We start from the raw sequence: 87,866 nt of genomic DNA on the forward strand, positions 1-87,866 counted from the left end.
ACTTTCAATTTTGTTTGGTGGTCGTATTGCTGAAGAAATCTTTATCAACCAAATGTCGACAGGTGCTTCAAACGACTTTGAACGTGCAACTAAAATGGCACGTGCGATGGTGACCAAGTACGGTATGTCTGACAAACTTGGTGTAATGGTGTATGAAGATGATTCTCAGCAATCATTCATGGGCAGCATTGGTAGTCGTACGATTTCTGAAGCAACACAGCAACAAGTAGATGCTGAAGTTCGTCGTATCATCGATGAGCAATACCATGTCGCACGCAATATCTTAGAAAACAATAAAGATATTGCTCATGCGATGGTGAAAGCTCTGATGGAATGGGAAACGATTGATCGCGAGCAAATTCGTGACATTATGGAAGGTCGTGAGCCACAACCACCAAAAGTATATGTTGCAGAAAATCCTGTGATGGATGTAACTCCAACGGATGGTCCAAGTACACCACCACCATTACCATCTGCAACTTAATTTTTAAAAGTTAAAATAAAAAACCACCTTCGGGTGGTTTTTTATTGCGCAGATTTTCCACTGCCGATGAAGAAAAATAGGCACTTAAAAGTGGGAACGCGTTAAGATAATGTAAGTTGAACTGGAGAATATTACATGCAATTGATGGCTTTGCCGAAGAAAATCCTACGTTGTGGTGAGCTATCACTCGACCTGTCGGTACCGCATGTGATGGGTATTTTAAATGTGACGCCAGACTCGTTCAGTGATGGCGGCAAACATAATGGCAAAGCACAAGCGCTTACGCATGCTCAGCAAATGATTGCGGATGGGGCGACAGTCATCGATGTTGGGGGGGAATCTACACGTCCAGGTGCATCTGTGGTTGAGGTTGAGGAAGAGATTCGTCGTGTCGTCCCAGTGGTGGAAGCTTTGGCTGAACTTGATGTGGTCATTTCGATTGATACCTCTCAACCTGAAGTGATTCAAGCAGCGGTCGCAGCAGGTGCGCATATTTGGAATGATGTACGAGCATTAACACGTCCTAATACTTTAGAGACGGCAGCTGAACTGAATATTCCAGTGATCATCATGCATATGCGTGGTGAACCGACCACCATGAATGGTTTAGATCAATATGATAATGTCACTTTAGATGTGATGGCTGAGCTTTCCCAGCGCGTGTCGGATGCACTCAAGGCTGGTGTCAAAGCTGAAAATATCATGATTGATCCGGGTTTTGGCTTTGCTAAAAATGCAAAGCAGAACCTTAAGCTTTTAAACGAATTCCATCAGCTGAATCAGCTCGGGTATCCCATCTTGTCCGCATTGTCACGAAAGCGCTTTATCGGAGAAGCTTTAGGTGGGGCCGATGCAGGGCAGCGGGCCGTGGGTTCTGTAGCGGGACATTTGCTGAGTATTCAACAAGGCGCGTGTATGGTGCGCGCCCATGATGTCAAAGCCATGAGTGATGCGATCAAGGTTTGGCAAGCGATGAATATGGCTTAATGCGGCGGTGGAATGCTGAGCTAATGATTTAATTTGTAAATTTGATCTATATTAGATTTTTAGACTGGCAGCATCTTCAGATGCTGCTTTTTTATTTGGTGATTTGTTTGGTTTATGTTATATAGACTCGTTTTTTAAGTTTCTCATTTTGAGTGCCTGTATGTTTGCAGATTTACTTCTCCCTATGTTTGATGATGAATATTATCCCGATATTCTTGTTGCTGAAGTGAAGCAGCATGTTGAGACTTTTGCTAAAAAAATTGTAAAAGCAAAATCTGAGGGTGATATTTATCAATATGCCAATGCTACAGTGGCTGAAATTAATGAAATGAAGCCGCATTTTGAAGATCTAGATTCATCATTAGATGACTCTGCTGCCGATTTTATTGCTGAAGCGATGATGATGGTGGTACAAGGTGCTGGGTTTATGGATATTGAAATGGAAGAATTGGTGGTGAACAGAGAGTGGTGATTCACTTTCTCATTTCAAGCGCAGTTAGTTTTTGCTTTAGAAGCTGAGATTGCTGTTACAGTTCATCTAAAAGATCGGTGAGATGACAACTTTGGTTCAAATGTTCATCTCCAATCGCATCGACTGTCATCACGTATTCGCCTTCGACCATTTCAGCATTTGCACTGAGATTCAGCCAAAATTTTGGATGCTTTTTCATGAGCTCACGAATATGTTGCTCATCTTTAGTGTGATTAAAGCTTAATTTAAAATGAGCATCTACTGATTTACACGCATGTAAATAAAGTTGGTGGTCTTTTTCAATAATCGTGCCTGCAAACAAGTCATAAAACGTATCGCTATCTGTTTGCTGCGAGGTGGGGTTTGCATGGCTGAAGTTTGAAAAAACTAGGCTCAGGATGATAATGAGGGTATTCTTTTTCATATTGTGATTGTTATGTGCTTCGAGGCATAAATTATAGACATAAAAAAACCAGCATATTGCTGGATTTTTTTATTGCACCATCTTAATTAGCTTAAGAATGGTGCCCGAGGCCAGACTCGAACTGGCACGCTTTGTGGGCGGGGGATTTTAAATCCCCTGTGTCTACCGATTTCACCACTCGGGCATGAGCGCAATAATAGAGGACGAAATAAAAGTTGGCAAGTCTATTTGTGATTATTTGCTTTCTTTTCAATCAATTCAGCGGTTTATGTTTAAAAAATAGCAAAATTATCTGTGCTGCACTTGTTCAGGCTTCATAAAAATGTCATCGACTTGAGATATGGGTGTCATCTTTTTCGCATAAATTTCAAGTCCATATCGTCTTTAGGCAATCCACATGACAAAAAAAATGAACCGCCGAGAACTTATTCAAAAAACTTTGGCAGGATTTGGTGCTTTATCTTTACCTATTTCACTGACCGCTTGTGGTGATGATGCCGACTCAAACACACAGCCCAACACGCAAGTGCAATTTTTGCATGGGGTTGCCAGTGGTGATCCTTTACAAACTCAAGTTATCATTTGGACACGTGTAACACCGACGGATAGCAGTGCGCGTTTAGAAGTGCAGTGGGATGTGGCAAAAGATGCAGACTTTAAAAACATTACAGCAACAGGAAAGGTGCTGACTACAGCTGCACAAGATTTTACTGTGAAAGTGGATGTGACGGGACTTGCTGCGGGACAAGTTTATTTCTACCGTTTTAAATCGGCGTCGAAGTATTCAATCACAGGGCAAACTAAAACCTTGGCAACGCAAGTGCAGTCGGTACAGTTTGCCGTATGCTCATGTTCAAATTATCCAGCCGGCTATTTCCATGTTTATAAAGAAATGGCCAAACAGGATGTCGATGTTGTCATTCATTTGGGAGATTACATCTATGAGTATGGTATGGGAGGCTATGCTACAGAAGAGGCAGTCGCGATGGGGCGCACACTGGCGGATGATAATAATACAGAAATTATTCGCTTAGATGACTATCGCAAACGTTATGCCTTATACCGACTAGATGCAGATTTGCAGGCTGCGCATCAACGTCATCCTTTTATTGTGATTTGGGATGACCATGAACTCGCAAATGATACATGGGAAAAGGGTGCTGAAAATCATCAGTCAGATACTGAAGGCGATTTCCTAGAACGTAAACTAGCGGCACTAGCGGCCTATTTTGAGTGGATGCCAATTCGTCCAATTGATGATCAACATATCAAGATTTATCGTCAATTTGACTTTGGCACGCTTGTTCAACTGACGATGCTGGATACACGTATTATTGCGCGTAATGTGCAATTAGATTATGCAAACTATATGACTGCTACAGGTTTAGATATTGCAAAATTTCAAGCCGATTTAATCAATCCTGCGCGTACCTTGATGGGTGTGGAGCAGCGAAATTGGTTATTGCAGAAACTTCAGCAATCTACGGCAACATGGAATTTACTCGGCCAGCAGATTCTGATGAGCAAAATGTTTGTTCCAGCAGAATTGTTAATGTCGCTGGCAGAAATTACAGCAGGTAATCCTAGTCCTGAGACCTTAAGTAAAATCACCACACAAATCACTGAACTATTAAAAATTAAAGCTCGAATGGATGCAGGTGATCCAACCGTAAGTCCAGAGGAAAAAGCACGTCTTGCGGTTACTGCACCTTATAACTTAGATGCGTGGGACGGCTATTTTGCTGAGCGTGAAATTTTGTATGGCACTTTGGCACAACTTAAGAAAAAAGTTGTGGTCCTTGCTGGAGATACCCACAATGCTTGGGCTTCGGATTTATCGAGTAAAGATGGGGTATTGGTTGGCGTGGAGTTGGCGACCAGTTCAGTCTCTTCCCCTGGGTTGGAGAAATATTTGTCCATTCCGATGCAGCAACTGCAAGAATTTGAATTTGCATTTACCAGTTTGATTGAGGAGTTGAATTATTGCAACTTGAATCAACGTGGTTATTTGAAAGTCCGTTTTACCGCAGAGCGGGTACAAGCGGATTGGATTTTTGTAGATACCATTAAGCACAAAGAATACATCGTTGATGAAACTCGCTCGCATCAAGTGATATTAGACCCGACATTATCACCAGTCAGTGCGTTAAAGCAAACGGCATAAAATGACCCTAGAAAAAACCGAGCATCATTGCTCGGTTTTTTTATAATTTCTCATCGATATAACTATCGAGATCGATATGCTTAATCTGCTTACAGTAAGCATGCTCATACTTCAGTAGTTGCACATATAAATCTGCTTCATGCCCCAGCTGGGTTTTACGTGCCTGATAATCTTCAGATTGATGGGAGCTAAAGCGTAATTGGAGTCGTGATTTGAGCGTTTGCTTATAGGCCCAAAAGCAGACACGTCTGAGTTGTTGTAACTGGTGATGTTCAACCGACTGGCTGTGGTCTCGAAATAAATTTTCTTTATAGAAGCGCACAAAACCAAAGTTCACACCAAAATAAAACAAGATCCACATTAGCAAACTGCTTTCAAGGAACACCAGATTTAGTCCACTTAAAAGAATCACGGCAGCGAGTTTGAAGGGCGCATGGCGTTGCAGTTGATACAGGGAGTTTGATGAATGTTTAATTTGTTTAATGACAAAAGGTAAGACCCACATCAGCACCAATAAAATACTGATAATGGCATAACTGTGACTTTGGAGCGGATCGAGATTCTCCAAGTGAGTTAAGTAAAAATCTTTCAGAATTAAGCTGATTGGAATAAAAATCATCACCGCCAAAACCCACGGAATAACTTCACGCTGGTCATCTAAAATACCGCGTGTTTTGATTTGACTATAAAGCAAGTAATTACGTTTAAATGCGGCAGGGTAAAGGGTCTCTAATTGTTGCAGTAACAGTTGAACTTGTTTGGATTGCATCGTCAAAAAAGAGCGTATGAGAAAAATAGCCTTTACTATAGTAGATTTGGAAGGGGATGGCTCAAAAAAATACGTGAAACAGAATATTCACAGAGAAAAGCACAACAATTTCGCTTTTTCGCTCTGAATTATGCGAAAATGTCGGATTCAATTTTTTTGTCTAAGGGCAGTTCATGACTGATCATTCTCCTGAATCTTTAAGTGATATCGAAATTTTAGACATTTTGCAGTCTATGAAAGACGATGAGCTTGATACAGAGGCAAAAGAAGAGATTCGTAAAGGCGGTAAAGCGGGTCGTCAAGAAGCACATAAACTTGCGATTGTGGCTTTAAACCAATCTTTTGAAAGCAAATTTGTTGAAGCTGTAGCTTTGGCATTGGGCTTGAATGAAGGTCAAGCCAAAAAAATTCGTTATAAGAAAGACCGCATCCGTATTTTAAAAGTACGTGGGATTGATTACATGGCGATTGATGGTGCGGAAACAGCACAAGTCTTGTCACAAGTTGCACAAGCCATTGTACGGGAAGATGCGACCGTGACACATGATTTGCACAACATCTTCCCATTTTGGAAAGAAGGCTGGCCAATGGTTCAGTTTGACAGTGCATATAAAATTTTATCTGAAGATATTACCATTCACTATCAAGCAACTTTAGATAAATTGCTAGAATTGTATGGTCGTTAAGATCGCAGTATCAAAGCACCTTCGGGTGCTTTTTTTATGGGGCTATATTAGCTATGGAAAATCCAAGACAGTAATAAGCTGATGGGCCAAATGAACAGTCGCCACCATGTAATGAGTGGATTCCAGAAATATTGTCCAAAAGACAGAGTATCGTTAAAGCTGCGTTGCCCACGTTCATAAGCATAAGGTGTAATCCGCCATGCTAAAATCAGCAAAACAATCGCACTTACGATCAGAAGTGTGTGGCTGTATTGGGAAAAATAATAGTAAATCAGATAAAGCGCAGAATAAAAGAAAGTACACGCCAAAATAGCAGGCAATGAAAAAGACATAAGCTTGACTCTATTATATTGTTATATCAAGGCATTATAAATGAAAATACCCGATGTGATACATCGGGTATTTATCGGTTGTTGAGCTTAAGGTTCGTTATAACTCAGTATGAGTATTTGATTAACCCAGTGTTGAGTAAAGTGGGAAAATACCAAAGATCATCGCTGTAACCAGCATCACTAAACAAGTAATCACCGCCCACCTGATGGTAAATTCTTGGTGTTCACCAAAGTTAATTCCTGCCAATCCACAGAGTAAGTAAGTCGATGGAACCAATGGGGACAGTAAGTGTACAGGTTGACCAACAATCGATGCACGAACCATTTCCACAGGAGTGATACCATAGTGTCCAGCGGCTTCAGAGAGTACAGGCAGTACACCAAAGTAGAAGGCATCATTCGACATGAAGAAGGTCAGTGGCATACTAATCACAGCCGTGATAGGTGCTAAATACGGCCCCATACTTTCTGGAATAATGGCAACCAGTTCTTGAGACATGGCTTCAACCATACCTGTACCCGATAAAATACCGGTAAAAATACCTGCCGCAAAGATAATCCCGACTACAGCTAAGGCACTGGCAGAGTGGTTACCAACCAAACGCTTTTGCATGTCTAGATCTGGATAGTTCACCACCAAGGCAATACACAGGGCAACCATGAACAGAATCGCCGCAGGTAAAATGCCCATTACTAAGCAGACCATCAAGACCAAAGTTAGTAGAGAGTTAAACCATCTTAAGTGGGCACGGTTGGCTTCAGGTTCTTGCGAAATCTGAATACTGTCACCATGGCTAATATCTAATTCCACAATACCAATGCGTTTACGCTCCATACGGCCATACATAAAGCCGAGGAAGTATAACCACCCAATTGCAACGAGCATTGGTAAAATCATCGGAACAAAGACATCGTTTGGATCGACATGCAATGCCGTTGCAGCACGTGCTGTTGGTCCACCCCATGGCGTTAGGTTCATGATTCCGCTCGCAAGCATCATTAGACAAGCCATAATTAAAGGGCTCATACCAATACGCTTATACAGCGGTAGCATTGCGGCAACACAGATCATGTAAGTGGTTGAACCGTCACCATCCAAGGAAACAATTAAAGTCAGTGTAATGGTGCCGAGGGTCACTTTTAAAGGATCACCTTTAACCTGCTTTAAAATCCACTTCACTGAAGGGTCGAATAGACCCGTGTCGATCATAATTGCAAAATAAAGGATTGCGAAAAGGAGCATTACGCCCGTAGGAGCGAGCTTTTTAATGCCTTCCATCATCATATTGCCAAGTTCAGCAATATCAAATCCAGCAAGGTTGTCAACAAAGAGACTTAAAACATAAGTAAGTAATGCAAAAATGATAGGGATTAAAGTTAAAGCAACAAGAGCGCTCAGTCGTTTGGACATGATTAAGTACATGAAGCACATAATCATGCCTAAACCTAAAATGGTCAGCATGGATCAATCCTTTGAACGTGTTAAGTCTGTTTATTCATCAAGTGACAGCGATAGTATGCAATTCAGCATGATTTTTAAATGCTCTTAAACATATGTGATTTTTCATTCTATTTTTCTAATAAATAATATATATCTGTAAAGTATGGTTAAGATACTTATTTTGTATAACTTCATATGGTTAAATCTGAAGCAAAAAAAACCTTGCAGTTGCAAGGTTTTAATTCAAGGCGATGTTTCTATTCCTCGACTGTTTGGGTTGCAGGCTGTAGTGTTTCTTCAAGTAAGCGCGTCACTAAAAGTTGGTCAATCTTAAAATGATCGACATCAACCACTTCAAATTTAAAGCCTGCGTATTCTACGGTATCGGCAGGGCGTGGAATTTTGCGTAGACGGTACATCATAAAACCAGCCAAGGTTTCATAATTTTCTTCATCTGGCATTTCATCAATGGCCAGTGCATGCTTCATGTCTTCAATCGGCGTGCTGCCATCAATCAGCCATGAATTATTATCACGTTTAATGATCTGTTGTTCGGCTTCAATTGGAGTAACCCAGTCGCCCATGACCGTAATCATAATGTCTGACAGGGTGATGACGCCCACGACCAAAGCATATTCGTTAATCACAACAGCAAACTTTTCTTTGGTGGAGCGGAAACGGTCTAATAACTCAGACAAGGTTAATGTGTCTGGAATGGTGAGAACATTACGAATAGTGCTTTCATTGAGTTGTAGTAAAGATTGATTATTCAGAATACGGACCAGAATATCTTTGGCATCCACATAGCCAATTACATCATCAATATTTTCACTACAAACTAAAAACTTAGAATAAGGATATTCAGCCAATTTTTGACGAATGCTGGCTTCAGATTCATTTAAAGTAAAATACACCACATTTTCACGCGTGGTCATACTTGAAGGTACATTCCGCTCTTCAAGTTCAAATACGTTTTCAATGAAATGGTGTTCTTGCTTTTGTAGCACCCCAGCTTGCGCACCCGCATCCATCACTGCCGAAATATCATCAAAGGTAATGTTGTCATCACGGGTGGTATTCACTTTAAACAGGCGGAATAACAAGTTGGCAAGGGCATTAATAATCCAAGCCAAAGGTTTGCAGACCTTAATAAACACCTGAATGGGGTTAATCACTGCAATAGAGATTTTTTCAGGGGCAATCATGGCTAAACGTTTTGGCATGAGGTCAGCAAACAAAATAAATAGTGAGGTGACTAAAGTGAAAGATAGAGCAAAGCTAATGGTTTCAGACCAAGGGCCAGTATAAAAACGAGCAACAAAGCTCATGAAGTAAGGACGAAAAGCCCCTTCACCTAAAATACCGCCCAAGATTGCCACTGCGTTTAAGCCAATTTGTGAAGCGGCAAAGAAGTCAGCAGAATTTTCTTGTAAATTCAAAACTTTCTGTGCGCGATCATCGCCCGACTCAGCCAAGATTTTCAGCTTGACCTTACGTGCTCCTGCCAGTGCGATTTCTGTCAGAGACAAGAAACCCGCCCCAGCAATTAGGACTAGAATGATAACTATGTTTTGAAAAAGGCTCACGGAATCCACCTGTGATTCATCGTTATTATGAATATTTTTAACACAAAAAAATAAAGACAGTAATCACTTACTGTCTTCTATCATACCTGAGTTATTGGTATGAAAATGAATTATTTAGAGCTTGAATGCTTAATAATGTGAGAATTGCGAGTTATTGCCTAAAAACTCACGATTTTCTTCCTCAATCATTTGACGTGCCACATACAAAATCAGCTGTCTGAGCCAGCGATGTGCAGGATGGTGATGTAACAGTGGACACCATGCCATTTTCAACTCAAGTTCTGGAATATAAAAAGGTGGGTCTTTAATCAGGAGGTTTTGACTTTTGGCTTGTAAGCGTGCAATACGGGTCGGTAAAGTCGCGATCAAATCTACATTTGAAGCCAATAGTGCAGGCATTTGATAATGTCGGGTGAAGACCGAAATTTTACGTTTTTGGCCAATCCGTTCTAAAGCTTGATCAATCCAACCTAGACCTGCTTGTTTTTCAGGGTTAACGCCGAAACCAACGCCCATACCTGTTTTAGAGACCCAAATATGCTGTGCATCGAGGTAACTTTTTAGGTTTAAGTTGCTGGCAGCGGGGTGTTTACCGTTGAGTAGACATGAAAAACTGTCACGCCAGACCAAAACTTGGTGGAAGCTTTGTGGAATTTCATTGAATCGGTTAATGGCTAGATCAACTTTACCTTGTTCCATATCACGATATGACACATCACTTGGAGTTAAGAAGTCTAAAACCACATTGGGTGCTTCAGAACGTAATGCTTTAACGAGGCGGGGAACTAAGGTTGCTTCGGCATAGTCCGAAGTCATAATACGGAAAACACGGTTTGAAGTGTAAGGACGGAACTCGGTACGAGGTTCCAAAATCATGGAGAGATCAGAAAGAGCGTCACGTATGCGGGGTTGTAACTCTAAAGCCCGTTCGGTCGGTGTCATACCTTCAGAAGAGCGAATTAGCAGGGGATCATTAAATAAGTTACGAAGACGACGTAGAATATTACTCATTGCTGGTTGGGTGACACCCAATTGTTCAGCTGCTCGGGTTACATTTTTTTCGCGTAAAAGTACGTCCAAGTAAATTAAGAGGTTTAGATCAACCCGCTCCAGATTCATAAAATAAATACCGAGAATAAAATCATGAAATTGTTTGCATTATGCCATAAGCCATCGGGCTTGTGTAATAAACTGACGAAAAAAAAAGCATCGGGTTGTACAAAGAATACCCCCTTCATTTTCTCAGAAAATGGGTTTTTATGCTTAAAAACGGAGAGCATATTAGTCCTAAGCAATGTCTCAATATGCGTAAATTGAGGCTCAGATTATTGCTTAGAAAATGGCTTAAGCTGGCCTGTTATTGATGGAATAAAAGCGTGATAAATACTCTTTTTGCTGAATATTGAACTTTTGTCATTTGGGTCAAATTAAGTATTGATTTTTGGTTTGAACTCTTTTTTCCAACGGCCGAGACTTAAGTCTAATGAAGAAATATTCGACAAAGGATGTATTTTTCACGGTTTTCTTATTTTATTTAAGTTTAAAAATAACAATTACTTAATTATGTTTTATCGAAATATAATTAGACTTTTATCTATATATTTTTTAAATAAATACTGAAAATTAATGCAGAATATTGGATTAATTTATTCTGTCAATCTAATCTGTATTCATCGCAACGAAGCGCTCTAAATCTAAGCAAAAGCTTGAGGGTCTGATTTTAGCTTTTCGTTGAAGAAAATCCTAATATTATTACAGGAAATATCATGACTACATATCAAACAGCGATTGATGCAATCCGCGAATTAAAAGCAAAATTCGGTAGCACTTGGGCAGACATCAGTCCTGAAGATGCTGCGCGTATGCAAATCCAAAACCGTTTCAAAACTGGTTTAGATATCGCTAAATACACAGCTGCAATTATGCGTCGTGATATGGCTGCTTATGATGCTGACTCTAGCAAATACACTCAGTCTTTGGGTTGCTGGCACGGTTTCATCGCACAACAAAAAATGATTGCGAACAAAAAATACTTCGGTACGACTGAACGTCGTTACATCTACCTTTCTGGTTGGATGGTTGCTGCGCTTCGTTCAGAATTTGGTCCACTTCCTGACCAATCTATGCATGAAAAAACTTCAGTACCTGCGTTGATCGAAGAAATCTACACGTTCTTACGCCAAGCTGATGCGAAAGAATTAAACGACCTTTTCCGTGCGCTTAAAAAAGCAAACGAAGCAGGCGATACTGCTAAAGCTGCTGAAATCACTGCACAAATCGACGGTTTCCAAACTCACGTTGTGCCAATTATTGCGGACATCGATGCTGGTTTCGGTAACGAAGAAGCGACTTACTTACTTGCTCGTAAAATGATTGAAGCTGGTGCTTGTGCACTACAAATCGAAAACCAAGTATCTGACGCGAAACAATGTGGTCACCAAGCTGGTAAAGTAACTGTTCCACATGAAGACTTCATCTCTAAAATCCATGCATTACGTTATGCATTCTTAGAAATGGGTCTTGATGACGGTATCATCGTTGCGCGTACTGACTCTGAAGGCGCTGACTTGACTCAAAAAATCCCAGTGGTTAAAGAGCCAGGTGACATCGCTTCTCAATACATCGGTTTCCTAGACACTGTTGAAATTGACATTGCTGATGCTCAAGAAGACGAAATCCTAATCAAGCGTGATGGTAAACTTCACCGTCCAAAACGTTTGGCTTCTGGTCTATACCAATTCCGTCCGGACACTCAAATTGACCGTGTTGTTCTTGACTGTGTATCTAGCCTTCAAAATGGTGCTGACCTTCTTTGGATCGAAACTGCGACTCCAAACGTTGACGAAATCGCGCACATGGTTAACCGTGTTAAAGAAACAGTTCCAAATGCGAAACTTGTTTACAACAACTCTCCATCATTCAACTGGACGTTGAACTTCCGTCAACAAGCTTACGACCGTTGGGTTGCTGAAGGTAAAGACGTTTCTGCTTACGACCGTGCTAAATTAATGAGCGCTGAGTACGATGCTACTGAATTAGCTGCTGATGCAGACGCTAAGATCCGTACATTCCAAGCAGATGCTGCTCGTGAAGCGGGTGTGTTCCATCACTTGATCACACTTCCGACTTACCACACTGCTGCTCTTTCTACTCATGAGCTTGCACAAGGTTACTTCGGTTCTGAAGGTATGTTGGCTTATGTTGCTGGCGTACAACGTAAAGAAATCCGTGGTGGTATCGCTTGTGTTAAACACCAAGCAATGGCGGGTTCTGACATCGGTGATGATCACAAAGAAATCTTCTCTGGTGACAACGCTCTTAAAGCGCACGATGATGCTAAAAACACAATGAACCAATTCGCTGCTCACTAAGCACTGAACTGATTCATAAAAAAACCCTGCTAAAGCAGGGTTTTTTTATGAATTAATTTTGAGCTTTTTGAACAGATTGAACGTGAAATATTGAACAAAGAGGTTAAGGCATCAGAATCAGTAGCCAAACAATAAAGATAATACTTAAAGAAACAAACTGTGCAGCACTACCCATGTCTTTGGCATTTTTTGAAAGCTCATGGCGCTCTAGTGAAATACGATCCACAATCGCCTCAATGGCTGAATTGAACAATTCAACAATAATTGCAAGTAAACAAACGGCTACCATGAGGGCTTGTTCTAAGCGACTGACAGCACAGAAAAAGCTTGTTGGAATTAGAATCAGGTTAATCAACAGGACTTGGCGAAAAGCAGCCTCATGCGCAAATGCAGCCTTAAAACCTGAAATGGAATAATGAGTTGCATTAAAAATACGTTTAAAACCTGACTTGCCTTTGAGTGGGGAATATTGGCTCATACCATCAACCATTTTAAAATTTCAGCCACAATACATGATCTATATTAAAAGTCACTTAATTATAGTATTCAAAAAGTGCTTAATCTATGCGCACCTAAAATAAGGAGAAAGAGATTAAAAAGCCTGCTTTTTAATCTCTATAGTTAAAGGATGGATATTGGTTGAAAGCAAACGAGATGCTTATTAGATGTCTGCTTTGCTTTGTGTGTGACTTATTCTATTTTTTCAAAAAAGCATCCGCTGCTTGACGTCCCAAAGCAGGGTCATCGGTAAAGATACCATCCACTCCAGCTTTAAAGAAAATTTCAAACTCTGCCAGCGCGCCTTTTTCGCACTTTTCAGCGGCTATCGCGCTACAGTCTAAATAGTCTGCTAAGAAATTATTTTCTGGGCGTAGGGTATAAGGATGTACTTTTAAGCCCACTGCGTGTGCATTGTTCACAAAACTGGACGGGGTCGCTGGCTGAGTATTCGGCACGATATAGGTTTTGCTTGGTCCGACACCATGCGCATAGCTTGCGACGTCTTTCAGTCCTTGAGGTGTTGCCATATCACTATAGCGGAGTGTTGATTTGGCAAGCACAGCATCGGCAGGTTGTTCGGACTTGCCACCATAGAGTTGAATAATTTTGGCATGTCGAATCGATTTTAATTGATCCAACTGTTGACGCATCTGTTTTAAGTTGCTGACTTCAAACGACTGGATATAGACTGGCGCAATGTCACGACTATAGGTGTGTTTGGCCAGCGTGGTTAATAAGCGTTGCTCCATGGCCAAATTGAGACCTTGGAAATAGCTGGAATGTTTGGTTTCGATATACAGGCCCACAATTTTTCCTGTCTTTTTATAGTACGCATCTACGAGTTCAATAATTTCATCTAAAGTGGGCAGATCAAATTGATCATTATATTGGGCATTTGCTGGACGAATCTCTGGAATACGTTCTCGTGCCTTCAGTTGCTTCAGCTCGTTTAAAGTAAAGTCTTCAGTAAACCAACCTGTGTAAGTCACGCCATCAACGACTTTACTGGTCTTCCGTTCTGCAAACTGCGGCAAGCTGCTGACATTGGTGGTTCCTCCGATTTCATTTTCATGGCGAGCGATTAAATAACCGTCTAGAGTTGGCACCAAATCAGGCTCAATAAAATCTGCACCATCATCAATTGCTTTTTGGTAAGCGGCTAAGGTATGTTCAGGGCGTAGCGCGCTGGCGCCGCGATGTCCAATAATAAGCAATGCAGGCTCAATGTATTCGGCGTTGTTTGATGGTGGCTGGGATGCTGCATTGTCTTTCTCATCATGATGACAGCCCAATAAACTTAAAAAAATAAAACTCAATAATGTTCTTTTTAACATGTGTTCCTCAACATTTTATTGTGGTGTTGCGGACTCAGTGTTCAATTTTAATATCTCAGATTAATGACAAATTGCGAAAAATTACAGGATGTCATCAATTGGTCAAAAAGCTTTCTTCATAGTTTCTTCATATTTAGCTCTAATGTTCTATTTCATGTTGTTAAGTCTTGTTTTTTAATGATTCGTCATAGAAGATCAAGCATAAAGTGATACCAGTTTCTAGATCTAGCCTCAGACCCAAGAGTACCGCAGACCCATGCTGTCTAAATTTTTTATTCATCGTCCAATTTTTGCTGGTGTGCTGGCGATTATCGTGATGGCATTTGGTTTATTTGCCACCTTTCAGTTGCCTGTAGAGCGCTACCCCGATATTGCACCTCCGCGAATTACGGTGAGTGCAACATATACGGGTGCGTCGGCAGAGACGGTGGAGGAGAGCGTTACTCAGGTTTTAGAGCAGCAAATTAAAGGGATTGATCATTTACTGTATTTTAGTTCGAGCAGTGACTCGAATGGCCGTAGTCGAATCAGCATTAGTTTTGAGAATGGAACTGACCCAGATACCGCTCAGGTGCAAGTTCAAAATGCCATCAATGGAGTGATTAACCGTTTACCAGAAGATGTACAGCGTCAAGGGGTCAATGTTTATAAGTCGCTTGGCGATACGCATATGGTGATTGGCTTATATGACCGAACAGGCAAAAGCAGCAATATTGCGCTGTCTGATTATATGATGACGCATTTGGAGCAAGATTTAGCCCGTATTGATGGGGTTGGTGAGGTTGATGTCTTTGGCGCACAGTATGCCATGCGCTTATGGCTGAATCCGCACAAATTGCGTCAATATGGACTGATGCCGAGTGATATTCGTGCGGCGGTTGAAGCGCAAAACACGCAAGTGGCCGCAGGGGCAATTGGTGAGTTACCAAGCCTGTCAGATCAATATTTAAATGCCAAAGTTACCTCCGGTACACGTTTAAAAACCGTTGAAGAATTTGAGAACATCATTGTCAAATCGACCCGTGATGGCAGTTTTATTTATTTAAAAGACGTCGCACGGGTGGAACTGGGCGCGGAAAATTATCAGTCGTTTAATACCATTAATGGTTTTCCTTCAGCGGGTATGGGCATTTCATTGTCTTCAGGGGCCAATGCACTGGCAACTTCGGCATTGATCAAACAAGAAGTCAGCCGATTGTCCTCTAAACTCCCAGAAGGCTATCAAATTGTTTATCCACGTGATAACACGCCTTTTGTGCAAGAGTCGATTAAGGAAGTGGTCAAAACACTGTTTGAAGCAGTGCTTTTGGTGATTGTGGTCATGTTTGTCTTTTTGCAAAATTGGCGTGCAACGTTGATTCCCACTATCACTGTGCCTGTTGTAATTTTGGGCACGCTGGCCATTCTGTATGTGCTCGGGATGAGTATCAACACCTTAACCTTATTTGCATTGGTCTTAGCTATCGGGCTTCTGGTGGATGATGCGATTGTGGTGGTGGAAAACGTTGAACGGCTGATGCATGAACAGCAGATGAGTGCTCAACAAGCTTCGATTGCATCGATGCAGGAAATCAGTGGGGCATTGATTGGGATTACTTTGGTGTTAACTGCAGTGTTTATTCCCATGGCCTTTTTCGGTGGCTCGACAGGAGTGATCTACCGTCAGTTTTCAATGACCTTGGTTGCTGCCATGGCGCTATCTCTGCTGGTCGCATTAATTCTAACGCCTGCACTATGTGCCTTAATTTTAAAACCCAATGATAAATCGGCACGATGGGCAACTTGGTTTAATCTGACGTTAGATCAGCTAAAACAGCGTTATTTAAAGCTGAGTAGCCAGACCATTCAGCACAGTAAAATCATGCTGGTAGTTTTTGTGGCGTTAATTGCCGTCTTTGCGCTGTTTTATCGTGCTTTGCCGACCAGTTTTATTCCCAGTGAAGATCAGGGTATTTTAAGTGTCCAGTTTAAACTGGCCGATGGTGCACCGCTGAGTCAAAGCCGTGTGGTTGGGGAAGAAATTCGCCAATACTTTTTAGATAAAGAACAGGCCAATATCTATTTGGTGATGATCCGTTATGGTCGTAATTTCTCGGGGACGGGACAAAATTTAGGTCAGGGTTTTATTGCGTTGAAACATTGGGATGAACGTAAGGGGAAAGAGAACTCCGCACAAGCGATTCGAGAACGGGCGATTGCTCATTTTAGATCGCATCGAAATGCGCAAATTAATGTAAATATGCCGTCTTCAGTCAGTGGCTTAGGGCAAACCGATGGCATGGAGTTTTGGATACGTGATATCAATGGCGAAGGTCGTGCCTATTTAGAAGCACAGTTCAAAACTTTGCAGGAAGCATCCAAGCAGTATTCTAGTTTTAGCAATTTAGATAAACGTTCTAACCCAGATAAAGCTGAACTCAAAGTGGATGTGAACCAAAAGCAAGCTTTGGCGAATGGACTCAGCCAGACCGCCATTAATAGCACTTTATCCAGTGCTTGGGGCGGAAGTTATATCAATGACTTTATTGACCGTGGTCGGATTAAGCGGGTAATTATGCAAGGGGATGCCGAATTTCGTTCAAAACCTGATGATCTTCAAGCGTGGACCGTACGTAATGATCTGAACCAAATGATTCCTTTTACAAATTTTGCCCAAGTGTCTTGGAGCGGAGGCCCTGAGGTGGTGAATCGCTTTATGGGCTATACCGCACTAGAAATGGAGGCGGATACAGCACAAAATGTTAGTTCTGGACAAGCCATGCAAGACGTACAAGATATGGTACGAGGGCATGATGGTATTGATCTGGCGTGGAGCGGATTATCGTTCGAGGAAAACCAGTCCAATAACCAAGCATTGCAGCTGTATTTGGTCTCCATAGGCTTTATCTTTTTATGCCTTGCGGCACTTTATGAAAGTTGGAGTATTCCAACAGCCGTCATGAGTGCGATTCCACTCGGTATTGGCGGCAATATTCTGTTCAGTTATTTGACGGGTTTTCCGAATGATATTTACTTTCAAATTGCCTTGCTGACCACAATTGGTCTGTCCTGTAAAAATGCGATTTTAATTGTGGAATTTGCTTCATTGGCGCAGCAAAAAGGCCAGACTGCAATTGAAGCTGCCTTGGAAGGAGCAAGCTTACGTCTACGCCCGATTTTAATGACGTCTTTGGCTTTTGGCGCGGGTGTCACACCTCTGGTCTTTGCCTTTGGTGCAGGGGCAGCAAGTCGTCAGGAAATTGGGGTGAGTGTACTCGGTGGCGTGATTTTTGGCACGGTGTTGGTATTGCTGTTTATTCCTTTAATGTATGTTTTGGTTCGCCGTGTGTTTCATGGACGAACTCCTCAGGACGAGGTTTAAGATCGAATCCGAAACATTCGTATGCAGCGAATAGGCAAAGCGAACATTTAACCCAATCAGGCCGAAAGGCCTGACATTTAAAGATCCTTTGCTATACTCGGACAGATAAAGAAAAACAATATTTGAGTGGTGTATGCCAAATCCGTCATTTTCACAGCAAGATTTCCAAGAGCAATTAAATCAGCCCGATAACCATGCTTTTATCCAAAGTTTGAAACAGTACAGCACTGCGGATTTGGCTGATATTTTAATGGGCCTGCCTATAAATGACCAAATTCGGCTATTGAAACAATTACCACAAGCCAGTTATGTCTTTGAGTTTTTAGCATTAACCGAGCAACAGCAGCTAGCAGCGCAATTGCCTCAGACTTTGCTGGTGAGGTTATTGGCTCATATGCATTCGGATGACCGTACCGATTTATTTCAAAGCTTGGCACAAGAGGTTCAAGGTCAGATTTTTCCGCAGCTAGATGCGCATGTTCAAGCCCAGCTGAAGACCTTGATGGATTATCCAGCCGAGTCTGCGGGTGCAATTATGAGTACCGAGGTCATTACGGTACATGCCGAAATGACCATGCAACAGGCGATTCAACATATACGACAGCATGCAGCGGAAAGTGAAACTTTATATCTCATCTATGTGACCGATGCCTCGCGTTATTTACACGGGGTGATTTCGCTGCGGCAAATTATTCAGTCTCCACCTGAGCAATTGATTGGACAGGTTATGACCAGCCATGTCATTACGGGTTTAGTCAGTGAGGATCAGGAAAGTATTGCACAGAAACTGGCTCATTATGATTTTATGGCTTTGCCCATTGTCGATGAGCAGCAGCGTCTATTGGGGATTGTGACTTATGACGATGCAATGGATGTGGTACAACAAGAAACCACAGAAGATATTCTAAAAAGTAGTGCGGTTGCGGCCAGTCCGCAGATGAGTATTAAAACGGCTCCAATCCTCTTACTGTATAAGAAGCGGGTGTTTTGGTTGGTGTTTCTGGTTTTTGGCAGTTTACTCTCAGGGCTGGGAATTGCGCACTTTGAAGACTTGATTGCGGCACATATTGTTTTGGTATTTTTCCTACCTTTACTGGTGGGAAGTGGAGGAAATGCGGGGTCTCAGTCTGCAACCTTAATGGTACGTGCACTGGCAACGGGCGATGTACATTTTAAAGACTGGTTTTATTTGCTAGGACGTGAAAGTTTGGTTGCGCTGTGTCTGGGCGGAACTATGGCAACTGCTGTTTCCATTTTGGGTTATTTCCGTGGGGACATTCTGGTCGCCGTAGTATTGGCACTGAGTATGATGGGTATTGTGTTGATGGGTTGTCTGATTGGTATGAGTCTGCCGTTTATCTTAAACCGCATGAAACTCGACCCAGCCAGTGCATCTGCACCTTTGGTCACCTCAATTTGTGATGCGTCAGGCGTGGTGGTATATCTGCTGATTGCGTCGCAAATTCTGACCTTGTCTTAAACTTATAAGCAATTGTTTCAGCACAAAGTTAGCACAGAAAAAAGTCATAAAAACCAGCATAATTCAGTGGTTTTATGATGTTAATGTGGTTGAAATGATGGAGGTCAGTAACAACATGCCTGAACCCTTTGAACAAAAAAAAATGAGCCAGCAAGATGTCATTCGTTTAGAGCGTGATTTGGCCAAATATGCCAATATGATGGATTCTGTGGTGCGTATTCCGTTCACCAAGCAGGGTGTCGGTGCCGATGCTGCGTTGAGTACTGTTCCGATTGCTGGGGATATCGCTGGTTTTGCCCTAACGTGTTATGCCATTTATAAAGCTAAGCAAATTGGTGTACCGCAAGAGAAATTGAGTCCAGTATTGAAGCTGGCTATGATTGACGCTGTGGTCGGTTTTATCCCTGTGTTAGGGACATTGTTTGATATTTTTATACGTCCGAGTCGTAAAGCACTGGATGTGGTTCATGACCATATTCGGGAAGAATACCAAATTCATTCAGAGCATCATGTGACGCATCCTTTTCTCCATGAAAAATTGGAAAAGAAACAGCAACAGTCCGCATTTTGGCGAAACCCAGTAGTGGCATGGCTTTGGCTACACATCCCCGATTTGTTTGGCCTGATCTTTTTGGTGTGTTTTATGGGCTTATTGTGGTGGGGTGGTAGTGTGATGTGGCATTGGTTACAGGGACTAAACTTAGGATAGCCACTCATGAAATTTGAAGGTCAGATTACGGCAAATTTGCCAGCGATTGATTTGGCGTGCACTGCTTCATTTTATCAAAGCTTGGGCTTTAATCTGGTTTATCAGTCCCCCGAGTGGATGATTATGCGTTTGGGCGAGATGACACTGGAGTTTTTCCATCATCCGCATTTAGACCCAAATAGTTCATGGCATAGTGCCTGTATTCGCGTAGCGGAGATTCAATCCTATTATGAATACTGGTCTAAAGTGAATTGGTCTTTGTGGGAAACTGCCCGTATGACCGATATTCAGGATTTTGATGAGATCCGCCAGTTTTGCATCATTGACCCAAATGGCAGTTTATTACGCTGCATCGAAGTGACGATTGAATGAAAATGTTCTTATGCCGAGTCACAAAAAAGCCTCCATGCGGAGGCTTTTTCAAATCTAGTGAACGAATTGTTTATGGACAATCGAGCTGTTGTAAAGCAGCAACACGTTGTTCAATCGTTGGGTGGGTTTGGAACAAAGCAGCTAAACTAAAGCCTTGCTCTTGACCTGCCGCGATCGCAAACGCTTTCATTTCTTTAGGCATCGCATCTGGAAGTTGTGACTCGGCTTGTAAACGCAACAAGGCAGAAATCATTGCTTGTTTGCCTGCAAGACGTGCACCTGCTTCATCTGCACGATATTCGCGGTAGCGGGAGAACCACATTACGATTGCAGAAGCTAAAATACCAAAGACAATATCCAGCACGATGGTAATGGCAAAATAAGCTAAACCTGGAGCTTCTCCGTCTTCACGACCAAAGACATTACGGTCAATGAAATCACCTGCGACACGTGCAAAGAACATCACAAAGGCGTTCACGACACCTTGAACGAGCGCCAAAGTCACCATGTCACCATTGGCCACGTGACCAATTTCGTGAGCCAAGACTGCACGAAGCTCGTCTTTATTCATACGCTCAAGTAAGCCGGTAGAAACGGCAACTAATGCATCGTTCTTGTTCCAACCTGTAGCAAAAGCATTAGATTGGTAAGACGGGAAAATACCGACTTCTGGCATTTTAATACCAGAACGTTGCGCCAATTGAGCGACTTCTTGTAACAACCATGCTTCAGCTTGGTTGCGCGGGGCATTTGGGTCAATTAACTCTGTACCAGTTGTTTTTTTCGCCATCCATTTTGACATGAATAGAGAAATCATTGAGCCAACCATACCAAAGACAAAACAGATAACCAGTAGGTTACCTAGATTTAAGCCACCCGCGCCATGGTAACTACCGACACCGAAGAGTGACAAGATAATGCCAGCTACAACCAGTACCGCGAGGTTGGTTAGCAAGAACAAACCAATCCGCATCATTGAGAAAATCCTCTTATAATAAAAAAATAATCTGATTTATAAATCGAAAATCATTGATCTCAATATGAGGTGAAACTCTTCAAAATTCAAGAAAAAATAATAAAACTGCTATAAAAATTATTCTGAAATTTGAATGCGGGCAGAGGCGGTTGCATTGCCTGTGGCATAGGAACCCGGCGCATCAGTAAAACTGCCATCAGCTGCGAGGATAATTTGGCGTGAAGGTGCGCTACGACTCACACTGAGTTGCGTGCTTGGGGAGGAGTCTGTATCGTAATGTGCAGATTGGGCAATGACTTGAGCATTGGCTAGTGTGTTATTTGAGCCTGCAGAGATGTTGATCCCGCCCGCATATAGATTGCTATAGCGGCTACTCACCCGGCGAACATAGTCTTGAGTTTCACGGAAGGGTGGAATACCGCCGTACTTTTGTACATTGCCTTCGCCAGCATTGTAGCCTGCAAGCGCAAGACTGGTGTTGCCGTTAAAGCGTTTCATCAGCCAAGCCAAATACTTGGCACCTGCATTTATATTCTGCTGTGGATCATATGCATTAGAAACATTAAAGCGCCGTGCTGTCGCAGGCATGAGTTGCATAAGACCCTGAGCTCCAACAGGTGAGCGTGCGTTGACATTAAAGCCTGATTCGGTATGCATAACCGCTTTAATTAAGCCTTCAGAAATGCCGTGAGTTTGAGCCGCTTGGCGAATAATGTGGTCAAAAGCATTTTTGTTACGACTATAACTGGGCAACACGGAAGATTCAGAAGCCCCCCAGTTACTATAACTGTGGATATTACTGTCTGGATAATAGGTTTTCTTTTCGACTTTTAAGTTGCTATAACGACTTTGTTTATTGGTTAACAAGGTCGTGCCGTTGGAATCTTTCAATTGGTAGATAGTTTGACCCGCGTGACAATCTAGTGCCATGAACGAAATCGTCATACACCCCAAAACGTAAAAACGACTCAAAAGCAGCTTATTTTTCATTATCTATTATTAATCGTAAAAAAATCGATTTCAGTGACTAGAAATGAGTTTAGCAAAAAAAGAACCGTCTGAAACTATTTTAAGTTTAAAAAATCCATGTCTTTGTAAAAATCAAGTCAAATTGTTGAGCAAGTAATCAAAAAAATAATTAATTTATTTTTAATGAGGATTGCTTGACTGGGTTAAGTTATTGAAATTTAATGGTAAATAAATTGATTAAAAAATAATCAATTTAAATAGAAGCCTTAAAGAGTGGGGGGAACACCCTGTCAAGTCGATTAGAATCCACAAAGTTATCCCCAGCTTTTGTGGAAAAATGTGGAAAAGTCCAAAACATAAGCAGTTCAGCTAAAATATGAACGCAATCGTTCAAAGTTAAACCGATTTCAATACATGAATATGACAGCAATGACAATTCATGAGAATTTACATTCTTTAGGTGCGAGATGGCTGTGAATCGGATAAAATTGCGCGGTATTTTTTTTAAGGTTTAACTCGTCTATGTTCTCGCCAGTTGAGTCCAATCAGGGATTTAATTTTAAACCAGAACTACCCACTAGCTCTGCGTATTATCGTCTGTTGAAAAAGTTACGCCGTCAGGTAGGTCATGCCATTCGCGATTTTAAAATGATCGAAGAAGGCGATAAAGTGATGGTCTGCATTTCCGGTGGTAAGGACAGTTATACCTTGCTCGATATTATGTTGCAGTTTAAACGCATTGCACCGATCAATTTTGATGTGGTGGCTGTGAATTTGGACCAGAAGCAACCCGGTTTCCCTGAGGACGTGTTACCACGTTATTTAGAAGAGAATAATATTCCCTACTATATCTTAGAAAAAGACACCTACAGCATCACCAAACGTTTAACGCCTGAAGGCAAAACCTACTGTGCAGTTTGTTCACGCTTACGCCGTGGCTCTTTATACGGCTTTGCGCAAGAAATTGGCGCGACCAAAGTGGCGTTGGGCCATCACCGTGATGATATCTTGGCGACCTTCTTCTTGAACTTATTCCATGGCGGTAGCTTAAAGGCGATGCCTCCTAAATTGCTATCGTCAGATAAAAAGAACATCTTAATTCGCCCACTGGCTTATGTGGAAGAAAAAGACATTATTAAATATGCTGAAATGCGCCAGTTCCCGATTATTCCGTGTAACTTGTGTGGTTCTCAGGAAAATCTGCAACGTGCCATGTTAAATGACATGTTGCGCGAGTGGGATAAAGCGCATCCAAAGCGTTTACACAGTATTTTTGGTGCCTTGCAAAATGTGTCGCCATCGCAGCTGGCAGACCGTGAGTTATTCGACTTTGAAGCGTTAGATAGCGAACGTGAATTCGACTTTAAAGGTGAAAGTTGTTCAACGGAAGATGAACCGGAGAACAAACGCATTAACATGGTTAATCTTGGCTTTGCAGCAGACTAATTTTGTCAGTTAAGCCAATGCAAAACACCAATCAATGATTGGTGTTTTTTTTATGTGGATGATTTTGATAAACTTTGTATAAGAAATATAAAATATGAACGGTACGTACAAAAAACTTTAGGCACATGTAGGATATACATGCTATAACAATCTCCGAGCATATTTAGCTTCACAATGATGCCGTCTGGATAGGCAGCACACAACGAACAAAGAATTGAGGAAACATCATGCCTGCTTTTTTAACTGATGATTGGTTTTCAACTGTAGAAACATTAACTGCTCAAGCGGGGAATCTGAACCTGCCGCCAGCACTTGCGAATCTTGCAATTAACTTAGTTGTTGCTGACAATGCGGGTAATACCGAATTATCTTTAGATGGCGGCGCAATTAAAAAAGGCTTGTCTTCAAACGCGAAAACAACCTTGAACATGGATGCTGAAACACTACGTAAAGTGTTCCTTGAGTTTGATATGGCTGCAGCAATGCAAGCGTTCATGACGGGTAAAATAAAAGTTCAAGGTGATATGTCACAGTTGATGGCATTGCAAACAGCGAAGCCAAGCCAAGAGCAAAAAGATTTATTTAAGAAAGTGCTTGAGCAAACAGCTTAAGTGTTCTGAAATAAAAAAAGCTTACCTTTATAGGTAAGCTTTTTTTTATGCCGATAGAGAGGATCTTTTAGATATTGACCAACTGCGGCGTGGTTTTAATGTGCTCAAGATAAGCTCGGATACGCGTCACATACTGAAGTGCTTGGCGGTAGCGACCATTCTTCGCTTGGTTATGCTCTAAGTAAGCATACAAATTGAGCCAGTTATTTGGGTCTTTACCTTGTGCCTGAATGCGTTTTTGAATCTGATTCACCGCACCCGGTCCCATATTGTACGCAACCAGTGCATACCAGTTCCGGTCAGGAAAGGGGATATCATCATAGCGACTCAGCATTTGGTCGTAGTACTTGGCACCACCTTGAATGCTTTGCGCTGGATCGGTACGGTTACTCACACCCATGGCTTTGGCTGTGCTATTGGTCAACATCATCAAACCACGTACACCCGTGGGAGAAACGGAGTTCGGCTTAAGATAAGACTCTTGATAACCAATCGCTGCCAATAAGTGCCAATCTAAATCGTACTTTTGCGCTGTGCTTTTAAAACTGGCCTTATAGATTGGCATACGCTGACGCAAATCGCGTTGAATCGTATTCCAGTTTTCAGGCTTCACGACATTACGGTTGTAAAAAGAGGCTAATTGACCAATTGAACCAGATTGTTTACCACGGCAGACAAATCCACTCGCCGTTTGCGTCAATGGATCATTCGCATGTTTAAACACCCAGTTCAGCTCAGTATTGAGGCCATTTTTACGTAAAACGTTTAAATCACCACAAGTAGCAGAAAAGGTTGCGAGACTTTTTTGCTCAATCGTTTGAACACTTGCCGTCGTCATTGCAAAATTTGCTTTGCCCTGTGCTACCCATTTAAGTGCTGTAGCATTATCGGGGACGGTTTTGAAGTCTAGCTTTACATTTAAGCTGTCTGCATAGTTACGTGCAAGGTCATAACCAAAACCATGCAAATGCTGACCATCTTTAAAAACGGTCGTTGGGTTTTCCACTGAAACGACAGTCAATTTATTATGATTGACGACGTTATCATATTGGTAGGTCTTACTTGCATTAATACTATGAAATGGAATTAACAAAGTACTTAAAGCAAGGGCTTTCAACGGGAGAGAGAAAGTTAATGAATTAAGGCAAAGCCTCGATCCAGAAGTTGAACTACTGTGCATGTTGTCTCCGCTACAAGTAATTTATGCCCTAGAACGCAAAGGCAAAAACATGCCTTAAAACGAGTTCAAGTTGTCTAAATTCAATAAGAGGTTGGGCATTCATGACGTCATTCAAAATGACATGGGATTAAGAAGATTATGTAGAAAAACTACATAGATTAAAAAATAGGCAACTAATTTAAGATGTGCGCATAATATATATCAATTTTAAAAGTGTCAAATTTTGTGCAATATTTTTTTGAAAAATGTAACATAACAATTTAATTTAATTCAGGAATTTATTTTATAAACTTCTGTTGTGGAGAAATAAGGGATAAAATAATCCTTTGTTGTAAATCAATAAGCAGATTTAGACGGCATTCATCATGAAATCAAACTTAATTACACGTGCAGGTCACGACAAATTGGTGGCGGAATTAAAGCAGCTTTGGCATGAAGAACGCCCTGAAATTACCAAGAAAGTAAACTGGGCGGCGAGCCTTGGCGACCGTAGTGAAAACGCGGATTATCAGTACAACAAACAGATCTTACGTAAGATTGATCGACGGGTTCGCTACTTGGGAAAACGCCTCGAAGAACTTCGTATTATCGACTTTTCTGAAGAGCAGGCTGGCAAGATTTATTTTGGCGCTTGGGTCGAAATTGAAAATGACGCAGGGGAACAAAAAACCTTACGCATCGTCGGAGTAGATGAAATTTACGATCATCACCCGCAGCACATCTCCATCGACTCGCCGATGGCACGTGCTTTACTGTCCAAACAAGTCGATGATGAAATTGAAGTGTTGACGCCAACTGGAAAAAAACACTGGTATGTCAATTCAATTCGTTATGACAGACCTGAAAGTTCAGAGAACTAAAAGATTTTGTTTTAATTTTAGCCACTTGGTGTGATTTTTGAAGAAAAGTATTTGCCAAGTAGATTGAATGTTTATATGATGTCGCCCATGGAAGCGTGGCAGAGCGGTTTAATGCACCGGTCTTGAAAACCGACGAGGGTGTGAGTCCTCCGTGAGTTCGAATCTCACCGCTTCCGCCAAATTCAAAAACCCTGACTAAGTCAGGGTTTTTTTTATGCCTTTTTTAAAGTTAATTTTTAAAAGATGCCAGAGTTATTGATCAATTTTCCATCCTATAGAGGCTGTAAATTTAATATCTTATTGAGATTGAACATTTTTTAGCTGAATAGTGGCTTTTTGCAGGCCGTGAGATGAAAAATATTTGCCAAAAAATATTTTTATTTATATGATAGCGCCCATGGAAGCGTGGCAGAGCGGTTTAATGCACCGGTCTTGAAAACCGACGAGGGTGTGAGTCCTCCGTGAGTTCGAATCTCACCGCTTCCGCCAAATTATTTTTAAATACAAACTAAAATTAATCAGTAATCAATAACCCAAGTTTAAGTTGGGCCATTACGGCAAGTAGTGTGGGGCACACCACATAGATCGGCAGTGATCAAATTCTAAAAAAAGCAGTTAGACTTTCTCTTACTGCTTTTTTTTATTTAAGGTATTTAACCTTCTTTTATAGTATTCAGCTATAGCTTGAGTTGTCCAACACGATCCCTTTTTAGATTCGCTATTCGTTTTCAGACAAGCAGTTATAGAGACTACACTGCTGTGCCATGTAGTAGTCGTTTTGGTAGATCAGTTTTTCGAAAGTTTCTCAATTTCATCTGAGCGGTTTTTAGCATCCTTCGTTTGGTTTATCTAGCAACTTCTTACATATAAGTTGGAACTACATATGCTTTGTAAAAGTATAGAGCGATTGTTCCGTTTCGCTTTTTATCCACTGTCATTGTAATGGGGTGATTGAAGGGCATTCTTCCGTTTTTGATTCATCTGATATTTCCTTCATTAAATAAGCAAAGGTGACTTGCATATTTTTACAGATTCTATAAATTAGGTAGATCGGTCTACTTAGTTGAGTGTGATGAATACGAAAACTGCGAAACAGAAAATTTTAGATGCAGCCGCGATTTTGTTTTATAACGATGGAATCACCAGTACAGGGATTAACAGCATTACCGATAAGGCTAAAGTTGCCAAAATGTCCTTATATAATAATTTTCCAACCAAGGCTGACTTGATCACCTCTTATATAGAAGCACGGCATCAAGAGTGGTTAGATTTGTATGCACTTCGAAACCAACAAGCGCATACCCCTATTGATAAAATTGTCGCGGTTTTTGAAGCCTATCAAGACCATGCTGAGTTTGCCTATGAAAAAGGTTTTCGGGGCTGTGGTTTGTTGAATGCTGCTGCTGAGTTCCCAGCGCACAGCGCCGAGCGCTTGGCTGTGAAAGCGCATAAGGATGAAATTGAAAACATTATCTCTACACAGCTTGCTCTTATCATTTTGGATGCAGACAAGGTCAAACAAATGGCTTTGTTGTTGTCTTTTGTTTTAGAGGGATCGATTGCGCGAGCAGGCTTGGAAAGCTCGAGTGAAAAAGTACAAGCTGCAACAGCGATGGTGAAAACACTTTTAGTACAGGAAATCAGTACGTGAATCAGTCTGTTTCTGCGGTACCGAATTATGGTTTTATCGCGGTGCTGTTCGCTGCTTTTCTATGGGGAACGACGGGCACAGTCGCATCTTTTGCACCTAATTTGAGTCCTTTGGCTGTTGGTGCTGCCGCCATGGGCGGTGGTGGACTGTTACAGGCACTTTTGGCACGAAAAAGTATTATCTACCATCTGGCACATATCAAAGCCAATGCGGTGATACTCGGTGTAGGCGTAATTGCGGTTTTTATTTATCCTTTGGCCTTTTATTCATCGATGCACTATGCAGGCATCACCATTGGTACGGTCGTGTCGATTGGTACGGCGCCTTTATTTACTGCACTTTTAGAAAGGGTGTTTGACCGAAAAGCACTTTCGATGACATGGCTGATGAGTTTCGTATTGGGAGTGACGGGCGTTGCGCTACTTTCTCTCGGGGAATCACATGCTGTAGCAACCACGGAGCATTTGTCCCAAAATCGACAAATGTTGGGTATTGCTTTAGGGGCGGTTGCGGGATTGACCTATGCTTTATATTCTTGGGCGGCAAAACGAATGATTGACCAAGGAATGGATGCAAAAGCGTCTATGGGGCTCATCTTCGGACTTGGTTCTTTATTATTACTTCCGACTTTATGGATAACAGGTTCAAACTTGTTTGAAGAAAACATCAACCTTTATGTCGTGGGTTATATGATGTTGATCCCAATGTTTTTGGGCTATGTTTTATTTGGATATGGCTTAAAAACCGTGCCTGCCAGTAAAGCTATTACTTTGACCTTGTTTGAGCCTTTGATTGCCGCTGTATTTGCAATCCTGTTGGTGGGAGAACAACTTGCACCAATCGGCTGGATTGGGATGGTTTTAATTTCAATCTGCTTAGCATTGCAGACTAAAGCAAAGTAAATTTTTTGCTTCAGACATTCGTTGGCGCATAAAGCATAATTGCTGGGTGTCGGGAAATCTGATGCCTAGTTGGACTAAGCATCAATTTTATTTCAGTGAAATGGGCTATATACCTTAAATCCTTAGAGGTATTTAAGAATGCGAATGTGTTTGTTTTTATGTTTAAAGGCTGAGAATTTCAACATCAACGGATAGAGAGCCACAGTTAAAATAATCGAAATGAGCCAGAGGGTGGAGACATGATCGACTCCGAAGTATTCGCCATGGGTCGTGCCAAACAGTGCGACCGCAATGAGATAGAGGGCTTTCAGCACATATAAGTGTACGATATAGAAGAACATTGGCACGGAACCAAAGACAATCAAGGGTTTGACCCAAGGTTTACTTTCAACCTTTTGAAGTAACACTAATAGGATTAAACTTAGTCCGACATTCCATAAAATAAACAGCAGCGATGGTGGATACTTGGTCAGATTTAAAAAACTCATAACGGTTTCAGTGCTGGTCGGCATGATTGACCATGCTTGGTCGCCATAGAGATTGATCACTCTTAAAACGATAAATAGATTGATACTGGCAAGCCCGAAGCCTAACAAGATTTGATTTCTTTTTGCGACATCGTCTGTACTGTTAAATATGGTATGACCGATGCAATAGCCGAGGGTAATCACCCCAATCCAAGGCAGTACAGGGTAAGAGGTTCTAAAACGAATCAGATCTCCAAATTCGATCCAACCACGTTCATGCAAAATAAACCACATATTTTGCAGGATCGGCATCTGTGAAAATGACACTTGATCCAGCGCATTATGTCCAAAAATAATGCTGAGACTGATCACCCAGAGCCATTTTTGCGATAGCCCAATCAAGCCTGCTAAAACCACCATACTGAGACCAATGGCCCAAATCACTTGTAAATAGATGACATCGGGCGGGAACTGTCCAGTCCAAGCGAAGTTGATAATGATTAGTTCGAGAAAAATTAGAAATAGACCGCGCTTGAGTAAAAATTCACGGGTCATTTGAACACTGTTGTTTTTTGCTTGGTAAAGATAAGCTGATAAGCCTGTTAAAACCACAAAAACAGGGGCACATAAGTGAGCCAAGATTCGGCTAAAGAAAAGGGATTCTTCGGTTCCTGGAATCAGCATCGGGTCGGGGACTTGCTGGTGGAGATAAAAAGTTTCTCTGACATGGTCGACCATCATAATCAGAATAACCAGTCCTCTGAGGGCGTCAATCGCTTGTAAACGTTGTGAAGGTGTAGACATAAGATGAATTGAAAATTAGTGTTATGGTATAATGTAACATTTATTTCAATCATTTATATCTAAAATTTAATCAGCAAAATTTATATGTAATCCAATGGTTCGAGATGAAGTATCAAAGTTAGATGCATTATTTTATAGACGACTGGTCTATTATTGATTTATAGTGTGGATATGAAACGATCAGATAAAAGTGAAGCAACACGACTACACATTTTAAATAGCAGTTTTCAACTGGTATTACATAAAGGTTTTGTTGGAGTGGGCTTACAGGAAATTCTAAAGAATTGTGATGTGCCGAAAGGTTCATTCTATTATTACTTTGCTTCGAAAGAGGCTTTCGGCTGTGCGCTACTTCAGCAGTATCTGGCCGACTATAAAGTCAAAATCGATCAGCTGATACAGCAAGAACAGCGAAGCGCCTATGCAAGTCTCGTGGCACTTTGGCAAGCATGGATTGATAACCCATCGCATATTGAAAGTGATGTTGAACATCATAGCGATGGGGGATGGGCGGAGAACTGTCTGATCGTCAAGTTGGCAGCAGAAGTCTCAGATTTATCTGAAGATATGCGTCAGATTTTGAACTTCGGGGTGCGTAAGTTAACAGAACGTATTTCGGGTCTAATCCAAGCCGGGCAGCAAGATGGTTCAATTCCAGCGCATATTGACGCTGAAAAAATGGCACAAACCATGTATCAATTGTGGTTGGGAGCAGCTTTATTGGCAAGACTGGCCCGAGATAAGCAGCCCCTTTACCTCGCTTTGGAAACTACCCAACAACTATTACAGCCGATAAAGGAATAGCAAATGCAAAGTATTATTCATCACCATTTTGGTGAACCTGTTGACGTCTTGGAAGCTGCAGATATGCCGCAACCTGAACCGAAAGCGGGTGAAGTACGTATTAAAATGATTCTATCGCCAATGCATAACCATGACGTGTGGACAGTGCGTGGTAGTTATGGTTATAAACCCACACTGCCTGCAATTGGTGGCAGTGAAGCTGTGGGTGTGATTGATGCGCTTGGTGAGGGTGTACAAGGCGTATCGATAGGGCAGCGTGTAGCAGTTGCTGCAGTTCATGGCAGTTGGGCTGAGTATTTTATTGCGCCAGCGCATGGCATAGTGCCTTTAACTGATGCGATTGATGACGAAACGGCAGCTCAGTTGATTGGGATGCCGATCAGTGCACTGATGCTTTTAGATTTTATCGACTTACCAGCAGATTCGTGGTTGATTCAGAACACTGCCAATGGTGCGGTGGGTAAAACCGTGGCAATGATTGCAAAAGCGCGTGGTCAAAAGGTGATTCATTTGGTTCGCCGTACTGAGGCTGTAGCTGAAATGCAGGCCTTAGGCATTCAAAATGTGGTGGCAACAGACCAAGCCGATTGGAAAGAACAAGTCAAAGCGATTCATGCAGATCAGCCACTGATTGCGGGTGTAGACTCCATTGGTGGTCAGGCCAGTGGTGAAATGTTGGCTTTGCTGAGTGAAAATAGTCTATTGGTTTCATTTGGCAGCATGACGGGTGAGACCATGCAGATTTCTTCGGGAGATCTGATTTTTAAACAAGCCACAGTCAAGGGCTTTTGGGCAAGTGTGGTGAATAAGCAATTGTCTGCTGAGCGCAAAAAAGCGTTAATTGTGGAGTTATTGACGCTTGCTGCACAGAAAAAATTACTCCTGCCTGTTGAAGGCATCTTCAGCTTTGCACAAATTAAAGATGCAGCACTGAAAGCGACGCAAGGCGCACGTCAGGGTAAAGTACTTTTGAAACCTTAACCGTTTTCGACTTAGATCAGCTGTGAAGCTGATCTAGCATCATTCATCAAAAATAAGGATAAAGCGTATGATGGGACAGATTTTGATTGCTTTAATTGCACTGTTGCATGTGTATATTTTAGTTTTAGAGATGTTTTTATGGGATAAGCCTTATGGTCTAAAAGCCTTTGGTAATACGCCTGAAAAAGCACAACTGACCAAAGTCATGGCGCAAAATCAGGGCTTATACAATGGTTTCTTGGCAGCAGGTCTATTTTGGGCGCTATGTGCACCCGAAACTTATGCACTGCCACTGGCCAATTTCTTTTTAGGCTGCGTTTTGGTTGCTGGGATTTATGGTGGGTTGACCGCCAGTAAGAAAATTATCTACATTCAAGCCTTACCTGCGGCTGTGGCGTTACTTGCGGTGAATGTTCTCTAAACCAAATGAAACAACTGATTGAGTTCTGCATTAAAAAAGCCAACGTCGAGACGTTGGCTTTTTATTGTGAGTGATGACTTATTTGACTTCAGGCAAATCAAACCAAATCACTTGTGTATCTTCTAAGGCTTTAACCTCGCTTGCGTCTAAAAAAGCAATCGCGTCGCCTGCATGAAGGGTGTGTTCTGCAACTTGGATTGAACCTGAAATTACATGCACATAGTTAATATGCTGTGTAGCTTTAACTTCTAGCATTTGATCTTTTTCAATCACAGCCGTTTTGACTTCTGCATCTTGACGGATATGCATTGCAGCATTGTCATTTGGACCACAGATCACATGCCATTGATTTGGCTGCTCATGTGGATCAAGACGAATCTGCTGATAGGTTGGTGCTGCATCTCTTTGATTTGGGGTAATCCAAATTTGTAGCAAATGTACTGGCTCATCACCCTGATTCATTTCGCTATGCTGTACACCTGTACCTGCACTCATCAGTTGCCATTCACCAGCAGAAATACCACCATGGTTACCCATGCTGTCTTTATGGGTGATGGTACCATTGAGCACACAGGTCAAGATTTCCATATTGTCATGGGGGTGTTGCCCAAAACCTTGATGGCCCGCGATCACGTCGTCATTGATGACACGTAAGGCACTCACGCCCATATATTTAGGGTTATACCAACTGCCAAAAGAAAAGCTGTGTTTAGACTCTAGCCAACCGATATTGACATGACCACGGTCTTGACTGCGATGAATTAAAGCATCCATTTTGAACTCCAATCTTATTTTTAATCTATGGAGTAATTTTAGCGTTTTATATTTGTCGCTAAAATAGTGAATTTGCAATGTTGCGTTTCAATATTGAAATGATACAACACATATTCCAGCCTCAGTCTAAATCACAATACCGTACACGGAAATCTTTCCAGACGTAGTTTTTGCCTTGCGCATATTCAGCTAAAAATTGTTGATGTAGCTTCGGCTGCTGTTGCATCCAGTCATTGCCCCATTTCATACCAAGTGGAGGCGCTTTGTCTTTAAAAACAAAATAGTCATCAAGGCAAGTACTGCTTTCAACGGAGAGTGGTACATCTTGATCATCGAGATAATTTTCATAGTTAATCGAGTTGGGTGGATTCTTTAAGAACACTTTGTCACTGGCGGTGAGCAGAATTTTCTGTTCAAAGTGCTTCAATTGACCTTGTCTGTATTCATAGCGGGTTTCAAGGTTATAAGGGTGTACGGTTTGGTAGTCGCCTGGAGACTTGGTGCTGTATTCCAGTATTGCATTATTATAATCTAATAAGTCTTCATCCCATTTGGGGCCAAAACTCATCCCATCTTCAATGGCTGGAGCCACAAATTGTACGCGGTGGAGCTGTTTTCCATTCGTGTCGATTTCAATAATTTCATAGCTGTATCGGTAGCGATTGTTGGTATAGATGGGGTTCATGGCCGCATTGGCTTTTAACTCTGTAGGAGGAGTATAGGCATAGCGAGTACGAAAAATCAGTGCGAGATTTTTAGCGACGGGTATAATCGAAAACAGTTCATGATCTTTGACAGTGTTGTTGAGTTGGGGCTGTAGGGTGATTTTTTCTCTATTTTCAGCATAAGCCTCGCCTATTGAAAAAACTGCCGAGTGGGGCGAGTTTAAATAAAGCAGTTTAGGCTTTTGCCCCGTTCGAATCGCGTAATAGTGAATCGGAGATTTGCCTGCGATGACATAATAGAGTGCATTCAAAAGTGGATCTTTGAGGCTATCTTGCTCTGGAATGTATTGCGGATGACGGATTTTTTCATGATCATCCAGACTGTCAAATGGATTGTCAGATTCGACTACATATGCAGAAGCATCCACGCTGGTCACGATTTCTTCATCTAATTCGGCAAAGCTATAAGTTGAGAAAGATAGTAAGCAGGCCACGGGCAGTATTATTTTTAAAGCGTTCATCGTCATTTTTATATTGTTGTAATTGAAAAAAGGTGCTCTCAAGAGAACACCTTTTATAGCGTAAATAACTTAGAAAGCCAATTATTCTAAGAATTTAACCGTAACACCTGACTTCACTTTTTTGCCAAGATCATTAGCATCCCAGTTGGTCAAACGGATACAACCGTGCGATGCTGTTTTAGAAATAGCTGAAGGGTTTGGTGTACCATGAATACCAAATGATTTTTTGCTTAAACCAATCCAGATATTCCCTACAGGACCATTTGGACCCGGTGGTAGAGAAAGTGGTTTTAAGTTTTTGCCCTGTACAAAGTTACTTGGTGAGTAGCTATACCAAGGATTTGGCGCAACACCAGTGACTTTATAAGTACCCGTTGGAGACGGAGTATCTGAGCTACCAATGGTTGCAGGGAAAGAACCGATCATTTGGTTGCGGCTGTTAAATAAATACAGCTGTTTTGCACCTTTGTGCGCAACGATCAAATGAATGTCTTCTGGCACTTCATTGCGGATATTGGCCACAATAATTTTTTCGCCCGCTTTTTTGAAGGTCGCTTTTGGATTTAACTTCTGCAAGAAGTCTTCATCCATATGGAACTTTTCACCCAACATTTCAGTCACGCGAGTGTAATACAAACCTTTCATTTTGGCTTGTAGTGCATAATCGCGTGGAATTGATGCAGCATAAGGACCTTTTAGGTCTGCTTCGGTAATGGTGTATTCAATAAACGCAGGTTTAGAACCTTGGCTTGCTATTAGGGCATCCCAAGTTTCTTTGGTTAAAGTGCCTGTTGCTTTTAAACCGCTCATTTGCTGGAACGAAGCAATGGCTTTGAGGGTGTTTTTACCGCTCATGCCATCAATTGCGCCCGGAGACGCATGTGCATTATTCAACATCACGTGAGCACGTGCATAGACAGGGAATTGGCCTTTACCAATATTGTCAAACCATTCTGCACTGTTTAAACCATTTAATGTCCACGATGCTTTAGCTGCAGCAGGATTGGTCGTCGTGGTGGTCGGTGCAGGGGTGGTTTTGCTTGGTGCAGCACCAACGTCAGCGGTTTTATCTTCAGATTGTTCAAGTTGATCTAAAGTTTGCGAAGCTTGGTTTAAGTCTGCTTGTTCTTTTGCTGTAATTTGGCTATTTGCAACCGCAGTAGAAGCTGAAGCGACATCTGTTGCTAAAGGATCAATAGGATCTTGAACTGAAGTATCAATGATCTTTTTTGGCGTCAAGGGTTGTTCAGTAGTAGATGCAGCAAACGCTGTACCAGCAAGAATGCAACTTAAACTCATCGCGAGTATTGTGCGAACGAACATGTAATTCAACCTTAAGAATTATTCATTTACAAAGTAAAAACTAGTGAAGTATTACAGAAAAAAGATGGAGATGCAGTATTTGTTTTGTGTAAATATTCGTTTGCATCTTTGTCCTGATCGAATTTTAGTGTTATGAGAAGTTATTAAAAATTCGACCTTTTTGTTATGATGGTGAGCAAATTTAATTGAGATGGGAAAGTAAATGACGACGCTTAAAAATGATCGTTTTCTACGTGCTTTATTACGTGAACCTGTAGATACCACACCCGTCTGGATGATGCGTCAAGCAGGGCGTTATTTACCTGAATATCGTGCAACCCGTGCACAAGCGGGTGATTTCCTTTCGCTGTGTAAAAATAACGAATTTGCGTGTGAAGTAACTTTACAGCCTTTACGTCGTTATGAGCTCGACGCTGCCATTTTATTTTCAGATATTTTAACTGTACCCGATGCTTTGGGTTTAGGGCTTTATTTTGAAGCTGGGGAAGGGCCTAAATTTCATAAAACGGTCCGTACTGAACAAGATGTGGCGAATTTACCTCAGTTTAATGCCGCGTCTGATCTCGACTATGTGATGAATGCAGTCAAGACGATTCGTTCAGCCTTAGGTGGACAAGTGCCTTTAATTGGCTTTTCAGGCAGTCCTTGGACGCTGGCAACTTATATGGTTGAAGGTGGTTCGAGCAAAGACTTCCGTTTCACCAAACAAATGATGTATGCGCAACCTGAAGTTTTACATGCGCTGCTCGATCGTTTGGCTGATGCGGTAATTGACTATCTAAATGCGCAAATTGATGCAGGTGCTCAAGCCGTACAAATTTTTGACAGCTGGGGCGGGGCATTGGCACACCGTGAATATTTAGAATTTTCTTTAAAATACATGCAAAAAATTGTTGCAGGTTTAAAACGTGAAAATGAAGGACGTAAAGTGCCTGTGATCTTATTCACTAAAGGTGGCGGTCAGTGGCTAGAGCCGATGGTGGCAACAGGAGCTGATGCTTTTGGTTTAGATTGGACGACGCCATTAAATGTAGCTCGTCAAACGGTGGCTGGCCGTGCGGCACTGCAAGGCAACTTAGACCCTGCAACATTATATGGTTCGCATGACACCATCGTGAAAGCCACTAAAGCCATGTTGGATGACGCTTATGCAGGCGGTGAGAAAACAGGTTATGTTGCAAACTTAGGTCACGGCATTACTCAGTGGGTTGACCCTGAAAACCCGAAAGCCTTTATTGATACTGTGCATGAATACAGTGCCAAATATCTCTAAGTTTCACAGCTTCAATTCAATTAGGATTCATGCGTGATCACGATTTTAAAATCATGTTTTGAGTTCTCATCTAAGGCAGCTTCGGCTGCCTTATTTGGGATATTACTGTTATTGGCTTTTGCGTTCACAGCCAGTATGGGGGATCAGGAATATTTCGGCTTTTTCCGTTATGACTATCTATTGTTTTATGCCGTACTGATTCAGGTATGTCTACTGTATTTAAAACTTGAGTCTTGGACCGAAGCTAAAGTGATTGCATTATTTCATGTGATGGCAATGGTGATGGAAATCTTTTTGACCCATCCGCAAATTGCGTCTTGGCAGTATCCGCATCCCGCCGTGTTTAAAATTTTAACAGTGCCTTTGTTTGCAGGTTTTATGTATTCGGCTGTGGGTAGTTTTTTTGCGCGTTCATTACGTCTCTATCATGTTTCTTTTCAGCACTTACCCCGTTTCTCCGCCATGCTGACATTGGCGGTGTTGTCTTATATCAACTTTATGTCCAAATTTTTTGTTCCAGATATTCGTTATCTTTTGTTTGCGTGGAGCATAGTGCTATTTTGGAAAACCAAGATTGGCTTTGAATTACAGCAGCACCGTTTTCAACTGCCGATGTTACCCGTACTTTTACTGTTGGCTTTTATTATTTGGATTGCGGAAAATATCAGTACGTTTTACCAAATCTGGTTGTACCCAAGTCAAGTCGATGCATGGCATATGGTCGGTTGGGGCAAGTTGGGTTCTTGGTATTTATTGCTACTGCTCAGTCTGGTGTTGGTGTTAAAGATTTTAGGGAAACGAGACCTACGTGGCAGTTGGTCCTTATACCGCTAAAGCACATTTTTAAATATTCACTTCACTTTAGTATAAATTGTTTTGCGTTATGCGCTTGTTACCGCTATCTTACAAGGGTGTAGCTCAAAATACACACAATAGGAACAATAAAAATACTCGGAGATAATCGAGTCTGGAGAAACCTTATGTTGAAAAAAATAGCATTGGCTGCGGTTTTGGCTGTTGGTTCTACCGCTACATTTGCAGATAATGACGTCGGTTGTGGTATTGGTTCACAAATTTGGGCTGGCCAGTCTGGTAAAGTCGCTAAAATTTTAGCGGGTACAACCAATGGTCTTTTCGCTAACCAACTTTTCGGTATTACCTTTGGTACTTTAGGTTGTAGCGGTACAGGTACTGTGACTGCTCAGGCTGTAACATTTACCAACGAAAATGCGGAAGCATTGGCGCGTGATATGGCAGTCGGTGAGGGCGAAAGTCTAAATGTACTGGCTGAATTACTGAACATCCAGTCTGAAGATAAAGCACGTTTCTTTGAAGTGTCTAAACAAAACTTCGCAAAAATCTATTCAGCTGAAAACCAAGATGCGCTTCAAGTATTAGCATCTTTACAAGCAGTCATGGCAACGGATAGCGTATTAAAAGCATACGTTTAATTGCACCATAAAACCCTGCCATTCAGGCAGGGTTTTTCATATCTAAAAAAGAAGAATAGCTAACACTGCATGAAATCTGTTGTCCTCCTCTCAAGTGTGCTATTCAGCACCAGCATCTTTGCTCAAGCACCTCGCTCAGCAGAGTTTTATATTGAAAAAGCACAGCAGCTGAAGCTAGCCTCAAATGTGACGTGGCAACGTTTGATGTATGCCAATGCTTCAGGACAAAGTGAAGTCACTTACCGTCCATTTTTTTATAGTGAACACGGACAAACTCAGCTCAAACAAGAGCTTGATGCCAATATTGCAGCACTTTTTACTCCAGCCGAAGCCAATCAATCGATTCAGTGTCGCTTTCCGGCACGTTCAAAATGGCTCATAGGACAACTGAATATTGCATCAAACCAACTGACTAAAGCCTCATGTCCTGAGCTGGATGAGTGGCTTGGGCAAATTAAGCCGTATAAGGCGACTTTAATTTACGCCACGGACTTTATGGGCAATCCCAGTTCGATGTTTGGGCATACCCTGTTAAGGCTCGATCCTAAAGACCAAAAACAGCTGAACTTAGTCTCTTATGCCGTGAATTATGTAGCGACAGTGGCCAATAGCGACAGCTTTTCTTTTGCATGGAAGGGCTTAACCGGGCAGTACCCAGGTGAGTACTCACTCATGCCGTACTATCGAAAAGTGAAAGAATATGGTGATTTGGAAAGCCGCGATTTGTGGGAGTATGAGTTAGCCCTGACGCCAGAAGAAACCAAAACCATGGTTGAGCATATTTGGGAACTCAAGCATGTGCAATTTCCTTACTATTTTATCAGTGATAACTGTGCCTATCGTTTACTGGGTTTAATTGATTTGGTACGGCCAGAGGTCAACCTACAAAAACAATTTAAAACCGCTGCGATTCCTGTTGAGACTATTAAGGCGGTCGATGAAAACCATCTAATTGCAGAAAGTGTTTACCGTCCAGCTTTAGAAACTCAGTTGTTGGCACAAGCCAAACAACACGGACAAGCCTTGGCAGCGGCTGCGCATCAGGTTGCGCAACTTGAACCTGCTCAAATGCAAGATTATTTGAATCGCTATGCCTTGGTGGATCAGGCACGTATTTTAGAAATGGCCTATGACCATGTGTATTTACAGTTAATTGCACAAAAGATTGCGGCAGAAGACGCCCAACCGCGTATTCGACAACTGCTGGGTTTGCGGAGTCAGATTGACTTGGAAAAGCAACGTCAAGTGGTCGAAGCGCCAAAAGTAGATCCAGTAAAAGGCCACCATGCGCGAACCGTTCAGCTTGAAGCAGGTGAGATACAAGGTGACACTTATTTCCGACTGAGCCATCGTCAGGCCTATCATGACTTGATTGACCCACAAGGCGGCTTTCGTTTGGGTACACAGCTTAAATTTCTAGATGGTAGCCTCGAATATCGCGATGATCGACTAAAACTGCAAGAACTAAATGTGCTGGAGGTCAATGCCTACAGTCCATTGACTGCTTTTAAAACACCATTAAGCTGGGGTTTTAACATGGGTTGGCAACAAGAGGCACTAAATCGAGATGGTGCATTTAGTGAACAGGATCAACACGGTGTATTCAATCTATCCAGTCAGTTTGGCTATAGTGTGGCAGATCAAGAGCGTCAACATTTATGCTATGCACAATTGCAAAATCATGTTCAAGCAGGCAAAGCTTTAGACCGAGGTTGGCGCGTGGGACTTGGGCCAACGGTAGGCTGCCAGAACATCTGGAGCGAACATATCAATAGTTTGGTACAGGTCGAGCTGCCATATTGGGAAGATAGCCATCAATGGCAAGTCAGACTGAATACTCAGTTGCAATATTTATTCAATCAGCAAAATGCGTTGAGGCTTCATTGGCAGTATCAACAGCAAAAAGGCAAAGATTGGGATCAGACGGGTTTGAGTTATATCCATTTCTTTTAGTTCGATCCTCTTTTCAAAGCTCCAATAATGGGGCTTTTTTTATGAAAGTCATTGCCATTAAAACAACCAAACGTGAGCCTTACTTTTTATAAAGCGCTGAAAATGAAAGCTGATGGTGAAAATAAGTATTGAAATTTGTTATATTAATCACATAAATGTCTAGTAAGTCTCAAAAATATATAAATAGGTAAGTTTTATGAATGATGAATGCATGGCTAAATTGGCCGAGCAATGGGGGAAAATTTGCCAACATTATTCAGTGAATGATCACGTTAAAGCGCAAAATTTTATTCAGCAGCATTCGTCTGTATTGGTTAATGAATTTTATAGCAATATTGTCTTGGAGCCTGAGGCTGCAGATTTTTTTAAAGATGACATCATTCAACAACGTTTAAAAAACAGTTTAAACCAATGGCTCATTGAAAGTTTCGACGTGGCTGTGAATGAAGCTTATTATGCAGCAGTTGAAAAACAACAAAAAGTTGGGCAGGTACATGCGCGGGTGGGCATTCCTTCTTGGTTGATCATGCGCGGTATTCGTGAGATTGAAAACAAGATCTTGGAACTCTTGGCTGAACTTCCGCTGGAAAATAACCACCACATGCTGAGTTATATGCTGCAAATTATGGGTTTTGCGACAGAAATTATGTGCAGATCCTATGAAGCCAATACAGAGCGAAGCCATGAAGTTAAGCATAGTTATCGTTTATTTTCTGCAATGCAAGATGTCGCGGTACAAAAAGATAAGCAGCGCAGTATTTTGCTCGACTGGGAAAATGAGTTGATGTTCAAAGTCTTCTCCGAGCATCCGCAGTTGCAACACATTGCTTTGTCTAAGTCAGAATTTGGTCTATGGTTTGTTCATAAAGCAGCGTATGCATTTACGGGCGCAGAGCAGGTGGAGACCATTATCAGGCTGATTCAACAGGTCGATACCCTCAATTTTGATGTGCTCGACTGTCAAGATCAGGCTCAGAAGGTAGAACGCATTCAAGAAATTCGTGACGTGAACCGACAGATTCAGCATTTGGTCGATCAACTGTTTCAAGTGACCGAATATATAGATTCAGGCAATGACTCGCTCACTCAGCTGTTAAACCGTCGTTATTTAAGTACGATTGTGTCGCGTGAAATTAATTTTGCCCGTAAAAATGATGCTGCACTGAGCCTGTTGGCAATCGACGCGGATTATTTCAAACGTATTAATGATAAGTATGGGCATACCGCAGGGGACTTGGCACTGAGTTTTATTGCTGAAGTCTTGTTAGATGTAGCGAAGGGTAGTGACTATGCCTTCCGTGTCGGTGGCGAAGAGTTCTTATTGCTGTTGGTCGACAGTGATCTCACGCGTGCTTTACAAATCGCTGAAACGATTCGCATGCGGATACAAGAAACCCCAATTCGTACCGCTCATGGGCAAAGTTTTAGTTTTACCGTCAGTATTGGCTGTACGGTTTATAATGGTCATCCTGACTATCAACGCTTTTTAGACACTGCCGATTCGGCACTCTATGCAGCCAAAAATAAAGGGCGTAACTGTATTCATGTGACTGAAAAAGTCCTGAGTGTTTAAATCTCAGACTTAAACACGAACTGTTCTAAGACGTTTCAAATCGGTTGTTGAGGTGCTTATACCTCAACAATCACATAGTATTTTTTTACAGCTTCAATCACTTCAAATGTGCCGATAAAACTCGGTGGAATAATTCCTGCCTGACCTGCTTTGACTTCAATGAAGTTTTGAGTGTGGGCATCATGAATACGGATGCAGCCTTCCATCACTTGAAAGAATTCTTGTTTGTTGTCAGCAAATTGAATATTCCATGAGCCAACTTCACAGTGCCAAATCCCGCAGCCCATGTGTGGATGCTCGTACAGATTATAGGTCAAGCGCTGTGGGTTACCTTGAACTAAACGGTCTGAACGTGGAAAATCAATACTCTGTTCGCCTTGGGTCAAACCATGACCTGCTAACCAAATTGCTGACATTGCGTATTCCTCTAAACAAAAAATGAATCGTTCAATGATATATGCATAAAAAAAGCCCCAACAGAGGTTGAGGCTTTATGTTTCAATTAATAGCTTTCAGGGACTGCACTTAAAAACTCACGACGCTCTTCTTTATTGGTTTTAAAGTCACCAATAAAGGAAACGGTACGTGTAGTCGATTCTTGCTTGCCGACGCCGCGCATCATCATACACATATGTGCAGAATCAATCATAACCGCCACGCCACGTGCGCCTGTCACTTCTGCAACCGCTTCTGCAATCTGCTGCGTCAGGTTTTCTTGAATCTGTAGACGACGTGCAAACATTTCGGTGATGCGTGCAAATTTAGAGAGTCCAAGGACATTGCCTTCAGGTAAATACGCAATATGTACGCGACCATAAAAAGGCAATAAATGGTGTTCACAGAGTGAATAAAATTCGATATTTTTAACCAGCACCATTTCACGGTTGTCCGATGGGAACACCGCATTATTGGTCACTTCTTCTAAGCTTTTGCTATAACCAGACGTTAAATACGAAAAAGCTTTAGCAGCACGCATAGGCGTATCGAGGAGACCTGGACGGGTTAGGTCTTCACCAACGGCAGTTAAGATGTTAGCGTAGGATTGCTGCATAGACATAAGACGTGTTCACTTACACTGATATTGAACAAGGACGGCATTGTAGCAGAAAACTATTCCAATGCCTTATTTTGGACAAAAATCCGATTACTGTTTAAACTTTGGGTTCTTTTCAGCACGTTTTAGCAACACTAAAACTGCACCTGTGCCACCTTGTTTCTCTGGTGCACTTACAAAAGCCAATACATCGCGGTGTTGACGCAGCCAACCATTCACATAGGTTTTTAAAATGGCTTCTGGACCTTTGCCGTGTACAATTTTAATGACATTTTGATTTTCATCTTTGGCCATTTGAATGACTTGTAAAACTGCGACACGGGCTTCTTCAACGGTGCAACCATGCAAGTCGACTGCTTCAAACCAACGGATGTTCCCCGCTTTTAAATCTTCAAATACTTTGTGTTGCAGCGTAGCAATGCGATAACTGAGCGCGGCTTGGCTCGCTACAGGGTTGAGCATCGCTTGAGTATCGGACAGCTCAGTTGCATCGGTATGCATTGGGCCTTCAGCCGCTGCACGTTTTGCTAAAGTTTGTGCATCGATTTTTTTCTTTGGATTTTTTTCTATTTTGGCAATGTTCGCAGTCTCCATTTTTTGGACACCTTGCATTTGTTTTTGAAACAACGCGAAATCATCTTCTGGCTCGGGCGGAGCAACTTGAGCTTGGGCCTCAGACTGTTTGATGGCAGTCGAATGCGGATTGGTGATTTGCTTTTTAAAGTCTTTCAGTAAATTAAACTGTTCTTTAGAAAGCGATGAATCATGTTTGCTCATAGTGTCAGAAAAATACGCAAAATAAGAAATTAGGCGATAATTATAGTCTGATTTTCCCTATATTTGAACTGAATTGCATTCATAGAGATTTGCAAAAAATTGCATATCAAATGGCTAATAGTATTCTGCGGGGTGCTCAAGAGAACTGCTGTTCTGTAAGAACTTAAAATGATTGAACCCGAGCAACCATTCTATCTAGATAGACAAATGATGTACTCGGGTTCAGGTTTGGCATGCTAAGTCAGTCGTGACTTAACTTGCACGTAAAGTACGGATGATTTTATCCAGTTTTTTATCGATTTGGTTACGATAAAGGTCAGGCAAGACACGCGAAAGTTTGGCAAGAATACGTGCTTGAGTACTTGGAATAATCATAAATTGGGATGAGAAAATGCCGCTGTAAATTTCCTGACAGGCCTTCTCTAGTGGGAGGCTGCCGCCAAGTTGTTTTAATGCCGCTGTGACTGGTGAACCATTTTTACGTTCGTCAAATACCATCGGTGTTTCAATTTCTGGCGGGCAAACCACGGCAACTTTAATTTTCTGACTACGCAGTTCCATACGTAGCACTTCAGCCAAACCGACCACGCCAAATTTAGATGAGCAGTAACCCGTATAACCATAACAACCGACCAAGCCCGCTGCTGATGCAACTAAAACCAGTTTTGGTGATTTGCCTTGTTGAACCGCTTGCTTGAGATGCGGTAAGGCAGCATGGGCTACATTACGGCTACCGACTAGGTTGATATTAATTTGTCGTAAATATTCTTCAGAAGTCATGTCTTCAAATGATTTTGCAATTGCAATGCCTGCTGAGTTAATCAACAAATCTGGTGTGCCGAATGCAGCCACTGCTTCTGCAAATTTCGCGTCCATAGTGCTTTCATTTTGTACATCGACTTCAAAACCACAGACCGCAGGGGAGCGCTTTTTCAAGTCAATCACCGCTTGTTCAATCCCCGCGTGGGCGAAAATACACACTTGGTAGTTATCTTTGAGTAAACGTTTAGTCAACTCAAGGCCAATACCGCTGCTGCCACCTGTAACCCATGCTGTTTTCATATTTTTTTCATCACAATATCCTTTTGAATGTTTCGAATGAGCCTTAAACGACTTCGTCTTGAAGTAGAACATGACCAAATTGTTTGCGGAGTTCTGCCTTCACAATTTTACCTGTACCGTTGATTGGCAGTGCATCTACAAAAATCACCACGTCAGGAGTCTGCCAGCGGGCAATCTTATTATCAAAGTAAGCCAGCGCTTCTTCTTCAGTCAGTGTTGAATTTTCCTGTTTTACTACAATTAAGATTGGACGCTCGTCCCACTTTGGATGACGTGCTGCAATTGCGGCAGCCATGCGAATTTCAGGATGTCCAACTGCAATATTTTCAATTTCAACCGAAGAAATCCATTCACCGCCTGATTTGATCAAATCTTTCGCACGGTCACAAATGGTCATATAGCCGTCTGCATTTAATGTTGCAATATCGCCTGTATCGAACCAACCATCTGCTGTGGTAGCACTTTTTTCTTGGTTGAAGTAATGATCAACAATCCAAGGCCCACGGATTTGTAGATTTCCTTGGGTATGGCCATCGTTGGCTAAGACTTGATTGGTGCTTTCATCAACGATACGTAATTCAACACCAAAAGGTGGACGACCTTGGGTTAAGCGTAACTTTTCAAACTCTTCAGCACTCAAAGTGGCATGTTTTGCTTTCGGTTGGTTCGCTGTTCCCAGTGGGCTGGTTTCAGACATTCCCCATGCATGAATAGTGTCGCAAGCATAGTTGTTTTTGAAATCACGAATAATCGACGGTGGGCATGCAGCGCCACCCACAACATTGCGGTTCATACGGTCTAAGGTTGTGCCGCGTTTTTTTGCAGCAGCAAGTAAACCTTGCCAGATGGTTGGCACACCTAAGGCGATGGTTACTTTATAGTCATCAATTAAGCTGGCTAGGCTATCACCATCCAGATTTGGCCCCGGAAGGACAATAGTACAACCTACCATTGCTGCTGCATATGGCACACCCCATGCATTGACATGGAACATAGGAACGACAGGCATGACCACATCATTTGCAGACAGGTTTAATGCGTCTGGCAAGCTGATCGCCATGGTGTGGAGTAGGGTAGAACGGTGGCTATACAGGACGCCTTTCGGGTTGCCTGTTGTGCCAGAGGTGTAACATAAAGAACTAGGGGTTTCTTCGCTGAATTGTGGCCAGTTAAATTCAGCAGATTGGTTTTGAATTAAATCATCATAGAAAATCACATCTGGAAGTGCGGCTAAGATTTTTTCATCATGTGCACCGTAACAGATAAATTTTTCAACGGTTGGTACTTTGCCTTGGATTGCGACAATTAACGGTAGGAAAGTCGAATCAAAGAAAATCGCTTTGTCTTGTGCATCATTAATAATGAAGACCAGTTGTTCTGGGAATAAGCGAGGGTTGATGGTGTGGCAAACATAACCACTACCAGAAATAGCATACCAAGACTCTAAATGACGGTGGTTGTTCCACGCGATCGTTGCAAGACGATCACCTTGGTTAAGATTAAATGACGTGAAAGCATTGGCTAAACGTTTGCTGTTTTGTTGGACCTGTAACCAATTGGTGGTGGTCATTTGTCCAGTTACTTCACGTGAAAAAATAGAAGTATCTGCGTGGTACTTTGCTGCATGCTCGATTAAGTTACTAATCAATAAAGATTGGTGCATCATTTTGCCAAACATTTCATTCATCCTTGGTGACTATTTTTCTAATAAAAAAGGCTATTAGCCGAAGCCAAAAGCCTTTTGGAATTTATTTGTCGCTAAATACAACATCCGAACCCGGTTTAATATAACGCGGCATTTTTTGCCCTGTATGTTCAGCCACGACGTGAAGGGTGCGCTCGATCCAACCTGCATCCATAATAAACATCAGTGAATCATCATCATTTAAGTTGACGTTCGCGCCATTAATGACCATGAACCCTTCAGCACCTTCTGGGGTTGCTAAAGTATGGATCGAACCTGCTGGTTCAAATAAATAGCTGCCAGCCGTTTGAACATCTTCAGGATATTCGACATAATGCCATGAACCTGCTGTTGTATAGAAATGTACAACACCGGTATGGAAGTGACGTGGAAGTATAGTACCTGGTTCAAAACGGGCATGAATGACCCAGACGCCATTATCAGGGTCTAAAAAGCAAGGCGTGACATGCACACCCGGTAGTGCATTTTTGATTTCGCCATCTTTGATGTTAATCGTTAATAATCGATCCTGATGTTTAACTGATTGTGCGATGCTCATGACAAACTCCTTATATATCTTTGATTTAGAATATGATATGAGATATCAATACCTAAGATTTCCTTGAGCTTGAGCATAGCAATGTTTCAAAGATCACAAACCACTCGAAAGAATGGAATTCACATTGTTTGATAAATATGCGAATGAATAGTTTGAGGTTGGGGTATCTGAAAGCATGATTTTGATGCAATTTCACATTGCCTAACTGTAGTTCCCCGACTAATTTATAAGTGTTTTAGACTGGAAAATGGCATAACATGATTGGTTGAGGATGATGTTTTGCCAAATGCAAAATTCAGGGAAATGAACATTGCAGATGAAGTTGAATAAAAAACGATTGGATGAATATACATGCAAGTGTTGAAGACTAAACTCAGTCGTCCGAGCGTGCAAAATGGCAGGGCAATGCAACGTCCCCAACTGTTAAGTCAGATGGTGGACTATTGTCAGTCTTCTTTGGTTTTTATCCACGCCGCGGCGGGTTATGGAAAAACCACGCTGATGCATCAACTCTCAGAGTCTCTTTTAGCAAAGGGAAACAAAGTCTGTTGGTTGACCTTGGATGACGATGACAATGATCCGATTCGACTCTATCAATACTTGCGTTTGGCGCTTTTGGATTTAGAACCGCCGCAGTCCCTCTCTTATGGACAGATCCATAAACAACACATCATTGAGCTGACACAAAAAGTTGCAGAAGTGGATGCTGACACTGTTTTATTTATCGATGAGTTTGAAGCATTAACGAACCCAGAATGTTTAAATATCTTTTGGTGGTTGTACCAGTCTTTACCTGAAAATTGTCATTTGGTGATTGCTTCAAGGGTCAAACCTAACTGGAGTTTCGCGAAAGAATATCTATTGGGGCGTTTAAAGTGGGTTACTGAGTCTCAGTTGAGTATCAAACAGCAAGAAAGCAGTGAGCTCATTCAGTTTTTACAACAACAAAACTTTGACCAGCTTGCTTTAAGCACGGAGCTTGCAGAACAACTGATTGATAAAACTGAAGGCTGGTTTACAGGCATTCAGTTCACCAATTTATATTTGAAAGAACACCAAGATATTCATGGCTTTATTCAAAATTTAAGCGGTGCGCACCATCAGATTGTGAATTACCTCAGTGAGCAGGTTTTTTTACAACAAGACCCTGAAATTCAGCAATTTTTATTGCAAATTAGTGTACTGAGGAAAATTAATCCAGCTTTGGTTATCGCTTTAACTGGTAATCATGCTGCACAGCAGATTCTCGATGTCATCAGCCAAAAAGGCTTGTTCATTCAAGCGATAGATGAACAGCGTACGTGGTATCGCGTGCATCATTTATTTCGAGACTTTTTGCAATCGAAGTTTAAGCTTTTACAACCCGATGCATATCAGCAAATGCATCGTAAAGCGGCAGAATGGTTCAAACAACAGCGTTATCTGATGGAAGCGATTTATCACGCCCAACAGGCAGAAGATCAGCAGCTGATTTTATCATTGCTCAACACGGTATGTCGTGAACTGATTTTAGAAGGCCGACACTATACCTTGTTGGAGTTGGTCAAACAGATCCCTGATTCTGTCTTGCTGCAAAATCCAAATTTGCTCTATGACATTATTTGGACCTTGGTGCTGACGCATCAAGTGACCCTAGCCAATCATTATTTACAGCTCTGGCATAGTGTGGATCAACATGAAACCTTATTACAACATGAGGACCAATTAGGTTTAGCCCCTCTCATTGCTGTTTTAGAAGACAAGTTAGATGTGGCTTATCGCTTAGCGCAACAAAACTTAGCACAACTGCCAAGTACCGTTTATTTTGTCCGTGCTCTACTGATTGGGATTGGGGCTTTACATCACATTTGTTTGGGGCAAATGAGTGAAGCACGAAAGCTATTACTACAAACGCGCATTATCTATTTGCAAGGTCATAACCTATATGGTTTGGCAATGGTCGATTGTATTGATGCCCTATGTGATTATTTATTAGGAAATTTAACGCTCGCGGCAGAGAAATTTACTCAAGTAGGGCAGAGCGAGGAATATCGAAACTTAGGTCTAGATGAAGACAATCAAGCGGCCATTATGAATATTCTGAGCAGCTTTAAAGCAGACCTGTATTATGAAATGAACCAAATGTCGCAAGTCGAAGTTGCATTAATGGACTTTAAGGGCGGCGGTAATCTAGCAATGCCTGATATGGTGATAGTCGGTTATATTTTACAAATGCGACTAGCGACCTTGCATCAAGATCAAAGTGCGATACAAACGTGTTTGCACCAAGCACATACCCGTAGTAGCCAATGGTCATTACCTCGACTCGCACAAACCATACAAGCCTATGTGCAACAATCAAGCCCGCTTTCTGCATTAGCTGATACTGAACAGGCAGCATTTCAGCCATATTTAAATTTTACGAATTTGCTGCGTGGCGATGATTTAATGCTGGTGCGTCAGCAAATTTTCATGGGGCAAGCCGAGCAAGCCAAAGAATATTTAAGCCAGTAGTTAGCATTTTTTAGGATTTATCCGATACGTTTTGCGCGTGTTCAAATTTTGTTTGCACTGGCCCTGTATCAGCTGAAACAACATGAACAGGCTTTTGAGGCGCTACAACAAGCGCTTGAAACCCTCATGCCGACTCAGGCGGTGCGGGTGATTCTAGATGAAGACCCTTTAATTTGGGATATATTAAGTGGGCTAAGTCAGCATTTAAGTCGACAGAAGCAAAAGCATACAGTTGTGTTATTAGAATATATTCAGCAACTTCAAAAGCTCAATCAAGCTGAAAGCAGTGCTGAAGCTTTGATCGGAAGTTCTGGCCTTGAGGCTTTATCAAAACGTGAAGTCCAAATTTTAGAAAAATTAAGCCGTGGCTGTACTGATGCTGAAATATCCGAGTCGATCTTTTTGTCCATCAATACGGTGAAATGGCATCTGCGTAAAATCTATAACAAGTTGCAGGTCCGCTCTCAAATGGAAGCAGTGAATGAAGCCAAGAAGCAGGGTTTAATTGAGTAATTTAAGATTGAATAATTTTTTATATGTTACTGTTTAACGAGATCTTCAACGGCTTTTTGAAAGAACATATCACAAAGTATTCAGGGCAAGGGCATGCCTTACCCTGAATATGCCATTAAAGTGATTTAGGTGTTCCAAACAGCTCAGTAAAGGCGTGGTCTGGACGTGGCTGTTTCATAAAACTTTCACCGACCAAGAAAGCATGAATGTCATGCTCTTGCATCATGGCAACATCCGCTGGGGTCGCAATGCCGCTTTCAGTCACCAGTAGACGAGATGGTTCAAGCAGTTTTTTCAGTCGAATCGAGGTGTTTAAGTCCACATCAAAGGTTTTTAAATTGCGGTTATTGACACCCAATACGCAACGCTCAGATAGACGTAAAGCACGTTCAAGTTCTGCTTCATCGTGTACTTCAACCAAGACATCTAAATTCTGCTCAAAAGCCGTTTTCGACATTTCTTCGAGTTGCTGATCGGACAAGCATGCCACAATCAGAAGAATACAGTCCGCATGTAAAGCACGTGCTTCAATCACCCCATAAGGGTCAATCAGAAAGTCTTTACGTAATGCAGGCAGGGCACAGTGAGAACGTGCAATTTGAATATTCTCATCGGCACCTTGGAAAAAATCGACATCGGTTAAAACCGATAAACATGCTGCACCTGCGGCTTCGTATTGCTGCGCGATTTCAGCAGGATCAAAGTTTTCACGAATGATGCCTTTAGATGGTGATGCTTTCTTAATTTCAGCGATCACACCCGGTTGTTTGCTCAGTAAAGACTTTGCAAAACCACGCACAGGAGTTGCCTCAAATGCCCATTCTTCAACATCTTTATAGCTACGTTGTTTGAGGCGTGCAGCAAACTCTTCCTGCTTGCGATCCACAATTTTGCCTAAAATCGTATTTGCGATATCTACCATGACAAAATCCTGTCTATCAAGCGTCGTATTGTTTAAGGGTTTTGCTGAATTCAGCAAGGATGCTCATCTTTTCTAAGGCTTGTCCGCCGTAGATGATGTCATGTGCTAAAGCCACGCCTTGTTTATAGCTGGTACAAAGTCCAGAGACATATAAACCGGCACCTGCATTTAAAGCAATCATATTGGCTGCTTTTTCGCCTTTATCCGATTTGTTTTTGCCTAAGGCATCTTTGATTAGGCTTAAACTTTCAGCAGAATCTTGAATGATTAAACCTGTTAAAGTTTGCGATTCGATTCCGACATCTTCAGGTTGAATTTCCCACTCGGTGACGTCGCCATTTTTGAGTTCAGCCACATAGGTACTTGATGCAAGGCTAATTTCATCTAAACCATCTTTCGAATGAACCACCATGACATGTTCTGCGCCCAGTTGTTTCATCACTTCTGCAATAGGACGGCACAATTCAGTCGAAAACACCCCAATCACTAGACGTTTTACTCCAGCCGGATTCGTAAGCGGGCCAAGTAAATTGAAAATACTGCGAATGCCTAATTCACGACGTGGGCCAACCGCATACTTCATCGCTTTGTGATGATTCGGGGCAAACAAGAAACCTACACCCATTTCACGAATACAACGTTCAGTTTGTTGCATGTTTAAGTCAAGTTGGATGCCTGCTTGTTCTAACAGGTCCGATGAACCCGATTTGGTTGAAACACCACGGTTACCATGTTTAGCAATGGTTGCACCTGCCGCAGCAATCACAAAAGCAGACGCAGTCGAGACGTTAAATAAGTTCTGACCGTCACCACCTGTACCGACGATGTCGACTAAATAAGGCACATCACTGACATCAATTTTGATGGCAAACTCGCGCATGACACGAGCCGCTGCGGTAATTTCATCAATACTTTCACCTTTTAAGCGAAGACCCATCATCAGTGCACCAATTTGGGCATCTGTTGCTTCACCATTCATGATGGTGCGCATGACGTCTTCCATTTGCGGCTGCGTCAACTCAATATTTTTAGTGATGTTATTTAAAGCTTGTTGCATATTCATTTTTCACTGCACTCATTTATGCGTAAATTTCTAAAAAGTTCTTAAAGATTTGATGGCCATGCTGACTCAAGATTGATTCTGGGTGAAATTGCACGCCTTCAACGGCAAGCGTCTTATGCTTTACACCCATGATTTCTTCAATTGATCCATCTGCTTCATTGGTCCAGCAAGTCACTTCTAAGCATTCAGGCAAGCTTTCTTGATCAATCACCAGTGAGTGATAACGCGTTGCTGAAAACGGAGAAGGGAGGTCGCTAAAAATGCCTTTATTCGAATGGTGCATGTCAGACAAACGCCCATGCATCACTTTTTTGGCACGAATGATTTCGCCGCCAAAAGCCTGACCAATGGCCTGATGTCCTAAGCACACCCCTAATAATGGAATTTTTCCAGCAAAATGCTGAATGGCTGGAATAGAAATTCCTGCTTCCGAAGGTGAGCATGGACCAGGGCCAATTACAAGATACTTAGGTTGCCATCGCTCAATATCTTCCAATGTCACGGCATCATTACGTACTACTTTTACTTCTTGATTTAACTCGCCAAAATACTGGACGATGTTGTATGTAAAAGAGTCATAGTTGTCGATCATTAAAAGCATGAGCTTAACCTATTGAAATTTATGCACATAAATGTGCTTGAAGAGTCCTATGGTATTCGTGCGTTTACATTATAAAGCTATAAGTAAATTATTTTTCTCATTCAATGACTTGAATGGAGGCACAAAACCGAAATTATCATAGCAAAAAATACACAGCTAGGGCGTGACATTTTTTTTCGGGCCTAAAAATTACAATGGGTTTTGTTACTAACTGATATAGAGTTTATGAATATCTTAGATTCAAACTCTAACGAGAAACCTCGTGGACTATGTGTAAATGTCATGAAGCATGCATATTCAAGGAATATAAAAGGATATCTTCTGATGTTGTGAGCTAAAAACTCCCCTAATGTCACCAAAACAGAGCATATTTTTTTGCTTGCTCACATCTGAGATATCGGGTTTATATTTGGTTTGAAAGGAGAGGTTTTTACTTTTTTTAAAATCAAATAAAAACAGTCAATTATGCTGATTATATTTGGTTTTATTAATGTTTCCCACCGTGATATGAGGTGTGGAGGTCAAATCAAGGCGAAAAAAACAGCTTAAACAGCGCTCTAATTTATAAAAAACGGGTGGAAATTGCACAGTGAAATTTAAAAATGCACCATTATGATCCACACTCAAAATCTTTTAGATTAAATGTGAAGAAGCATGCTTGAATATGGTGCATTTACTTTTTAGCTCAGTATAATAGAGCCAAAGCAAACAGCTTAAAACTGTTATTCTGATAATGAATTCAATATTTTAGCTAAGCTTTTTAAAGTTGGTACGGTAATTGCTTTAGAACAACCAACTACTAACACGCACTAAAGAGTGCAACAAAAATTCATCGGAGCAAAATGAGCATGGCGAACAAGGTCCTACAACTCATCCAAGAAAGTGGCGCAAAATGGGTCGATTTCCGTTTTACGGATACTAAGGGTAAAGAACAACACGTAACTTACCCAGCAGATACTATCGACGAAGATACTTTTGAAGACGGTAAAATGTTTGATGGTTCTTCTATCGCTGGTTGGAAAGGCATTGAAGCATCTGACATGATCTTACGCCCAGATGCTGCAACTGGTTTTATCGACCCGTTCTTCGCTGAGCCGACAGTAGTTGTTACTTGTGACGTTATTGAGCCATCAACAGGTCAAGGTTATGACCGTGACCCGCGTTCGATTGCTCGCCGTGCTGAAGAATACCTAAAATCGACAGGTATTGGTGATACTGCATTCTTTGGTCCAGAACCAGAATTCTTCGTATTTGACGAAGTAAAATGGGAAATTGATATGTCTGGCGCGCGCCATACATTGATTGCTGAAGAAGCTGCTTGGTCAACAAACAAAGACTACGAAGGCGGAAACTCTGGTCACCGTCCACGTGTTAAAGGTGGTTACTTCCCAGTTCCTCCAGTTGACTCTTCACATGACATGCGTGCTGATATGTGTGCGCGTATTGAAGACATCATGGGTCCAGGTCGTGTAGAAGTACACCACCACGAAGTTGCATCTTGCCAATTAGAAATTGGTGTAAGCTTCAACACAATGGTTCGTAAAGCAGACGAAGTACAACAGTTCAAATATGCTGTTTGGAACGTTGCGCACCAATATGCTAAAACTGCGACTTTCATGCCTAAGCCAATGGTTGGTGATAATGGTTCTGGTATGCACGTTCACATGTCAATCTCTAAAGATGGCAAGAACTTGTTTGCTGGTGATGAATACGCTGGTCTTTCAGAAATGGCGCTTTACTTCATCGGTGGTGTAATCAAACACGCTCGTGCATTGAACGCAATTACGAACCCTTCTACAAACTCGTACAAGCGTTTAGTTCCACACTTCGAAGCGCCGATTATGTTGGCTTACTCAGCACGTAACCGTTCTGCTTCTATCCGTATTCCTTACGTTTCTAGCCCGAAAGGCAAGCGTATCGAAGCTCGCTTCCCAGATCCAATGATGAACCCGTACTTAGGTTTCGCAGCATTGTTAATGGCGGGTCTTGATGGTATCCAAAACAAGATTCACCCAGGTGAAGCAGCTGACAAAAATTTATACGACCTTCCTCCCGAAGAAGAAGCGAAAATCCCTACAGTTGCGCACAGCCTAGATATGGCTCTTGAAGCGCTTCAAGCGGATCATGAGTTCCTTCTTAAAGGTGGTGTATTCACTAAAGAAATGCTTGATGCATATATCGAACTTAAAACTGAAGAAGTGCGTCGTTTGAACACGACAACTCACCCAGTTGAATTTGATATGTACTACAGCTTGTAATTCTGAACTGAATTTCACTGTAAAAAACCCGCGCTAGTCGCGGGTTTTTTTGTATCATCTGTTTAACTTGAAAAAATTGATGAAAGTAATGGCACAGCGTAAGAAGCACACCAGTTTTTATCCGTGGATTGACTCTAAAGATCACGATAAAGGTTTTAAGCTAAATTTTTCGATGGTGACTTATATCGAAGTTGGTCGCACCTCTGAAGGCTACAAGCAGGCAGAATTTGTTGCATTGAAAAGCCCAGAATTAGCACTGGATTATGATTATCCTCAAAGTTTTTACTTGAGTGCTGAAGGTTTTATTTTGGTAAAAACTCCGCAAGGTAAATTTGAAACCATTGCAAAAACAGATAATTGTTAAAGACTGATCTTACAATTGAATCAATAACATTCTTCATAACTCAAAAAGCGTTTAAGCGCACAGTAAATCAATGGTACAGGTAGGCTTATGCAGCAGATTCCAGCTGAACTGAAAACATGGTTATATGCTTCAGGTTCACTTACTCAGCAACTCACGGATTTGGCTGATGGGGCGTTTAGGGTTCAACCGACCAAAGAACATTTTCAGCGTCTTCAGTTTATCGATGCAAAATGGATGGGCATGCCGTTTCAGCATACGTCATGGGTACGAGAAAGTTTTTTATATGGCAGTGATGTAGAGCCTTGGGTGAAAGCCAAAAGCATTTTCCCGATTTTAAGTTTGCAAGGCCGTGCACGGCTTTTTAAACATATTGGTAAAAAACCGATTGGTTGGTTCTTGTTTCAGCGCACCAATCCAGCATGTGAGCGTCGTGTGATTTGGCTAGAAGATGGCTGGACTAGACAGAGCTGTTATACTTGGCACGGTTGCAAGTTTATTGTTCAAGAAACTTTTTTAGCGAGTTTTGAGCAATTTTTGCAAAAGCAGAATTCAGCATCTGAAGGACAGTCATGACAACTGCGCATCAAATTACTTGGCGTGAACGTTTAGAAGCCTATTATTATTTATGTCGTTTTGATAAGCCTGTTGGCACCGAATTGGTGTTCTGGCCGACCATGTGGGCACTGTGGATTGCGGCAGAGGGCATACCGCCAATGGGTATTCTGATTCCAATAGTCCTTGGCACGATATTTATGCGTGCGGCTGGGTGTGCAATTAATGATTTTGCCGACCGTAAAGTGGATGGGGCTGTAGAACGTACTAAAAACAGGCCATTAGCAACAGGGATTATCACGGCCAAAGAAGCCATTTATGTATTTCTAGCTTTAGTCTTTGCCAGTGCTTGTATGTTGTTTTTTCTACCGATTGAAACGTTTTATTGTGCTTTAGGTGGGCTTTTTCTCGCATTTATATATCCTTTCATGAAGCGCTATACCCATTTGCCTCAGGTTGTTTTAGGCATGGCTTTTTCGTGGGGAATTCCGATGTCATTTACGGCCATGGGTAAACCATTAGATTTAACCTGTTGGTTGCTGTATTTTGGCAATCTGGCTTGGACTGTAGCGTACGATACTCAATATGCGATTACTGACCGTGAGTATGATTTAAAAATTGGGGTGAAATCGACGGCCATTCTGTTTGGCCGTCACGATATCCAGATTATTGCTTTGTTACAGGCAATTAGTCTTGGATTGATTGGTACGGCATTCTATCTGGAAAATATTCTAATTCCTTTTGGGTTGATTGCATTGCTTGTGGTTGCAACAGATTTTATTTACCAAGCGTTCAAAACAAAAGATCGGAACCCTCAAATCTGTTTTTGGGCATTCCGTCACAATCGTTGGGTTGGAATGATTATTTTTATCGGAATTTTTTTAGAATTCATAAGCTGAAATAATGAATGAATAGAAAAGTGTCCTATGCAGGGCACTTTTTTTATGTATTAATAGAATGGCGTGTAGCGTCATGTATAAAAAAGACAAGGACTAAAAGGATATTTTATGAAACGCTCGAAAATAGCATTAGCCCTTACAGTTGCCGTTTCAATGCTGTCTTTAACTGCTTGTAATGACGATGATGATTCGCCCGCTTCAAACCAACAGCCCACTTATCTGTCGGAAGGAAATTATTCTTTAGATACAGTCGAGAATAGTTCATCGATTAAAGTCATGACTTATAACATGACGAATGTGCAGGGGAAGACAGCGACTGCAACGGCAATGGTTTTATTTCCACAGGTAGCTCGACCTAAAGATGGTTATCGTGTTGTGGTGTGGGAGCATGGAACTGTCGGAGGCGGAGATGATTGTGCACCAAGTAAAAATGTGATTCATCCACGCTTTAAAATTTTAGCGAATACATTATTGGCTGCAGGCTATGTCATTGTTGCTCCAGATTATGAAGGCCTAGGTACATCAGGTGTACATCCTTATTTGAATTTATCTAGTGCTGCAAACTCAGCAATTGCGGCCGTTAAGGCCGTAAAAGAGCATTATGGCACCCAGTTAAATGGGGCATGGATGTCGATTGGTCAATCACAAGGTGGGCATGCATCATTGGGTACAGCCGAGTTTGCTAATACAGATACGACTTATAAAGGAGCTGTGGCTGGTGCACCTGCATCAAGTTTAGGACAAATTATTCAAATTTATCTCGATCCACAATATAATCTTGACGTAAATGGTCAACCTAAAGCAAATGGTTTGAATATTTTAGATGACAAGTTGCAACAAGTCCGTATTGCAATGGCAAATGGCCTACCAGCGGCGCAAGGCCAAGCATTGATTGCGCAAATTGCGGATGGTTATGCTGAACTCTTGGCTTATGCGGCACTCACAAGCTCGGGTATTAAAGCGTATCAGCCTGATTATGATTTAAAAAATATCTTTACCCCTGGCGCTGCTGAAATTGCAGAAAGTGCTTATGGACGTACAGGCGATGATGGTGCATGTTTAGGTTATCCAGCACCGAATAGTGCAAATGGCTTACAAGAACAATTTAAAGCGGGTGTTGTAGAGTTCTTGGCAGATCCAACACACTGGACTTCACAGTATGGTGTTGATTTAAATAAAATTAAAACAGATCCAGTGGTTCAGAAATTCTTGGCGGATAATCAACCAGCAACCAATGCCACTGCTGCAAAAGTCATTAAAACCCCTGTATTTATTATTCAAGGTGCCAATGATCAAGCGGTACTGCCTGATGTGACGAAACTGTTATATGCGAATATGAAAGCAAAAGCGACCACATATTTCCCGCAAAATGCATATGCTGATGGTTATAAATTAACGATTGTACCGAATGCGACGCATACGCAAGCAATCATATGTCAAAATAAGGAGGCTATAGACTTTATTCAGACCTATATGTCTGCAGGTACAGGTATTGTATTAACTGATGCACAAAAAGATGCCAGCACCAATGAAAACTGTACAGGTAAAGCACCGACATAAAATGAACCATTTAAACTGAAGACAGAGTCTCATGATTGAGGCTCTTTTTTTGTTATAGTATTGGCCCATCAAAATCTAGATATTGGAAATAGGCTGGCTATGACGAAATCAACTCAAAAACTAACGCCGAAAGTGATGTTTTTAGCGAGTCTTGGTATTGTGATTCCATTGCTTATTTTAGGGATTGCTTTTTTAGCGGTAAAAAGCGATGCAAAAAACCAAGCGGAATATCAGCGTATTAAGGAAGAACAACAACAGCGTATTCAAGAAAAACTGGCTACCGAAAAGCAATTCACACAGCAGGAAGCGAGCAGTGCGGTCTCAAAATAATTCAAGTACGCATTGCAGGTGTGACACCAATGTGTTTGTGCAGTTGGCGAATGCTTGGAATTTCTGTAAAACGCAGAACAATGTAACCTGCTTCATTGAGCATGGCATCACGTTCTGCATCTTCTTGTTCTTTGCCGATATGGGAAGTTTTCCTAATTTCATAAATTTAGTTGTCAAATAAAAACAGTCAATTTCATATGAAATTACATAGTAGAAAAGAGAGCAAATTTAATGAATAAATTTCACTCATTAAAGTCTTAATTTTGATAGGCTTTGTGGCACATATACTCAAAAGCTAAATTTTCCCCAAGTTATCTAAATTTAAGTGACAACTTGGGTGTGTGGACGACCTAATTCCTTAAGTCTATTTAACACTGCCACACGTGCATGAATCATATTTACCTGACTAGGAAAACTTATTGCTGTTAATTTATTGCAATACATCTTGGTTTCCACCAAGATCCGATGATGATAGCCTGATCATTTTTTCTATAATGTTCTGCCTAGACTTTTAATTATTCGAAGTAATTCATTTCGCTCCTGAGAATGAAATTTTTTATCTTTCCTAATCTTCATCTTTTTCTAGGTGGAACCAATGCATGCGGCCGCTCCGCAATGACCTGGCGGCATTGTTTCATATCATATGCTCCGTCTGTATAGACGGAATCTATTTGCTCACCCAACGGAATTTGATTAAGTAAATATCCAAGGACTTGCGAATCACTCACGTTGTTGGTTGTAAGCTGAACTTTTTTTATTTGCAGGGTTTTAGCATCTATACCAATATGCAGTTTACGCCACTGGCGACGATATCCAGGTTGGTGTTTCTTATGTTTCCATTCTCCTTCATCTAAAAACTTTAGACCTGTTGAGTCAACGAGTAGATAAAGCCCACTACTGCTTTTTTGATAGCGAAATGCAATATCAATTTACTTTTGTCTTCTACAAATAGTGGAACAATCTGGAGCTGTCCGATCTAGACCACACAGTTTAATGAGACTTTTAATAAAGCCAGTGGCCATATGTAAAGACAGACGAAATAAGGATTTAACCATTAAGCAAACTGGATAGCTGCATCAGAGTAAGTTTGATTTCGACCTTGTTTACTATTGGTTAGTGCATACCACTGAATCTTGGGATCAAACCAAATGGCAAAATTTTCGCGATTAATAAGAGCTCTGTTGTATGAAGACTAATTGGTTGTACGGTAAATTTTAGGTGTAGGCTTATGCATTTGAAAATTATATTGTGGAATAAGCCTTTAGAGATAGGTTTGTGCAACAATACCTCTTAAAATTGATAAATCTTCACTCAATGGAACTTCCCTTGTTCCAATCGCCAGTCACACAACCAAATACCTAGCCCATCATGCACCACACGTTCATATGATGACCACGTTATTACAGAACAGGTAGGCGTAATGCGGTTTTATATAGCCAAAGGCTATCAGCACTTGAACCATAGCCGTATCCATACTCGCACGCATGTCCATCGGCTGGGTAGAGAGCCAGATTTCATCAATACGGATCATGTCGCTATGGGAATAAGAATGAAAATTAATCGAATTGACCAATACTAAAACTAAACTAGTGCATTGAACAGCTTGTAATTAGTCATATAATATCCCAGTTAATGGATTGATATGTCTTAACCATGATTTTTGTCATCGTGGTAACTCTGGGCAACATGGCTTGCCACCATAATATTTGAAATTGAACATTCAATAGATGTCCGCAAGCCATCGAAGAGTTGAACCTCGTTAGAGGTTTGAAGATAGTCCAATATATTTTCGCTCAAGAATTCTATAATTGCTTTGGGATTTCTGATTCTAAATTGGTCACTTTCAGCCAATTTGATGAGATGTGACAGGTCTGGAAATGCTTTACTACCCGCCAGTTTGAGTGCCATCTGATTATCAATTGATTCATAGATCAGGGTATGGGTAAGATCAAAGGGTGGTGAAACAAAAATGTTCTTCATATCTGAGGAATATTGCAAAGCAAAGTTTTTAAGATGTGCGTCGCCATTACCGATTAAACAGTTGAATACGATGTATTTATACATTTTTTCAACTTCAGCTACGCTACCCGTATATAGATAAGTTGCTTTCAGAAGAGTTTCATAGCTACTTGTATATTTTGCACATGGATCATTTGATTTTTTCATGAGCGTCGTAAAGTCTTCATAGCTTAGTTTTGTACCATCACTGGTTTTATCAAACCGTTCTACCACATAGGTTTCTAAATTTTCAGACAAGTAAGTCTTTGGTGGCTCAAGCCCACAATGCCGTGCAGCCTGCATACAGACAAACTCATTGACGGTAAGTAATGGAAATTCGGAATCAAAGGACTTAACAATCAAATCCCTTTGCTGAACTTTGTTATCCGATTGAACAGTATATGCATCCGGAATGCTTACCTTGGGCTGCATCCCAGCCAATGAAGTCCTGAGATAGTATTTTTCTAAGAGTTGTGGGAAAAGGGGCTCTTTACTACGATAGGATAGAATTTCACTTAAGTTCAAAGATTCTACCTCGGGAAAATTTAACTCACTTTTGTATGAGAGTATGCCGATGCCTTGATCACCTTGCAGTGCCAATAAGTACATGTCATTGACCTTGGTATATCTTGAAAGCTTTTCAACTATTAATCTACGATTAAACCCTTCAGGAATATTCTGCGCAAATATTGGATGGAGCGGGCCTGAAGAATAACCATCCATACGTTTCCGGGTCATGGTAAGTGACACATGCTGTTTTTCTTGTAATGGCTGATAATGGTGAACTGAACCATAGGTTAAGACACCTAATTCAGTTTGATTGGCACGCACCATGATATTGGTGATTTTTGCAGGAAGATTGGTTTGAGAATTCATTCATCCTCCTCAGCAAACATATTTTCAATCTCATCCCAATGGGGCAGGGAATGTTGCTTTGGAGATACATCAAACTGCAAACCAACCGCATCAAGTACACGTTCAAATATGTCAAATGAACCCGTAAAACGTCCATTCTCGATCTCAGAGATTGTAGTTTTATTGATTCGGATCAATTCGGATAGTTTTTGCTGTGTATAGCCAAGGTCTCTTCGTTCTATACGAACTTTTTTTCCAATTTCTACTCTACTCGCCATAGTAATTCGGCCACAATATGTTAGCTATATAGCTAATATAATATATTTAGTATATGAAGTTATCTAATTAGCTAACAAATTAACGTAATATTATTCTGCTTTTTGATTACTTAGATCTAAAAATAAAGTATTACAGAGATTAAATCATAGGAAGGAGGCAAGATGAGCTAGCATTTTGCCTCCGCCAGACCGAAGTCAAAGTTGCATCATGAACTATACTCATCTTATTCAAGAAGAAAGATATAAGATTCAAAACTTTTGTAAGTCTTTAATAAATCGTAGAACTTCTAACTTCTGCTCATTACTTAAAGTATGACTAACTTGTATTATTTCTGCCAATAAATCGTTTTCTACATAAAAATATGCTGTTGGTAAATCTAAAATTTCTGCAATTTTGGAAGCCATTAAAAAATCAGGAACATGTTTTCCACGTTCATACTGATTCATACGCGCACTAGCAGAAGATTCATCAATTCCAGCCAAGATCCCCAAGCGCTCTTGTGAAAGTTTTTTTGCTTTTCGCGCTATACGAAGTCGTAAGGCAAAAACATTTAAATTATGTGTTGGCATTAAACATAAGCACCCACCTTAAAACTAAGATTTTCTTAGTTTCAACTTGAGTTATTACTAAGGATTCCTTAGTATTGTGAAATCAAGAAGTCGACATTACATTGCCCGATGGTAACTTTTGAACAAGCTTGCCAGATCTGCGTTGATCTCAAGAGCCTATTTTTGATCCTCTACCAATTGTTAAAGTTATGATTCTATATACAGTTCAACACTAGGTCATCAACTCTCTTTTGCTTTAATTGTGCTTATCCATGTCAAAATATACTCTACCTTTTTACAGTGATTTTTTTCACATTTTACTGAATCATGAAATCATCGAATGGCGAGCGAATGACTTTATAAAGGCTATTTTTAATGATAGACAATTTATTGAACTCTCTGAAAAGCAAAGTATTTATAGAGGCTTAAATATACTAGTAAAATGCAATTTTCTTTTAACAGTGAGAGACAAGGATAACCGTAATATTTTTAGATACAGCGAATCTTCTTATTTAAAATCCTATCGAAATGTTGAGAAAGTAAAGAAAGTCAAAGAAGCATTAATTGAGGAACAAAAGAGTTTGGAAAATGCACTCGAAAGACGTAAAATCGAAAAAGTTTTCATTGAAAATATCATTACTAAAAACCCAGATCTACAAGGTTTTTTCGACAAATATGAGAATGTTATATCTAAAGAGTTAAAGGAATTAGAAAATAAGAATAGTTTTATAGTGAATATTTTCAACGATATTGAAAATGATCAACATGAATCATTCTAAAGAAGGAGAACTACAAGTTATATAATGCAGTAATTCACTGCCGCATAAACCCAACCAGAATTGGTTCGAATATATGCGAAGTCAGCAACCGACAAGTGATTTAGGATGATCTGCTCTAAAATTCCGTTTCACCAAGTCAGGTACACGTTTTTGTTCATCTCAGCTCTGGGTAGTATATTTATTCTTACCACACCAAACACCATGTAGACCTAGCTGTTGCATCAATCGGTAATCCTCCCATAAATAACCGAAGTTAAAAGTAGAGGTTAAGCAGCCATTAGAGGTGGCTTTCCTTTGTTAGCTTGATGTGGTCTTTCATGGTTGTAATGCCACAACCAGTTTGTTGCATAATCTTGTACTTCATCCAAAGTATCAAATAAATGCTTGCTCAGCCAACTATAACGTATGGTCCGATTATAGCGTTCAATATACGCATTCTGCTGTGGCTTACCCGGTTGAATATATTCAATACGAATACCGTGCTCAGTAGCCCAGCGCACAAATTCGTGACTGATAAATTCGGGACCATTATCGCATCGGATCACTAACGGTTTTTCTCTCCACTCCAGCAATTGATTCAACGTACGAATAACCCTGATTGTGGGCAATGAGAACCCTGCGTCAATGGCTAGGCCTTCGCGGCGGTAATCATCAATCACATTCAATAATCGAAACTTGCGACCATCGGAAAGCTGATCATGCATAAAATCTAATGACCAAACCTGATTTTCTCGGATTGGTTCTTTCAATGGTTCAGGCGCATGCCGTTTTAGTCTTCTTCTCGGTTTAATACGCAGATTCAGTGCCAACTCACAGTAAATGCGGTAAACCCGCTTGTGATTCCAGCAGCAACTCTTAAAAAGCCCCCTTATTCAGGGGGCAGGTTGTATAGATATAACTATACTTATAAAATTTTAATTTTGTTATAGATATTAAATTACCAATAGCCCAGCATCTTCCACCAAAGTCCGCCCAATACAATAAAAATAGCTATATTGATAATGCTCATAGCAAAACCAGCTTTCCACCATTCACCAAGCGTTGTATAACCTGAACCATAAATAATAGGGGATGTACCTGTCGCATAATGAGTCAGCGTCATCATAATGCTTGATGCTGCTGCCATAATCAGTGCAAAGAACATTGGAGGAGCACCTAGTGCGATACCTGCAATGTAGAATGCTGAAAACATAGCGGTAATATGTGCAGTAGTACTGGCAAAAATATAGTGAGCGTACATATAAGCAAATAGTAAAAGCATGGAAGCAGGAACCCACGTTAAGCCAAGCTGTCCAATGCTAGTTTGTAAAACACCAGAAAACCAAGCGATTAAGCCGAGCTTATTTAAAAAGGTCGCCATCATGACCAATGCAGCAAACCAAGTTACTGTATCCCATGCACTCTTTTGAGTTAAGACATCATCCCAAGTTAAAACTCCTGTAAGCAGAAGGAGTGATAAACCAATAAACGCGGTTGTAGTTGGGTCTAAAGTCCACATATCACCCAACAACATGGCAGGAATACCTGCCCAGAGTAATAATAAAATTCCAAATACAGCCAACATAATCATTTCATGTAAGGTAATGGGACCCATTTCTTGTAAACGGTCTTTGGCAAATTGTGCAGCATTTGGTGTTTTTTTAATTTCAGGTGGGTACATAAAGTAAAGCGCAATCGGCATAAATGCTAATGCAACAACACCTGGTAAAACCATTGCTAATGCCCATGTGGTCCAACTCAAATGGATTTGACTATTGGTCGCTTTCGCAATGAGTTCAACGACTAAAGGGTTGGGTGCAGTAGCCGTAATAAACATGGCAGAAGTAATAGGATTTGAATGGTAATTGACCAAAGCAAGATATTTACCAATTTTACCTTCAGTGCCTTTTTCTGGATCTGAGTCAAAACTCGTTGCAATCGAGCGCACGATAGGGTGAATAATTCCGCCTCCACGTGCTGTATTACTTGGGGTAACAGGTGCAAGAATGAGTTCAGATAATGCAAGGCTATAGCCAATACCAATGGTTCTTTTACCCCAAACTGCAATAAAGTAATAACCTAGTCGTGCACCTAGCCCTGTTTTTTGTAACCCTTTTGAAATCATGATGGATATACCAATCAACCAAATAAGAGGGTTAGCAAAGCCACTTAAAGCATCTTTGATGGCATCGCTAGGGTTATCTGCTGTTACTCGGGTAATCGCGACCAGTGCTATCGCGATAATCGAAATTGCACCAATAGGCATTGCTTTACCAATAATGGCTGAAATAACACCAATAAACATCGCAAATAGAAGCCAAGCATTTGCAGAAACATCTTGCGGAATTGGAATGAGAAACCAAATAATAAGGGTAAGTGATACTGAAATTATGGTTGGTATGAGTTTGAATCCCATTGAATCGTACTCCAAAAATATAGTTATTATGTGATTTATAATGAACAGTGATTTTATTGAAGTCTAGTGTGGTTAACATATTGTCAATAAAAGAAAGATTTCAATTTTGTCTAGCGAACGATTGACTTCAATAAGAATTTAATGTTGCTCAATTCATTTATTCTTAATAGTAGTTTATATGTTTATTAACCCGAATCCTGTTTAAGCCAATGGTTCCATAATTTGAATTTTCGGCTTATTTCGATGAGTTAATTGATATGCGCATAACGATGCGTAAATCCCACTTAGAAATCCATGAATACTACGAGCTTTACTCGTCACTAAATTGTATTGGCCTTTCAATAAGCTGAATAACGTTTCTATTTTATTGCGCTGTTTGGCACTGTTGCAAATAACCACGAATGGTAAGCTGAAGACTGTTTTAGCTAAAGGTGCAGCATATGAATCCTTTCCATGGTCGGCATTTTCAGGGCGAAATCATTCTTTGGGCTGTGCGCTGGTATTGTAAATATGGCATTAGCTATCGTGAACTGCAGGAAATGCTGGCCGAACGGGGTGTGAATGTTGATCACACGACTATTTACCGTTGGGTTCAACGTTATGCTCCTGAAATAGAAAAACGTTTACGCTGGTATTGGCGTAATCCTACAGATCTGAGCTCGTGGCATATTGATGAAACCTATGTAAAAGTGAATGGACGATGGTCTTATCTGTATCGTGCAGTCGATCAACGTGGCGATACCATTGATTTTTATCTTTCTTCTAGACGTAATACCAAATCAGCATATTGTTTTCTTGGAAAAATTTTAAATAATGTGAAGAAGTGGCAAATTCCACAAGTGATCAACACGGATAAAGCACCCACATATGGACGTGCTTTATCACGGTTAAAACGGGAAGGTAAATGTCCGCCAGACCTTGAGCACAGGCAGATTAAGTATAAAAATAACGTGATTGAATGTGATCATGGCAAGCTAAAGCGGATCATCAGGGCCACATTAGGATTCAAATCTATGAAGACGGCTTATGCCACAATTAAAGGTATTGAAGTCATACGTGCACTACGTAAAGGACAAGCATCGTCATTTTATTATGGTCAGCCTCAGGGTGAAGTGTGTCTAATCAACAGGGTTTTCGGTCTCTAAGTACTTTTTAAAGGGAACATCATCGACTCAAATCTCTATTTGCAACAGTGCCCTTCATCTCACTACCCTAGGAGATAAATCTAATGGCTAAGACTCTGCAAGAATTGTTAGCTAGCCGCTCTCCAGAGAGCCAAGCCCGTATTCAAAAAATGGCTGATGAATTACTGCTAGAAAATCAGCTTCATCTTATTCGTGAAGAACTCGAAATTTCTCAAAAAGAGCTTGCTGAAACTTTGGGAATAAAACAGCCATCGCTTTCAGCAATAGAAAATCGTGGCAATGATCTTAAGATTTCAACCATGAAAAAGTATGTTGAGGCAATGGGTGGGAAGCTCCGTATTGATGTAGAGCTTCCAACAGGAAAACATATAGGATTCAACGTTTAACAATAAAAATGGGAGCTATAGGCTCCCATTTTTAGATTCGTATAACGTTGAACCCAACGGTAAATAGTCGTGTGATCAACATTCACACCCCGTTCGGCCAGCATTTCCTGCAGTTCACGATAGCTAATGCCATATTTACAATACCAGCGCACAGCCCAAAGAATGATTTCGCCCTGAAAATGCCGACCATGGAAAGGATTCATATGCTGCACCTTTAGCTAAAACAGTCTTCAGCTTACCATTCGTGGTTATTTGCAACAGTGCCGATTTTTTGAAAAAAGCATAGGTCTAGATAATCAAGCTAGATTTTTTAAAACTCCACATTGGTCAATTGTACATAAACCATCACAAGTACCTCTTAAATCAGATAGTTGTTCAATAAGCTTTTGTTGCTTGATTATATTTTCTCTGATAGCACTGACATGTAAGTCAATTAATTCATTCACATCTGAACAATTTTTCTCAGGTTTGTCTTTATAGGTAAGTAATTGACGAATTTCATTCAAACTCATATTTAAAGTTCGGCAATTCAAAATAAATTTAATTCGCTCAACATAGCCTACATCGTAAAGGCGGTAATTTCCTTCCGTTCTTTCCGGTTCCGGAATTAAACCTTCCTTTTCATAAAACCTAATTGTTAATACTGAACATGAGGTTTTTTTAGAGAGTTCACCAATTTTTAAATGCATTGAGTTAGTATTTCCAAAGATTCTTGACTCTATAGTAACTATAGGGATTCTAATATTCAAAGTTTATAATTTTTTTAATGGGTATAATTATGAGTGGTTGTGGATGTAGTAAAGAAACACCATGCGAAGATAAGAAATCTCAACAAGAAAATCATCCATCAATTGCAGAAGCAAACAATTCAAAGAATTGTGATAATACGCTTAGCTGTTGTGGTGAAGAGGAAGAAAAAAAATCTTCATCTCCTTGCTGTAACACTTCAAACAGTTGTGAAGATACCGCTCAATCCTGTTGTGGTTCTGATCCCAAAGAAAATTTAAGCACTGAAGACGTTTTAAAAGATTCGCACTACATGAGTGAATACTTAGTTCCCAAAATGGATTGTTCTGCGGAAGAACAGATGGTTCGTATGGCGCTATCTTCAATTGATGGTGTTCAAAAACTCATCTTTGATTTACCTAACCGTTCTTTAAAGGTTCTACATAATCAAAAAGATGAAAATATAACCACCAAACTTGAAGCTTTGGGTTTTGGTGCAAAGCTTGTGAAGACTGAAACTTATATAAGCAATCAACAGGCTAAGCAAACAAGTACCTACACCATTCCTAAAATGGATTGCTCTGCTGAAGAGCAAATGGTCCGTATGGCTCTTGCAGATATTGAAGCAGTTAAAGGTCTTACTTTTGATCTTCCCAATCGAAAACTGAAAGTCTTCCATAATGAAGGGATTCAGCAAATTACGGCTAAACTCGAAGGACTGGGTTTTGGGGCGAAACTTGATGAAACACAGCTTTCTTCAGGCGATATACCTAATGAACCTGATCCTGTGAGACAAGCTAAAGTACTTAAACTGTTATTAGGTATTAATGCTCTACTTTTCTTTATAGAATTCATCAGCGGTATTATTGCTGCGTCTACAGGATTGATTGCTGATTCTCTAGATATGTTTGCCGATGCAGCCGTTTATGGTATTGCGCTATATGCCGTCGGAAAAGCTGCGAAATATCAAATAAAAGCAGCCCATTTCGCAGGTTGGATTCAGTTATTACTTGCTGTTATCGTGATTGTTGATGTCATTAGACGATTCATGTTTGGAAGCGAGCCAGAATCAACGCTCATGATTGTTATTGGCCTGCTCGCACTTATAGCTAACGTGACATGCTTATATCTTATTTCTGGTCATCGAGAAGATGGCGCACATATGAAAGCCAGTTGGATTTTCTCGGCGAATGACGTTGTCGTAAATATGGGCGTTATATTTGCCGGTGTACTCGTGGCGTGGACGGGATCAGCTTATCCAGACTTAATCATTGGCATACTGGTTTCTTTATTCGTACTTAATGGTGCCCGAAAAATTTTGGCTTTGAAGTAAGGGCACTGTTGCAAATAACCACGAATGGTAAGCTGAAGACTGTTTTAGCTAAAGGTGCAGCATATGAATCCTTTCCATGGTCGGCATTTTCAGGGCGAAATCATTCTTTGGGCTGTGCGCTGGTATTGTAAATATGGCATTAGCTATCGTGAACTGCAGGAAATGCTGGCCGAACGGGGTGTGAATGTTGATCACACGACTATTTACCGTTGGGTTCAACGTTATGCTCCTGAAATAGAAAAACGTTTACGCTGGTATTGGCGTAATCCTACAGATCTGAGCTCGTGGCATATTGATGAAACCTATGTAAAAGTGAATGGACGATGGTCTTATCTGTATCGTGCAGTCGATCAACGTGGCGATACCATTGATTTTTATCTTTCTTCTAGACGTAATACCAAATCAGCATATTGTTTTCTTGGAAAAATTTTAAATAATGTGAAGAAGTGGCAAATTCCACAAGTGATCAACACGGATAAAGCACCCACATATGGACGTGCTTTATCACGGTTAAAACGGGAAGGTAAATGTCCGCCAGACCTTGAGCACAGGCAGATTAAGTATAAAAATAACGTGATTGAATGTGATCATGGCAAGCTAAAGCGGATCATCAGGGCCACATTAGGATTCAAATCTATGAAGACGGCTTATGCCACAATTAAAGGTATTGAAGTCATACGTGCACTACGTAAAGGACAAGCATCGTCATTTTATTATGGTCAGCCTCAGGGTGAAGTGTGTCTAATCAACAGGGTTTTCGGTCTCTAAGTACTTTTTAAAGGGAACATCATCGACTCAAATCTCTATTTGCAACAGTGCCTAATTAAATCCCTTACAATTCAAATTTTTCAGCAACGACTTATCTTTGTTAAAATAGTATTAATTTATTTTTTTTAGGACAAACCTTAACAAAATTACAAATTTGTAATTTGGTTGTCATTTAGGTGTATATATCTAGGAATTAGTATATGAAGAAATTATTTTTTGGTCCAAGATATGATTAGATTCAATAATATATATATGAAGATTGTTTTAGTTATTTTTACTATAGTTTTTTCAACCAGTAGTTTTGCTGATGGGGGACTTCGTTTCTTAGAGAAAAATTTAGAAATAATTAACAATGAAAAAAGCAAAGGGTGTGAAGAGAATTAATTCAAAATTATAATGAAGCACATATAACTAGGAAAACTAAAAATTAGTTATTTTTAGTATGGTGTAACTAAGATTAATTAATTTTTTTAAATCGAATGATAAATATATTTATTGTTTTTAATTTATTCTTTACCATTTTCAAATTTTTAAATAATCCGAAAAGACTATTTTAAACTTTAGGGTTACATATGCTCCTATACATAGGCAGGAATAAATATGCAACTTAGTATATTTGCAACAATAGTACTGGAAAGATTCATGTAATAATGCTTAAAACTCTCTAATTAGTTAGGGAGGCATTGGAATTGGAGAAAGAAGTAAAGTGCCCACTAGCAAATGTGGTTATTGGAGGAATTATCTCATCAACCCTTCTTATGTTGGTTTTATTACCAATATTGTCCCGGTGGATAAATGAAAAGAAAGCTTCTTGACCAATTATAGTAAGCAATTTTTAGCAGAAATATTGAGGCTTACTCAAGTCTCTCAGCTAATCGTAAATAGAATAAGGAAACTATTGTATGTCAGAAGATCATTCTCAGAGCCACGCGGCTGTTACTGAAGAGAATAGTAAGAAGCTAATATTTACTGTAGGTTTGACCACTACGTTTTAATCGTAGAAATTATAACCGTTTTTATTACTCAAAGTTTAACTTTTGTGATTATCTAAAAACACATAGCGGTCGAATGGCCATATTAACTGACTTAAAATCAGTCGCATACTTTAATGTAGCGGTTCTGATAGCACAAAAGTTCGCAGCATGAAAACGGAACCGGCATAATTGATTTATAGTGAACCCATACACTAAGCATAATGATTTAGAGGACGATAATCCCAATGAAAAAATTCCTTTTAGGAGCTGTTGCCGCATCTGTTTTGGCCTTTTCAGGCAATGCTATGGCCAATTTTGTGGCAGGTCAGGACTATCAGGTGGTCGCAAAACCAGTCAAAGTCGAAAAACCGGGCAAAATTGAGGTACGTGAATTCTTCTGGTATGGCTGTGGTCACTGTTTCACGTTGGAACCGCATATGCAGGACTGGTTGAAAAAATTACCCAAAGATATCCGTTTTGTACGTACACCTGCTGCAATGAACCCGCTTTGGGAACAGGCTGCACGTGCTTATTATGTTTCAGAAGCCCTGGGTGTGCGTCAAAAAGCACATTTACAGTTATTCCATGATATTCATGACAAGCAGCGTCCAATTTTAGAACAGGCACAATTGGCCAAGTTCTATACCCGTTATGGTATTTCTGAAGAGAAATTTAACACGACTTATAAATCATTCCCGATTTCGTCAAAAATTGCTCAGGCAAAAAATTTGACTGCTCAATATCAGTTAAGCGGTGTACCAGCGGTGACCGTGAATGGTAAATATATTGTGCAGGGCAATGATGCCAAAGTAATTCAGGTGGTGAATTACCTGATTGAAAAAGAGCGTAAAGCCAAATAAGACGCGATTGATTATCTCTAAAAAAAACCTGCATCGAATCTGCAGGTTTTTTTATTTAAACTGGAGGAATGGTTATTTACGTCCTGACTGCCGGATCTGGTGTTTCTATCGGCGGGCGATACCAGTGTAAAATTCCTCGGAATAAGAGCTGCATCTGCAACACGCTTTGCGCTTTAAAGTCATGGGATTGAATATGAATCGTGGATGGCTTTGTTGCACAAACCTATCTGTAAAGGGTTTTTCAGCGATATAATTTTCAAATGAAGAAGCCTGCACACAAAATCTACCGCACAACCAATTGGCCCGCATATAACCGAGCACTCATGAGTCGCGGAAATATTGCCATTTGGTTTGATCCTGCTACGCAATGGTATGCTCCGTCCATCGGTAAACAAGGGCGAAATCAAACCTACTCCGACGCAGTCATCCAATGCTGCTTAATGATTAAATCCTTATTCCGTCTGTCTTTACGTATGATCACTGGCTTTGTGCAAAGTCTGATTAAACTTTGCGGATTAAATTGGATAGCTCCAGATTACACCACGCTTTGTAGAAGACAAAAGCATATTGATATTGTAATCAGCTACCAAAAAAGTAGCGATGGGCTGCATCTACTCATGGACTCTACAGGCATGAAGTTTCTAGGTGAGGGCGAATGGAAACGCAAGAAACATGGACCTGAATATCGTCGCCAATGGCGTAAACTTCATATTGGTATAGATGCTAAAACCCTACAAATACGAGCAGTTCAGCTTACAACCAATAATGTCAGTGATTCACAGGTGCTTGGTGATTTACTTAATCAGATTCCACAAGATGAGCGGATTGACTCTGTTTATACCGATGGAGCTTATGACACCAAGCAATGCCGTCAGGTCATTGCAGATCGGCAAGCGCATGCGGTGATTCCACCTAGAAAAAATGCGAAACCATGGAAAGATACAAAGAGTAGCTCGCTAGAGCGAAATGAATTACTTCGAGCAATTAAACGTTTAGGCAGGACACTATGGAAAAAATGGTCAGGCTATCATCGGCGAAGTTTGGTTGAAACTAAGATGCATTGCATCAAATTATTAGGAGATAAACTCAGTGCAAGGAGTTTTGATAGCCAAGTCAATGAGATCCATGCACGTGTGGCAGTCCTTAACAGATTTACGGAATTAGGTCGACCACTTACCCAAGTTACGCCTTAAATTTGGCTCAATTAGGGGCGCTTTGCATTTCAAATCTTTGTGCAACAAAGCCAATGTATATAAAAAATGGTTAAATAATTGCAAGGGGGGCTTTAAAACGTTTTAATCGTAAAGCATTTCCTAGTACAAATATTGACGAGAGAGCCATTGCACCAGCAGCAAATACAGGAGAAAGTAGCAGTCCAAATTGCGGATAAAGTACACCTGCTGCAATAGGAATCAGAGCTGCATTGTAAACAAATGCCCAAAATAAATTTTCACGAATATTGGTTATAGTCGCTTTGCTTAAAGCGATAGCATTTGGCACTCCTTTCAGGTTGCCAGACATCAAAACCACATCAGCAGCTTCAATAGCTACGTCTGTACCTGTACCTATTGCTAAACCAATATCTGCTTCTGCAAGTGCAGGGGCATCATTAATGCCATCTCCAACATATGCGAGTTTACCATATTGATTTTTTAATTTTTTAACGGCCTCTATTTTACCTTCTGGTAAGACTTCTGCAATAACCTCATCAATACCTAGTTTTTTTGCAATCGCTTGAGCTGTATGACGGTTATCACCTGTAATCATGGCAACCTTTAAACCTAACTGATGTAACGCTTCAATTGCAGCAAATGTTGATTCTTTAATTGGATCTGCTACAGCAATAATGGCAGCAAGTTTCTGGTCAATCGCAACATAGAGAGGGGTTTTTCCTTCTTCTCCCAAACGATCCGAAAATTGAGAAAAAACATTAGGATTCAAACCTAGTTTTTCCATATATCGATCTGCACCAATATGAACCAAATGTTCAGACACCGTTGCTTCTATTCCATAGCCCGTGACTGACTTGAAATCAGCAACAGGAGACAGAATTAATTCCTTATCTATAGCGGCTTGTACAATTGCTCGAGCAATAGGATGCTCAGACTTTGATTCAACGGCTGCCATAAGTGAAAGTACGGCATTGTATTCAAACCCTTCTAAGACATGCAGATCGGTTAAAATTGGTTTCCCTTCAGTCAGGGTCCCTGTTTTATCAACAGCAACCACTTTAGTTTCTTTGAGCAGCTGCAAAGCTTCCCCTTTACGGAATAAAACACCCATTTCAGCACCACGCCCAGTTCCCACCATGATTGATGTAGGCGTTGCAAGTCCCATTGCACAAGGACATGCAATAATGAGTACCGCAACTGCATTAACTAAGCTAAACGTTAGGGCTGGCTCAGGGCCGAAGATAAACCAAGTAATAAAAGTTAAAAGAGAGAGACCCATTACTACAGGTACAAACCACATGGTAATTTTATCAACCAATGCCTGAATAGGCAGCTTGGAACCCTGTGCCTGTTCAACCATTCGGATGATTTGAGAAAGCACTGATGAACTACCAACAGAGGTGGCTTTGATATTTAAGCTGCCACTTTGGTTAATTGTTCCTCCTACCACAGTAGAGCCTATCGTTTTTTCAACGGGCATAGGCTCGCCAGTAATCATGGATTCATCAATAAAACTTTGGCCGTGAATAACTTCACCATCGACAGGGATACGCTCGCCTGGTCTAATCTCTACAATCGTTCCTGTTTGAACTTCGGCAATCGGAACTTCTATCACCTGATTATTGAGCTGTATTCTGGCAACTTTAGGCTGCATTCCAACTAGATGTTGAATTGCTAAAGACGTTCGGCCTTTTGCCTTGGCTTCAAAAAATCTACCTAATAGAATTAAAGTGATAATAACCGCTGCAGCTTCATAATAAACATTGACCGTGCCTTGTGGCAGGACACTTGGAAAGAAAGTAGCAACCACTGAATAAAGATAAGCAGCCAATGTTCCTACAGCCACCAAGGAATTCATGTCTGGTGCTAAGCGGAATAAACTTGGGATGCCCTTTTTGAAGAAGCGTCGGCCTGGAAAAATTAATGCTACTGTGGTCAAGAAAAATTGCATTAACCAGCTATTTTGTTGGCCAATGTTATCCATCATAAACGTATGAAAGGCGGGAATCAGGTGTGATCCCATTTCTAAAATAAAAACGGGTAGAGTCAATAAGACTGACAGAATTAAATCTTTTTTAAGTTTTTCTAATTCAATATTCTTTTTATCTTGAAAGCTTTCCGTAGTTTGATGAACTGACTTTGCTTCAAACCCTGCTTTGGTGACGGCCTGAATTAACGAGTCACGAGTGACAGATGAGCTTGCCTGAATAGTCGCTTTTTCAGTAGCCAGATTTACATGAGCTGATTCCACACCCTCAACAGATTTTAAGGCCTTTTCTACTCGACCTACACAAGAAGCACATGACATACCCTCAATCGTAAGCTCTATTGGTTGCAGCGCTTCCACTTCGTAGCCTGCTTTTTCTACGGCTTTAATTAAAGTAGCGCGATCAAGTGGTTGATGCGCATAAATGACTGCTTTTTCGGTAGCCAGATTTACATGAGCCGATTCAACACCCTCAACAGATTTTAAAGCTTTTTCCACACGGCCTACACAAGAAGCACATGTCATCCCCTCAATCTCTAATGTTTCACTGTAGTGTGGCGTATCAGTCATTTCGGTACTCATATACGATCTCTATCATTTAGATATGCTGAGTTCTATATGCGAAGATCAGCTCGAACCAAGATTAGGGGGAATTCAGGGATTACTTTTATTTCAAGCAAGTACAGGTTTTATCTGTACGATGAGGAAAATAAGAGAGAGTAAAAGTGGTAAGGAATTCCCACTGTTACTCTAACAGAGATTAAGCAGGATCAGCTGTAAATCCACGCTCACTGAGAGTGGCAATGACTTGATCCTGACTCACCGTTGTGTTGATTTCAACAATACGGTTTTGTAAATCAATATCGAGTGAGGCATTCGAGTCGAGCTCTTTAATTGCGGTAGTAATGCCGCGTGCACAACCACCACAAGTCATATTAGCGATGTGAAATTTCATATGTTGCTCCTTTTTAACAAAACATTTGTTTAAAACATTAGAACAGTAACTCTAAACTTTCACCATACAACCAGCCTTTTTCTGAATCAGTGACTCGCTGTAACTTGGTCTGTTTACAACCTTACAGTTTTCTTCAGAGTATTCCAAAGAAGAGTGTTCTAATGACTACAGTAAAAGTACTTAACCAACATTAATGTGACTTTAAAATGACATTTTTGTCATCTACGATCACTCTGAAATTTATAAGATTAGTTGTTTCAATCAATGGTAGTGAACTGAATAGATGAGACCGTTATGGGTTGAAGATAAGCTAAAAACCGGTGACTACCTTTATGTATAATGCCTCATGATGCGATTTTACTGTTCTGATTGTCGTAAGTTGACAGTCCAGTAGAAACTTTATTGCTCAGCTACAAAAGATAAATGCAGTAATGTTAAATTTCCTCAATTCCCTTATTTTGAAATTCTCTTATTCAATACCCACGACAGTGGTTATATAGCCTGTTGTTAATAGAATTGATAGACCTAATAACATCTCAAATAAAATGGCATGACTAAGGTGTTTAGCGAATTTAGGATGTTGAAGACGCGGGGTGAAATACCATTTGTTGAAGGCAGCTAAAAGTAGAATACCTATAACAAAAAACATTTTAACCATGAAACCATAGCCATATGCAGTATTGATTAAGGTATTAAAATCTTTAATTAAAAGAAGAGCTACACTAGCGCCACAGGCGATTAATATCCCAACAATGAAAGCAGCAATACGTCCAAATACATGCATGCGATCTTTTAAAGGTAAACCACTTATTTCCCGGCTGGTTTTCCATAACGGATATAAAGACCCCATCCATAAAGACATAACTAGAATATGGATTGATAATAAAATTTGAGCAAGTAAGGTTAAATTAGCGACATGTCCGAGCTGGGAAAAACTAAAAATAATCGGGATAAGTAAAATACAAAATATTGAACTTTCAATTATAGAAAACTGACCTTTGTTCCTGTTAACTTTAACCACCATGAGAAGAAGTAAAAGAGCAAAACTAATAGAACGAAGAACGTATATATACCCCGTCGGAGTATTAACCAATATATTAATATACGTGGGGTCCACCATCCCTGTAATACCAGTATTGGCAAAACTACCAATCAGAATAAAAAATCCCAAGGTACTGGAAATTAGGCCTAATCCAGCGCCAATTGTAATATATTTAAGAATCGATTCTTTTAGTTCAAGATATTGTCTAAGTAAAAAATAGCAAAAGGCTCCACCAACGACAAAAGCTAAACTTAAATATAAAATAACCTTAGTTAACCAAGTGGCCCACATCCAATATTCAGAAATCATTATTTTTGTCCATTCTAGAACAACATGCCAGCACCTCACTGACATGTTGAAAGGTAATCAATTCTTATTTAGTTGATTTGATAGTGAAACTATATTCACCATTCATGTTGTGGCCATCTTTCCCCATTGTTGTCCAGACAACGGTATATTTACCTTTTTTCAGTTTCGGAAGAGCGACATCAAAGGATTTCTTTAAGTCATGAGTAACTTCATATTTTAAAGGAACATCTCTTCGCTGAGCATCCAGTAACTTAATATTCATCAACATAACCTCTGCACCAAAGTTAAGGGTCAAGTTCTTTGGTTGACTAAGGACAGATGCATTTTCCGCAGGAATCGCACTCACTAAACTCACATGAGCGAACGTAGTTGTAGTAGCCACAATCATCGTTGCAGCTACTACAACATGACGTAGAGCAGTCATTTTATTTTGAAATAATTTCATTTACGTTTCCTCTTGATTCGTTAGTTCATTAGAGATGACTTTATAAAATCTATATTTAATGAGACCACATCATCTCCTCTTATATTTCAATTATTAGTGAGAGACACAAACAGAGCGATGACTTCAAAATTACATTTTTGTCATTTTTAAAATTTAAAATCTTTAACTATTAAAATAATCTTATTGAAAAATAATGATCATTTAACAAACAAATTATGTAGGTGGTTGATTTATGAAATGTAGTAATCATTTTGTCTAAGAAAATAGTAGCTATTTAATTTTTTATATTTTAGTTTAAATATAAACATGTTATGTTTAATTTGATCTAATATAAATTTATGGGCTAAGCACATGACTCAAACACGTCCAAGAATGACCAAATTATTTGAACAGCTTGGTTTAGCTTCTACTGAAGAAGCAATTGCAAAATTCATAGAGAGCCATCAGCTAGCTGGAGATGTTTTTTTAACACAAGCAATTTTTTGGACTGATGCTCAACGTCATTTTTTAGAAGAAAAACTACACTCTGATGGTGAATGGACGACAGTGATTGATCAATTAAATGAGTCTTTACATGAAAATTCAGTAAAATAATTTTCCGTTAGTATTAAGGATCTACATTCTTCCCTGCATTGAATACAACTCATTCATACAGTAGTACTGTTTTGGAGATGGAATCTCTATTATATAAGTAGTAGATTCCTTACTCTGAAATTTGGATTATAAACCCTAATATTAAAAATAATCTTCTTTACCTTCTATCTAATAAATATACCAATAAGTTTAATAATTAAATTATCCACCCTTTTTTCTATAAAAAACTATTTTGATCAACTGTATTTTTTCTTTAAAGGAATAACAGTGTAAATTACATTAAGAATGTGTCTCTAACTAGCCTTGGAGTCATCTAATCATTTCATTTTTATTTTTTTAAGCACATAAAATCATAACAACTTTAATAGTTTTAAAAGATTAATATTAAATAAAATTTTTGTCATCTCAGCATAGACTATATATTTCGAGAAGATCTCAAAATTACATTTTTGTCATTTTTAAAAATAATTAATTAATAGTGCTAAAATTTTTAAGAGAGACAGAGAATAACCAAAAATTTCATCAGTTTAGTAGTCAAATTCCTAGTCTCTGTTCAGTACTAAAACATAGCTTTTACTTCCAAATTATTTAAAGGAAAAAATTATGATGAAATTCAAAAACATTTTTTTGGGCTTATGTATCGCAGCCGCGTCATTGAATACATTTGCACAGCAATCCGATGAACACAAAGATCACCACCCTGAAAAAACAGCACCATCTGCAGTAACAATTAAGCAAACAGTTACCAGCACCACTGCTACAGATAAAATGGCTGCAATGGATCAACACATGAAGGCGATGCAAGCCATGCATGAGAAGATGATGGCTGCAAAAACCCCACAAGAACGTCAGAAACTTATGGCTGAGCACATGAAACTCATGCAAGGAGGTATGAGTATGATGAAACAGATGGGCAGCCAAAGCATGAATGCAAATATGGCTGACCGTCAGCAAATGATGGAAAAACGTATGGACATGATGCAATCCATGATGCAGATGATGATGGACTGTATGCCTCCGTCAGCAACTAAATAGTTACCCATGAATTAGGGAAAAGCACCATGAATCACCAACACCAAGAAAATAATTCAGTACCTAACTTTTGGTCTACACGTTATGCCATTGGTCTAATCGTGCTGGGTGGTATCGCAGCTTATTTTCTATTAACGGAACATTTAGCCCACGTTATCGGTGCTTTGCCTTATTTATTCCTTTTAGCGTGTCCACTGATGCATATTTTTATGCATGGTGGTCATGGGCATAACCACTCGCAGCAAAAAAAATCCGATATATCTGATAACAAAAAATAGCTCTTATCAGGAGATCCATCATGAATCATGCGGAATCGGCTTATGGTTTATGGACGCTGGTTATCATTAACTCAGCAGTTTTTATCATGTTCGCTTTCAGTTTTTTTAGACCTTCCACTGCGCGCGATTGGCGTACATTTGGGGCCTTTTCGGCTTTTATCATTGCTCTATTTGTCGAAATGTATGGTTTTCCTTTAACCATTTACCTGTTATCTGGTTGGCTTCAAACTCGCTTCCCTCAACTTGACTTACTTTCTCATAATGCAGGTCACTTGTGGTCAACGCTATTAGGTGAAAAAGGTGATCCACATTTTGGCATTTTGCATATCGCCAGTTACGTTTTCTTGGGCTATGGATTTTACCTGTTATCAACGTCATGGCACGTGCTGTACAACGCGCAACGTCAGCATTCTTTAGCGATCACAGGCCCTTATGCACGTATACGTCACCCACAATACGTGGCTTTTGTGATGATCTTGCTGGGTTTTTTATTGCAATGGCCAACTTTACTGACACTGATTATGTTTCCAATCCTACTCTTAATGTACAGCCGCTTGGCAATTAAGGAAGAGGCTGAAATGAGTAAACAGTTTGGCGCTGTCTATGACAGCTATGCTCAACAGACTCCGAGATTTATTCCAAAATTCGGCCATAAAACCACTTTTCCATAAGAGAATTATTTATGTCAGATCAAAAAAATCATAACCAGGACCATATGGCACAGGCTACAACAGACGTACTGAAAGACCCAGTCTGTGGTATGACCGTCACTGAAGAATCGAAATACCATGAGGAATTTAAGGGGAAAACTTACTTTTTTTGCAGTGATAAATGTCAATCAAAGTTTCATAGCAGCCCGGTGCAATATATCGCTAAACCCGCAACGACGACTGCCGATGCACATACACAGCATCATCAGACTGTTCAACACGTTAATGCGGCAAGCACAACAGGTACGACCATCTATACATGCCCAATGCATCCAGAAATCAGGCAAGATCATCCTGGAAACTGTCCTAAATGCGGAATGACACTGGAGCCACTCATTCCTGAATTAGAGGAAGATGAGAATCCGGAGTTACGTGATTTCCGCCGACGCTTCTGGTGGACACTGCCATTGACCATCATCGTGACTTTTTTGGCGATGTTTGGTCATCAAATGAACCTGTTCAATATGGCTGTTCAGAGCTGGATTGAACTGGTGTTGTCACTCCCAATTGTACTTTGGGCAGGTTGGCCATTTTTTTCCCGGGGTTGGCAATCGGTTGTGAATCGCAGCCCGAACATGTGGACGCTGATTGGTTTGGGCACTGGAGCTGCATTTATTTATAGTGTGGTCGCAACCATTGCACCGCAAATCTTCCCAGACTCATTTATTTCCATGGGTCGTGTCGCTGTTTACTTTGAAGCTTCAGCGGTCATCATTTCATTGACCCTACTGGGACAAATATTGGAGTTAAAAGCACGTTCGCAAACTTCTGCTGCAATTAAGTCACTCCTTGGGCTCGCTCCTAAAACAGCTCGCCGAATCCTGCCTGATGGAACTGAAGAAGATGTTCCTCTAACGCATGTCCATGTAGGAGATTTACTCAGAATTCGCCCAGGTGAAAAAGTGCCTGTGGATGGTGTAATCACTGAAGGAAGTAGTTCAGTGGATGAATCGATGCTGACAGGTGAACCTTTACCTATCACTAAACGTATCGGCGATAAAGTCATTGGAGCTACCCTGAATACCAATGGTTCATTGATCATGCGTTCAGAGAAAATTGGTTCAAGTACCATGTTATCCCAGATCGTACAGATGGTGGCGCAAGCTCAACGATCGAGAGCACCAATGCAACGTATGGCTGATCAGGTAGCAGGTTGGTTCGTCATGGCTGTAGTGACCATTGCCTTGCTTACCTTCTTTGGATGGGGACTATTCGGCCCAGAAGAATCAAGCTGGGTTTATGCATTAATCAATGCTGTGGCAGTACTCATTATTGCCTGTCCTTGTGCACTAGGCTTGGCAACTCCAATGTCTATCATGGTTGCGACGGGTCAAGGTGCTACTCATGGTGTGCTGTTTCGTGATGCAGCAGCCATTGAGAATCTACGCAAGATTGACACACTAATCATCGATAAAACAGGTACGTTAACTGAAGGACGCCCTGTATTCGATCGTGTAGTTGCCGCATCAGATTTTGACGAATCTGAAGTATTACGTTTAGCCGCCAGTCTTGATCAAGGCAGTGAACACCCGCTAGCCGAAGCGATTGTAAACGCAGCACACGAACGTGGCCTGTCTCTTGAAACACCAGATAATTTTGAATCGGGCTCAGGGATTGGTGTTCGAGGTCAAGTGGGCGATCGTCAGTTAGCTTTGGGCAACACAGCACTGATGGAGCAATTGGGTATCTCGGTACAATCTCTGATTCCGCAAGCCGAAGAGCTGCGTTCGGAAGGTGCAAGTGTGATGCATCTAGCCATCAATGGTGAATTGGCCGGTCTGCTTGCAGTATCCGATCCCATCAAAAAAAATACCCCAGAAGCACTTGCCACCCTGAAGGAAGCGGGTCTACGTATCGTGATGGCAACAGGAGATGGTCTCACCACTGCCCGTTCAGTCGCAGCACGTCTAGGCATTGATGAGGTACATGGCGAAGTCAAACCCGCAGATAAACTAGAACTGGTCAGCAAATTGCAGAAGGAAGGTCGCATCGTGGCTATGGCTGGTGATGGCATCAATGATGCACCAGCCTTGGCTAAAGCTGATGTCGGTATCGCTATGGGAACCGGGACTGATGTTGCAATGAATAGTGCCCAAGTTACGCTGGTCAAGGGAGATTTACGAGGGATTGCTGTTGCCCGTTCACTTTCGGAAGCTACTGTCGGCAACATGAAACAGAACCTCATGTTTGCTTTCCTTTACAATGCTTTGGGTATCCCTATCGCGGCTGGCGTACTATATCCATTTACCGGTTGGTTGTTGTCACCGATGATTGCCGCCTTGGCTATGAGTTTGAGTTCAGCTTCAGTCATCACGAATGCCCTTCGCCTGCGAAATAAAAAGTTATGATAGAGAGTTCTTTTCTTCCACCAGATGTACCAGGTCTTATTGCAGCACTTGCCATCGGCCTGCTCATTGGTTTAGAACGAGGATGGCACGATCGTGAATTGCCCGAGGGCAGCCGAGTAGCAGGCCTACGTACCTTCACATTGACAGGATTGCTCGGAGGAGTGCTCGGTCATTTACAACCAAACTTCGGGCCTTGGCCGCTGGTCGCGGCCGTATTAGGGCTTTCCTTATTATTAACAGTGTCCTACGCGCGTACCGCAAAACTTTCCGGTAATCTAAGCGCTACCACGACGATCGCGATGCTGTTGACATTAGTTTTAGGTGCATATGCATCCCATGGTAATGTTACTTTAGCATTAACCGCGGCTGTAATCGTCGCTGTATTTTTGGATCTCAAGCCAACCTTACACGGTTGGCTACGCTTGATAGAGCATCGTGAATTAACCGCATCCCTGCAGTTGCTGGTACTTTCTGTCGTTATATTACCCTACTTACCCAATACGGGTCTGGGACCTTTTGCTGCATTAAATCCTTACCAGTTATGGTGGGCAGTGATCCTGATTGCCGGACTCTCTCTGGCAGGTCATTTTGCCATGCGGCTTACCGGTTCAGAAAGAGGCATATTCTGGACAGGTCTATTGGGTGGTTTGGCATCTTCTACAGCTGCAACTGTCGCACTGGCACGCTATACACGCCAGCACCCCGTCATGGTCAGTGCTGCTATTTCTGGAACATTGGCTGCCTGTGGCATCATGTTTTTTCGTATGGTTGTGCTGATAGGCGTCATTGAGCCAGCATTGCTAAGCACTTTTGGTGGTGCAATGATGATTGCGGGAATCCTTCTGCTGGGTATGGCATTGTGGAGACAACGCCAAATTACCAGCGCTGAAAACAACGATCGAACAATAGAAGCAATGGCTCCTTTTGATCTTGGGACAGCATTCAGCTTCGCTGCTTTCCTGGCTGTCATGGCAGTCTTGGTCCCGGCAGCAAAACAATGGTTGGGCACCAGCGGCATCTTCGTATTATCGACTATTTCTGGGCTAGCAGACGTAGATGCTATTTTAGTCTCACTTGCCCGCCTGCATAGTACTGAAGGCTTAACAACAAATGTGGCTGCTGTCGCGCTAGGGCTGGCCACACTGAGCAACATGTTAAGCAAAGCGACAATTGCATGGATGACAGGGGGGGCACAGTTTGGCCGAGCTATCATATTTGGCTACACAATTGCCATGATAGGTGCTGGCGTAGCTCTGGCTCTCAGTTTGAGCTTTATGTAAGGTCAACTCGGGTAAATGGAAGAGGTTCAAAAAATGAGTTAAAATGATTCCCCTTGCATGGATTCACTTTGAAAAACAATGGTAAAAATGATTCGACCATTGAGGGATTCAGCCTGGATGGTCGCCCCAAGCATATCAAGAATAGATTTTGTTATGGCAAGCCCTAAGCCGGTTCCTTCTTCTGTTCTTTGTCTAGACGCATCTGTTCGATAAAAACGATCAAATAATCTGGATAGTTGTTCAGGAGAAATCTCAGGGCCTTCATTTTCAATTGAAAATATTGTGTTATCTAAATTCTGTTGAAGTTTTATCTGTATTGTAGAATTCTTGTTTCCATATTTAACTGCATTAGACAATAGGTTGCTGAGTGCGCGACGTAACATAGCAGGATCACCTTTTACATTGCCAGATCCTGTTTGTTGAAGTGTCATATTTTTTTCGGCAGCTAGAGCGTCATAGAAATCAAATAAAGCGGTAACTTCTTTAATGAGGTCAATATTCTGTAAGTTCTGTAAATTTAAGCCATGTTCTGCTTTTGCCAAGAAAAGCATATCGGACACCATTCGAGCCAAACGTTCAAATTCTTCTAAATTAGAAAATAGTATTTCTTGATAAGTACCAATATCTCGGTTACGGGCGAGACATACTTGAGTTTGGGTCATTAAATTATTAATCGGTGTTCTAATTTCATGTGCTAAATCAGATGAAAAATCGGAAAGTTTTTCTAAAGCTGACTCTAGTCTGTCCAGCATAGCATTGAAGGCGATTGCCAATGATTTTAGTTCGGTTGGTGTATGCTCAACTTCTAAACGTTCTGAAAGATGTTGAGCAGAAATTCCTTCTGCGACCTTAGCCATTTTTTGCACTGGTCTTAAACCTCTCCAGGTTGCAAACCAACCTAAAAACATTAAACAAATTGTACCAGCCAAACCAATATACAAAAGTTGACGCTTAAAATCTTTTAGAAAATGTAGATGTTCTGATGTATCGATCCCAACAATAATTCGTACAGATTGTATTTCAGAATTTCTATTTATACCTGTAGTGTAGATCATGCCACGATAGGTCTTATTTTGAACTTGCCATTTAATCCATGAATTATTTGCTGACTTGATTAAATTTTGAGTATTAATGATTGAGGATGCTGAACTAAATAAAATTTGGCCTGTCGGTCGTTCTATTTGGACCATAAGATCATGGTGTCCAACTAACGCATCTCTTAAATAAAGATTAAGTTCTGGAGAATTTTTAGGATGCTGTTGGAGAAGATTCTGAATAAGCTGGATTTTACCTTCTAATTGGGTACGGTCTTGAGTTTCAAAATGATGCATTACTAATTTATTTATGAACAAACCCATAATAATTAGAATGAAAATAGTAGATAATGAGAAAATGATACCGATCCGGAAACTGATCGCTCTGAATAAATTATTATTCATCCTCTACCTCTAGTACATACCCCATTCCTCGAATATTCTGAATTAATTTGGGAGTAAAGTTACTGTCAACTTTACTTCTTAATCGTTTAATAGCGACTTCAACGACATTCGTATCACTATCAAAATTCATATCCCAAATTTGAGAAGCAATCAGCGCTCTTGGTAAAATTTCACCTCGTCTACGCATAAAAAGTTCCATAAGCGCGAATTCTTTTGCCGTCAGATCAATGCGTTGACCCGCTCGCGTTACCCGACGTTTTCTCAAATCAAGTTCTAAATCAGCAATCTTAATAATATTACTATCTTCTCTTTGTTGCCCTCGTCTAAGGAGCGTTTTTATTCGAGCTAGAAGCTCTGCAAAAGCAAAAGGCTTAACTAAATAATCATCAGCGCCTAGCTCTAATCCTTTTACTCGATCTTCGATTTGATCTCGGGCGGTAAGAAAAAGAATGGGCATTGTTTTACCGCTGCTACGAATATCATTGATAATATTCCAACCATTTAGTCCAGGTAACATCACGTCTAAAATAATTAAGTCATACTCTTCAGAAAGAGCTTGATGTTTACCCGTTAACCCATCTGTAACCCAGTCGGTAATATAGCCAGCTTCGGATAAACCTTGCTTGAGATAATCACCAGTTTTTTGTTCATCTTCAACTAATAGTATTCTCATCTCAGAATCCTAAGTTATTCATTAAAACTATAATAACGTTATAAAACATCTGATCGAGATAGATTACAAAAATGTCATTTTCAAGTCACTTAGATGTTCAGTGCTTCACTTTATTGTAGTAGCAAGAAATTAACTTTTAGAGAAATTTATGAAAACTGTAGTGCGTCGTAGTCTAACAATTTTAATGTGTGCTGGAACTTTAATTGCTGGTACTCAATCTTGGGCAAAAGATGTATCAACCTCAAGTGCCACTAAAACGGTAAAAGCACAGAAACCTTGTACAAAACCTTGTAAAATGGAAAAAGATGACAAGACTCAGCAAGATCATAGTCAACATCAGTCTCCTAACTCATCTGACATGTCAAAAATGGATCATTCCATGATGAATATGGACCATTCTAAAATGGATCATTCAAAGATGAATATGCCTAGTAGCAATAAATAATTTTATAAATAGCGAGAAAGAAGTATTAAAGTTTATACTAAATATTTGCTTTATTACTTCAATCTTGACCTTTCTAAAGGTGAGATAGAATGTCAAAAAAGTTAAGTCATATACTCTTAATTGGAGTTGGTTTATTTTCATCAACTTGGGTAATGGCGGCAGTTAAAGAATATGATTTAACAATCGCTGAACAAACTGTAAATATCACAGGAAAACCAGTTGAGAGAATTACTGTAAATGGTAAATTCGTTGCACCACTTCTTGAATTTGAAGAAGGTGATGAGGCCGTTATCCGTGTTCACAATAAGTTAAAAAATCAGGACTCTTCAATCCATTGGCATGGCTTATTATTACCTGGAATTATGGATGGTGTACCTGGATTTAACAAATTTAATGGCATTGCCCCTAATAAAACTTATGAATATAAGTTTAAAGTCCGCCAAAATGGTACTTATTGGTATCATTCACATAGTAAAGGACAAGAACAAGACGGTTTATATGGTGCTTTTGTTATTTATCCTAAAGATAAAACTCCACTAACAGCTGCTGAAAAAACCGATAAAGATTACGTTGTTTTGCTTTCTGATTTTCATAATTCGACAAGTGATCAAATTATGAAAAATATTAAAAAAGAAGCAGACTACTATCAGAACCGCCGCGAAACAGTATTCGATGTATTAAAACAAGTTAAACGTGATGGGCTAAAAGCGACTTGGCAAGACCGTTCTATGTGGAATCAGATGCGAATGCTGAAAACAGATATGTCCGATGTGACTGGTTATACATTTTTAATGAATGGCAAGACACCTCAGCAAAATTGGACGGGTAACTTCAAAGCTGGTGAAAAAGTTCGCCTTCGTTTTATTAATGCTTCCGCTATGTCATTCTTTGATGTACGCATTCCAAACCTAAAAATGACTGTAGTCAGTGCTGATGGTCAACCTGTAAAGCCCGTTCCTGTAGATGAGTTCCGTATTGGTACTGCTGAAACTTATGATGTCATTGTTGAACCGAAACAAGCCCATTATCAAATCGAAGCTGAATCTATTGATCGTACTGGATTTTCGGTTGGAACCTTACATGAAGAAAGCAGACCAGCAGTCAAACAAATTGAGATGCCTAAGCCTCGTCCTCGTTCTTTATTGACTATGGAGGATATGGGGATGGATCATGGCTCTTCATCTGGTATGAACCATGATATGTCTTCAATGCCAAATAAGACATCTGAAGACCATTCGATGCATGGTATGAATCACGATATGTCTTCTATGAAAGGTATGGATCATGATATGTCTTCAATGAAAGATATGAATCATGATATGTCTTCTATGAAAGGCATGAA

Annotated in this window: 81 protein-coding genes, 3 tRNA genes and 8 pseudogenes (1 of these 92 only partly in view); 49 read left to right on the forward strand and 43 right to left on the reverse strand. The window is 40.7% G+C overall.

Translation table 11 applies throughout. The features are described from left to right. The 3 genes from ftsH to F986_RS12495 all read left to right on the forward strand — a co-directional run. Positions 1-484 carry the 3' end of an ATP-dependent zinc metalloprotease FtsH gene (ftsH, locus tag F986_RS12485; protein WP_004695609.1) on the forward strand. The gene continues 1,409 nt to the left of window position 1, outside the view, so only the last 484 of its 1,893 coding nucleotides appear in the window; the start codon falls outside the window, past its left edge; the stop codon is at positions 482-484. 135 nt (positions 485-619) lie between these two features. After that, entirely contained in the window at positions 620-1,471 is an 852-nt protein-coding gene (gene folP / locus F986_RS12490; RefSeq protein WP_004695610.1) for a dihydropteroate synthase, read from the forward strand. 160 nt (positions 1,472-1,631) lie between these two features. After that, positions 1,632-1,943 (forward strand): DUF5713 family protein, encoded by a 312-nt coding sequence (locus F986_RS12495; protein ID WP_004695611.1) that lies wholly within the window; start codon positions 1,632-1,634, stop codon positions 1,941-1,943. Between the two features lie 55 nt (positions 1,944-1,998). Here F986_RS12495 and F986_RS12500 read toward each other — a convergent pair whose 3' ends face one another. Both F986_RS12500 and F986_RS12505 read right to left on the reverse strand, forming a co-directional pair. After that, complete coding sequence (locus F986_RS12500) at positions 1,999-2,367, reverse strand: hypothetical protein (RefSeq protein ID WP_004695612.1); 369 nt, start codon at positions 2,365-2,367, stop codon at positions 1,999-2,001. Positions 2,368-2,465: 98 nt separating this feature from the next. Next, positions 2,466-2,551 (reverse strand) — tRNA-Leu (locus F986_RS12505). A gap of 213 nt (positions 2,552-2,764) precedes the next feature. Between F986_RS12505 and F986_RS12510 the strand changes: the two genes are divergently transcribed. Continuing rightward, complete coding sequence (locus F986_RS12510) at positions 2,765-4,531, forward strand: alkaline phosphatase D family protein (protein ID WP_004695613.1); 1,767 nt, start codon at positions 2,765-2,767, stop codon at positions 4,529-4,531. Positions 4,532-4,571: 40 nt separating this feature from the next. On the opposite strand, the gene F986_RS12515 is transcribed toward F986_RS12510, so the two are convergent. Further along, entirely contained in the window at positions 4,572-5,300 is a 729-nt protein-coding gene (locus tag F986_RS12515) for a hypothetical protein (protein ID WP_004695614.1), read from the reverse strand. Between the two features lie 173 nt (positions 5,301-5,473). Between F986_RS12515 and F986_RS12520 the strand changes: the two genes are divergently transcribed. Further along, a complete protein-coding gene (locus tag F986_RS12520) occupies positions 5,474-5,986 on the forward strand; it encodes a hypothetical protein (protein ID WP_004695616.1) in 513 nt (170 codons plus the stop codon). A gap of 47 nt (positions 5,987-6,033) precedes the next feature. Here the strand turns inward: F986_RS12520 and F986_RS12525 are convergent, their stop codons facing one another. The 4 genes from F986_RS12525 to F986_RS12540 all read right to left on the reverse strand — a co-directional run bounded on the left by F986_RS12525 (position 6,034) and on the right by F986_RS12540 (position 10,464). Beyond that, positions 6,034-6,318 (reverse strand): hypothetical protein, encoded by a 285-nt coding sequence (locus F986_RS12525; protein ID WP_004695618.1) that lies wholly within the window; start codon positions 6,316-6,318, stop codon positions 6,034-6,036. Positions 6,319-6,439: 121 nt separating this feature from the next. Beyond that, positions 6,440-7,780, reverse strand: a complete 1,341-nt coding sequence (locus tag F986_RS12530; protein ID WP_004695619.1) for a CitMHS family transporter — start codon at positions 7,778-7,780, stop codon at positions 6,440-6,442. A 236-nt stretch (positions 7,781-8,016) separates the two neighbouring features. Beyond that, on the reverse strand, positions 8,017-9,345 hold the full coding sequence (locus F986_RS12535) for a polyamine export protein PaeA (RefSeq protein WP_004695622.1): 1,329 nt from the start codon (positions 9,343-9,345) through the stop codon (positions 8,017-8,019). 129 nt (positions 9,346-9,474) lie between these two features. After that, positions 9,475-10,464, reverse strand: coding sequence for a LysR family transcriptional regulator (locus tag F986_RS12540; RefSeq protein WP_004695623.1), 990 nt, complete (start codon positions 10,462-10,464; stop codon positions 9,475-9,477). 647 nt (positions 10,465-11,111) lie between these two features. On the opposite strand from F986_RS12540, the gene F986_RS12545 reads away from it, so the two are divergent. Beyond that, entirely contained in the window at positions 11,112-12,716 is a 1,605-nt protein-coding gene (locus F986_RS12545) for an isocitrate lyase (RefSeq protein WP_004695627.1), read from the forward strand. 103 nt (positions 12,717-12,819) lie between these two features. Here the strand turns inward: F986_RS12545 and F986_RS12550 are convergent, their stop codons facing one another. Together F986_RS12550 and F986_RS12555 are read right to left on the reverse strand one after the other, a co-directional pair. After that, on the reverse strand, positions 12,820-13,194 hold the full coding sequence (locus F986_RS12550) for a diacylglycerol kinase (protein ID WP_026056375.1): 375 nt from the start codon (positions 13,192-13,194) through the stop codon (positions 12,820-12,822). A 217-nt stretch (positions 13,195-13,411) separates the two neighbouring features. Further along, entirely contained in the window at positions 13,412-14,551 is a 1,140-nt protein-coding gene (locus F986_RS12555) for a glycerophosphodiester phosphodiesterase (protein WP_004695632.1), read from the reverse strand. A gap of 256 nt (positions 14,552-14,807) precedes the next feature. Here F986_RS12555 and F986_RS12560 point away from each other — a divergent pair, with 256 nt between their 5' ends. The 4 genes from F986_RS12560 (at position 14,808) to F986_RS12575 (ending at position 20,473) form a co-directional block, all read left to right on the forward strand. Continuing rightward, complete coding sequence (locus tag F986_RS12560; protein WP_004695633.1) at positions 14,808-17,912, forward strand: multidrug efflux RND transporter permease subunit; 3,105 nt, start codon at positions 14,808-14,810, stop codon at positions 17,910-17,912. 133 nt (positions 17,913-18,045) lie between these two features. Next, positions 18,046-19,392: a magnesium transporter gene (gene mgtE / locus F986_RS12565; protein WP_004695636.1), complete on the forward strand. Its 1,347-nt coding sequence runs from the start codon at positions 18,046-18,048 to the stop codon at positions 19,390-19,392. A gap of 115 nt (positions 19,393-19,507) precedes the next feature. Continuing rightward, positions 19,508-20,101 carry a DUF4112 domain-containing protein gene (locus F986_RS12570; RefSeq protein ID WP_004695639.1) on the forward strand — a complete coding sequence of 198 codons (594 nt, stop codon included), beginning with the start codon at positions 19,508-19,510 and terminating at the stop codon, positions 20,099-20,101. 6 nt (positions 20,102-20,107) lie between these two features. After that, entirely contained in the window at positions 20,108-20,473 is a 366-nt protein-coding gene (locus F986_RS12575) for a bleomycin resistance protein (RefSeq protein ID WP_004695641.1), read from the forward strand. Between the two features lie 70 nt (positions 20,474-20,543). Here F986_RS12575 and htpX read toward each other — a convergent pair whose 3' ends face one another. After that, a complete protein-coding gene (htpX, locus tag F986_RS12580; RefSeq protein ID WP_004695643.1) occupies positions 20,544-21,449 on the reverse strand; it encodes a protease HtpX in 906 nt (301 codons plus the stop codon). 117 nt (positions 21,450-21,566) lie between these two features. Next, positions 21,567-22,439, reverse strand: a complete 873-nt coding sequence (locus tag F986_RS12585; RefSeq protein ID WP_004695644.1) for a lytic transglycosylase domain-containing protein — start codon at positions 22,437-22,439, stop codon at positions 21,567-21,569. 501 nt (positions 22,440-22,940) lie between these two features. On the opposite strand from F986_RS12585, the gene ttcA reads away from it, so the two are divergent. Together ttcA and F986_RS12595 are read left to right on the forward strand one after the other, a co-directional pair. Next, positions 22,941-23,864, forward strand: a complete 924-nt coding sequence (gene ttcA, locus F986_RS12590) for a tRNA 2-thiocytidine(32) synthetase TtcA (RefSeq protein WP_004695645.1) — start codon at positions 22,941-22,943, stop codon at positions 23,862-23,864. Positions 23,865-24,091: 227 nt separating this feature from the next. Next, the gene (locus F986_RS12595; RefSeq protein ID WP_004695646.1) at positions 24,092-24,475 is read left to right on the forward strand and encodes an SCP2 sterol-binding domain-containing protein; all 384 of its coding nucleotides are present in this window, start codon (positions 24,092-24,094) and stop codon (positions 24,473-24,475) included. A gap of 67 nt (positions 24,476-24,542) precedes the next feature. On the opposite strand, the gene F986_RS12600 is transcribed toward F986_RS12595, so the two are convergent. Continuing rightward, positions 24,543-25,655, reverse strand: coding sequence for an MltF family protein (locus F986_RS12600; RefSeq protein ID WP_004695647.1), 1,113 nt, complete (start codon positions 25,653-25,655; stop codon positions 24,543-24,545). Between the two features lie 365 nt (positions 25,656-26,020). Here F986_RS12600 and greB point away from each other — a divergent pair, with 365 nt between their 5' ends. From greB to F986_RS12625, 5 genes are all read left to right on the forward strand, one after another. Further along, entirely contained in the window at positions 26,021-26,515 is a 495-nt protein-coding gene (greB, locus tag F986_RS12605; RefSeq protein WP_004695648.1) for a transcription elongation factor GreB, read from the forward strand. 89 nt (positions 26,516-26,604) lie between these two features. Beyond that, positions 26,605-26,694 (forward strand) — tRNA-Ser (locus F986_RS12610). A gap of 220 nt (positions 26,695-26,914) precedes the next feature. Further along, a tRNA-Ser gene (locus F986_RS12615) sits at positions 26,915-27,004 on the forward strand. Positions 27,005-27,587: 583 nt separating this feature from the next. Continuing rightward, complete coding sequence (locus F986_RS12620; protein WP_004695649.1) at positions 27,588-28,166, forward strand: TetR/AcrR family transcriptional regulator; 579 nt, start codon at positions 27,588-27,590, stop codon at positions 28,164-28,166. Further along, positions 28,163-29,068, forward strand: coding sequence for a DMT family transporter (locus tag F986_RS12625; protein ID WP_004695651.1), 906 nt, complete (start codon positions 28,163-28,165; stop codon positions 29,066-29,068). The genes F986_RS12620 and F986_RS12625 overlap by 4 nt, the downstream gene beginning before the upstream one ends. Before the next feature lie 122 nt (positions 29,069-29,190). Here the strand turns inward: F986_RS12625 and F986_RS12630 are convergent, their stop codons facing one another. Beyond that, positions 29,191-30,339: an acetyltransferase domain-containing protein gene (locus tag F986_RS12630; RefSeq protein WP_004695653.1), complete on the reverse strand. Its 1,149-nt coding sequence runs from the start codon at positions 30,337-30,339 to the stop codon at positions 29,191-29,193. 171 nt (positions 30,340-30,510) lie between these two features. Here F986_RS12630 and F986_RS12635 point away from each other — a divergent pair, with 171 nt between their 5' ends. From F986_RS12635 to F986_RS12645, 3 genes are all read left to right on the forward strand, one after another. After that, positions 30,511-31,143, forward strand: a complete 633-nt coding sequence (locus tag F986_RS12635) for a TetR/AcrR family transcriptional regulator (RefSeq protein WP_004695655.1) — start codon at positions 30,511-30,513, stop codon at positions 31,141-31,143. Between the two features lie 3 nt (positions 31,144-31,146). Further along, positions 31,147-32,124: a zinc-binding dehydrogenase gene (locus F986_RS12640; protein ID WP_004695656.1), complete on the forward strand. Its 978-nt coding sequence runs from the start codon at positions 31,147-31,149 to the stop codon at positions 32,122-32,124. Between the two features lie 67 nt (positions 32,125-32,191). Beyond that, positions 32,192-32,545, forward strand: a complete 354-nt coding sequence (locus F986_RS12645; RefSeq protein WP_004695658.1) for a DUF1304 domain-containing protein — start codon at positions 32,192-32,194, stop codon at positions 32,543-32,545. 78 nt (positions 32,546-32,623) lie between these two features. Here F986_RS12645 and F986_RS12650 read toward each other — a convergent pair whose 3' ends face one another. The 3 genes from F986_RS12650 to F986_RS12660 all read right to left on the reverse strand — a co-directional run bounded on the left by F986_RS12650 (position 32,624) and on the right by F986_RS12660 (position 35,828). Then, positions 32,624-33,319 (reverse strand): pirin family protein, encoded by a 696-nt coding sequence (locus tag F986_RS12650; RefSeq protein WP_004695661.1) that lies wholly within the window; start codon positions 33,317-33,319, stop codon positions 32,624-32,626. A gap of 121 nt (positions 33,320-33,440) precedes the next feature. Continuing rightward, positions 33,441-34,505 (reverse strand): hypothetical protein, encoded by a 1,065-nt coding sequence (locus F986_RS12655; protein ID WP_227555151.1) that lies wholly within the window; start codon positions 34,503-34,505, stop codon positions 33,441-33,443. Between the two features lie 81 nt (positions 34,506-34,586). Next, the gene (locus tag F986_RS12660; RefSeq protein WP_004695666.1) at positions 34,587-35,828 is read right to left on the reverse strand and encodes a L,D-transpeptidase family protein; all 1,242 of its coding nucleotides are present in this window, start codon (positions 35,826-35,828) and stop codon (positions 34,587-34,589) included. Between the two features lie 202 nt (positions 35,829-36,030). On the opposite strand from F986_RS12660, the gene hemE reads away from it, so the two are divergent. The 5 genes from hemE to F986_RS12685 all read left to right on the forward strand — a co-directional run bounded on the left by hemE (position 36,031) and on the right by F986_RS12685 (position 42,078). Further along, positions 36,031-37,101 carry a uroporphyrinogen decarboxylase gene (gene hemE, locus F986_RS12665; RefSeq protein WP_004695668.1) on the forward strand — a complete coding sequence of 357 codons (1,071 nt, stop codon included), beginning with the start codon at positions 36,031-36,033 and terminating at the stop codon, positions 37,099-37,101. A gap of 36 nt (positions 37,102-37,137) precedes the next feature. Continuing rightward, positions 37,138-37,935, forward strand: a complete 798-nt coding sequence (locus tag F986_RS12670; protein WP_171057609.1) for a DUF817 family protein — start codon at positions 37,138-37,140, stop codon at positions 37,933-37,935. A gap of 146 nt (positions 37,936-38,081) precedes the next feature. Continuing rightward, a complete protein-coding gene (locus F986_RS12675) occupies positions 38,082-38,552 on the forward strand; it encodes a DUF3015 family protein (RefSeq protein WP_004695672.1) in 471 nt (156 codons plus the stop codon). A 69-nt stretch (positions 38,553-38,621) separates the two neighbouring features. After that, complete coding sequence (locus F986_RS12680; RefSeq protein ID WP_004695674.1) at positions 38,622-40,505, forward strand: Lnb N-terminal periplasmic domain-containing protein; 1,884 nt, start codon at positions 38,622-38,624, stop codon at positions 40,503-40,505. A 196-nt stretch (positions 40,506-40,701) separates the two neighbouring features. Then, positions 40,702-42,078 (forward strand): diguanylate cyclase, encoded by a 1,377-nt coding sequence (locus F986_RS12685; protein ID WP_004695676.1) that lies wholly within the window; start codon positions 40,702-40,704, stop codon positions 42,076-42,078. 56 nt (positions 42,079-42,134) lie between these two features. Here the strand turns inward: F986_RS12685 and F986_RS12690 are convergent, their stop codons facing one another. From F986_RS12690 to F986_RS12715, 6 genes are all read right to left on the reverse strand, one after another. Next, positions 42,135-42,494, reverse strand: coding sequence for a cupin domain-containing protein (locus tag F986_RS12690; RefSeq protein ID WP_004695678.1), 360 nt, complete (start codon positions 42,492-42,494; stop codon positions 42,135-42,137). An 86-nt stretch (positions 42,495-42,580) separates the two neighbouring features. Continuing rightward, the gene (gene folE, locus F986_RS12695) at positions 42,581-43,129 is read right to left on the reverse strand and encodes a GTP cyclohydrolase I FolE (protein WP_171054237.1); all 549 of its coding nucleotides are present in this window, start codon (positions 43,127-43,129) and stop codon (positions 42,581-42,583) included. 93 nt (positions 43,130-43,222) lie between these two features. Beyond that, positions 43,223-43,909, reverse strand: a complete 687-nt coding sequence (locus tag F986_RS12700; RefSeq protein ID WP_004695682.1) for a Smr/MutS family protein — start codon at positions 43,907-43,909, stop codon at positions 43,223-43,225. A 252-nt stretch (positions 43,910-44,161) separates the two neighbouring features. Then, positions 44,162-44,971, reverse strand: coding sequence for an SDR family NAD(P)-dependent oxidoreductase (locus F986_RS12705; protein WP_004695684.1), 810 nt, complete (start codon positions 44,969-44,971; stop codon positions 44,162-44,164). A gap of 43 nt (positions 44,972-45,014) precedes the next feature. Beyond that, positions 45,015-46,649, reverse strand: coding sequence for a long-chain fatty acid--CoA ligase (locus F986_RS12710; protein ID WP_004695685.1), 1,635 nt, complete (start codon positions 46,647-46,649; stop codon positions 45,015-45,017). A gap of 70 nt (positions 46,650-46,719) precedes the next feature. Further along, positions 46,720-47,214: a 2,4'-dihydroxyacetophenone dioxygenase family protein gene (locus F986_RS12715; RefSeq protein WP_004695688.1), complete on the reverse strand. Its 495-nt coding sequence runs from the start codon at positions 47,212-47,214 to the stop codon at positions 46,720-46,722. Between the two features lie 351 nt (positions 47,215-47,565). Here F986_RS12715 and F986_RS12720 point away from each other — a divergent pair, with 351 nt between their 5' ends. Together F986_RS12720 and F986_RS12725 are read left to right on the forward strand one after the other, a co-directional pair. Beyond that, entirely contained in the window at positions 47,566-49,707 is a 2,142-nt protein-coding gene (locus F986_RS12720) for a winged helix-turn-helix domain-containing protein (RefSeq protein WP_004695690.1), read from the forward strand. A gap of 48 nt (positions 49,708-49,755) precedes the next feature. Then, positions 49,756-50,220 carry a response regulator transcription factor gene (locus F986_RS12725; protein WP_004695692.1) on the forward strand — a complete coding sequence of 155 codons (465 nt, stop codon included), beginning with the start codon at positions 49,756-49,758 and terminating at the stop codon, positions 50,218-50,220. A gap of 115 nt (positions 50,221-50,335) precedes the next feature. Here F986_RS12725 and trpC read toward each other — a convergent pair whose 3' ends face one another. From trpC to F986_RS12740, 3 genes are read right to left on the reverse strand one after another with little or no spacing between them, the layout of a single operon-like run. Next, a complete protein-coding gene (trpC, locus tag F986_RS12730; protein WP_004695695.1) occupies positions 50,336-51,142 on the reverse strand; it encodes an indole-3-glycerol phosphate synthase TrpC in 807 nt (268 codons plus the stop codon). 16 nt (positions 51,143-51,158) lie between these two features. After that, positions 51,159-52,205 (reverse strand): anthranilate phosphoribosyltransferase, encoded by a 1,047-nt coding sequence (gene trpD, locus F986_RS12735; protein WP_004695696.1) that lies wholly within the window; start codon positions 52,203-52,205, stop codon positions 51,159-51,161. 16 nt (positions 52,206-52,221) lie between these two features. Continuing rightward, a complete protein-coding gene (locus F986_RS12740) occupies positions 52,222-52,806 on the reverse strand; it encodes an anthranilate synthase component II (RefSeq protein WP_004695699.1) in 585 nt (194 codons plus the stop codon). An 842-nt stretch (positions 52,807-53,648) separates the two neighbouring features. Between F986_RS12740 and glnA the strand changes: the two genes are divergently transcribed. The 6 genes from glnA to F986_RS12770 all read left to right on the forward strand — a co-directional run bounded on the left by glnA (position 53,649) and on the right by F986_RS12770 (position 58,769). Continuing rightward, positions 53,649-55,064 carry a type I glutamate--ammonia ligase gene (gene glnA / locus F986_RS12745; RefSeq protein ID WP_005400480.1) on the forward strand — a complete coding sequence of 472 codons (1,416 nt, stop codon included), beginning with the start codon at positions 53,649-53,651 and terminating at the stop codon, positions 55,062-55,064. An 88-nt stretch (positions 55,065-55,152) separates the two neighbouring features. Continuing rightward, positions 55,153-55,428: a hypothetical protein gene (locus F986_RS12750; RefSeq protein WP_004695703.1), complete on the forward strand. Its 276-nt coding sequence runs from the start codon at positions 55,153-55,155 to the stop codon at positions 55,426-55,428. A gap of 87 nt (positions 55,429-55,515) precedes the next feature. Continuing rightward, entirely contained in the window at positions 55,516-56,001 is a 486-nt protein-coding gene (locus F986_RS12755) for a chorismate--pyruvate lyase family protein (protein ID WP_004695706.1), read from the forward strand. Beyond that, positions 55,998-56,879 (forward strand): 4-hydroxybenzoate octaprenyltransferase, encoded by an 882-nt coding sequence (ubiA, locus tag F986_RS12760; protein WP_004695707.1) that lies wholly within the window; start codon positions 55,998-56,000, stop codon positions 56,877-56,879. The genes F986_RS12755 and ubiA overlap by 4 nt, the downstream gene beginning before the upstream one ends. Before the next feature lie 108 nt (positions 56,880-56,987). Further along, positions 56,988-58,439 carry an alpha/beta hydrolase family protein gene (locus tag F986_RS12765; protein WP_004695709.1) on the forward strand — a complete coding sequence of 484 codons (1,452 nt, stop codon included), beginning with the start codon at positions 56,988-56,990 and terminating at the stop codon, positions 58,437-58,439. Between the two features lie 99 nt (positions 58,440-58,538). Continuing rightward, complete coding sequence (locus F986_RS12770) at positions 58,539-58,769, forward strand: hypothetical protein (RefSeq protein WP_004695712.1); 231 nt, start codon at positions 58,539-58,541, stop codon at positions 58,767-58,769. 1 nt (position 58,770) lies between these two features. On the opposite strand, the pseudogene F986_RS17985 reads toward F986_RS12770, so the two are convergent. From F986_RS17985 to F986_RS12785, 5 genes and pseudogenes are all read right to left on the reverse strand, one after another. After that, positions 58,771-58,935, reverse strand: a pseudogene (locus tag F986_RS17985) (DUF559 domain-containing protein); the annotation flags it as partial. Between the two features lie 155 nt (positions 58,936-59,090). Beyond that, positions 59,091-60,003: pseudogene (locus F986_RS17990) on the reverse strand (IS5 family transposase). Positions 60,004-60,416: 413 nt separating this feature from the next. Then, complete coding sequence (locus tag F986_RS12775; RefSeq protein ID WP_004695713.1) at positions 60,417-61,643, reverse strand: type II toxin-antitoxin system HipA family toxin; 1,227 nt, start codon at positions 61,641-61,643, stop codon at positions 60,417-60,419. After that, positions 61,640-61,900 (reverse strand): helix-turn-helix domain-containing protein, encoded by a 261-nt coding sequence (locus F986_RS12780; protein WP_004695714.1) that lies wholly within the window; start codon positions 61,898-61,900, stop codon positions 61,640-61,642. The genes F986_RS12775 and F986_RS12780 overlap by 4 nt, the downstream gene beginning before the upstream one ends. Before the next feature lie 249 nt (positions 61,901-62,149). Continuing rightward, complete coding sequence (locus tag F986_RS12785) at positions 62,150-62,470, reverse strand: helix-turn-helix domain-containing protein (protein ID WP_004695717.1); 321 nt, start codon at positions 62,468-62,470, stop codon at positions 62,150-62,152. Positions 62,471-62,721: 251 nt separating this feature from the next. On the opposite strand from F986_RS12785, the gene F986_RS12790 reads away from it, so the two are divergent. Continuing rightward, positions 62,722-63,228: a hypothetical protein gene (locus tag F986_RS12790; RefSeq protein WP_004695718.1), complete on the forward strand. Its 507-nt coding sequence runs from the start codon at positions 62,722-62,724 to the stop codon at positions 63,226-63,228. A 38-nt stretch (positions 63,229-63,266) separates the two neighbouring features. On the opposite strand, the pseudogene F986_RS18290 reads toward F986_RS12790, so the two are convergent. From F986_RS18290 to F986_RS17995, 4 genes and pseudogenes are all read right to left on the reverse strand, one after another. Next, positions 63,267-63,456: pseudogene (locus tag F986_RS18290) on the reverse strand (IS3 family transposase); the annotation flags it as partial. A gap of 38 nt (positions 63,457-63,494) precedes the next feature. Continuing rightward, a pseudogene (locus F986_RS12795) lies at positions 63,495-64,073 on the reverse strand (IS3 family transposase); the annotation flags it as partial. Between the two features lie 92 nt (positions 64,074-64,165). Beyond that, complete coding sequence (locus tag F986_RS12800; protein WP_004695721.1) at positions 64,166-65,623, reverse strand: DASS family sodium-coupled anion symporter; 1,458 nt, start codon at positions 65,621-65,623, stop codon at positions 64,166-64,168. A gap of 201 nt (positions 65,624-65,824) precedes the next feature. Beyond that, positions 65,825-66,001, reverse strand: a pseudogene (locus F986_RS17995) (IS982 family transposase); the annotation flags it as partial. A 62-nt stretch (positions 66,002-66,063) separates the two neighbouring features. Here F986_RS17995 and F986_RS12805 point away from each other — a divergent pair. Continuing rightward, the gene (locus F986_RS12805; RefSeq protein WP_004695724.1) at positions 66,064-66,768 is read left to right on the forward strand and encodes an IS6-like element IS1006 family transposase; all 705 of its coding nucleotides are present in this window, start codon (positions 66,064-66,066) and stop codon (positions 66,766-66,768) included. Positions 66,769-66,851: 83 nt separating this feature from the next. Then, positions 66,852-67,154 (forward strand): helix-turn-helix domain-containing protein, encoded by a 303-nt coding sequence (locus F986_RS12810; RefSeq protein ID WP_001140620.1) that lies wholly within the window; start codon positions 66,852-66,854, stop codon positions 67,152-67,154. Between the two features lie 41 nt (positions 67,155-67,195). Here the strand turns inward: F986_RS12810 and F986_RS12815 are convergent. Then, positions 67,196-67,357: pseudogene (locus tag F986_RS12815) on the reverse strand (IS6 family transposase); the annotation flags it as partial. Positions 67,358-67,450: 93 nt separating this feature from the next. After that, on the reverse strand, positions 67,451-67,843 hold the full coding sequence (gene cadR, locus F986_RS12820) for a Cd(II)/Pb(II)-responsive transcriptional regulator (RefSeq protein WP_000550240.1): 393 nt from the start codon (positions 67,841-67,843) through the stop codon (positions 67,451-67,453). A gap of 89 nt (positions 67,844-67,932) precedes the next feature. Here cadR and F986_RS12825 point away from each other — a divergent pair, with 89 nt between their 5' ends. From F986_RS12825 to F986_RS12835, 4 genes and pseudogenes are all read left to right on the forward strand, one after another. After that, complete coding sequence (locus tag F986_RS12825) at positions 67,933-69,213, forward strand: cation efflux transmembrane domain-containing protein (protein WP_004695728.1); 1,281 nt, start codon at positions 67,933-67,935, stop codon at positions 69,211-69,213. Positions 69,214-69,276: 63 nt separating this feature from the next. After that, on the forward strand, positions 69,277-69,981 hold the full coding sequence (locus tag F986_RS12830) for an IS6-like element IS1006 family transposase (RefSeq protein ID WP_004695724.1): 705 nt from the start codon (positions 69,277-69,279) through the stop codon (positions 69,979-69,981). A 902-nt stretch (positions 69,982-70,883) separates the two neighbouring features. Continuing rightward, positions 70,884-71,023 (forward strand): annotated as a pseudogene (locus F986_RS18725) (cation diffusion facilitator family transporter); the annotation flags it as partial. Positions 71,024-71,200: 177 nt separating this feature from the next. Then, on the forward strand, positions 71,201-71,815 hold the full coding sequence (locus tag F986_RS12835) for a thiol:disulfide interchange protein DsbA/DsbL (RefSeq protein ID WP_004281881.1): 615 nt from the start codon (positions 71,201-71,203) through the stop codon (positions 71,813-71,815). Between the two features lie 76 nt (positions 71,816-71,891). On the opposite strand, the pseudogene F986_RS18730 reads toward F986_RS12835, so the two are convergent. Continuing rightward, positions 71,892-72,005, reverse strand: a pseudogene (locus F986_RS18730) (TetR family transcriptional regulator); the annotation flags it as partial. A gap of 70 nt (positions 72,006-72,075) precedes the next feature. Here F986_RS18730 and F986_RS12840 point away from each other — a divergent pair. Beyond that, positions 72,076-73,008 (forward strand): IS5 family transposase, encoded by a 933-nt coding sequence (locus F986_RS12840; protein ID WP_035332822.1) that lies wholly within the window; start codon positions 72,076-72,078, stop codon positions 73,006-73,008. A gap of 70 nt (positions 73,009-73,078) precedes the next feature. Here the strand turns inward: F986_RS12840 and F986_RS12845 are convergent, their stop codons facing one another. The 4 genes from F986_RS12845 to F986_RS12860 form a co-directional block, all read right to left on the reverse strand. Beyond that, positions 73,079-75,556, reverse strand: coding sequence for a heavy metal translocating P-type ATPase (locus F986_RS12845; protein WP_004281880.1), 2,478 nt, complete (start codon positions 75,554-75,556; stop codon positions 73,079-73,081). 178 nt (positions 75,557-75,734) lie between these two features. Beyond that, positions 75,735-75,929, reverse strand: a complete 195-nt coding sequence (locus tag F986_RS12850) for a heavy-metal-associated domain-containing protein (RefSeq protein WP_004281879.1) — start codon at positions 75,927-75,929, stop codon at positions 75,735-75,737. Positions 75,930-76,398: 469 nt separating this feature from the next. Next, entirely contained in the window at positions 76,399-77,280 is an 882-nt protein-coding gene (locus tag F986_RS12855) for a copper resistance D family protein (protein WP_004695733.1), read from the reverse strand. Positions 77,281-77,344: 64 nt separating this feature from the next. Then, positions 77,345-77,725: a copper resistance CopC family protein gene (locus tag F986_RS12860; protein ID WP_004695736.1), complete on the reverse strand. Its 381-nt coding sequence runs from the start codon at positions 77,723-77,725 to the stop codon at positions 77,345-77,347. A gap of 351 nt (positions 77,726-78,076) precedes the next feature. Between F986_RS12860 and F986_RS12865 the strand changes: the two genes are divergently transcribed. The 6 genes from F986_RS12865 to F986_RS12890 all read left to right on the forward strand — a co-directional run bounded on the left by F986_RS12865 (position 78,077) and on the right by F986_RS12890 (position 83,967). Then, positions 78,077-78,319 (forward strand): DUF2789 family protein, encoded by a 243-nt coding sequence (locus F986_RS12865; protein WP_004281876.1) that lies wholly within the window; start codon positions 78,077-78,079, stop codon positions 78,317-78,319. A 603-nt stretch (positions 78,320-78,922) separates the two neighbouring features. After that, entirely contained in the window at positions 78,923-79,354 is a 432-nt protein-coding gene (locus F986_RS12870; protein ID WP_004695737.1) for a hypothetical protein, read from the forward strand. Between the two features lie 26 nt (positions 79,355-79,380). Next, entirely contained in the window at positions 79,381-79,629 is a 249-nt protein-coding gene (locus F986_RS12875) for a DUF2933 domain-containing protein (RefSeq protein ID WP_004695740.1), read from the forward strand. Positions 79,630-79,649: 20 nt separating this feature from the next. After that, positions 79,650-80,300, forward strand: a complete 651-nt coding sequence (locus F986_RS12880; RefSeq protein WP_004663997.1) for a methyltransferase family protein — start codon at positions 79,650-79,652, stop codon at positions 80,298-80,300. Positions 80,301-80,311: 11 nt separating this feature from the next. Continuing rightward, complete coding sequence (locus tag F986_RS12885; protein ID WP_004663996.1) at positions 80,312-82,687, forward strand: heavy metal translocating P-type ATPase; 2,376 nt, start codon at positions 80,312-80,314, stop codon at positions 82,685-82,687. Next, positions 82,684-83,967 carry an MgtC/SapB family protein gene (locus F986_RS12890; RefSeq protein WP_004663995.1) on the forward strand — a complete coding sequence of 428 codons (1,284 nt, stop codon included), beginning with the start codon at positions 82,684-82,686 and terminating at the stop codon, positions 83,965-83,967. Before F986_RS12885 ends, F986_RS12890 begins: the two co-directional genes overlap by 4 nt. A gap of 38 nt (positions 83,968-84,005) precedes the next feature. On the opposite strand, the gene F986_RS12895 is transcribed toward F986_RS12890, so the two are convergent. Both F986_RS12895 and F986_RS12900 read right to left on the reverse strand, forming a co-directional pair. Further along, on the reverse strand, positions 84,006-85,406 hold the full coding sequence (locus F986_RS12895) for a heavy metal sensor histidine kinase (RefSeq protein ID WP_004695743.1): 1,401 nt from the start codon (positions 85,404-85,406) through the stop codon (positions 84,006-84,008). Beyond that, a complete protein-coding gene (locus F986_RS12900; protein WP_004281866.1) occupies positions 85,399-86,079 on the reverse strand; it encodes a heavy metal response regulator transcription factor in 681 nt (226 codons plus the stop codon). Before F986_RS12900 ends, F986_RS12895 begins: the two co-directional genes overlap by 8 nt. A gap of 148 nt (positions 86,080-86,227) precedes the next feature. Here F986_RS12900 and F986_RS12905 point away from each other — a divergent pair, with 148 nt between their 5' ends. Both F986_RS12905 and F986_RS18615 read left to right on the forward strand, forming a co-directional pair. Continuing rightward, positions 86,228-86,524 carry a hypothetical protein gene (locus F986_RS12905; RefSeq protein WP_004695744.1) on the forward strand — a complete coding sequence of 99 codons (297 nt, stop codon included), beginning with the start codon at positions 86,228-86,230 and terminating at the stop codon, positions 86,522-86,524. Between the two features lie 89 nt (positions 86,525-86,613). Further along, a partial coding sequence (locus F986_RS18615) for a multicopper oxidase domain-containing protein (protein ID WP_004695746.1) occupies positions 86,614-87,866 on the forward strand: 1,253 nt, incomplete at its 3' end.

The sequence above is a fragment of the Acinetobacter johnsonii CIP 64.6 genome (genome assembly GCF_000368045.1).
Taxonomy (GTDB): domain Bacteria; phylum Pseudomonadota; class Gammaproteobacteria; order Pseudomonadales; family Moraxellaceae; genus Acinetobacter; species Acinetobacter johnsonii.

Excerpts from the sequence above, each read along its gene's own strand:
- folP (WP_004695610.1), top strand. The coding sequence starts at position 620 with ATGCAATTGATGGCTTTGCCGAAGAAAATCCTACGTTGTGGTGAGCTA.
- F986_RS12495 (WP_004695611.1), top strand. The coding sequence starts at position 1,632 with ATGTTTGCAGATTTACTTCTCCCTATGTTTGATGATGAATATTATCCC.
- F986_RS12500 (WP_004695612.1), bottom strand. The coding sequence starts at position 2,367 with ATGAAAAAGAATACCCTCATTATCATCCTGAGCCTAGTTTTTTCAAAC.
- F986_RS12510 (WP_004695613.1), top strand. The coding sequence starts at position 2,765 with ATGACAAAAAAAATGAACCGCCGAGAACTTATTCAAAAAACTTTGGCA.
- F986_RS12515 (WP_004695614.1), bottom strand. The coding sequence starts at position 5,300 with ATGCAATCCAAACAAGTTCAACTGTTACTGCAACAATTAGAGACCCTT.
- F986_RS12520 (WP_004695616.1), top strand. The coding sequence starts at position 5,474 with ATGACTGATCATTCTCCTGAATCTTTAAGTGATATCGAAATTTTAGAC.
- F986_RS12525 (WP_004695618.1), bottom strand. The coding sequence starts at position 6,318 with ATGTCTTTTTCATTGCCTGCTATTTTGGCGTGTACTTTCTTTTATTCT.
- F986_RS12530 (WP_004695619.1), bottom strand. The coding sequence starts at position 7,780 with ATGCTGACCATTTTAGGTTTAGGCATGATTATGTGCTTCATGTACTTA.
- F986_RS12540 (WP_004695623.1), bottom strand. The coding sequence starts at position 10,464 with ATGAATCTGGAGCGGGTTGATCTAAACCTCTTAATTTACTTGGACGTA.
- F986_RS12545 (WP_004695627.1), top strand. The coding sequence starts at position 11,112 with ATGACTACATATCAAACAGCGATTGATGCAATCCGCGAATTAAAAGCA.
- F986_RS12550 (WP_026056375.1), bottom strand. The coding sequence starts at position 13,194 with ATGAGCCAATATTCCCCACTCAAAGGCAAGTCAGGTTTTAAACGTATT.
- F986_RS12555 (WP_004695632.1), bottom strand. The coding sequence starts at position 14,551 with ATGTTAAAAAGAACATTATTGAGTTTTATTTTTTTAAGTTTATTGGGC.
- F986_RS12560 (WP_004695633.1), top strand. The coding sequence starts at position 14,808 with ATGCTGTCTAAATTTTTTATTCATCGTCCAATTTTTGCTGGTGTGCTG.
- mgtE (WP_004695636.1), top strand. The coding sequence starts at position 18,046 with ATGCCAAATCCGTCATTTTCACAGCAAGATTTCCAAGAGCAATTAAAT.
- F986_RS12570 (WP_004695639.1), top strand. The coding sequence starts at position 19,508 with ATGCCTGAACCCTTTGAACAAAAAAAAATGAGCCAGCAAGATGTCATT.
- F986_RS12575 (WP_004695641.1), top strand. The coding sequence starts at position 20,108 with ATGAAATTTGAAGGTCAGATTACGGCAAATTTGCCAGCGATTGATTTG.
- htpX (WP_004695643.1), bottom strand. The coding sequence starts at position 21,449 with ATGATGCGGATTGGTTTGTTCTTGCTAACCAACCTCGCGGTACTGGTT.
- F986_RS12585 (WP_004695644.1), bottom strand. The coding sequence starts at position 22,439 with ATGAAAAATAAGCTGCTTTTGAGTCGTTTTTACGTTTTGGGGTGTATG.
- ttcA (WP_004695645.1), top strand. The coding sequence starts at position 22,941 with ATGTTCTCGCCAGTTGAGTCCAATCAGGGATTTAATTTTAAACCAGAA.
- F986_RS12595 (WP_004695646.1), top strand. The coding sequence starts at position 24,092 with ATGCCTGCTTTTTTAACTGATGATTGGTTTTCAACTGTAGAAACATTA.
- F986_RS12600 (WP_004695647.1), bottom strand. The coding sequence starts at position 25,655 with ATGCACAGTAGTTCAACTTCTGGATCGAGGCTTTGCCTTAATTCATTA.
- greB (WP_004695648.1), top strand. The coding sequence starts at position 26,021 with ATGAAATCAAACTTAATTACACGTGCAGGTCACGACAAATTGGTGGCG.
- F986_RS12620 (WP_004695649.1), top strand. The coding sequence starts at position 27,588 with ATGAATACGAAAACTGCGAAACAGAAAATTTTAGATGCAGCCGCGATT.
- F986_RS12630 (WP_004695653.1), bottom strand. The coding sequence starts at position 30,339 with ATGTCTACACCTTCACAACGTTTACAAGCGATTGACGCCCTCAGAGGA.
- F986_RS12635 (WP_004695655.1), top strand. The coding sequence starts at position 30,511 with ATGAAACGATCAGATAAAAGTGAAGCAACACGACTACACATTTTAAAT.
- F986_RS12640 (WP_004695656.1), top strand. The coding sequence starts at position 31,147 with ATGCAAAGTATTATTCATCACCATTTTGGTGAACCTGTTGACGTCTTG.
- F986_RS12645 (WP_004695658.1), top strand. The coding sequence starts at position 32,192 with ATGATGGGACAGATTTTGATTGCTTTAATTGCACTGTTGCATGTGTAT.
- F986_RS12650 (WP_004695661.1), bottom strand. The coding sequence starts at position 33,319 with ATGGATGCTTTAATTCATCGCAGTCAAGACCGTGGTCATGTCAATATC.
- F986_RS12655 (WP_227555151.1), bottom strand. The coding sequence starts at position 34,505 with ATGAACGCTTTAAAAATAATACTGCCCGTGGCCTGCTTACTATCTTTC.
- F986_RS12660 (WP_004695666.1), bottom strand. The coding sequence starts at position 35,828 with ATGTTCGTTCGCACAATACTCGCGATGAGTTTAAGTTGCATTCTTGCT.
- hemE (WP_004695668.1), top strand. The coding sequence starts at position 36,031 with ATGACGACGCTTAAAAATGATCGTTTTCTACGTGCTTTATTACGTGAA.
- F986_RS12675 (WP_004695672.1), top strand. The coding sequence starts at position 38,082 with ATGTTGAAAAAAATAGCATTGGCTGCGGTTTTGGCTGTTGGTTCTACC.
- F986_RS12680 (WP_004695674.1), top strand. The coding sequence starts at position 38,622 with ATGAAATCTGTTGTCCTCCTCTCAAGTGTGCTATTCAGCACCAGCATC.
- F986_RS12685 (WP_004695676.1), top strand. The coding sequence starts at position 40,702 with ATGAATGATGAATGCATGGCTAAATTGGCCGAGCAATGGGGGAAAATT.
- F986_RS12690 (WP_004695678.1), bottom strand. The coding sequence starts at position 42,494 with ATGTCAGCAATTTGGTTAGCAGGTCATGGTTTGACCCAAGGCGAACAG.
- folE (WP_171054237.1), bottom strand. The coding sequence starts at position 43,129 with ATGCAGCAATCCTACGCTAACATCTTAACTGCCGTTGGTGAAGACCTA.
- F986_RS12700 (WP_004695682.1), bottom strand. The coding sequence starts at position 43,909 with ATGAGCAAACATGATTCATCGCTTTCTAAAGAACAGTTTAATTTACTG.
- F986_RS12705 (WP_004695684.1), bottom strand. The coding sequence starts at position 44,971 with ATGAAAACAGCATGGGTTACAGGTGGCAGCAGCGGTATTGGCCTTGAG.
- F986_RS12710 (WP_004695685.1), bottom strand. The coding sequence starts at position 46,649 with ATGTTTGGCAAAATGATGCACCAATCTTTATTGATTAGTAACTTAATC.
- F986_RS12715 (WP_004695688.1), bottom strand. The coding sequence starts at position 47,214 with ATGAGCATCGCACAATCAGTTAAACATCAGGATCGATTATTAACGATT.
- F986_RS12720 (WP_004695690.1), top strand. The coding sequence starts at position 47,566 with ATGCAAGTGTTGAAGACTAAACTCAGTCGTCCGAGCGTGCAAAATGGC.
- trpC (WP_004695695.1), bottom strand. The coding sequence starts at position 51,142 with ATGGTAGATATCGCAAATACGATTTTAGGCAAAATTGTGGATCGCAAG.
- trpD (WP_004695696.1), bottom strand. The coding sequence starts at position 52,205 with ATGAATATGCAACAAGCTTTAAATAACATCACTAAAAATATTGAGTTG.
- F986_RS12740 (WP_004695699.1), bottom strand. The coding sequence starts at position 52,806 with ATGCTTTTAATGATCGACAACTATGACTCTTTTACATACAACATCGTC.
- glnA (WP_005400480.1), top strand. The coding sequence starts at position 53,649 with ATGAGCATGGCGAACAAGGTCCTACAACTCATCCAAGAAAGTGGCGCA.
- F986_RS12750 (WP_004695703.1), top strand. The coding sequence starts at position 55,153 with ATGGCACAGCGTAAGAAGCACACCAGTTTTTATCCGTGGATTGACTCT.
- F986_RS12755 (WP_004695706.1), top strand. The coding sequence starts at position 55,516 with ATGCAGCAGATTCCAGCTGAACTGAAAACATGGTTATATGCTTCAGGT.
- ubiA (WP_004695707.1), top strand. The coding sequence starts at position 55,998 with ATGACAACTGCGCATCAAATTACTTGGCGTGAACGTTTAGAAGCCTAT.
- F986_RS12765 (WP_004695709.1), top strand. The coding sequence starts at position 56,988 with ATGAAACGCTCGAAAATAGCATTAGCCCTTACAGTTGCCGTTTCAATG.
- F986_RS12770 (WP_004695712.1), top strand. The coding sequence starts at position 58,539 with ATGACGAAATCAACTCAAAAACTAACGCCGAAAGTGATGTTTTTAGCG.
- F986_RS12775 (WP_004695713.1), bottom strand. The coding sequence starts at position 61,643 with ATGAATTCTCAAACCAATCTTCCTGCAAAAATCACCAATATCATGGTG.
- F986_RS12780 (WP_004695714.1), bottom strand. The coding sequence starts at position 61,900 with ATGGCGAGTAGAGTAGAAATTGGAAAAAAAGTTCGTATAGAACGAAGA.
- F986_RS12785 (WP_004695717.1), bottom strand. The coding sequence starts at position 62,470 with ATGCCAACACATAATTTAAATGTTTTTGCCTTACGACTTCGTATAGCG.
- F986_RS12790 (WP_004695718.1), top strand. The coding sequence starts at position 62,722 with ATGTCAAAATATACTCTACCTTTTTACAGTGATTTTTTTCACATTTTA.
- F986_RS12800 (WP_004695721.1), bottom strand. The coding sequence starts at position 65,623 with ATGGGATTCAAACTCATACCAACCATAATTTCAGTATCACTTACCCTT.
- F986_RS12805 (WP_004695724.1), top strand. The coding sequence starts at position 66,064 with ATGAATCCTTTCCATGGTCGGCATTTTCAGGGCGAAATCATTCTTTGG.
- F986_RS12810 (WP_001140620.1), top strand. The coding sequence starts at position 66,852 with ATGGCTAAGACTCTGCAAGAATTGTTAGCTAGCCGCTCTCCAGAGAGC.
- cadR (WP_000550240.1), bottom strand. The coding sequence starts at position 67,843 with ATGCATTTAAAAATTGGTGAACTCTCTAAAAAAACCTCATGTTCAGTA.
- F986_RS12825 (WP_004695728.1), top strand. The coding sequence starts at position 67,933 with ATGAGTGGTTGTGGATGTAGTAAAGAAACACCATGCGAAGATAAGAAA.
- F986_RS12830 (WP_004695724.1), top strand. The coding sequence starts at position 69,277 with ATGAATCCTTTCCATGGTCGGCATTTTCAGGGCGAAATCATTCTTTGG.
- F986_RS12835 (WP_004281881.1), top strand. The coding sequence starts at position 71,201 with ATGAAAAAATTCCTTTTAGGAGCTGTTGCCGCATCTGTTTTGGCCTTT.
- F986_RS12840 (WP_035332822.1), top strand. The coding sequence starts at position 72,076 with ATGAAGAAGCCTGCACACAAAATCTACCGCACAACCAATTGGCCCGCA.
- F986_RS12845 (WP_004281880.1), bottom strand. The coding sequence starts at position 75,556 with ATGAGTACCGAAATGACTGATACGCCACACTACAGTGAAACATTAGAG.
- F986_RS12850 (WP_004281879.1), bottom strand. The coding sequence starts at position 75,929 with ATGAAATTTCACATCGCTAATATGACTTGTGGTGGTTGTGCACGCGGC.
- F986_RS12855 (WP_004695733.1), bottom strand. The coding sequence starts at position 77,280 with ATGATTTCTGAATATTGGATGTGGGCCACTTGGTTAACTAAGGTTATT.
- F986_RS12860 (WP_004695736.1), bottom strand. The coding sequence starts at position 77,725 with ATGAAATTATTTCAAAATAAAATGACTGCTCTACGTCATGTTGTAGTA.
- F986_RS12865 (WP_004281876.1), top strand. The coding sequence starts at position 78,077 with ATGACTCAAACACGTCCAAGAATGACCAAATTATTTGAACAGCTTGGT.
- F986_RS12870 (WP_004695737.1), top strand. The coding sequence starts at position 78,923 with ATGATGAAATTCAAAAACATTTTTTTGGGCTTATGTATCGCAGCCGCG.
- F986_RS12875 (WP_004695740.1), top strand. The coding sequence starts at position 79,381 with ATGAATCACCAACACCAAGAAAATAATTCAGTACCTAACTTTTGGTCT.
- F986_RS12880 (WP_004663997.1), top strand. The coding sequence starts at position 79,650 with ATGAATCATGCGGAATCGGCTTATGGTTTATGGACGCTGGTTATCATT.
- F986_RS12885 (WP_004663996.1), top strand. The coding sequence starts at position 80,312 with ATGTCAGATCAAAAAAATCATAACCAGGACCATATGGCACAGGCTACA.
- F986_RS12890 (WP_004663995.1), top strand. The coding sequence starts at position 82,684 with ATGATAGAGAGTTCTTTTCTTCCACCAGATGTACCAGGTCTTATTGCA.
- F986_RS12895 (WP_004695743.1), bottom strand. The coding sequence starts at position 85,406 with ATGAATAATAATTTATTCAGAGCGATCAGTTTCCGGATCGGTATCATT.
- F986_RS12900 (WP_004281866.1), bottom strand. The coding sequence starts at position 86,079 with ATGAGAATACTATTAGTTGAAGATGAACAAAAAACTGGTGATTATCTC.
- F986_RS12905 (WP_004695744.1), top strand. The coding sequence starts at position 86,228 with ATGAAAACTGTAGTGCGTCGTAGTCTAACAATTTTAATGTGTGCTGGA.